The 115,343-nt window shown below is 66.3% G+C and carries 104 protein-coding genes, 1 tRNA gene, 1 pseudogene and 1 other annotated feature (2 of these 107 cut by a window edge); of the genes and pseudogenes, 51 read left to right on the top strand and 55 right to left on the bottom strand.

Features of this window, described 5'->3' with window-relative positions; all coding sequences use genetic code 11:
- On the bottom strand, positions 1 to 1,050 hold the 5' portion of the coding sequence (locus V4U86_RS11700; protein ID WP_395311361.1) for a carboxylesterase/lipase family protein. The gene continues 504 nt to the left of window position 1, outside the view; 1,050 of the gene's 1,554 nt are visible here — the first part of the coding sequence; its start codon is at positions 1,048 to 1,050; its stop codon lies off the left edge, out of view.
- A 135-nt stretch (positions 1,051 to 1,185) separates the two neighbouring features.
- Between V4U86_RS11700 and V4U86_RS11695 the strand changes: the two genes are divergently transcribed.
- Genes V4U86_RS11695 through V4U86_RS11680 form a run of 4 tightly spaced genes read left to right on the top strand, consistent with a single transcriptional unit; the run spans position 1,186 to position 4,224 of the window.
- Positions 1,186 to 2,439, top strand: a complete 1,254-nt coding sequence (locus V4U86_RS11695; RefSeq protein WP_395311360.1) for an acyl-CoA dehydrogenase family protein — start codon at positions 1,186 to 1,188, stop codon at positions 2,437 to 2,439.
- Between the two features lie 10 nt (positions 2,440 to 2,449).
- Complete coding sequence (locus V4U86_RS11690) at positions 2,450 to 3,544, top strand: hypothetical protein (RefSeq protein ID WP_395311359.1); 1,095 nt, start codon at positions 2,450 to 2,452, stop codon at positions 3,542 to 3,544.
- 18 nt (positions 3,545 to 3,562) lie between these two features.
- Positions 3,563 to 3,904 carry a DMT family transporter gene (locus V4U86_RS11685; RefSeq protein WP_395311358.1) on the top strand — a complete coding sequence of 114 codons (342 nt, stop codon included), beginning with the start codon at positions 3,563 to 3,565 and terminating at the stop codon, positions 3,902 to 3,904.
- The gene (locus tag V4U86_RS11680) at positions 3,904 to 4,224 is read left to right on the top strand and encodes a DMT family transporter (protein ID WP_395312014.1); all 321 of its coding nucleotides are present in this window, start codon (positions 3,904 to 3,906) and stop codon (positions 4,222 to 4,224) included. Before V4U86_RS11685 ends, V4U86_RS11680 begins: the two co-directional genes overlap by 1 nt.
- Here the strand turns inward: V4U86_RS11680 and V4U86_RS11675 are convergent.
- On the bottom strand, positions 4,196 to 5,386 hold the full coding sequence (locus tag V4U86_RS11675) for an MFS transporter (protein WP_395311357.1): 1,191 nt from the start codon (positions 5,384 to 5,386) through the stop codon (positions 4,196 to 4,198). The two genes, V4U86_RS11680 and V4U86_RS11675, sit on opposite strands and share 29 nt — an antisense overlap.
- A gap of 94 nt (positions 5,387 to 5,480) precedes the next feature.
- Between V4U86_RS11675 and malQ the strand changes: the two genes are divergently transcribed.
- From malQ to V4U86_RS11660, 3 genes are all read left to right on the top strand, one after another.
- Positions 5,481 to 7,601 carry a 4-alpha-glucanotransferase gene (gene malQ / locus V4U86_RS11670; RefSeq protein ID WP_395311356.1) on the top strand — a complete coding sequence of 707 codons (2,121 nt, stop codon included), beginning with the start codon at positions 5,481 to 5,483 and terminating at the stop codon, positions 7,599 to 7,601.
- A 64-nt stretch (positions 7,602 to 7,665) separates the two neighbouring features.
- On the top strand, positions 7,666 to 8,109 hold the full coding sequence (locus V4U86_RS11665; protein ID WP_395311355.1) for a hypothetical protein: 444 nt from the start codon (positions 7,666 to 7,668) through the stop codon (positions 8,107 to 8,109).
- 22 nt (positions 8,110 to 8,131) lie between these two features.
- Complete coding sequence (locus V4U86_RS11660; RefSeq protein ID WP_395311354.1) at positions 8,132 to 9,544, top strand: serine/threonine-protein kinase; 1,413 nt, start codon at positions 8,132 to 8,134, stop codon at positions 9,542 to 9,544.
- Positions 9,545 to 9,548: 4 nt separating this feature from the next.
- On the opposite strand, the gene V4U86_RS11655 is transcribed toward V4U86_RS11660, so the two are convergent.
- Positions 9,549 to 10,028 (bottom strand): NUDIX domain-containing protein, encoded by a 480-nt coding sequence (locus tag V4U86_RS11655; RefSeq protein WP_395311353.1) that lies wholly within the window; start codon positions 10,026 to 10,028, stop codon positions 9,549 to 9,551.
- A gap of 111 nt (positions 10,029 to 10,139) precedes the next feature.
- Here V4U86_RS11655 and V4U86_RS11650 point away from each other — a divergent pair, with 111 nt between their 5' ends.
- The gene (locus tag V4U86_RS11650) at positions 10,140 to 10,400 is read left to right on the top strand and encodes a hypothetical protein (protein ID WP_395311352.1); all 261 of its coding nucleotides are present in this window, start codon (positions 10,140 to 10,142) and stop codon (positions 10,398 to 10,400) included.
- Positions 10,401 to 10,410: 10 nt separating this feature from the next.
- Here the strand turns inward: V4U86_RS11650 and V4U86_RS11645 are convergent, their stop codons facing one another.
- Genes V4U86_RS11645 through V4U86_RS11635 form a run of 3 tightly spaced genes read right to left on the bottom strand, consistent with a single transcriptional unit; the run spans position 10,411 to position 12,291 of the window.
- Positions 10,411 to 10,800, bottom strand: coding sequence for a DUF732 domain-containing protein (locus tag V4U86_RS11645; RefSeq protein WP_395311351.1), 390 nt, complete (start codon positions 10,798 to 10,800; stop codon positions 10,411 to 10,413).
- A gap of 18 nt (positions 10,801 to 10,818) precedes the next feature.
- The gene (locus V4U86_RS11640) at positions 10,819 to 11,418 is read right to left on the bottom strand and encodes a hypothetical protein (RefSeq protein ID WP_395311350.1); all 600 of its coding nucleotides are present in this window, start codon (positions 11,416 to 11,418) and stop codon (positions 10,819 to 10,821) included.
- Between the two features lie 30 nt (positions 11,419 to 11,448).
- The gene (locus V4U86_RS11635; RefSeq protein ID WP_395311349.1) at positions 11,449 to 12,291 is read right to left on the bottom strand and encodes a ketosteroid isomerase family protein; all 843 of its coding nucleotides are present in this window, start codon (positions 12,289 to 12,291) and stop codon (positions 11,449 to 11,451) included.
- A 37-nt stretch (positions 12,292 to 12,328) separates the two neighbouring features.
- On the opposite strand from V4U86_RS11635, the gene V4U86_RS11630 reads away from it, so the two are divergent.
- Complete coding sequence (locus tag V4U86_RS11630) at positions 12,329 to 12,685, top strand: hypothetical protein (RefSeq protein WP_395311348.1); 357 nt, start codon at positions 12,329 to 12,331, stop codon at positions 12,683 to 12,685.
- A 67-nt stretch (positions 12,686 to 12,752) separates the two neighbouring features.
- Positions 12,753 to 13,163 (top strand): hypothetical protein, encoded by a 411-nt coding sequence (locus tag V4U86_RS11625; protein ID WP_395311347.1) that lies wholly within the window; start codon positions 12,753 to 12,755, stop codon positions 13,161 to 13,163.
- A 15-nt stretch (positions 13,164 to 13,178) separates the two neighbouring features.
- On the opposite strand, the gene V4U86_RS11620 is transcribed toward V4U86_RS11625, so the two are convergent.
- Both V4U86_RS11620 and V4U86_RS11615 read right to left on the bottom strand, forming a co-directional pair.
- Entirely contained in the window at positions 13,179 to 14,369 is a 1,191-nt protein-coding gene (locus V4U86_RS11620) for an alpha-hydroxy acid oxidase (protein WP_395311346.1), read from the bottom strand.
- Positions 14,366 to 15,286, bottom strand: coding sequence for a cyclase family protein (locus V4U86_RS11615; RefSeq protein WP_395311345.1), 921 nt, complete (start codon positions 15,284 to 15,286; stop codon positions 14,366 to 14,368). The genes V4U86_RS11620 and V4U86_RS11615 overlap by 4 nt, the downstream gene beginning before the upstream one ends.
- A gap of 68 nt (positions 15,287 to 15,354) precedes the next feature.
- Here V4U86_RS11615 and V4U86_RS11610 point away from each other — a divergent pair, with 68 nt between their 5' ends.
- On the top strand, positions 15,355 to 16,569 hold the full coding sequence (locus V4U86_RS11610) for a cytochrome P450 (RefSeq protein ID WP_395311344.1): 1,215 nt from the start codon (positions 15,355 to 15,357) through the stop codon (positions 16,567 to 16,569).
- On the opposite strand, the gene V4U86_RS11605 is transcribed toward V4U86_RS11610, so the two are convergent.
- Both V4U86_RS11605 and V4U86_RS11600 read right to left on the bottom strand, forming a co-directional pair.
- Positions 16,570 to 17,487: an SAM-dependent methyltransferase gene (locus V4U86_RS11605; RefSeq protein ID WP_395311343.1), complete on the bottom strand. Its 918-nt coding sequence runs from the start codon at positions 17,485 to 17,487 to the stop codon at positions 16,570 to 16,572.
- A 25-nt stretch (positions 17,488 to 17,512) separates the two neighbouring features.
- Complete coding sequence (locus V4U86_RS11600; protein ID WP_395311342.1) at positions 17,513 to 18,118, bottom strand: TetR/AcrR family transcriptional regulator; 606 nt, start codon at positions 18,116 to 18,118, stop codon at positions 17,513 to 17,515.
- Between the two features lie 167 nt (positions 18,119 to 18,285).
- Between V4U86_RS11600 and V4U86_RS11595 the strand changes: the two genes are divergently transcribed.
- From V4U86_RS11595 to V4U86_RS11560, 8 genes are all read left to right on the top strand, one after another.
- Positions 18,286 to 18,708, top strand: coding sequence for a hypothetical protein (locus V4U86_RS11595; RefSeq protein WP_395311341.1), 423 nt, complete (start codon positions 18,286 to 18,288; stop codon positions 18,706 to 18,708).
- A complete protein-coding gene (locus V4U86_RS11590) occupies positions 18,705 to 19,325 on the top strand; it encodes a carboxymuconolactone decarboxylase family protein (protein WP_395311340.1) in 621 nt (206 codons plus the stop codon). Before V4U86_RS11595 ends, V4U86_RS11590 begins: the two co-directional genes overlap by 4 nt.
- A complete protein-coding gene (locus V4U86_RS11585; protein WP_395311339.1) occupies positions 19,322 to 19,846 on the top strand; it encodes a hypothetical protein in 525 nt (174 codons plus the stop codon). Before V4U86_RS11590 ends, V4U86_RS11585 begins: the two co-directional genes overlap by 4 nt.
- An 11-nt stretch (positions 19,847 to 19,857) precedes the next feature.
- Entirely contained in the window at positions 19,858 to 21,060 is a 1,203-nt protein-coding gene (locus V4U86_RS11580) for a cytochrome P450 (protein WP_395311338.1), read from the top strand.
- 111 nt (positions 21,061 to 21,171) lie between these two features.
- On the top strand, positions 21,172 to 21,732 hold the full coding sequence (locus V4U86_RS11575) for a hypothetical protein (protein ID WP_395311337.1): 561 nt from the start codon (positions 21,172 to 21,174) through the stop codon (positions 21,730 to 21,732).
- Positions 21,729 to 22,133 carry a YybH family protein gene (locus V4U86_RS11570; protein ID WP_395311336.1) on the top strand — a complete coding sequence of 135 codons (405 nt, stop codon included), beginning with the start codon at positions 21,729 to 21,731 and terminating at the stop codon, positions 22,131 to 22,133. The genes V4U86_RS11575 and V4U86_RS11570 overlap by 4 nt, the downstream gene beginning before the upstream one ends.
- 11 nt (positions 22,134 to 22,144) lie before the next feature.
- The gene (locus tag V4U86_RS11565; RefSeq protein WP_395312013.1) at positions 22,145 to 23,470 is read left to right on the top strand and encodes a Dyp-type peroxidase; all 1,326 of its coding nucleotides are present in this window, start codon (positions 22,145 to 22,147) and stop codon (positions 23,468 to 23,470) included.
- Positions 23,467 to 24,471 carry a hypothetical protein gene (locus tag V4U86_RS11560; RefSeq protein ID WP_395311335.1) on the top strand — a complete coding sequence of 335 codons (1,005 nt, stop codon included), beginning with the start codon at positions 23,467 to 23,469 and terminating at the stop codon, positions 24,469 to 24,471. The genes V4U86_RS11565 and V4U86_RS11560 overlap by 4 nt, the downstream gene beginning before the upstream one ends.
- A gap of 21 nt (positions 24,472 to 24,492) precedes the next feature.
- Here V4U86_RS11560 and V4U86_RS11555 read toward each other — a convergent pair whose 3' ends face one another.
- The 5 genes from V4U86_RS11555 to V4U86_RS11535 all read right to left on the bottom strand — a co-directional run bounded on the left by V4U86_RS11555 (position 24,493) and on the right by V4U86_RS11535 (position 29,190).
- Positions 24,493 to 25,725 carry a hypothetical protein gene (locus tag V4U86_RS11555; RefSeq protein WP_395311334.1) on the bottom strand — a complete coding sequence of 411 codons (1,233 nt, stop codon included), beginning with the start codon at positions 25,723 to 25,725 and terminating at the stop codon, positions 24,493 to 24,495.
- A 178-nt stretch (positions 25,726 to 25,903) separates the two neighbouring features.
- The gene (locus tag V4U86_RS11550) at positions 25,904 to 26,602 is read right to left on the bottom strand and encodes an ABC transporter permease (RefSeq protein WP_395312012.1); all 699 of its coding nucleotides are present in this window, start codon (positions 26,600 to 26,602) and stop codon (positions 25,904 to 25,906) included.
- Positions 26,603 to 26,703: 101 nt separating this feature from the next.
- Entirely contained in the window at positions 26,704 to 27,672 is a 969-nt protein-coding gene (locus tag V4U86_RS11545; protein ID WP_395311333.1) for an aliphatic sulfonate ABC transporter substrate-binding protein, read from the bottom strand.
- Positions 27,669 to 28,481, bottom strand: coding sequence for an ABC transporter ATP-binding protein (locus V4U86_RS11540; RefSeq protein ID WP_395311332.1), 813 nt, complete (start codon positions 28,479 to 28,481; stop codon positions 27,669 to 27,671). The genes V4U86_RS11545 and V4U86_RS11540 overlap by 4 nt, the downstream gene beginning before the upstream one ends.
- A 55-nt stretch (positions 28,482 to 28,536) precedes the next feature.
- The gene (locus tag V4U86_RS11535; protein ID WP_395311331.1) at positions 28,537 to 29,190 is read right to left on the bottom strand and encodes a TetR/AcrR family transcriptional regulator; all 654 of its coding nucleotides are present in this window, start codon (positions 29,188 to 29,190) and stop codon (positions 28,537 to 28,539) included.
- A gap of 91 nt (positions 29,191 to 29,281) precedes the next feature.
- Here V4U86_RS11535 and V4U86_RS11530 point away from each other — a divergent pair, with 91 nt between their 5' ends.
- Positions 29,282 to 30,439 (top strand): acyl-CoA dehydrogenase family protein, encoded by a 1,158-nt coding sequence (locus V4U86_RS11530; RefSeq protein ID WP_395311330.1) that lies wholly within the window; start codon positions 29,282 to 29,284, stop codon positions 30,437 to 30,439.
- 29 nt (positions 30,440 to 30,468) lie between these two features.
- Here V4U86_RS11530 and V4U86_RS11525 read toward each other — a convergent pair whose 3' ends face one another.
- The 5 genes from V4U86_RS11525 to V4U86_RS11505 form a co-directional block, all read right to left on the bottom strand.
- On the bottom strand, positions 30,469 to 30,738 hold the full coding sequence (locus V4U86_RS11525) for a YdeI/OmpD-associated family protein (protein WP_395311329.1): 270 nt from the start codon (positions 30,736 to 30,738) through the stop codon (positions 30,469 to 30,471).
- Positions 30,739 to 30,747: 9 nt separating this feature from the next.
- A complete protein-coding gene (locus V4U86_RS11520; RefSeq protein WP_395312011.1) occupies positions 30,748 to 33,105 on the bottom strand; it encodes a Tex family protein in 2,358 nt (785 codons plus the stop codon).
- Positions 33,106 to 33,196: 91 nt separating this feature from the next.
- On the bottom strand, positions 33,197 to 34,507 hold the full coding sequence (locus tag V4U86_RS11515; RefSeq protein WP_395311328.1) for an acyltransferase family protein: 1,311 nt from the start codon (positions 34,505 to 34,507) through the stop codon (positions 33,197 to 33,199).
- A gap of 73 nt (positions 34,508 to 34,580) precedes the next feature.
- A complete protein-coding gene (locus tag V4U86_RS11510) occupies positions 34,581 to 35,222 on the bottom strand; it encodes a sensor domain-containing protein (protein ID WP_395311327.1) in 642 nt (213 codons plus the stop codon).
- A gap of 33 nt (positions 35,223 to 35,255) precedes the next feature.
- A complete protein-coding gene (locus V4U86_RS11505; RefSeq protein ID WP_395311326.1) occupies positions 35,256 to 36,809 on the bottom strand; it encodes an alanine/glycine:cation symporter family protein in 1,554 nt (517 codons plus the stop codon).
- A 170-nt stretch (positions 36,810 to 36,979) separates the two neighbouring features.
- On the opposite strand from V4U86_RS11505, the gene V4U86_RS11500 reads away from it, so the two are divergent.
- Positions 36,980 to 38,263, top strand: coding sequence for a spinster family MFS transporter (locus V4U86_RS11500; protein ID WP_395311325.1), 1,284 nt, complete (start codon positions 36,980 to 36,982; stop codon positions 38,261 to 38,263).
- Here the strand turns inward: V4U86_RS11500 and V4U86_RS11495 are convergent.
- Positions 38,233 to 38,631: a DUF4267 domain-containing protein gene (locus tag V4U86_RS11495; RefSeq protein WP_395311324.1), complete on the bottom strand. Its 399-nt coding sequence runs from the start codon at positions 38,629 to 38,631 to the stop codon at positions 38,233 to 38,235. The two genes, V4U86_RS11500 and V4U86_RS11495, sit on opposite strands and share 31 nt — an antisense overlap.
- Positions 38,632 to 38,746: 115 nt before the next feature.
- Between V4U86_RS11495 and aceA the strand changes: the two genes are divergently transcribed.
- Complete coding sequence (gene aceA, locus V4U86_RS11490) at positions 38,747 to 41,038, top strand: isocitrate lyase ICL2 (RefSeq protein WP_395311323.1); 2,292 nt, start codon at positions 38,747 to 38,749, stop codon at positions 41,036 to 41,038.
- A gap of 145 nt (positions 41,039 to 41,183) precedes the next feature.
- Here aceA and V4U86_RS11485 read toward each other — a convergent pair whose 3' ends face one another.
- Positions 41,184 to 43,514, bottom strand: coding sequence for an esterase-like activity of phytase family protein (locus V4U86_RS11485; protein WP_395311322.1), 2,331 nt, complete (start codon positions 43,512 to 43,514; stop codon positions 41,184 to 41,186).
- A gap of 177 nt (positions 43,515 to 43,691) precedes the next feature.
- On the opposite strand from V4U86_RS11485, the gene V4U86_RS11480 reads away from it, so the two are divergent.
- The gene (locus V4U86_RS11480; protein WP_395311321.1) at positions 43,692 to 44,372 is read left to right on the top strand and encodes a glycoside hydrolase; all 681 of its coding nucleotides are present in this window, start codon (positions 43,692 to 43,694) and stop codon (positions 44,370 to 44,372) included.
- On the opposite strand, the gene V4U86_RS11475 is transcribed toward V4U86_RS11480, so the two are convergent.
- A complete protein-coding gene (locus tag V4U86_RS11475; protein WP_395311320.1) occupies positions 44,369 to 46,300 on the bottom strand; it encodes an alkaline phosphatase family protein in 1,932 nt (643 codons plus the stop codon). The genes V4U86_RS11480 and V4U86_RS11475 overlap by 4 nt on opposite strands.
- Before the next feature lie 150 nt (positions 46,301 to 46,450).
- Between V4U86_RS11475 and V4U86_RS11470 the strand changes: the two genes are divergently transcribed.
- From V4U86_RS11470 to V4U86_RS11460, 3 genes are read left to right on the top strand one after another with little or no spacing between them, the layout of a single operon-like run.
- Positions 46,451 to 47,419, top strand: coding sequence for a lytic transglycosylase domain-containing protein (locus V4U86_RS11470; protein WP_395311319.1), 969 nt, complete (start codon positions 46,451 to 46,453; stop codon positions 47,417 to 47,419).
- A 53-nt stretch (positions 47,420 to 47,472) separates the two neighbouring features.
- Positions 47,473 to 47,862 (top strand): TA system antitoxin ParD family protein, encoded by a 390-nt coding sequence (locus tag V4U86_RS11465; protein WP_395311318.1) that lies wholly within the window; start codon positions 47,473 to 47,475, stop codon positions 47,860 to 47,862.
- Positions 47,859 to 48,446, top strand: a complete 588-nt coding sequence (locus V4U86_RS11460) for a zeta toxin family protein (protein ID WP_395311317.1) — start codon at positions 47,859 to 47,861, stop codon at positions 48,444 to 48,446. Before V4U86_RS11465 ends, V4U86_RS11460 begins: the two co-directional genes overlap by 4 nt.
- On the opposite strand, the gene V4U86_RS11455 is transcribed toward V4U86_RS11460, so the two are convergent.
- Positions 48,443 to 48,931, bottom strand: a complete 489-nt coding sequence (locus tag V4U86_RS11455) for a pyridoxamine 5'-phosphate oxidase family protein (protein ID WP_395311316.1) — start codon at positions 48,929 to 48,931, stop codon at positions 48,443 to 48,445. The two genes, V4U86_RS11460 and V4U86_RS11455, sit on opposite strands and share 4 nt — an antisense overlap.
- Before the next feature lie 346 nt (positions 48,932 to 49,277).
- Between V4U86_RS11455 and V4U86_RS11450 the strand changes: the two genes are divergently transcribed.
- Both V4U86_RS11450 and V4U86_RS11445 read left to right on the top strand, forming a co-directional pair.
- A complete protein-coding gene (locus V4U86_RS11450; protein WP_395311315.1) occupies positions 49,278 to 50,504 on the top strand; it encodes a metallophosphoesterase in 1,227 nt (408 codons plus the stop codon).
- A 234-nt stretch (positions 50,505 to 50,738) separates the two neighbouring features.
- Complete coding sequence (locus tag V4U86_RS11445; protein WP_395311314.1) at positions 50,739 to 51,329, top strand: hypothetical protein; 591 nt, start codon at positions 50,739 to 50,741, stop codon at positions 51,327 to 51,329.
- A 21-nt stretch (positions 51,330 to 51,350) separates the two neighbouring features.
- Here the strand turns inward: V4U86_RS11445 and V4U86_RS11440 are convergent, their stop codons facing one another.
- The 5 genes from V4U86_RS11440 to V4U86_RS11420 all read right to left on the bottom strand — a co-directional run bounded on the left by V4U86_RS11440 (position 51,351) and on the right by V4U86_RS11420 (position 55,332).
- The gene (locus V4U86_RS11440) at positions 51,351 to 52,238 is read right to left on the bottom strand and encodes an SPFH domain-containing protein (RefSeq protein ID WP_395311313.1); all 888 of its coding nucleotides are present in this window, start codon (positions 52,236 to 52,238) and stop codon (positions 51,351 to 51,353) included.
- Between the two features lie 154 nt (positions 52,239 to 52,392).
- On the bottom strand, positions 52,393 to 52,995 hold the full coding sequence (locus V4U86_RS11435) for an energy-coupling factor transporter transmembrane component T family protein (protein WP_395311312.1): 603 nt from the start codon (positions 52,993 to 52,995) through the stop codon (positions 52,393 to 52,395).
- A complete protein-coding gene (locus V4U86_RS11430) occupies positions 52,992 to 53,687 on the bottom strand; it encodes an energy-coupling factor ABC transporter ATP-binding protein (protein ID WP_395311311.1) in 696 nt (231 codons plus the stop codon). Before V4U86_RS11430 ends, V4U86_RS11435 begins: the two co-directional genes overlap by 4 nt.
- Complete coding sequence (locus V4U86_RS11425; protein ID WP_395311310.1) at positions 53,680 to 54,288, bottom strand: biotin transporter BioY; 609 nt, start codon at positions 54,286 to 54,288, stop codon at positions 53,680 to 53,682. The genes V4U86_RS11430 and V4U86_RS11425 overlap by 8 nt, the downstream gene beginning before the upstream one ends.
- 60 nt (positions 54,289 to 54,348) lie before the next feature.
- Positions 54,349 to 55,332, bottom strand: a complete 984-nt coding sequence (locus V4U86_RS11420; protein ID WP_395311309.1) for a hypothetical protein — start codon at positions 55,330 to 55,332, stop codon at positions 54,349 to 54,351.
- A 158-nt stretch (positions 55,333 to 55,490) separates the two neighbouring features.
- Between V4U86_RS11420 and V4U86_RS11415 the strand changes: the two genes are divergently transcribed.
- Entirely contained in the window at positions 55,491 to 56,459 is a 969-nt protein-coding gene (locus V4U86_RS11415; protein WP_395311308.1) for a Leg1-related protein, read from the top strand.
- On the top strand, positions 56,456 to 57,091 hold the full coding sequence (locus V4U86_RS11410; RefSeq protein WP_395311307.1) for a TetR/AcrR family transcriptional regulator: 636 nt from the start codon (positions 56,456 to 56,458) through the stop codon (positions 57,089 to 57,091). Before V4U86_RS11415 ends, V4U86_RS11410 begins: the two co-directional genes overlap by 4 nt.
- An 8-nt stretch (positions 57,092 to 57,099) precedes the next feature.
- Here the strand turns inward: V4U86_RS11410 and V4U86_RS11405 are convergent, their stop codons facing one another.
- The 8 genes from V4U86_RS11405 to V4U86_RS11370 form a co-directional block, all read right to left on the bottom strand.
- On the bottom strand, positions 57,100 to 57,357 hold the full coding sequence (locus V4U86_RS11405; protein ID WP_395311306.1) for a DUF3297 family protein: 258 nt from the start codon (positions 57,355 to 57,357) through the stop codon (positions 57,100 to 57,102).
- Between the two features lie 239 nt (positions 57,358 to 57,596).
- Entirely contained in the window at positions 57,597 to 60,644 is a 3,048-nt protein-coding gene (locus V4U86_RS11400; protein ID WP_395311305.1) for a C25 family cysteine peptidase, read from the bottom strand.
- A gap of 647 nt (positions 60,645 to 61,291) precedes the next feature.
- Entirely contained in the window at positions 61,292 to 62,698 is a 1,407-nt protein-coding gene (locus V4U86_RS11395) for an IS3 family transposase (RefSeq protein ID WP_395312010.1), read from the bottom strand.
- Positions 62,621 to 62,752: a sequence feature (AL1L pseudoknot), on the bottom strand. It overlaps the preceding gene by 78 nt.
- Positions 62,707 to 63,054 carry a transposase gene (locus V4U86_RS11390; RefSeq protein ID WP_395311304.1) on the bottom strand — a complete coding sequence of 116 codons (348 nt, stop codon included), beginning with the start codon at positions 63,052 to 63,054 and terminating at the stop codon, positions 62,707 to 62,709. Its footprint overlaps the feature before it by 46 nt.
- A gap of 273 nt (positions 63,055 to 63,327) precedes the next feature.
- Complete coding sequence (locus tag V4U86_RS11385) at positions 63,328 to 63,975, bottom strand: GTP pyrophosphokinase (protein ID WP_395311303.1); 648 nt, start codon at positions 63,973 to 63,975, stop codon at positions 63,328 to 63,330.
- Complete coding sequence (locus tag V4U86_RS11380) at positions 63,968 to 65,104, bottom strand: hypothetical protein (RefSeq protein WP_395311302.1); 1,137 nt, start codon at positions 65,102 to 65,104, stop codon at positions 63,968 to 63,970. Before V4U86_RS11380 ends, V4U86_RS11385 begins: the two co-directional genes overlap by 8 nt.
- Positions 65,105 to 65,476: 372 nt before the next feature.
- Positions 65,477 to 68,842 carry an NACHT domain-containing protein gene (locus V4U86_RS11375; RefSeq protein WP_395311301.1) on the bottom strand — a complete coding sequence of 1,122 codons (3,366 nt, stop codon included), beginning with the start codon at positions 68,840 to 68,842 and terminating at the stop codon, positions 65,477 to 65,479.
- Positions 68,843 to 69,641: 799 nt separating this feature from the next.
- Positions 69,642 to 70,469: a hypothetical protein gene (locus V4U86_RS11370; RefSeq protein ID WP_395311300.1), complete on the bottom strand. Its 828-nt coding sequence runs from the start codon at positions 70,467 to 70,469 to the stop codon at positions 69,642 to 69,644.
- A gap of 113 nt (positions 70,470 to 70,582) precedes the next feature.
- On the opposite strand from V4U86_RS11370, the gene V4U86_RS11365 reads away from it, so the two are divergent.
- Entirely contained in the window at positions 70,583 to 70,849 is a 267-nt protein-coding gene (locus tag V4U86_RS11365) for a hypothetical protein (protein WP_395311299.1), read from the top strand.
- A 129-nt stretch (positions 70,850 to 70,978) separates the two neighbouring features.
- On the opposite strand, the gene V4U86_RS11360 is transcribed toward V4U86_RS11365, so the two are convergent.
- Both V4U86_RS11360 and V4U86_RS11355 read right to left on the bottom strand, forming a co-directional pair.
- Positions 70,979 to 71,236, bottom strand: a complete 258-nt coding sequence (locus tag V4U86_RS11360; RefSeq protein ID WP_395311298.1) for a hypothetical protein — start codon at positions 71,234 to 71,236, stop codon at positions 70,979 to 70,981.
- A gap of 555 nt (positions 71,237 to 71,791) precedes the next feature.
- Positions 71,792 to 72,181 carry a hypothetical protein gene (locus V4U86_RS11355; RefSeq protein WP_395311297.1) on the bottom strand — a complete coding sequence of 130 codons (390 nt, stop codon included), beginning with the start codon at positions 72,179 to 72,181 and terminating at the stop codon, positions 71,792 to 71,794.
- A gap of 391 nt (positions 72,182 to 72,572) precedes the next feature.
- Here V4U86_RS11355 and V4U86_RS11350 point away from each other — a divergent pair, with 391 nt between their 5' ends.
- The 3 genes from V4U86_RS11350 to V4U86_RS11340 all read left to right on the top strand — a co-directional run bounded on the left by V4U86_RS11350 (position 72,573) and on the right by V4U86_RS11340 (position 75,455).
- Positions 72,573 to 73,694 (top strand): tyrosine-type recombinase/integrase, encoded by a 1,122-nt coding sequence (locus V4U86_RS11350; protein WP_030133894.1) that lies wholly within the window; start codon positions 72,573 to 72,575, stop codon positions 73,692 to 73,694.
- On the top strand, positions 73,684 to 74,016 hold the full coding sequence (locus tag V4U86_RS11345; RefSeq protein WP_030133893.1) for a helix-turn-helix domain-containing protein: 333 nt from the start codon (positions 73,684 to 73,686) through the stop codon (positions 74,014 to 74,016). The genes V4U86_RS11350 and V4U86_RS11345 overlap by 11 nt, the downstream gene beginning before the upstream one ends.
- A gap of 284 nt (positions 74,017 to 74,300) precedes the next feature.
- On the top strand, positions 74,301 to 75,455 hold the full coding sequence (locus V4U86_RS11340; RefSeq protein ID WP_231983998.1) for a hypothetical protein: 1,155 nt from the start codon (positions 74,301 to 74,303) through the stop codon (positions 75,453 to 75,455).
- A gap of 69 nt (positions 75,456 to 75,524) precedes the next feature.
- On the opposite strand, the gene V4U86_RS11335 is transcribed toward V4U86_RS11340, so the two are convergent.
- The 3 genes from V4U86_RS11335 to V4U86_RS11325 form a co-directional block, all read right to left on the bottom strand.
- Entirely contained in the window at positions 75,525 to 76,403 is an 879-nt protein-coding gene (locus V4U86_RS11335; protein WP_050597092.1) for a TIGR02391 family protein, read from the bottom strand.
- 9 nt (positions 76,404 to 76,412) lie between these two features.
- A complete protein-coding gene (locus tag V4U86_RS11330) occupies positions 76,413 to 76,736 on the bottom strand; it encodes a YegP family protein (RefSeq protein ID WP_030133890.1) in 324 nt (107 codons plus the stop codon).
- 502 nt (positions 76,737 to 77,238) lie between these two features.
- Positions 77,239 to 77,931, bottom strand: a complete 693-nt coding sequence (locus tag V4U86_RS11325) for a TetR/AcrR family transcriptional regulator (RefSeq protein ID WP_395311296.1) — start codon at positions 77,929 to 77,931, stop codon at positions 77,239 to 77,241.
- A 100-nt stretch (positions 77,932 to 78,031) separates the two neighbouring features.
- Here V4U86_RS11325 and V4U86_RS11320 point away from each other — a divergent pair, with 100 nt between their 5' ends.
- The 3 genes from V4U86_RS11320 (at position 78,032) to V4U86_RS11310 (ending at position 79,758) form a co-directional block, all read left to right on the top strand.
- Positions 78,032 to 78,547: a PaaI family thioesterase gene (locus V4U86_RS11320; protein ID WP_013471000.1), complete on the top strand. Its 516-nt coding sequence runs from the start codon at positions 78,032 to 78,034 to the stop codon at positions 78,545 to 78,547.
- A complete protein-coding gene (locus tag V4U86_RS11315; RefSeq protein ID WP_030133888.1) occupies positions 78,544 to 79,215 on the top strand; it encodes a TetR family transcriptional regulator in 672 nt (223 codons plus the stop codon). The genes V4U86_RS11320 and V4U86_RS11315 overlap by 4 nt, the downstream gene beginning before the upstream one ends.
- Before the next feature lie 78 nt (positions 79,216 to 79,293).
- On the top strand, positions 79,294 to 79,758 hold the full coding sequence (locus V4U86_RS11310) for a DUF6188 family protein (protein ID WP_013470998.1): 465 nt from the start codon (positions 79,294 to 79,296) through the stop codon (positions 79,756 to 79,758).
- 48 nt (positions 79,759 to 79,806) lie between these two features.
- Here the strand turns inward: V4U86_RS11310 and V4U86_RS11305 are convergent, their stop codons facing one another.
- Together V4U86_RS11305 and V4U86_RS11300 are read right to left on the bottom strand one after the other, a co-directional pair.
- Positions 79,807 to 80,856 (bottom strand): LLM class flavin-dependent oxidoreductase, encoded by a 1,050-nt coding sequence (locus V4U86_RS11305; protein WP_013470997.1) that lies wholly within the window; start codon positions 80,854 to 80,856, stop codon positions 79,807 to 79,809.
- Entirely contained in the window at positions 80,853 to 81,449 is a 597-nt protein-coding gene (locus V4U86_RS11300; protein WP_013470996.1) for a TetR/AcrR family transcriptional regulator, read from the bottom strand. Before V4U86_RS11300 ends, V4U86_RS11305 begins: the two co-directional genes overlap by 4 nt.
- A 74-nt stretch (positions 81,450 to 81,523) precedes the next feature.
- Here V4U86_RS11300 and V4U86_RS11295 point away from each other — a divergent pair, with 74 nt between their 5' ends.
- From V4U86_RS11295 to V4U86_RS11285, 3 genes are all read left to right on the top strand, one after another.
- A complete protein-coding gene (locus V4U86_RS11295) occupies positions 81,524 to 82,720 on the top strand; it encodes a cytochrome P450 (protein ID WP_032698085.1) in 1,197 nt (398 codons plus the stop codon).
- A 184-nt stretch (positions 82,721 to 82,904) separates the two neighbouring features.
- Positions 82,905 to 83,345 (top strand): PaaI family thioesterase, encoded by a 441-nt coding sequence (locus tag V4U86_RS11290; RefSeq protein ID WP_030133884.1) that lies wholly within the window; start codon positions 82,905 to 82,907, stop codon positions 83,343 to 83,345.
- A gap of 58 nt (positions 83,346 to 83,403) precedes the next feature.
- The gene (locus V4U86_RS11285) at positions 83,404 to 84,306 is read left to right on the top strand and encodes an alpha/beta fold hydrolase (RefSeq protein ID WP_013470993.1); all 903 of its coding nucleotides are present in this window, start codon (positions 83,404 to 83,406) and stop codon (positions 84,304 to 84,306) included.
- A 128-nt stretch (positions 84,307 to 84,434) separates the two neighbouring features.
- Here the strand turns inward: V4U86_RS11285 and V4U86_RS11280 are convergent, their stop codons facing one another.
- The gene (locus V4U86_RS11280) at positions 84,435 to 85,304 is read right to left on the bottom strand and encodes a metal-dependent hydrolase (RefSeq protein WP_013470992.1); all 870 of its coding nucleotides are present in this window, start codon (positions 85,302 to 85,304) and stop codon (positions 84,435 to 84,437) included.
- Positions 85,305 to 85,408: 104 nt separating this feature from the next.
- Between V4U86_RS11280 and V4U86_RS11275 the strand changes: the two genes are divergently transcribed.
- The 3 genes from V4U86_RS11275 (at position 85,409) to mobF (ending at position 95,486) form a co-directional block, all read left to right on the top strand.
- The gene (locus tag V4U86_RS11275) at positions 85,409 to 86,050 is read left to right on the top strand and encodes a TetR/AcrR family transcriptional regulator (protein ID WP_011777634.1); all 642 of its coding nucleotides are present in this window, start codon (positions 85,409 to 85,411) and stop codon (positions 86,048 to 86,050) included.
- Between the two features lie 273 nt (positions 86,051 to 86,323).
- Entirely contained in the window at positions 86,324 to 89,446 is a 3,123-nt protein-coding gene (locus V4U86_RS11270; protein WP_030133881.1) for an RND family transporter, read from the top strand.
- Between the two features lie 187 nt (positions 89,447 to 89,633).
- A complete protein-coding gene (mobF, locus tag V4U86_RS11265; protein WP_395312009.1) occupies positions 89,634 to 95,486 on the top strand; it encodes a MobF family relaxase in 5,853 nt (1,950 codons plus the stop codon).
- A gap of 130 nt (positions 95,487 to 95,616) precedes the next feature.
- On the opposite strand, the gene V4U86_RS11260 is transcribed toward mobF, so the two are convergent.
- Positions 95,617 to 97,638 carry an ATP-binding protein gene (locus V4U86_RS11260; RefSeq protein WP_395311295.1) on the bottom strand — a complete coding sequence of 674 codons (2,022 nt, stop codon included), beginning with the start codon at positions 97,636 to 97,638 and terminating at the stop codon, positions 95,617 to 95,619.
- A 25-nt stretch (positions 97,639 to 97,663) separates the two neighbouring features.
- Entirely contained in the window at positions 97,664 to 98,941 is a 1,278-nt protein-coding gene (locus tag V4U86_RS11255; protein ID WP_395311294.1) for an SIR2 family protein, read from the bottom strand.
- A 180-nt stretch (positions 98,942 to 99,121) separates the two neighbouring features.
- On the opposite strand from V4U86_RS11255, the gene V4U86_RS11250 reads away from it, so the two are divergent.
- The 3 genes from V4U86_RS11250 to V4U86_RS11240 all read left to right on the top strand — a co-directional run bounded on the left by V4U86_RS11250 (position 99,122) and on the right by V4U86_RS11240 (position 102,300).
- Positions 99,122 to 99,649, top strand: coding sequence for a hypothetical protein (locus V4U86_RS11250; RefSeq protein WP_395311293.1), 528 nt, complete (start codon positions 99,122 to 99,124; stop codon positions 99,647 to 99,649).
- Between the two features lie 449 nt (positions 99,650 to 100,098).
- A complete protein-coding gene (locus V4U86_RS11245) occupies positions 100,099 to 100,266 on the top strand; it encodes a hypothetical protein (RefSeq protein WP_395311292.1) in 168 nt (55 codons plus the stop codon).
- A 327-nt stretch (positions 100,267 to 100,593) separates the two neighbouring features.
- Positions 100,594 to 102,300, top strand: coding sequence for a serine/threonine-protein kinase (locus tag V4U86_RS11240; protein ID WP_395311291.1), 1,707 nt, complete (start codon positions 100,594 to 100,596; stop codon positions 102,298 to 102,300).
- A 678-nt stretch (positions 102,301 to 102,978) separates the two neighbouring features.
- Here the strand turns inward: V4U86_RS11240 and V4U86_RS11235 are convergent.
- The 5 genes from V4U86_RS11235 to V4U86_RS11215 form a co-directional block, all read right to left on the bottom strand.
- Entirely contained in the window at positions 102,979 to 103,917 is a 939-nt protein-coding gene (locus V4U86_RS11235; RefSeq protein WP_395311290.1) for a Shedu anti-phage system protein SduA domain-containing protein, read from the bottom strand.
- 371 nt (positions 103,918 to 104,288) lie between these two features.
- Entirely contained in the window at positions 104,289 to 104,702 is a 414-nt protein-coding gene (locus tag V4U86_RS11230; RefSeq protein ID WP_395311289.1) for a hypothetical protein, read from the bottom strand.
- 1,167 nt (positions 104,703 to 105,869) lie between these two features.
- Positions 105,870 to 106,937 (bottom strand): DUF4365 domain-containing protein, encoded by a 1,068-nt coding sequence (locus V4U86_RS11225; protein ID WP_395311288.1) that lies wholly within the window; start codon positions 106,935 to 106,937, stop codon positions 105,870 to 105,872.
- A 459-nt stretch (positions 106,938 to 107,396) separates the two neighbouring features.
- Positions 107,397 to 108,248 (bottom strand): IS21-like element helper ATPase IstB, encoded by an 852-nt coding sequence (istB, locus tag V4U86_RS11220; protein WP_395311287.1) that lies wholly within the window; start codon positions 108,246 to 108,248, stop codon positions 107,397 to 107,399.
- Positions 108,245 to 109,606 (bottom strand): transposase, encoded by a 1,362-nt coding sequence (locus V4U86_RS11215; protein ID WP_395311286.1) that lies wholly within the window; start codon positions 109,604 to 109,606, stop codon positions 108,245 to 108,247. Before V4U86_RS11215 ends, istB begins: the two co-directional genes overlap by 4 nt.
- Before the next feature lie 449 nt (positions 109,607 to 110,055).
- On the opposite strand from V4U86_RS11215, the gene V4U86_RS11210 reads away from it, so the two are divergent.
- Positions 110,056 to 110,244 (top strand): hypothetical protein, encoded by a 189-nt coding sequence (locus tag V4U86_RS11210; protein ID WP_395311285.1) that lies wholly within the window; start codon positions 110,056 to 110,058, stop codon positions 110,242 to 110,244.
- Between the two features lie 51 nt (positions 110,245 to 110,295).
- Here V4U86_RS11210 and V4U86_RS11205 read toward each other — a convergent pair whose 3' ends face one another.
- Positions 110,296 to 111,000 carry a hypothetical protein gene (locus tag V4U86_RS11205; protein ID WP_395311284.1) on the bottom strand — a complete coding sequence of 235 codons (705 nt, stop codon included), beginning with the start codon at positions 110,998 to 111,000 and terminating at the stop codon, positions 110,296 to 110,298.
- Between the two features lie 62 nt (positions 111,001 to 111,062).
- On the opposite strand from V4U86_RS11205, the gene V4U86_RS11200 reads away from it, so the two are divergent.
- The 3 genes from V4U86_RS11200 (at position 111,063) to V4U86_RS11190 (ending at position 113,410) form a co-directional block, all read left to right on the top strand.
- Positions 111,063 to 111,317 (top strand): helix-turn-helix domain-containing protein, encoded by a 255-nt coding sequence (locus V4U86_RS11200; protein WP_207356963.1) that lies wholly within the window; start codon positions 111,063 to 111,065, stop codon positions 111,315 to 111,317.
- Positions 111,318 to 111,705: 388 nt separating this feature from the next.
- Positions 111,706 to 111,888, top strand: a complete 183-nt coding sequence (locus V4U86_RS11195) for a helix-turn-helix domain-containing protein (RefSeq protein ID WP_395311283.1) — start codon at positions 111,706 to 111,708, stop codon at positions 111,886 to 111,888.
- Positions 111,889 to 112,012: 124 nt separating this feature from the next.
- Positions 112,013 to 113,410, top strand: a complete 1,398-nt coding sequence (locus tag V4U86_RS11190) for a tyrosine-type recombinase/integrase (protein ID WP_395311282.1) — start codon at positions 112,013 to 112,015, stop codon at positions 113,408 to 113,410.
- A 114-nt stretch (positions 113,411 to 113,524) separates the two neighbouring features.
- Here V4U86_RS11190 and V4U86_RS11185 read toward each other — a convergent pair.
- Positions 113,525 to 113,598 (bottom strand) — tRNA-Pro (locus V4U86_RS11185).
- Between the two features lie 102 nt (positions 113,599 to 113,700).
- On the opposite strand from V4U86_RS11185, the pseudogene V4U86_RS11180 reads away from it, so the two are divergent.
- Positions 113,701 to 115,037: pseudogene (locus V4U86_RS11180) on the top strand (cryptochrome/photolyase family protein).
- Here V4U86_RS11180 and V4U86_RS11175 read toward each other — a convergent pair.
- On the bottom strand, positions 115,017 to 115,343 hold the end of the coding sequence (locus V4U86_RS11175; RefSeq protein WP_395311281.1) for a sulfite exporter TauE/SafE family protein. It continues 609 nt past the right edge of the window; 327 of the gene's 936 nt are visible here — the last part of the coding sequence; its start codon lies beyond the right edge, outside the window — the gene reads right to left on this strand; it ends in the stop codon at positions 115,017 to 115,019. The pseudogene V4U86_RS11180 and the gene V4U86_RS11175 overlap by 21 nt on opposite strands.

Raw genomic sequence — 115,343 nt, 5'->3', positions numbered from 1 at the left:
CTCCGCGGCGATGGCCGCGAACATATCGGTGATCGCCTGCGGCGTGATCGGCAACAGCGGTGAGCGCATCCAGCGGAACAGCGCCGCCTCGTGCTCATTGGTGCCGATGATCAACGGGACCGCCGCGGTACGGCCGGCCCGCGCCAGTGCGGCCGGATAGTCGGGCACCAGATCGCCATCCACGACCGGGACGAACGCCAGGGTGCCGGGCGACTGCTGCGGCACATCGTTGAACAGCGCCTTGGTGGCCGTCACGAGTGCGGGCTCGGGCACCGCCGGCAGTTGCGCGGCCTCCCCGGCCGACATGCCCAGTTCGGCGAGGAACAACTCGGCCGTGCGCCGCGCACGGTTCTGGTCGTATACCGAGGTGACCGGCGAACTCTGCGCGATGGCGCGATGGAACAGTCCCGCAGCGGCGGGGCTGGCCAGCAATGTGGTGACGATGCCACCGCCGGCCGACTCGCCGAAGAGGGTGACCCGGTCGGGGTCACCGCCGAACGCGGCGATGTTGTCGCGCACCCACTGCAGCGCGAACAGCACGTCCCGCAGACCGATGTTGGTATCGAAGTCCGCATCGAAGGAGGACAGGTCCAGGAACCCGAAGGCGCCCAGCCGGTAGTTCAGCGTCACCACCACGACGTCGTCACCGAGCGCGAGCTCGCGGCCGTGATACAGCGGCTGCGCACCCGAACCCAGGACGTACGCCCCGCCGTGCACCCACACCAGGACCGGTTTGTTGCCCGCACCCCCGGCAGGTCCGTCGCTGTGCTCGCCCCGGCACGGCACCCAGACGTTCAGGTTCAGGCAGTCCTCGCCCTGCCGGGCACCCAGGTCGATGGGGATGCGCGGATCGGTGGGCTGCGCGCAGACCGGCCCGACCCGCGAGGCGTCCGCCGGTTCGGTCCAGGGCTGCGGTGGCTGCGGGGCCCGCCAGCGCAGCGCGCCGACGGGTGGCGCGGCGTAGCGGACACCCAGCCACGCCGATACGGTCCCGTCGCTGATGCCGCGGACGGGCCCGTTGGTGGTGTCGACGACGAGCGCGTCGGTCATGATGCTCTCCCTTCACCCGACCATTTCCACGGTACGCACCCGTTCCACGGCTCGGTGCGGATCTTCCGCACGAGATACATTCGCGCTGCTCAGAACCCTCTGCAGGCGGGGCCCCGGACCATAACCTTCACGGCCATGGCCATCGACATCGCTGAGACAGTCACCACCCTCCCGGTTCTGGGCACCCCCGAAGCAGCCCTGGCAGCGGCCGACGCGGTCGCCGCGGAACTGGCGATCGGCGCCGCCGAACGCGAGCGCACCGACACCTCCCTGCTGCCCCAGCTGCAGCTGGTATCCCGGTCCGGCTTGCTGGCCGTCCCGGTGCCGGCCGCCCATGGCGGGCCGGGCCTGCCCGCCTCGGTCCAGATCGAGGTGCTGCGCCGGCTGTCCCGCGGCGACGGTGCGGTGGGGCAGCTGCTGCTGGCCCACTTCGTGGTGTCCCAGGCGATCGGTGGTCTGCCCGCCGACCAGCAGCCGGCAGCACGGATTTACGGCGACATCCTGGCCGGCGGCCAGCTCGGCAACGCCACCGCCGAACGCGGCACCGCCAGTGCGCTGGACCGCCGCACCAGCATCACCCGGCGCGCGGACGGCAACTGGGAACTCAACGGTGTGAAGTACTACGCCACCGGCACATTGGGGGCACAGTGGATCGCGGTGGCGGCCCTCATAGCGGATAAGCCCGGTGAGACGGCCACCGTGTTCATCCGTCCCGACCAGCCCGGCGTGACCCTCGACCTGGAGAAGTGGTCGGCGTTCGGGCAGCGCGGCACCAAGAGCGGCGAGGTGCGCCTCGACGGTGTGGTGGTCGAGGACGACCTGGTCATCGAGGAGGGCCCCGCGCCCGATCCGGTCGACGCGCCGCCGAGCGTGCTCGGCGCCTACGACCAGGCCCTGCACGCCGCCATCGACATCGGCATCGCGCGGGCCGCTCTCGAGGACGGTGCCGCATTCGTGCGTACCAGGTCGCGGCCGTGGAAGGAGGCGCTCGATGCCGGTTTCGAGCGCGCAGACCAGGAGCCGCACATCGTCCGGCGCTTCGGTGAACTGACCGCGCGGCTCTACGCGCTGGAGGCGCTGCTGGCGCGCGGGGCCGCACTGGTCGAGGACGGGCAGGCCGCCGAGGACCTGTCGCGCGACGCCGCCGCGGACGCCAGCCTCACCGTCGCGGCCGCCAAGGCGCTGGCCCAGGAGTTCGGTGTCGAGATCGCCGGCGGCATCTTCGAACTCACCGGAACCTCGGGCACCGACGGCGAGGTGAACCTGGATCGGCATTGGCGCAATGTGCGGACCCACTCCCTGCACGACCCGGCCCGCTGGAAGTACGTCCACCTCGGCAACCACATCCTGCACGGCACCCGCCCGCCGCGGCTCGGCCTGGTTCTCTGAGGAGCGAATCATGGGATACCAGAACAGTTTCTACCTCACCGGCAGCATCAACCAGCCGACCGTCGAGGACGCCTTCCGGTTCGTCGGAGAGCGCCTGCAGGGGCACCGGGAGGGACGGGCAGCGAGAGTGACCCGCGTACCCGACGGCGAGCCGGGCGATCGGGCCAACTGGGTGCTCACCCAGACCCCGCACTTCCTGGAGAACCCGACGCTGGAGGTCATCGACCACGGCGGCCGAAAACTGGCCCGGCTCAAGCCCGGAACCACCGGCGCCGACGTCCGTTTCCCGGCCTTCGATTACGCCGACCACGCCATCGCGTCCTATGCGTTGTTCCGGGCCGCGCGCGAACGCGGCGAGCTGGCCCCGGAGTCGAAATTCCTGGTGTCCATCCCGACCCCGTTCAACGCGGTGAACTTCTTCGTCGAGTTCGACTCCCAGGTCGAGGTGGCCCGCGCGTACGAGGCTCCGCTGCGCGACAGTGTGCAGGCGATCCAGGACGCGATCCCGCACCGCGATCTGGTGATCCAGTGGGATCTGCCGGTCGAGGATGCGACCATCGAAGGCTGGTTCCCCAATCCGTACCGGGACTTCGAAGAAATCTACGCGGTCACCGCGCGGCCGGCGTCCTGGGTGCAGGAGGACGTGGAGCTGACCTTCCATCTCTGCTACGGGGATTCGAAGTTCGGCGCCTCCCCGTTCATGGGCGACCCGCCGGACGCCGAGGCGGCCGCCCGCGGTGGCAGGCACGTCTATCCGCGCGACGCCTCGGTGATCGTCGCGGTGTCCAACGGGCTGTCGCGCCATGTGCCGCGGCGCATCGACGCCATCCAGGCGGCGACGGTCACGGCGTGGGACAAGCTGGCGCACTGGCAGCCGTTGGCCAACCTGGCCATCGAACCGGAGACCGAGTTCTACCTGGGGCTGCTGCACGCCGAAGACGGTGCCGCGGGCGCGCGATACCGGGCGGCGCTGGCCGCAAAGTTCCTGCCGCAGTTCGGCATTTCGACGGAGTGCGGCCTTGGCCGGCATTCCGCCGAACAACTCGATCAGGTGGCCACCGCGGTGTCCGAGCTGTTCCAGACCAGAACAAATGCGCTGATCTGAGACCGGATACCATCCAGCGTGCACAAATGGACGCTGCTGGGCGCAGCCATCGTCGCGGAGGTCAGCGGCACCCTGTCCCTGCGGGCCTCCCACGATCACTCCGCCTGGCTGGTCCTCGTCGTCATCGGATACGTGTCGTCCTTCACCCTGTTGGCCGCGGTGCTGCGGGCCGGGATGCCGGTCGGGGTCGCGTATGGGATCTGGGGCGCCACCGGGACGGCGCTGACCGCGGTGGCGGCCTCGACGATCTTCGGTGAGGCGTTCACCTGGCCGATCGCGGCGGGCATCGCGCTGATCATCGCCGGGGTGCTGTTCATCGAGTTCGGGTCGACTGACCGGCGGGCCGAGGTGACCCCATGATGTGGTTGGTCCTGGCGGCCGCGATCGGGGTGGAGGTGTTGGCGACGCTGTCGCTGCGGGCCTCCGACGGCTTCCGCCGCAAGAAGTGGCTGGTACCGGTGATCGCCGGGTACCTGGTGTCGTTCTACCTGTTGTGGCTGTCGCTGTCGCTGGGCATGCCGGTGGGCGTGGCCTACGGCGTCTGGACGGCCTGCGGTGTGGCACTGGTGGCCATCGCCGCCCGGTTCCTGTTCCGCGACCCGTTGACCGTACGGATGGCCGTCGGCATCGGGCTCATCATCGCCGGCGTCCTCACGATCGAGATGGCCGGCGGGCACTGAGCACCCCGGCGAGGGCAGCGACCACCAGCCCGGCGACCGGAACCAGCAGCAAGCCCGCACGCAGGCCGGCCGCATCCGCGATCAGGCCCACCACCGGCGGGGAGGCCACGAACCCCACCCGCATCAGCCAGGCCACCGCCGTCAGGCCGGTACCGGGGCGCAGGCCGGGCAGCCTGTCGGCGCCGTGCATGGCTGCCGGCACCAGGGTGGCCACCCCCAGACCGACCGCGGCGAACCCGGCGACCGTGCCCGGCAGGCTCGGAAATGCCAGCGCCGCACCCATACCCGCCGCGATGAGCAGACCTCCCGCGCGTGCGACGGTGCGCTCTCCGAACCGGTCCACCAGCCGGTCCCCGGTGAGCCGGCCGATGAACATGCAGACCATCAACGCCACGTACCCGGTCACCGCGACCGCGCCCGGCGCACCGACGACGTCCCGCAGGTACAACGTGGCCCAGGTGCTGCCGGCGTCCTCGATCACCGCGCCCGCGGTGGCTATCGCGACCAGCGCCGCCAGCGCGGCGTAGGCCGCGAACCCCGCACTCCGGGCCGCTTCGGTGCGTTGCGGGCCGTCGTCGGGGTGATCGGGTCCGGGCAGCAGGTGCGGGTAGGCGGTGATCGCCACCGTCGCGAACACCGCCGCCGAGATCCCGAGGTGGGCGGCTCGACCGATGTCCAGCGCGATGGCCGCCGCGCCCATCAGCCCGCCGAGGATGGCGCCCGCGGCCCAGACCGCGTGCAACGAGTTGATGATGGACCGCCCGTAGCGCTGCTGCACCCGCAATCCGTGCGCGTTCTGCGCGACATCGGTGATCGCGTCGCAGGTTCCCGCCACGAACAGCGTGGCGGCCAGCACCACCGGGGCGGTCGCGAAACCGGCGACCCCGATCAGCACCGCCATCGCCACCGTCGAGACGACCGCGGCCCGCCCCGACCCCACCCGCCGGATGACCGCACCGGCCGCGAGTCCGGCGACCAGCGCACCGGCGGCGAAAGCCGCCACGACCACCCCGTACGCGGCGTTGGTCAACCCCAGGTCGGTCTTGATCTCGGGGTACCGGGGCAGCAGGTTGGCGAACACCGCTCCGTTGGTGAGGAACAGGGCCGCGACCGCGATCCTGGCCCGCCGGTCCGACACGGGGATGGGCCGGGCACAGGACATGCCTGCCGAGGTTACCGACCGTCCGCTGAGCGCACCGACGGGCCGGGTGACGCCGAGTCCAGCGACGCCCAGCGGAATCCGGCAAGATTGCGGGATGAGCGAATTGGCCGACCTCGCACAGATGTACGGCGTGGCGCCCGAGTTCGTGGACTGGCGCGGGCGCACCGTCCCGGTTTCCGAGGGCACCCTGGTCGGAGTGCTGGCCGCACTCGGAGTGGCCGCGGGCACCGAGGCCGAACGCATCGAGGCGCGGCGTGCCCAGGAACGGGACCACTGGGCACACCCGCTGCCGCCGACCGTCGTCGCGCGCTCCGGTGCCACCAGCGCGTTCTGGGTCCATGTCACCCACGGTGATCCGGTCGAGGTGTGGATCCGGCTGGAGGACGGGACCACCCGCTCGGAGCTGCGCCAACTCGAAAACAACCATGCACCATATGATCTGGATGGCCGACTTGTCGGTGAGGCAACCTTCGAACTGCCCGCCGACCTGCCTCCCGGCTATCACCGGCTACACGCGCGCAGCGCCGCGGTGGACAGCAGCACGGTGCTCATCGTCGCGCCTGGCGTGCTGCCGGCGCCGGCCGGCCGCAACTGGGGCCTGGCCGCCCAGCTGTACAGCGTCACCTCCGAGAATTCTTGGGGAACAGGCGATCTCACCGACCTGACCGACCTTGCCGTCTGGTCGGCGACACAGCACGCCGCGGGATTCATCCTGGTCAACCCGCTGCACGCGGCCGCCCCGGTGGCCCCGATGGAGCCCTCGCCCTACCTACCCACCTCGCGCCGCTTCGTCAACCCGCTCTATCTGCGCGTCGAAGCCGTTCCCGAGTATGCGTTCCTGCGCAAGCGCGGCCCGCTGCGCAAGGCGCGCGCCGACCTGGCGGCCCGGGCGCAGCGCGGCGAGGGCATCGACCGGGACGCCGCGTGGAAGGTCAAGCGGGCGGCGCTGGCACAGCTGTACCGGGTGCCGCGCTCGGCCGGCCGCGAACTCGCCTACGCCGGCTACCGGGACCGTGAAGGCCGCAGCCTCGACGATTTCGCCACCTGGTGCGCGCTGGCCGAGGTGCACGGCGCCGACTGGCATCGGTGGCCCGCGGAACTCCGCCACCCCGACAGCCCCGCCGTCGCGGCGTTCGCCGCCGCGCACCCGGAGGCCGTCGACTTCCACCGCTGGCTGCAGTGGCTGCTCGATGACCAGCTGACCGCGGCGCAGGCCACCGCCGTGCAGGCCGGGATGACGCTGGGCATCATGCACGACCTGGCGGTCGGGGTGGACCCCGACGGTGCGGACGCGTGGGCGCTGCAGGACGTGCTGGCGCTCGGAGTCAGCGCCGGCGCGCCACCGGACGAGTACAACCAGCTCGGACAGAACTGGTCCCAACCGCCGTGGCGGCCCGATCAGCTCGAGAAAGCCGGGTATGCCCCGTTCCGGGCACTGGTCAACGCGGTGCTGCGGCACGCCGGCGGGGTACGCATCGACCACATCATCGGGCTGTTCCGGCTGTGGTGGATCCCCGCGGGCGCGCCACCCACCGAGGGCACCTATGTGCGGTACGACCATGACGCCCTGATCGGCATCGTGGCACTGGAGGCGATGCGGTCCGGCGCGGTCGTGGTCGGTGAGGACCTCGGCACCGTCGAGCCATGGGTGCGCGACTACCTGGCCGCGCGCGGCCTGTTCGGCACCTCGATCCTGTGGTTCGAACGGGACCGCGAATGGGGCCGTGCGGACAAGCCGCTGCCCGCCGACCGCTGGCGTAGCGCCTGCCTGTCCTCGGTGACCACCCACGACCTGCCGCCCACGGCCGGCTACCTCGCCGGCGAGCACATCCGGATACGCGAAGAACTCGGCCTGCTGACCCGACCGGCCGCCGAGGAACTCGCGCACGACCGCGCCGAGCAGGCCGCCTGGCTCGACGAACTGCGCCGCCTCGGGCTGGTCGGTGACACCCCGGACACCGACGAGATCATCCGCGGCCTGTACGCCTACCTGGGCCTGACCCCGTCCAAGCTGCTGGCGCTGGCACTGCCGGATGCGGTCGGCGACGTCCGGGCGCAGAACCAGCCGGGCACCACCGACGAGTACCCGAACTGGCGGGTGCCGCTGGCCGGCCCCGACGGCCGCCGGCTGCGGTTGGAGGACATCTTCACCGACCCGCGCGCCAACGCGCTGGCCGAAGTAATGAAAACCCAGGTACGGACGATGGAATCGTGACTGGAGTTTCTACAGGTGTGGTTCTGCGATATCTTCGCAACGCACCGCGACACCCGGAGGGCACGTGAACAAGGTACTTGCGTTGGGGCTCGGCACCAGCGCCGCAGCAGTGGCGATGGCGATCGCCGCAGGCGGCACCGCCCATTCCGCTCCGGCCTCGGAGAGTGACAGCCCCTACAACGTCGTCGGCCAGACCTACGGCCGCGCCGTGCAGATCCTGGCCGGCTCCGGCATCAAGGCGACCTTCGGCGGGGCCGTCGGCAGCGACCTGCAGCAGAGCATGTGCGTGGTGGACAAGCAGAAGTTCAACACCTCCGGGCGGATGATCCTGATGCTCAACTGCACCCAGGAGGCCTTCGACGAGGCCGGGCTGAGCAATTCGACCGGATCCGGCCCCGGCGGGCGCACCGTCGGCGCCAACGGTGTCACCACCGTGACGCCCACCCCGATGCCGCCTCCCGGCGCGGGCGTCCCGACGTCGCCGGCACCAGTCCCGCCGCCGGCCTGAGCCCGGCGTCTGGGATTCGCCGATGCCGCTGGCAGCCGGGGCCGACTTCGCCGGGTACACCGTGGTGCAGTGCCTCGGCACCGGCGGGATGGGCGAGGTCTATCTCGCGCAGCATCCGCGACTGCCGCGCCAGGACGCGCTGAAGGTCCTCAAGGCGGGCGTCTCCGCGGACGACGAGTACCGGCAACGGTTCGAACGCGAAGCCGATATCGCGGCGACGCTGTGGCATCCGCACATCGTCGGGGTGCACGACCGCGGTGAGCATGACGGTCAGTTGTGGATCGCCATGGACTACGTGCCGGGCACCGACACCGCCCGGTACATGCGCGAGCAGCACCCCGGCGGGCTGCCGCCCGGACAGGTCGACGAGATCGTCACCGCCGTGGCCGGCGCGCTGGACTATGCGCATGAGCGCAATCTGCTGCACCGCGACGTCAAGCCGGCCAACATCCTGCTTTCCGACACACGGTCTGCCGATCGACGAATCCTGTTGGCCGACTTCGGTATTGCCCGGTGGTCCGATGACGTCAGCGGACTGACCGCCACCAACATGACGGTCGGCACGGTGTCCTATGCCGCACCGGAACAGCTGATGGGCACCGCGGTGACCGGGCAGGCCGACCAGTACGCGCTGGCCGCCACCGCCTATGAACTGCTGACCGGCAAGCCACCATTCCAGAACTCCAATCCCGCGGTGGTCATCAGCCAGCACCTCTCGGCCTCGCCCCCGGCCATCGGCGACCGCCGCCCGGAACTCGCGCACCTGGACCCGGTGTTCGCCAGGGCGCTGGCCAAGGACCCTGCCGACCGGTTCGAGCGGTGTGCCGATTTCGCGCAGGCGCTCAGCCACCAACTGGCCGGTGACACGCTCGGATTGACCCAGGCGGCGCCGGTGAGCCCGGCGGTCGCACCGGCGCGCAAGCTGCGCGGGCCCGTCATCGTCACCGCGGTGCTCGCCGTCGCGTTGTGCGCCGCGACCGCGGCCGCCCTCTACGAGCTGAACCGCGCCGACAACGACGAGCGCGCCCAACCCCTGGCCACCACCACGGCGGCTCCCGCCACGACGACGGCAGCCACCACCACCACGACCACCACCACCACGACGACGGCAGCCACGACCACGACGGCGACCACCACCGCGGCCGCCCCGGCAGCAGCAACGGTGACCATCGGGGCCGACTGCCTGCCGGCGGGTGCCACCGCGGTCACTGCCAACGGTGCGACGGCCTACTGCGCGACGCTGCAGGACACCAACGCGACCATCTGGTCGCTCACCCCCGGCGCCGTCCCCATCCCGACAGTCACCAGCACGGACCCGACCGAGGAGCCGCTGCCGGTCGCCGAGGAGTCGCCGGTGCGGGTGTGCATGGACCAGACCGGGCAGACCCGCCGGGAATGCCGCGAACAGATCCGCCGCAGCAACGGCCTGCCCTGATCGGTCAGTCGCCGGGAACTCGGCGGCCCAGCTCCTGCATCAGTGAATCCAGCAGCGGCCGTTGACCTTTGAGTAGCTTCTCGCGTGCGTCGACGACACTGAACCAGCCCACCCGGTCCAACTCGGGGTACTCGCGGAATTTGCCGGACCCCTTCGGCCACTCCAGCGTGAACGTGTTGCTCACCGCATCGCGGATATCCAGGTCGGCCTCGACCGCGTAGACCGTGACCACCTTGCCGCTGGGTTGGCGCAGCGGTGCGAACTCGATGCGTGGGCCGTCCGGCGCCGGGAGCCCGATCTCCTCGGTGAATTCCCGCCGGGCCGCGACCCAAGGGTCCTCGGTGTCGTCGTACTCGCCCTTGGGGATGGTCCAGGCGCCGTCGTCCTTGCGCGCCCAGAACGGGCCACCCGGATGTCCGATCAGCACCTCGGCGATGCCCTCGATGACGCGGTACACCAGCAGACCTGCGCTCAATCGCGGCATACCGCAGGCTAATGCGGACCGTAGGCCGATTGTCAAGAATTTGTCGGCCGCCGGAATTTAGCGCCCACACCGCCGGTTGCATCGTGCAGAAGCGAAAGAAGGCATTGGGCCATGTGGGCAAGAGGATTCATCACAGCGCTCGGGGTGGCGCTGGCGGGCACGTCGATCGGATGGGCCGCACCCGTGAACGCGGCGCCGGAGGGACCGGACAGCGTCGAGCAGACCGCCGGCGACCTTCCCGCCCCGGGCAGCGTCATTGCGGTGGAGCGACCCGGCGGTATCGCACTGGACCGGAACAGGATGTCCGGGGTGCTGCCCGGTCTGGAACCGCTGCGCCTGATCGGCGATAAGGTCCTGCTCGAAGTCGGCTGACGACCCGGGTTCAGACGCCCGCCAGGCCACGCGAGATGTCCAGCAGCCCCGCGGGTTCGAGGCCGAACACCTTGCCGTCACCGATGCCGGCCACGGCGGCCGGGCAGAACATCGAGATGGCCACCCCGGTGAACATGGTGGCCGGCCCGAGCGGCATCCCCGCGGTGTCGGCCACCCTGGCGGCGACGTTCGCGGCGTTCTGCCCCGGCTCGGACAGCATCGGGCACACCGACTGCCCCAGTGCGACCTTGTCGACGGCCGTGGGTGCGGTGACCCCGGCCTGATCGAGGGCGGTCAGGAAGCTGTCGGCCACCGAGTCCGCGGATGCCGGCGCCGCGACCACCAGCGCGGCGGAGGCCACGGCGAAGGTGGACAGCAGGCAGGTCGTGATGCGGCGCATGGCTGTGATCCTACGGGGTCACATGCCGGCCCAGCCGGCGTCGATCTGGGTGGCGATGTCGATGATGCGCGCCTGCCGCGCACCGGGGCTGTCGATCTCCCCCACCACGTGCGCGGCGATGAACCGTTTGATCTCGGCGTCGATACCGGCCAGCACGCGCAGCGCCTCGGCCCGCAGCGTGCCCGAGGTGACGTGGATGGAGATGTCGCGCGGGCCCGGCTTGTTGACGTCGATGATGAGCAGCAGCGGGGCGGCCGCGCGGGCGGTGGCCGTCAGCGCGATCTCACCGAACACCTGGAACCGGGGTTTGTCGATCTTCAGGTCGATGACCATCTTGATCTCCAGCGGGATCCGGATGTCGAAGGTGATGGCCCGTCCCACCTGCCGGGTGACCCGCGGTGCCTGCACCTTCACGCGCGCCGTGACCTTGGCGATTCCGCCCGGCCCCTGACCCATCGGGCCCATCTCGAACTCGTCGCCCGCGATCGCCCCGATCGCGTCCGCGACACGCTTCTCGGTGACCGCCACTTCGAAGAACCGGCGGCCGAACTCCTCGTAGCTCAGATACTGCTGCGCAGCGTCGGCTACCGGGGGCTCGGCGGGCGAAGAACTGTCCATGGTGGCTATAACCGTCTCATGCCGGGCGCCTCAGCCCCGGGCACGGCCCCCGGCGTGGTCGCCTTCCGGGCCGTCATCGAAGAACACCCGCAACCGGCGGATCCGGGTCGGCCGTAACCCCACGTCCGCGATCAGCACGGCGTCGCCACCGGGCCCGGTCACGCTGACGGCGACATGGCGACCGGCCACCACCGTGGTGCGCCGCCGCGCTCCGGTCAGCGCCTCGACGAGTTCGGCGGGCCGCAACCGGCGCGCACCGGCGCGCATCTCGGCGTCCGGCCCGAGCAGGCGCCGCACCGACATCTCGTTGCCTGCGCACGCGTCGTCGACCACCTGCGCCACGCACCGCTTGCCACGGCCTCCGGCCCCGGCCAGCCCCGACATGAACCCGGCCGCGCCTGCGGGCCCCTGATTGGCCAGCAGCGCGCGGGTCAACTGCAGGGACGCCGGTACCGCCGCGGGCCCGTTGCGGGCGAACTGCCACGCCATGGCCGGCAGTTCCCAGTACGCCTGCAACCGGGAGATACGCAGGTCGTCCTCGGTCAGCCCGGCCGGCATCACGTCATACCGCAGGATCGCCGGGATGCGCATCGTCACCGCGGGGCCCATGGCCACCTCCAGCACCAGGTCGCGCAGCATCGTCTGGCCCACCACGATGTCGATGTCCCGGTGGAAGGTGATGTCGCGGGGACCGATGAAGGTGTCGTAGAACCGCTCGATCTCGGCCCGCCCGACATGCGGGCGCGAACCCACCGGGTCCTCGATGGTGGCCGTGTCGGTGAACAACCCGACCCAGCCGATCCGGTCGTGCGCACCTGCCGCCGCGGGCGAGCGCTCCACCGTCGCCAGAACCGCACTTCGACTTGTGGACATATCCTTGGGTACCACCCCTGTGTGAAGGAGGACGGCAATGAGCCAGAACGGGCCGTTCGGTATCGACCCTGAAGATTTTGACAGGCTCGCCCGCGAGGCCGGTGAGGGGCTGCGCGACGCGCTCGACCGGTTCGGCAAGCGCGCGGGTTGGGCCACCTTGATCGACCAGTTCACCGGGCAGGCCCAGCCGTCCAGGCCGGAAACCACCGGTGACGCGGGCGACGGGGTGTGGGCGATCTACACCGTGGACGCCGACGGCGGGGCCCACATCGAAGAGGTCTATCCCACCGAGCTGGACGCGCTGCGGGCCAACAAGAACAACACCGACCCGGCGCGACGGGTCCGCTTCCTGCCGTACGGAATCGCGGTCAGTGTGCTCGACGCGCCCGAATAGCCCCGCGCGGGCCGTCCTGCTCACTAGACTTTGCCGCGGTACGGGGACGACCGGCAGAGGGTGGGACATGCGCAGAGGATGGACGGTCACCGCAGCGGTTGCGGGGGCGGCGGTGGCGTTGGGTTTTGCCCCGGCCGCGGTTGCCGACGACGAGTCGGGCCGCTACCCCACCGATGTGCCGGGCATGAACTACCAGGCCGCGCTCGGCGCACCCTGTGAGAACACCCAGCTGTTCACCTTCGGCCGCGGCCGCGGCGGGCAGCCGATGAAGTGCAGCTGGATCCCCAACCAGTGGCCGCCGGTCTACACCGGGTTCTGGACGATCTCCTATGAGCTGCACGGTGTCCAGGAGGTCGGCGCCCCCTGCTCGGTGGCCAAGGGTGCCGCGCAGACCACCGACGGCCGGCCCATGCTGTGCCTGGGCGCGCGGGGCTGGCAGCCCGGTGTGTTGACCGGCGACGGCTTCTTCCCGGCCTGACGACCTCGGGTCGTTTCACCGCCCGGGTGCAGAAGGCGGCGCCGCGATCAGGTGCTCGCGGGACAATTCGGCGACGCTGCCGACGCCCATCAGGGTGAGCGTCTGCCGGATCTCGGCGGCCAGAACGCCCAGCACCGCCGCCACACCATCGGCCCCGGCGACCGCCAACCCGTACAGGCAGGGCCGGCCGATCATCACCGCATCGGCACCGAGTGCCAGCGCGGTCACCACGTCGCTGCCCGTCCGCACACCGCCGTCGAGCAGCACCGCGGCCCGTCCCCCGACCGCGTCGACCACCTCCGGCAGCGCGGCCAGTGACGGCACCGCCGGATTCAGTTGACGGCCACCGTGATTGGAGACCACCACCCCGCTGGCACCGATCTGCAGCGCGCGTTCGGCATCTGAGGGGTCGAGGATTCCCTTGACCACGAACGGGCCGTCCCAGCGGTCCCGCAGTGCGGCCACATCCGCCCACGTCAGATCGGGCCGGATCTGACGCTGCTGCACGGCCACCGATTCCACCGCGCCGGCCGCCCCGCGGGTGCCGGTGACATTGGCCATCGTCATCCTGCGGTGCCGCAGCAAGCCGTACCACCAGGCCGGCCGGATCGCGGCGTCGACGATTCGGCGGGGAGTCAGGATCGGTGGGTGGCCCATCCCGGTGCGACGCTCCCCCACCCGGTTTCCCTGCACCGGGACGTCGACGGTCACCACCAGGGTGCGATAGCCGCTGTCGCGGGCGCGGTCGAGCAAAGACGCCATGAAACCCGCGCGCTCACCCCACGGGTAGAGCTGGAACCAGTGGTCGTGTCGGGTGCCGGCGGCCACCTCCTCGATCGAATAGGACGACGCGGTGCTCAGCGTCAGCCGGGTGCCGGACTGCTCGGCCGCACGGGCCGCACCGAGTTCACCGCTCCAGTGCGCCAACCCGGTCAGACCGGTGGGCGACAGCAGCACCGGCAGGTCCAGCCGTTCCCCGAACAACTCGACGGTGGCGCGGGCGACGCTGTGGCCGGCCAGCACACGTTGGCGCAGTGACCAGTTCGCGAACACCGCCCGGTTCGCGCGCAGCGTCCGCTCGTCTTCGGCGCCGCCGTCCAGATACGCCCACACCATCGTGGGCAGCGCGCGACGGGCGGCAGCACGGTAGTCCTCGATGCACACCAGCGGCGCCCGGGTGCGCAACCGGTACTGGAAGGCCGTCATCTGATCGCGATCGGGGTGGTCGGCGACCCGACCGCATTACTGATGTGCAACGGCGGCGCGGCCAGCAGGAAGCACCATCGGCCATCCTCGGCACAGGCCGCGGACAGGTCCTCCAGGTCCAATATCTCGGCCAGCGGCATGCCCATATCGCGGATCAGCACACAGTGCAGCGGTACCACGGTGCCGGACTGCTCGCTCGGAAGGACCTCGATGGCCCAGTTGTCCGACCCGAGCGCCGCCACCGAGCGCTCGTGCAGCCAACGCGCGCAGGCCAGGTTCAGGCCGGGCTCGGTCTTCATCCATCCGTCCGGTCCGTCCGCGACAAGCTTTGCCCGCCAACCGGTCCGGATGAACAGGAAGTCGCCTTCGCCCACTGTGACACCCTGGGCCCGCTCGGCGGCGTCCAGATCGTCGGGGGTGATGGCGGTGCCGCCCTCCAGCCACGACACCTTCTTGAGGCGGGCGATGTCGAGCAGCACACCGCGCCCGACCAGCCGATCGGTCATCGCGTCGACGGCGAGCTTGCGGGCGCCGAATCGGGCGCCGACCTCGTCGGTGGAATACCCGTTGTACATCTGGTCGTCGTAGGCGACGTGGGCCAGGCCGTCCCACTGGGTGCCCGACTGCAGCGGCATGATGATCCAGTCATCGGAGATCTGCACACCGTGCGGATCCGACCAGTCGTGCGGTGCCATCGACATCAGGTGCACCGGGTTGAGCCGCCCGCCGATTCCGCTCTGCGGCCCGTTGCTGCCGACCGGGATGCTCAGCTGGAACACCCGGCCCGAGCGCACCTCCGTGGCCGCGGCCCGGATGTGCTCCCCGGTGACGAAGTTCAGGGTGCCCAGTTGATCGTCGGGACCCCAACGGCCCCAGTTCGACAGCTCCCGGCCGAGGTCCCTGAAGTTCGCGCCCATGCGTTACAGACTCGCATACTTTTGTTAACCTCGGTACCAGCTTGCCGAACCCACCTCCGGAGGTATCCGTGTCGGACGTCCCAGAGCTCACGTTCGATACCGCCGACCCCGATTTCGTCCGCGACCCGTGGCCACGTTACCGGCAGATCCGGGATCTGGGCGGGGTGGTGTTCAACGAGCAGGTCAACCGGTTCATGGTCGCCGGTTTCGACGACACCCGCATGATTCTCACCACCCCAACGGTTTTCGGATCCGAGCGTGGCCAGGCCGAGCAGGCCGGGGTGTTCGGCGGTCCGACGATGGAGTTCTACGACGGTTCCCATCACGACCGGATGCGCGCCATCTGGTCCGACGACTTCCGGCCGCGTGCCCTGGCTGCGCTGCGCCCGGCGATCACCGAGGTGATCCGCGCCCGCCTGGCGCCGTGCCTGCGTCGGCTGCGGGCCGGCGAAACCGTCGAGGTGGTCGCCGAACTGACCCGCGGTATCCCCACCGAGGTGATCGCACACCTGCTCGGTATCGAGTCGGACATGGCCGACCGGTTCGCGGAGTGGAGCGACGCGATGGGCGCCTCGGCCGAGGGGTACACCAACCCGGGCGAGCGCGGCGCCCGATTGATCGCGGTCGGCAAGGCAGCGACCGCCGAACTCAACGAGTACATCCGCGCACAGATCACCCGGCGGCGCTGCCCGTCCTTCACCGGCGGCGATCTGATCACCACCATGGTGCGCCACGACTACGCGCGCACCCAGATGACCGAGCAGGAGATCGTGGCGTCCAACACTCAGTTGGTGTTCGCCGGGAACGAGACCACCGCCAAGTTGCTCGCCCAGATCGTGGTGACGCTGGCCGCCCACCCCGACCAGCGCGACGCCCTGGTCGAGGATCCGCAACTGATCCCGGCGGCGGTCGAGGAGGTGCACCGCCACGAGACCATCACCCACTCGGTGTTCCGTGACGCGATCGGCGATCGGGCGTTCGTCGGCGATGCCCGGGTGCCGGACGGCCGGCGCATCACCCTGCTGCTCGGCGCGGCGAACCGGGATCCGGCCCGCTGGGAGCACCCGGAGCGTTTCGATCTGTTCCGGAAGAAGTTGCCGCACCTGGGTTTTGCGTTCGGCTTGCACAGCTGCCTGGGGATGAACCTGGCCCGCCTGGAGGCCCAGATCTTCCTGGAGGAGCTCCTGGCCGCGCTGTCGCGCTGGCGGGTGGACGGGCAGGTCGGCTACGGCCGGAACTTCGCGGTTCGGGGGCCCGCCGCGGTGTACATCAGCGCGGCCTGATCACCGCAACTGCGCGGACAGGTATGTGATGTCCCCGAACGAGGACAGCACGTCGGTCGAGCGCGGCATGCCGTAGTCGCCGAACAGCTCCGAACTCTTGCGCAAGGTGGCGGTCCAGCCGCGGTCGCTCAGGTGAGTTGCGGCCGGGGTGCGCTCTCCGGGGTAGAACAGTTCGGTGACGTCGACGTCTTCGCCGAGGTCGATCCCCTTGTCCCGCCATACCTGCCGCATGGCGCGGGTGCGTTCACCGATCACCTTCAGGTCCTCGACACTGACGGTGGCCGTGTTCTCGGTGGCGATCCGGCTGCCCGGCGCGCTCAGCTCGGTGATGTTGTCCAGCAACCGATCCTGCGCCTCCGGCGGCAGGTAGATCAGCAGGCCTTCGGCCAGCCACGCGGTCGGGCGGGCCGGATCGAATCCGGCTGCTCGCAACGCCGCGGGCCAGTCGTCGCGCAGGTCGACACCGATCGGGCGATGGGTGGGCACCGGCATCGCCCCGAGATCTGCAAGGGTGCGCGTCTTGAAGTCGATGACCGGGGACCGATCGAGCTCGTAGACCACCGCGTCGGCGGGCAGGGGCAGCCGGTAGGCGCGGGTGTCCAGGCCTGCGGCGAGGATCACGATCTGGCGAATCCCGGCCGTCACTGCGGCAGTGAGGAATTCGTCGAAGTACCGGGTGCGCACGGCGATGCCGTCGGCCATCCCGCGCACCTCACCCTGCCCCGGGGCGCCGAACTGTCCGCGAGCGTGGCGGGTGTACACGTCCACACCCACCGCAGAGACCAGCGGCTCGGCGTAGGGATCGTGTACGCCGGCGGTCCCGAAGCGGGTCGCGATGGCCCGCTGCATGGCCACCACGGTGGCCGTCACCCCCACGCTCGTTGCCAGGTCCCAGGTGTCATTGTCGGCGCGCCCCATAGTTAGATAGTCTACGCTCTTCTCGTCAGCCGTCCGGCGGGCCGACGCTGGACATCACCAGTTGCAGGAACGTGCGGTAGAGGTCCTCCCCGTCGAGGTGGCTGGCCAGCGTGACACCGTCATTGGTCGCCAGCAGTACCCGGGCCAGCGATTCGGCCGGAATCCTCAACGAACCACCCAGTCGCGCCACGCCTTTGGTGATGTACTCGGCCAGCGAGCGAACCGTCTCCCGGCGCTGGGCCGCCACCCGGTCCCGGGCCGCCGGATGACGCATCAGGAACAGGGTGAACTCGTAGTTCAACGCCGCCGCCTGCTGGGCGTCGGTGCCGCTGAGCACCCGCCACCGCTCGGCGAACCCCTCCACGTCGATGTCGGCGAACCGGTCGAAGGACTCCATCACGTCGGCAAACCCGTCCAGGAAGCGCTGCCGGTGCCGTTCGATCACCGCGAGGAAGAGTTCCTCCTTACCGCCGAACTGCGCGTAGATGGCGCCGCGGGTGTACCCGGCGGCCTCGGCGATGTCCTCCAGCGAACCGGCGTACCCACGCCCGGCGAAGGTCTTCTCCGCCGCGTCGAGCAGGACGGTGCGGGTCTGCTCCATGCGGCGTTCCCTGGTCCAACGCTCGGTCATCGGCTCATCCTCGCAGAGATCAATCTCAAATACAGTCTTGTATCTGAAATTCAAATCTGTACTGTCGTGACTGGCGTCACAGCCCCGATGTCGCCATCTCTTCGCGAACACCGACCCGAAGAAGGGACTCCCTCGATGTCCGTCGATACCCCTCGATCCGCCACCTGATGCCCGAACTCGCCGAGATCGTCAGCGCGCACACCGGCCACAGCCGCACCGTCCTGGAGTACGCCGCGACCACCGGCCGCCTGGTCGGCGAGGCCAAGAAGCCCGGGTTCGACGCCGAGGGCTGGGCGCCACTGGCCGAACTCGTCGACACCGCGAACTTCCACCGGGTCGGCGCGTTCAAGGAGGAGATGGACTGGGCCGGCTACGTCGAGTTCCTGACCGGCTGGGCGAGGACCTCCGAATGGGAGTGCACCTTCCAGCGGATCACCGAACATGGCGACCTGGTCTTCCTCGAGCTCGAAGAGCGCAGTGCGGTAGGCGATTTCCGCAGCGTGGTGAACTCGCTGTCGGTCTACGCGTTCAGTGCCGACGGACGCATCAGCCGCCTCGATCTCTACCTGCAGATGGAGTATCCGTCGTGAACGAATCCCAGCAGATGGCACCGCTGACCGCCGATCAGTGGGGTGAGGCCGAATACGCGGCTTTCGGTGCGCTGCTCGGGCTGCCGGCCGACGAGGTGCCCCGGGCCGGATCCGGTGAGGCATACGACCCGCTGAACTTCGACATCATCGGCATGCTCGCGCACCACCCCGAGATGGCGCGACTCTTTCTGCGGTTCAACGGATTTCTGCTGCAGCGCGGCGAGCTCGCCGGGCGGCTGCGCGAACTGGTCATCCTGCGGGTGGCGCTGCGGCACCGATCTGCCTTCGAATGGGGCCAACACGTCCGGATGGGTGCTGCGGTCGGCGTCACCGACGACGATGTCGCCGCTCTCATCGAGGGCAACGACGCGTTCGCCGGCGCCGACCGGATCGTGCTGGACACGGTCGACGAACTGATCGACGACGGAAAGGCCCAGTGGTCCACCTGGCAACGCCTCGTCGACACGATCGGTGAGCGGGCCGCGATGGAGGTCATCTTCATCGTCGGCACGTACACCATGACCGGGATGGCATTCGGCACCTGGGGATTGCAAGCCAAGCCGGGCAGCGCTGCGCTGCCACCGGAGCGCCCAACCACAGAAGAGGGACATCGATGAATCTGGAAGAGCGGATCGCCAAGCATCGCCGGATGGCGGAGAGCTACCGCGACAAGTACGTGCTGCAGAAGGTCGCCGAGGGCGAGAACTACGACGAGTGGGAGTTCACCGACGACGCGGTGTACACCTCGCCCTACTTCGCTGCCGGTCAGGAGTTGGTACTCAAAGACGTCGCGACGCACTGGGATATGGCCGCCACCATCGAGGCCAAGGCCTACGGCATCACCTTTCCGGACTGGAAGCCGGTGGACTTCAAGCTATGGCCGGCCGAGAACGGGTTCGTGCAGCGCTACCGCTGGCAGGGCACCAACGTGAACACCGGCGAGGTGATGGGCTTCTACTCCATCAGCTTCGTCGACACCAACGAGGACGGCCAGATCACGCACTGGTCGACCTACGTCAACGACGAGGAATACGGCCCGTTCCTGGAGGCCGCCATCGGTGCCCGCGGCCCGTTCCGCGGCGAGGATTACATGCAGGCGCTGGCAAAGCATTTCGAGAAGCACGGACTGAGTTTCTAGAGGGAGCCACGATGACGACCAGTGCCACCGACAAGCTGTACTACGACCCGTGGGACACCGACCTCAACGCGGACCCGTACCCGATGTTCGGGCGGCTGCGGGCCGAGGCGCCGCTGTACTACAACGAGGCCCACGACTTCTATGCGGTCAGCCGGTTCGAGGACGTCAACCGGGCCCTGGTCGATCACGCCACCTTCAGCTCGGCGCGCGGCGCGGTGCTGGAGATCATCAAGGCCGGGGTCGAGATCCCGCCCGGTTCATTGATTTTCGAGGATCCGCCGATCCACGACATCCACCGTAACCTGCTCTCGCGTGCCTTTACCCCGCGCAAGATCAACGCACTGGAGCCCAAGGTCCGCGAGTTCACCGCCCGCTGCCTGGACCCGCTGGTCGGCGGGGACCGGTTCGACTTCGTCAAGGATCTCGGCGCGGTGATGCCCCTTCGGGTGGTCAGTGAGCTCTTCGGCATTCCGGAGGATTACCAGAACCGCGTGACCGAGGACGGCGACAAGTACGTCCGCACCGAGCGGGGTGCACAGATGACCGACAACCCGGACGGACCCATCACCGACGGGCAGCTGTTCGCGGAGTTCATCGACTGGCGCATGGACCATCCCGCCGACGATCTGACCACCGAGTTGCTCAACGCCGAGTTCACCGACGAGTCCGGCACCACGCGCAAGTTGCGCCGGGAAGAACTGCTGATGTTCATGAATGTGGTGGCGGTCGCGGGTTCGGAGACCACCACCCGGCTGATCGGCTGGGCCGGCAAGCTGCTGTCCGAGCATCCCGCCCAGCGCCGCAAACTGGTCGAGGACCGGTCGCTGATCCCGGGCGCGGTCGAGGAGATCCTGCGGTTCGAGCCGCCGGCGCTGCAGGCCGCCCGCTACGTCACCGGCGACACCGAGTTCCACGGCACCACGGTGCCGGCCGGCAGCGCGATCATCCTGCTGATCGGTGCGGCCAATCGGGACGAGCTCCGGTTCGGCGACGACGCCGAACAGTTCGAGGTCACCCGTTCCCCGCGCCAGCACCTGACTTTCGGGGTCGGCGCCCACTACTGCCTGGGCAATGCGCTGGCACGGATCGAAGGCCGTATCGCGTTGGAGGAGATCATGAATCGCTTCCCCGACTGGGAGGTCGACCTGGACGGCGCGGTGTTCTCGTCCTCGTCGGTGGTGCGCGGCTGGGACAGCATGCCCGCGACGGTCTGACCGCCCGCCAGGGCCCGATGATATTCGTAGCGGGCACCTTGTCGATCGCCGCGCGTCCTGCGCCCCCGGGTGCTACGTTTCGCGCGAGTAGTATCGACAAGGGAGCACAACATGGCCTCGCAGGAACCCGTCTGGTCCAAGCCCGCGGCGCTGGCCATCCCCCCGGAGGGTTACTTCGAGGAGGAACGCGGCCGGTACGGGCCGGTGTTCCCGCGCACCCCGGCCTGCTACGGCTTCTCCATCATCGCCAAGGTGAAGGAGGGCCGCGAGGACGCGATCCGGGCGTACGGCAAGACCATCGAAGACACCATCGCGGCGAATCCGGAGGCCCTGGCCCCGCTGCGGTTGCACTATCTGCGGTGGAATCTCTTCGATGTCGGATCCGGCCTGCACTTCCAGTATCAGGGGATTTTCGACACCGATTTCGACAAGTACACCGAGGATGCCGTGCAGCTGTTCAGCGCCACCGGCGTCACCACGGTGTTCACCAATCTCGAAGGGTTTCCCGAGGATTGGAAGGAGAACCCGGAGTCGTTCATCAAGTTCGTCCGCGAGCATCAGGTGCCGAGTTTTCTCGAATACGGCGAATACCCGTACGTGACCGCCGACGAGATAAAGAAGGCGCTACGCCTCAAGGCCGCGTTCTCCGACATGCTGGATCAGATGCAGTGAGCGGCGATCCGCTCCACGCGATTCGGACCTACCTCGACGCCTTCAACGCCGGCGACGTCGACGCGATGACCGGCGCTTTCTGTCCCGACGGCGCCATCCTGGACGGGATGGCCCCCCATCTGTGGGTCGGACCGACCGCGGCCGCGGACTGGTACCGGGATGTGATGGCCGAGAGCGCGCATCTCGGCGCGTCGGACTACCACGTCACCCTGGGCGAACCGCGGCACCACGATGTCAGCGGGGACCACGCCTACGTGGTGGCGCCCGCCACCATGACATTCGATCTGGACGGGAAACGACGCACCCAGACCGGCGCGGTGTTCACCGTCGCGTTGCGCAGACTCGCCGGGAACTGGCGGGTGGCCGCCTGGGCCTGGGCCAAGGGCAACGCACAGACGTGACGGAGAAAACCGTGCTCGAACTCGACGACATCCAGCACATCATGTTGACCCGTACTCCGGCCATCACCGGGCGCTACGAGTTCCTGACGTTCGACACCCCGGCCGGTGGGCGGGCCTGGTTGGCCGCGCTGACCGACCTGGTGCAGTCGGCGGCCGAAGTGCACGCCACCATGGACTCCTCGGATCGCTGGGTGACGGTGGCGTTCACCTGGAACGGTCTGCGCGCCCTCGGCGTCACGGAGGATTCCCTGGCGACCTTCCCGGGCGCGTTCCGGGAAGGCATGGTCTCGCGGGCGGCGATCCTCGGTGACATCGGCAACCACGCACCGGAGCGCTGGGTCGGCGGGCTGGCTGGAGAGGACCTGCATGCCATCGCGATCTTGTTCTCCCGCACCGACGAACAGTGCCGACGGTCCATCGAGAATCACGACGCCTTGCTCGCGCGCACCGACGGGGTGCGCAGCCTGTCGCACCTGGACCTGAACGCCACCCCTCCGTTCAACTACGCCCACGATCACTTCGGCTTCCGGGACCGGTTGTCCCAGCCGGTGATGAAGGGATCCGGTGAGGAGCCGACACCGGGATCCGGCGACCCGCTGGAACCCGGCGAGTTCATCCTGGGCTACCCCGACGAGAACGGACCGGTGGCCAACCTCCCCCAGCCGGCGGTGCTGTCCCGCAACGGCAGCTACATGGCCTACCGTCGACTCGAGGAGCACGTGGCGGTGTTCCGGGACTATCTGCGCGGGAACTCCGATACCCCCGAGGGCGAGGAACTGCTGGCCGCCAAGTTCATGGGCCGCTGGCGCAGCGGGGCACCGCTGGTGCTGGCACCGGAGCGCGACGATCCCGAACTCGGCGCGGACCCGATGCGCAACAACGATTTCGATTACGCGCAGATGGATCCGCACGGGTACGCCTGCCCGCTGGGCTCGCACGCGCGGCGACTGAATCCGCGCGACACGGCGCACTACATGAACCGGCGCCGGATGATCCGCCGGGGCGCCACCTACGGCCCGGCGCTGCCCGAGGGTGCACCCGACGACGGTCAGGCCCGTGGCATCGCGGCGTTCATCATCTGTGCGGATCTGGTGCGCCAGTTCGAGTTCGCCCAGAACGTCTGGATCAACGACAAGACGTTCCACGAACTCGGCAACGAACACGACCCCATCTGCGGGCAGCAGGACGGCAGCCTGGACTTCACCGTGCCGCGGCGACCGATCCGCAAGGTCCACAAGGGCATACCGGCATTCACCACACTCACCGGAGGGGCGTACTTCTTCCTGCCCGGCATCAAGGCGCTCCGCTACCTGGCCGCGTTGGAGGACAAGTCATGACCGGAGCACGCACCTACAATCAGACCCACCTCGCTCGGCCGCACGACGGCCGGCGAAGGGTCAGCATCTACTGGACGTGGAGCTATCCGTGGGAGGCCCAACGTGATCCGGGCGCCATGGAGAACCGCTTCTCCACCATCACCGAAGTGCGGAATGCGTTGTGGCCGGCCTACGAGACCCCGGAGTACCAGGTCGAGCACTTTCTGCAGGGCATCGCTGGCACCCTGGAACTCTTCCACCGGTCGACGCTGGCATTCCAGGAAGTCGCCGCAGCGGCCACCGGGCATCCGGTGGCGGTGTTCCAGCGCATCGACCAGGCCGGCTACCGGTTACCGATCGACGAACGGGTGCTCGACGACTGCGACACCCTGATGGTGTTCGGCCTGGATCATCTGCTGTCCCAACAGGAAGCCGCGGCCGACGAGATCGATGCGATCCGCCGGTGGCTGCACCGCGAGGGCACCTGCCTGTTGCTGGCCCCGCATCACGACGTCGGCAACACCGACGACTATCCGCGCCGACAGGTCGAATACCTGCACCACGGCGATCCGCTGGTCCCCCGTCAGCAGCGCTTCGGCCGGTACACCCGATCGCTGATGTCGGCGCTGGACGTGCCCGTGCACAACAATTGGGGGCTGCGCCCCGCCGTGGTCCCCGGCACCCGCGACATCGCGCCGCTGATCGCCAGCCCGGACCTGGACGACCTGGGACTACTGACCGGTGTCAGTACCTTCAACTTCCACCCGCACCTGCCGCACTATGAGCTGACCGCACCGGAGAGCGGCGCGCTTCGGGTGCTGGGCCGGCAACCCGTCGATGTCGGCCGGCCCCACCCCTACGTCGACGCGGGCAACACCGACTTCAATGCGCTGCTGTGGATGCCGCCGGCCGGCGAGCGCGCCGGCGATGTCGTGGTGGTCGACTCGACCCACTTCACCACCTTGTTCGGCGGCACCGACAGCCTGAAGACGTTCTGGCACAACCTGGTGACCATGCGATGACGAGTCGGGGCATCTGACCCGTCAGGGCAGTGCGCCGGGTACCGGCGGTGCCGGCGGCGGAGGCACCTCGGCGGGCACCGGGACCGGAGGGGCCTGGACCGGAGCGGGCGGCACAAACGGCGGCAACATCCAGAACGGCGGAGGCGGCGGCGGGGCGACCGGCGCCGGAGGCAGAACCTCGGCGGGCGGAGCGGGGGCGGCCGGGTCGATCGGCAGGGGTGCCGCGGCAGGGGCGGCCGGATCCACGACGGCCGCCGGCGGCTCGGGCGCGGCCGGCACCGCCTCGGCCACCGGAACGGTTTCGGCCATCGGAGCGGTTTCCGGTAGATGCGGTGTTGCCAACGGTTCCGCGCTCACCGGTGCCTCGGCGGTGGCCTGCGGTTGCGCCACCACCGGCCGGGGCTGCGGGAGGGCCAGCTGCACCGGCGGTGTGCTCACCTTCTCCGGGACCGGAGCCGGTTTCGGGGCGGCCATCGGCTGCGGAGCCGGCGGCGTGGAGCGCACCACCGTGGTGGTTTCGGCGGTCGATGCCGAGGATCGTCCGGCCAACGCTGCCTCGCCGGGCTGCGGACCCGCCGACCCGGCGAACTGCGAGCCGACGGCAAACAGCGCGACGAGTGCGGTCACCGCGACGGCGGCCGCAGCCGTGGTGGCGCGTCCGGCCGGCACGGGCAGCCGAACGGTCACCTTGGGCGGCGTCCAGGTCCGGCGGGGCCGGGTGATCGCAATGGGTTCCGGGGGTGCCGCATCGGTCACCACGGCCTGGCCGGCCGCGTAGGCGGGCGTCTTCCCGGCGTCCGGGCCACCGGTCATGTCGTGCCGGCCGAGCGCCTCGGTGTCGTCGGCATCGACCACGGACTCGGTGGCGAGCATCTCGGCGAGCAGCCCGCAGGGGTCCACCCGGTCGGTTCGTCCGGTGAGCGGCCCTTCGCTGTCGGGCCGGGAAACCGGCGTCACCTGCCGGACCGAGCGCACATCGGGGTATCCGGCAGACCGCAGTTCAGCGAGCAGCGCAGCCATCCGGTCCTCGACCTCGGCGCTCCAGCAGACCCCGATCGAGGAGATCCGGCGACCGGTACTGGCGGCGATGGCTGCCGCACCCCGAACCGCCGCGACACAGCGCGGGACAAGTTGATCGAGGTCACGGATGGTGAACTGGTCGTCGTCCAGTGGGCCTGCGCCCGCGGCCGACCCGTCCACCAGAACCCAGCCGACACCGGCCGCTGTCACCGACAGCCCAAGTACGGTTTTCACGCTCGGCCCCGACTCCCGTCCTGTGTCACGTTGCCCCCGGCAAACCGGTCGCGACGAGCCTAGTTTGCTCGCCCGCGCTCGGCATCTCGGCGGAATGACAATTTCTTCGGCGTTGTGTTCCTGTTTATCGACACGGTCGACGGGATCGTTACCCGCCACAACATCGTGTCTGTCGAGGTCAGCTACGGTGCGCCAGCAGCCGCCGCTCGACCGTCCCGAACAGGCTGTCGCTGAGCTTGCCGAGCACCGCGAGCAGCACGATGGACAGCACCATCACATCGGTGCGTCCGGTGTTCTGACTGTCGATCAGCAGGAAGCCCAAGCCCTTGGAGGAGGCGATCAGCTCCGCCGCCACCAGAAACAGCCACGCGTTGGCAAGGCCCAGCCGCAGCCCGTTGACCAGGGCGGGTGCGGCTGCCGGCAGCAACACGGTGGCCAGTAGCGCGGGCCCGCTCCGGCCATAGGCGCGGCCCACCTCGACCAGCTGCGGGTCCACATGCGACAGCGCCGAGGCCGTCGTGGTGTAGACGGGGAAGAACGCGCCGATGGCGATCAGCAGCACCTTCGGTTCCTCGCCGATCCCGAACCACAGCAGCAGCAACGGCACCCACGCCAGCGACGGCACGGTCCGCAGTGCGGCGACGGTCGGCCCGAACAGCCGCTGCACGGTCACCGACAGGCCGACCAGCGATCCGAGGGCGAGTCCTACCAGCGCTCCGGACGCGTAACCGGCGGCCACCCGGGACAGGCTGGTGCCCAGGTGGGTCCACAACTCACCGCGGCCGATCAGCTCGCCGAGCGCTCCGACGACCTCGCCGGGTGGCGGCAACTGGCTGGGTGAGAACACTCCCCGCGCCACCGCGACCTGCCACACGATCAGCAGGGCGATCGGCACGATCAACCCTGCCGCCGCCGCGGGCGCGCGGCGGAACAATCCCGCCGCACGTACCCGGCGCACCGCCGGCGTCAGGGCGAGAGTCAGCTTGTCGACTGCTGGACGAACGTCGGATCGATCAGCGTCTCCAGGGCCTGCCGGCCGGCCTGTTCGGACTTGATGTCCCCGTCGGCCACCGCGATCGGCGCGATGATCGTCAGCACGTCGAGCTGGGACTGTCCCGGCGTCGGATCGACCTGCAGATCCGTGCGTTGCAGCACCTCCTCCGCCACGCTCGGAGTGATCTTCGCCTCCGCTGCCAGCAGTTCGGTCAACTCGTTCGGGTGCGCGATAGCCCATGCGCGGGCCTCCTCATAGGCGTCGACAACGGACTGCACTGCTTCGGGATTGTCGGAGATGAAACCCTCGCGGGCGTTCAGCGTGCCGTAGCTGTTGAAGTCGGGATTGCGGAACAACAGGCGTGAACCGGACTCCTGCACGGTCTGCGCGATGAACGGGTCCAGCCCCGACCAGGCGTCGACGTCTCCGCGTTCGAGTGCGGTCTTGCCGTCGGCGTGCTGCAGGTTGACGATCTCGACGTCGGTCCGGGCCAGTCCGTTGGCCTTCAACGCCTGCAACAGGAAGTAGTAGGGATCGGTGCCCTTGGTGACCGCGATCTTCTTGCCGCGCAGTTCGGCGACGCTGGTCACCGGGGAATCCTTGCCCACCACCAGTGCGGCCCATTCCGGCTTGCTGTAGATGTCGACGACCTTGATGGGGGTGCCGTTTGCGCGGGCCACCAGGGCCGCCGCACCTGCGGTCGATCCGAGATCCAGCGCGCCTGCCCGCAACGCCTCATTGGCCTTGTTGCTGCCCGCCGACAGCACCCAGGTGACGTTGTAGCCCTGGTTCTCCAGCAGTTTCTGGTCGCGGACGACCAGGCTCAGCGGGTTGTAGTACGCGTAGTCGAGCTTGATGTCCTTCGCGGTATCCGCGCTGTCGTCGGAACCGCACGCCACGGCCGTCCAGGCCAGGGCGGCGATCACCAGGGCTACCAGCCCGCGTGCCTTCATGCCGAGATTTCCTTCCGAGGTGGATGTCCGGGGTCGCCGGCCTGTCGGCGCGGCATCCCGAGTTCGTCGAGCAGGGCGATACGCAGTGCGGCCAGTTCGGGGTCGGAGCGGTCGCGCGGCTTGGCGAGTGAGACATGGTGTGTCGCAGCGATTCCGGCCACCCCGGCTGCGTCGGCGCGCAGGATGAACACCCGGTCGGCCAGGATCAGGGCCTCGTCCACGTCGTGGGTGACCAGCAGCGTGGTGATCCCGGCCTGCTGCTGCACCTCGTCGAGCAGGTCCTGCATGCGGAGCCGGGTCAAAGCGTCCAGGGCCGCCAACGGCTCGTCGAGCAGCAGCACACCGGGGCTGCGCGCCAGCGCGCGGGCCAGTCCGGCGCGTTGAGCCATCCCGCCGGAAACCTGGCGCGGGCGGTGTCCGGCGAAACCCGAGAGCCCGACGACTTCCAGCCAGTGCGCCACCAGTTCGCCGCCTCGACTTCGTGACGTGCCTGCCGGCAGCCCGTAGGCGACGTTGGCCGCCAGCGTCCGCCAGCGCAGCAGACGTGGTTCCTGGAAGACGACGGCGCAGCGAGGATCGATGCCGCGCACCGGTTTTCCGTTGATGTCGATCTGCCCGGTGCTCGGGTCGTCCAGACCGGCGATCAGCCGGAGCAGAGTGGATTTGCCGCTGCCGGAGGCACCGAGGAAGGCGACGACCTCACCGGGGGCGATCTCGATGTCGATGCCGTGCAGGACGGTGCGCGCGCCGAAAACCTTGCCGACGCCGCGCAGGGATACGCCCGCGGGCGTCGGGATACTCGACGTCACCGCTGCACTGTAGAACCGGCGAACGCACCCCGTAAGGGTTTGCAAGCAGCGTGATTCAAACCCCGGTGGCGCGCCGCTTGCGCCGATCGGACACCTCGGCGAACTGCACCCGCAGGCCGTCGACGAACGCCGTCAGCGCCAACTCGAAACTCGCGATGGCGATCTGAGATGCCTTGCTGCGCAACAGGTGTGCCTGACCCATGTGAGGATATTTGCCCCGGTACACCTCGGCATCGTCGGCCAGCCTCCGCGAGAACGAGCCGAACGTCGAGCCCAGCACCAGTGAGCGGACGGCCTCGCCGATCAGCGTCGACTCCCGGGGCGGCCAGCCGGCACGCGTCAGACCGCCGTGCACGGCGTCGGCGATGCGCAGGCTTTCGTCGCGCTGGCCGGGGCCGCTGGCCAGGAACGGCACCAGGTTCGGGTGTGACGCGAGCGCTGCGCGGTAGGAACGCGCCCACGCGGTCAGCGCATCGGGCCAGTCCACGTCGGTATCGAAGGCCGAGATGTCCACGGCGGTGATGATCTGGCTGGCGACGTCGTCGAGGACGTCGTCCTTGGTCGGATAGTGCTTGTACAGCGAGGCCGCCTGCACACCGAGTTCGGCGGCGAGTCTGCGCATGGACAGTTCACCGAGGCCGCCGCGGTCGATGATCATCAGCGCCGCATCGCGGATGCGTTCACGGCTGAGCACGCGTGGTCTGCCCACCTGGACCCCCTTCCCCGACCTTGCCTAAGTGAACGACGTTAGCTTATAGTGGATGTCAATAGCTAACACCGTTCACTTAGGAGAGACCCCGATGCAGAGGACCGTCTACACCCAGGAGCACGAGGACTTCCGCGCAATGATCCGCGCGTTCATCGAGTCCGAGGTGATCCCGGTGCACGACGAGTGGTTCGAGGCCGGCATCACGCCCCGCGACTTCTACTACAAGCTCGGCGAACTGGGCCTGTTCGGCATCGAGGTGCCCACCGAGTACGGCGGCTCGGGCATCGACTCCTACAAGTTCCAGGCCGTCATCACCGAGGAGACCTCGCGGGCAGCCGTTTCGTTCGGCGGCTCCAGCGTGCACATCGGCCTGTGCCTGCCCTACCTCAAGTCGCTGGCCACCGACGAGCAGAAGCAGCGCTGGTTCCCCGGGATGATCACCGGCGAGATCATGTTCGCCATCGCCATGACCGAGCCCGGCACCGGCTCCGACCTGGCCGGCATGCGCACCACCGCCAAGCTCTCCGAGGACGGCACCCACTACGTTCTCAACGGCTCGAAGACCTTCATCACCGGCGGTGTGCACGCCGACCGCGTCATCGTGTGCGCCCGCACCGCCGCCCCGCGTGAGGACGACCGCCGGTTCGGCATCTCGCTGCTGGTGGTGGACACCAAGTCCGAGGGCTACACGGTGGGACGCAAGCTGGACAAGATGGGCCTGCGCACCTCCGACACCGCCGAGCTGAGCTTCTCCGACGTCAAGGTGCCGGTCGAGGATCTGCTCGGCGAGGTGCACATGGGCTTCTCCTACCTGGGCCAGAACCTGCCCCGGGAGCGGCTGGCCATCGCCGTCGGCGCCTACGCCCAGGCCAAGGCCGCAGTGGCGTTCGCCGCGCAGTACACCAAGGATCGCACCGTGTTCGGCAAGCCGGTCGCCGCCTTCCAGAACACCAAGTTCGAACTGGCCGCGTGTAAGGCCGATGTCGATGCCATGGAGGCCGTCGTCGACCGGGCCATGGAGGCCCACGACATCGACGCGCTGACGCCCGCCGACGCGGCCTCGGCCAAGCTGTTCTGCACCGACCTGGCGTCCCGCGTCATCGACCGGTGCCTGCAGCTGCACGGCGGCTACGGCTACATCAACGAATACCCCATCGCCCGGCTGTACTCCGACAGCCGCGTCCAGCGGATCTACGGTGGTACCAGCGAGGTCATGAAGATGATCATCGCCAAGGACATGGGTCTCTGACCCTCAGGCCCTCATCCCCGACCAAGCGTTCAGGCCCTGCCGTTGCGCTCCCGGTGCTTGCACCCGGGCCAACAGCAGGGCCTGCGCTTTCCCTCTTCGAGTTCTTCCTGGGTCCGCCGGATCCGACGCTCCCGGGTCTTGTCCTGCTTGGCATCCTCCACCCAGCAGATGAATTCGTTGCGCGCCAACGGCGTGATGTCCTGCCACGCCGCCAGCGCGGTGTCGTTGGCGAGCAGCGCTGCCCGCAGATCGGTGGGCATCTCGTGCACCACCCCGCCGGGTATGCGCTGACTCGTCACGACCAGAGGCTACCTACCGAAGCCTGCATTGCGCAGTGCATCGGCCATCGAGCCACTCGGAGCCGACTCCCGCCGCCCGGAGTCCTTGCCGCGGTTGGCATTCCGCTGCTGACCGGCGCCGCGCTGCTGATTGCCCCCGCCCTGGTTGCGGTTCTGGTTGCCGCCCGGCCGACCGGAACGCTTATCCGCACCGCGCGCGGGTTCGTCGTTCAGCCGTAGCGACAGCCCGATCCGCTGCCGGTCCACGTCGACGTCGACGACCTTGACCTTGACCACCTGCCCGGACTTCACCACCTCATGCGGATCGGAGACGAACCGGTCCGACATGGCCGACACGTGCACCAGACCGTCCTGATGCACGCCCACATCGACGAAAGCCCCGAACGCCGCCACGTTGGTGACCACGCCCTCCAGCACCATGCCCACCTTGAGGTCGGCGACCTTCTCGACGCCGGCCGCGAACGTGGCGGTCGAGAACGCCGGGCGCGGATCGCGGCCCGGCTTCTCAAGTTCGGCGAGGATGTCGGTGACGGTGGGGATACCGAACCGCTCATCGGCGACGTCCGCGGGTTTGATCGCGCGCAGGGTGCGCTCGTTGCCGATCAACTCGGCCAGCGTGATGTTCGAGCGGTCCAGGATGCGCCGCACCACCGGGTAGGCCTCGGGGTGCACGCCCGAGTTGTCCAGCGGATCGTCGCCGTCGGCGATCCGCAGGAAGCCCGCGCACTGTTCGAATGCCTTGGGCCCCAACCTCGGAACCTTCAGCAGCGCGCTGCGGTTGCGGAACGGCCCGGTGTTCTCCCGGTGCGCCACGATGGCCTCGGCCAGCGAGTCGGTCACCCCGGACACCCGGGCCAGCAACGGCACCGAGGCGGTGTTGAGGTCCACGCCGACGGCGTTCACCGCGTCCTCGACGACGGCGTTCAGGCTGCGGTCCAGCTTGCCCGGCGTGACGTCGTGCTGGTACTGACCCACCCCGATCGACTTGGGTTCGATCTTCACCAGTTCGGCCAGCGGGTCCTGCAGGCGGCGCGCGATCGAGACCGCGCCGCGCAGCGTCACGTCCAGCTGCGGCAGCTCGTGAGCCGCGTAGGCCGAGGCCGAGTAGACCGAGGCGCCGGCCTCGCTGACCATGGCCTTCACCGGGGCCTTCGCCCCGGTCTTGGCGATGTCGGCGATGAGTTCGGCGGCCAGCGCATCGGTCTCCCGCGACGCGGTGCCATTGCCGACGGCGATCAGTTCCACGCCGTGCCGGGCGACCAGCGCGGCCAGGGTGGCCTTGGCGGTGTCCCACTGCTTCTGCGGCTGATGCGGGAAGATCGCGCAGGTGTCGACCACCTTGCCGGTGCCGTCGACCACGGCCACCTTGACCCCGGTGCGGAAACCCGGGTCCAGGCCGAGGGTGGCTCGGGTGCCCGCCGGGGCGGCCAGCAGCAGATCCTTGAGGTTGCGGGCGAACACCGCGACGGCGTCCTCCTCGGCACGCTGCCGCAGCCGGATCCGGGCGTCGACCGCGGCCGAGATCATCAGCTTGGTTCGCCAGGCCAGCCGGACGGTGGTGGCCAGCCAGCTGGTGGCGGCCCCGGCGGCGGTCAGATCGATGCCCAGGCTCTGCGCGATCCGGGCCTGGTAGAACGTGTCGTCGCCACCGTCGAAATTCAGCGCGAGGATCTGCTCCTTCTCGCCGCGCATGACCGCCAGCACCCGGTGTGAGGGCATCTTCTCCAGCGGCTCGGAGAATTCGAAGTAGTCCCGGAACTTCTGTCCCGCCGGGCTTTTGGCCGCTTCCTCGGACCACGGCGCGGTCTTGAGCGTGCCGTCGTTCCAGAAGGTGGTACGCACCTCACCGACCAGTTCGGCGTCCTCGGCGGCCCGCTCGATGAGGATGTGCCGGGCACCGTCGAGCGCGGCGGCGGCGTCGGCGACCTCCTCGGTGACGAACTCGGCGGCGGCCTCGTCGGGCACCAGGGCCGGATCGGCGAGCAGGCGGTCGGCCAGCGGCTCCAGACCGGCCTCGCGGGCGATCTGCGCCTTGGTCCGCCGCTTCGGCTTGTACGGCAGGTAGATGTCTTCGATGCGGGCCTTGGTGTCGGCGGTCAGCAACGCGGTGCGTAGCTCATCGGTCAGCTTGCCCTGCTCGTCGATCGAGGCCAGCACCGCTTCCCGGCGCTGATCCATCTCGCGCAGGTAGGCCAGCCGCTCCTCGAGTTGGCGCAGTTGCCCGTCGTCCAGGCTGCCGGTCACCTCTTTGCGGTACCGGGCGATGAACGGCACCGTCGCGCCCTCGTCGAGCAGTTGCACAGCAGCGGCCACCTGGCCTACCGCAACGCTCAGTTCCTCAGCGAGACGGGCATTTACAGATTTGATGATCCCCACGGGTGCGCTCGAAGTCACCCGGAGACCCTACCGAACGTCGCCGACAGGGCGCCGCAGGGCAAGGGCGCAGCCGCACGGGAAATCAGTGCCGCACCCCGGCGCCGGCGCGCGCGGCCAGCACCGCCACCAGGAAACACCCCAGCGGAATCCAGCCGTCCGCCCCGGCCAGACCGTTCTTCGCGACCAGCAGCATGGCCGCCCCGGCACCGCAGACCAACACCCCGGCCAGCACCGAACGGGCTCCGGTGGCGCCGACGGGGTCGTCCCACCACGGCAATCGGCGGTGTTCCAGCGGCGACAGCAGCAGGAACGTCGCCGACATCACCACCGCGAACACCGCGGCCCGCAGCGCGAGCAGGGCCCAGAAGTTCGGGGCGTGCACGTCCCAGGCGTCCAGGCCCACGGCGTTCAGGCTGAACGCCGCGACCGCGATGGCCGGGATGTGCCACAGGTAGAGCGTCATCGCTCCCCCGTTGCCCACCGCCACCAGGTACCAGACCCGGGGGCGCTCGGCCACCCGCCGGACGATGCCGGCGAGGGCGACGAACACGCACGGCATCCAGATGCAATGCAGGGCGAGCAACAGCGTCGGCGGCGCCACGTTCGAAACCCCGTCGGTGCTGCCTGTGGTGACCAACGAGACCTCGTAGAACCCGAACGCGGCAAGCAGTATCTGGGCCGCCAGTGCCGCCGCCGCGACCAGCAGCGCCACCGGCGCCCGCAGCAGTCCGCGGGCGTAGGCCACCCCGATCACCACTGGGATGAGCCAGACGATGACGAAGTTCGCCACCCCGGCCTCGGCCGTACCGAGCGCGAACCGGATCTGGTCGACACCCGCCGCGACGGCCACCAACAATGCCAGCACCCCGGCGGTGGCGCCCGCGCCGCGCAGCCGGGTCAGCGCCGGGACGAACGCGATCACCATCAGGTACACCCCGAGGAACCAGAGCAGCGCCACACACTCGCGGCCGAGTCGGTCGGCGGAGTCCGCGCCCAGGGTCAGCCGGGCGACCAGCAGCGCCACCGTCCAGAAGCCCAGATACCAGAACACCGGCCGGCACAGCCGCTGGGTGCGGCCGACCAACCAGCTGCCCCAGGACTTACCGGCCGCCGAACCGTCCGGATGCCAGCCGTACGCGCCGGCGGCGCCACCGGCGAAGAAGAACAGCGGCATCACCTGGACGACCCAGGTGATCGGGGTGAGTTGCGGGAGTTCGCCGAGGATGTTGCCGATCCGCAGTCCGCGGTCGTCGATGGTGGCCAGCAGCAGCGCGCAGTGCCCGAACATGACGACCACCAGCGCGGACAGCCGGGCCACGTCGATGGCGCGGTCCCGGCCGGGGCCTGCGTTCGCGACCGTGGCGGCGGCGGGAAGGAGGTTGGCGAGCGGCATGGGTACAGCGTGCCCGAACAGGCCCCGTGACGGGATGAGTAGGACTACGGGTTTTGGGACTACCGGTGTCGTTTCAGGCCTTGTTGTCGGCCAGCGCCTCGATGCGTCTCAACGCGTCCTCGGCCGCCGCGGCCACATCGACGCCGCCCGCAGCGCCGCAGCTGGTCATCTCGATGGCCGCATTGTGCGCCGCGACGAACAGGTTGTCGCAGTTCCAGTCCGCGGCCCGCAGCGACCACAGCACCGCCCCCGCGGGGGCAGGCTGGGCGGCGGATTCCACATCGAAGGTGTAGGTGCGGTCGGACATGGTGGTCACGGTGACCGTGGTGTCGCCGCAGGCCTCCAGGGTGCTGCGCGCCGAGGCGAGCGCCTCCTCGGCGGAGTAGTCCGACGGGTATACCGCGACCATCTCCTCGACCACCACGTCGACCCCGCCGGCGGTGGTCGGCCAGTGTCCACCGTCCTCGGCGGCCGGGTCGTAGTCGGTGATGAACGGTGGGTCCACCTCACGGGCCGCCCCGGCACACCGCTCGGGTTCGACGGCGGCGAACAGGTTGCCGTCCTTGTCGAAGATGTCGGGGCTGAGCAGATCGCCCACCTGCAGCACGGAGACCGGTCCGATCGCCGGCGCCGGTTGAGCTCGCGGACTTTCCACGGAGCGGGTGCATCCCACGACGGTCAGCGCGAGTGCCGCCACCGCCCACCATTTCGCCACGTCGGCAAGTTTAGGGACAGCCGGCGGTCCGGGTCAGTCGGTGAGCGTCGGCTCGGGGACACGTTCCTTGCCGGTCAGCGGGTCCCGGGTCTCCCAGAACTTCGCACCGACGATACCGAGCGGAATGGGGTCGAAGACGGGATCGAGGCCTTCCTTCTTCTGCCGCTCGTAGTCACGCAACGCCTTGTAGGCGGGCTGCTGCAGGATCAGGATGCCGATGATGTTGAGCCAGGCCATTGTTCCCACGCCGATATCGCCCAGCGTCCAGGCTTCGGTGGCCGTCGATACCGCTCCTGAGACGACCGACCCCAAGATCAGTGCCTGCAGCACCAGGGTGGCGTCGCCGCCGACGGTCCCGCGGATCACCGGAACCTTGATCGTCGCGGCCTTGCCCAGCAGGAACCGCAGGTTGGTCTCGGCCATGTAGTAGTAGGCGATGATGGTGGTCAGACAGAAGAACGCCAGCGAAACCGCGATGAACGTGGATCCGCCGCCCTGCCACAGGGTGTCGAACCCGATCTGCGCGAACGAGGGCCCCACCTCCGTATCGGCGGGCAGTGCACCGCCCTCGGCGAGCACCGCGCCGGATTCGCTTTCTCCCTCGAACACCCGGTAGGCGCCGGTGGACAGGATCAGGAAGCCGGTCGCCGAACAGATGAACAGGGTGTCGACGTAGACGGCGAACGCCTGCACCAGGCCCTGTTTGGCCGGATGGGACACCTCCGCGGCGGCCGCCGCGTGCGGGCCGGTCCCCTGGCCGGCCTCATTGGAGTAGATACCGCGCTTGACGCCCCACATCACGGCGGCGCCGACGATGGCACCGAAACCTGCGTCCAGGCCGAACGCGCTCTCGAAGATCAGCTTGACCACGCCGGGCAGGGCGTCGGCGTTGGCCAGCACGATGATCATCGAGAGCACGATGTAGACCACGGCCATGAACGGCACCACTATCGAGGCGAACGCCGCAATACGCTTGACGCCGCCGATGATCACGAACGCCAGCAGGATCACCGTGCACACGCCGACGACCCATTTGGACACGCCCCACGACTGGTTCATCGCCGACGCCATCGAATTCGATTGGACGCTGGGCAGCAGCACACCGCAGGCGATGACCGTGACCGCGGCAAAGACCAGGCCGTAGACCTTGAACACCGGAGCGGCCTTGGTATGCGCCATGGCCCGGCTCAGGTAGTAGGCCGGCCCGCCGCGGTACTCGCCGGTCAGGGGGTCCCGGGTCTTGTAGATCTGCCCGAGCGTGCACTCGACGAAGGACGTCGATGCACCGAGAAACGCGACCGCCCACATCCAGAACAGCGCGCCGGGCCCACCGAAAGCGATCGCGGTGGCCACACCGGCGATGTTGCCGGTGCCGACCCGGCCGGCCAGCGACATGGTCAGCGCCTGGAACGAGGACACTCCGGAGGGCGACTTCTCGCCCTTGAGCATCAGCCGGATCATCTCCTTGAACTGACGCACCTGCACGAACCGCGACCGGATCGAGAAGTACACCCCGGCCGCGAGGCAGAGGTAGACCAGGGCGTTGCTCCAGATATAGCTGTTGAGGGTGTTGAGGGCATCAGACACGGCACCCATCGTTGCAAAGGCACAAACGGCGTGTGTTAACAATTCGTCAATGCGCGTTAATCAATGTCCCGCGCAACGTCGGCTGCGATGCGCGCCGATGCGACGAACGCATGACAATCTCACCCCTCCGGTGTAAAGCTGCTCGGAAACTGATCACCCCGGAGGAACAGATGGCAACACCGGTCGCGGCCGGGCTCGAGCCCCTCGATATGCACGGGCCACGCCGGGCCTGGGCCGCGGTGGCGGTGCTCGCGCTGGTGGGCACCCTCAACTATGTCGACCGTTTCCTGCCCGGCGTGCTCGCCGAACCGATCAAACAGGATTTGGCGTTGTCCGACACCGCAATCGGTGTGATCAACGGTTTCGGCTTCCTGATCGTGTACGCGGTGCTCGGTATCGTGATCGCCCGCATCGCCGACCGTGGGATGTTCGGCACCGTCATCGCGGGTTGCCTGACCCTGTGGGGCACCATGACCATGCTCGGCGGCGCGGTCCAGTCGGGGTTCCAGCTTGCCCTCACCCGGGTCGGCGTGGCGGTCGGCGAGGCCGGCAGCAGCCCGGCCGCGCACGCCTACGTGGCCCGCAACTTCGTCCCGGAGCGCCGGTCCGCACCACTGGCCGTCATCACCATGTCCATACCGCTGGCCAGCGCCGCCAGCCTGCTCGGCGGTGGCCTGCTCGCCGAGAGCCTGGGCTGGCGAACGGCTTTCGTCGTGATGGGCGGCATCAGCGTGCTGCTCGCCCCGCTGGTGCTGTGGGTGCTCGGCAGCCGCCAGTCCCTGCCCGCCCCGCCGCCACAGGACCGCGCCGCCTCGGTCAACTGGTGGGATCTGCTGCGCAAACCCAGTTTCCTGGCCATGGTCGGCGGCACCGCGCTGATCTCGGCGGCTGGGTACTCGTTGACCACGTTCGCCCCGGCCTTCCTGATGCGCACCCGCGGTATGTCGCTCGGCGAGGTCGGCATCGAGTACGGACTGGCCACCGGGCTGACCGGGATCCTGGGTCTGCTGATCGTCGGCCGGATCGCCGACCGGCTCGCGGCCCGCGACCCGCGCTGGCTGCTGTGGATCGTGGTGGTGCTGACCGCGGTCCTGCTGCCCGCCTCGGCGCTGGCGTTCGTGGTCGAAAGCCAGGTGCTGTGCGTGTGGCTGCTGGCGTTGGGCTATGTCATCGGTACCGCCTACCTGGCACCGTCCATCGCGGCCATCCAGCGTCTGGTGCTGCCTGAACAGCGCGCCACGGCGTCGGCGATCTTCCTGTTCTTCAACGCCACACTCGGGTCGATCGGCCCGTTCCTGACCGGCGTGATCAGCGACTCACTGACCGCCGAGCTGGGACCGCAGGCGCTGGGCCGCGCCCTGCTGATCCTGGTGCCGACGATGCAGCTGGTGGCGCTGGGCTGTTACGCGCTGGCCGCACGCACCTACCGCCGCGACATCGTCGAGGAGCGCTGACCCGGCCGCCGGGTCGCGCCCCACAGCCCCACCCCGATCCCGACGACCGCGCCCCCGAGCCCGACGAGCCGTTGTGAGCGCGGCATCCGGTGATGCACGCCGGCACCGCCGAGCAGGTCGGCCGCGTCGGCCCCGCCGGAGGCAAGAAACCAGCCGCGGGTGTCCTTCCCGCGCATCCCGGCGGCCAGCAGCAGACCGCCGATCAGGGCATCGCGGTACCCCATCGACCGCAGCAGCAGTTGCGCCGTAGGGTCGGGGGTGTCCGGTGCGCCCCACAGCCGGTTGGCCCGGACCGGATCGACGAGAAACGAGACACCGGAAGCCAATCGGATACTGCCCGCCACCAGGGCCGCACGGTCCATCGACATGAACGGCAGCCTAGGACGCCCCGCACGACGGCCGCGCGCAATTGCACCAACTGGGTCCGGCGCTCGCCCGGCACCGCGATAATCAAGGAACCCGAGCTCGAAGAGGAGCAGACAGATGGCCAAGAGGGCAGCCGACGCCGCCACACCCGAGCAGGACTTCGAACGGGATGTGGCCGCCACCCAGGAATATTTCGACAGCCCCCGCTTCGAGGGGATCACCCGGCTCTACTCGGCCCGCCAGGTCGCCGAGCAGCGCGGCACCATTGCCTCCGACTATCCCGTGGCCCGCGAGGCCGCCGCCGGCTTCTACCCGCGGCTGCGCGAGTTGTTCAGCCAGAAGAAGAGCATCACCACCTTCGGCCCGTACTCCCCCGGCCAGGCCGTGACGATGAAACGGATGGGTATCGAGGGCATCTATCTCGGTGGCTGGGCCACCTCGGCCAAGGGTTCGATCAGCGAGGATCCCGGCCCCGATCTGGCCAGCTACCCGCTGAGCCAGGTGCCCGACGAGGCGGCCGGTCTGGTGCGCGCGCTGCTGACCGCCGACCGCAATCAGCAGTACCTGCGCCTCAAGATGACCCCCGCGCAGCGGGCGGCCACGCCGGCGGTGGACTACCGCCCGTTCATCATCGCCGACGCCGACACCGGCCACGGCGGTGATCCGCACGTACGCAACCTGATTCGCCGTTTCGTCGAGGCGGGTGTGCCCGGGTACCACATCGAGGACCAGCGGCCGGGCACCAAGAAGTGCGGCCACCAGGGCGGCAAGGTGCTCGTCCCCTCCGACGAGCAGATCAAGCGGCTCAACACCGCACGCTTCCAGCTCGACATCATGCGGGTGCCCGGCATCATCGTGGCCCGCACCGACGCCGAGGCCGCCAACCTGATCGACAGCCGGGCCGACGAGCGGGACCAGCCGTTCCTGCTCGGCGCCACGAATCTGAGGATCCCGCCGTACAAGTCGTGCTTCCTGGCGATGACGCGGCACTTCTACAACCAGGGCGTCACCGAGCTCAACGGGCACCTGCTCTACGCGCTGCCCGAGGGTGAGTACGCCACCGCCGAGGCCTGGCTGGACAGTCAGGGCATCCTGGCCGACATCGCCACCGCGGCCGCGGACTACAAGAGCGATCCCAGCCAGTCCATCGACGCCCTGTTCGACGGGGTGGAGTCGAGGTTCGTGGAGGCCTGGCAGAACGATGCCGGGTTGGAGACCTACGCCGATGCCGTCGCCGAGCTGCTGGAGTTCCGCGAGCGTGAGGGCGAGAAGGCCGATATGAGTGCGGCCGAGTGGCGGAAGTTCGCCGCGCAGGCCTCGCTGTACGCGGCGCGCGGCAAGGCCAAGGAGCTCGGCGCCGATGTGGCCTGGGATCCCGAGCGGGTCAAGACGCCGGAGGGCTACTACCAGATCCGCGGCGGGATCCCGTATGCGATCGCCAAGTCGCTGGCCGCGGCGCCGTTCGCCGACATCCTCTGGATGGAGACCAAGACCGCCGATCTGGCCGATGCCCGCGAGTTCGCGCACGCCATCCATGCCGTGTACCCGGACAAGATGTTGGCCTACAACCTGTCCCCGTCGTTCAACTGGGACACCACCGGCATGAGCGACGACGAGATGCGGGCCTTCCCCGAGGAGATCGGCAAGCTCGGCTTCGTCTTCAACTTCATGACCTACGGCGGGCACCAGATCGACGGTGTGGCGGCCGAGGAGTTCGCCACCGCGCTGCTGCAGGACGGCATGCTGTCGCTGGCCCGGCTGCAACGCAAGATGCGCCTGGTCGAATCCCCCTACCGCACACCGCAAACGCTGGTGGGTGGGCCGCGCAGCGACGCGGCGCTGGCTGCCTCGTCGGGGCGCACCGCGACCACCAAGAGCATGGGCAAGGGGTCCACCCAGCATCAGCACCTGGTACAGACCGAGGTGCCGCGCAAGCTGCTGGAGGAATGGCTGGCGCTGTGGGGCGAGCACTACCAGCTCGGCGAGACGCTGCGGGTTCAGCTGCGGCCCCGGCGCGCCGGTTCGGACGTGCTGGAGCTCGGCATCTACGGCGACGGCGAGGAAAAGCTCGCCGATGTCATCGTCGACCCGATCAAGGACCGGCACGGCCGCAACATCCTGACGGTGCGTGATCAGAACACCTACGCCGAGAAGCTGCGCAAGAAGCGCCTGATGGACGTCATCCACCTGTGGCTCATCCACCGGTTCAAGCCGGAGATCGTCTACTACGTGACGCCCACCGAGGACAACATCTACCAGACCGAGAAGATGAAGAAGCACGGCATCTTCAGCAACGTCTACCAGGAGGTCGGCGAGATCATCGTCGCCGATGTGAACCAGGAGCGTATCGACGAGCTGCTGGCCCCCGATCAGAAGGCGCTCGGCAAGCTGATCCGCAAGGAGGACTAGCCCCCGGCCGTTCCCAGCTCCGTGGCTTCAGTTTCGCGAGCAGGTATGTCGCGAAACGGAAGCCACGGAGGTTTCTTGACGCAGATCGATACAGGGTCTCAGTTTCGGCGCGATTCGGGGCGCAAGACTGAAATCTGGGCGGCGCTCAGCCGGCCAGCGCCTCGTCGGCCGGACCCAGGTCGAGGAAGACCGTCTCACCGTTGGCGTCCTCGACACCGTCGTTGTCGGTGACGAGATACGCGCGGCCGTTGCCGGCGACGGTGAAGCCCTCGACCTTCTCCTGCACGAACCCGTTGGTGGCGGCCAGGTCCGGCAGCAGGTCCCGAACCAGCTTCTTGGGCAACACCTTCGGCGCGGCCGTGCCGCTCACTCCGTCTTCGGCGGGTAGCTCCACCCGGTAGATCGCCTTGACCCGGGCGTCGGGTCCGTTGAGCTTGTCGCGTTCGAGGACCAGCAGTGCACCGTCGTGGATGGCGATCTCGGACAGCCCGATCCAGTCGCCCTCGACATCGGTGGTCTCCAGCTGGTAACCGAACCACTGCCAGGACTTGTCGGCCGTGTTGTAGCGGCCGATCCGGACGACACCCTTGGGGTCAGATTTCAGTTCGCGTTGCAACGCGACCCAGACGGTGTCCCCGTCGACCGCGACGCCTTCGAGTCCCTGCCCGCCCAGTTCCGCGGTGATCTCGGCGGGCAGCGTGATGCGTTCCTTGATGGCACCGTCTGCCCCCGCCTCGATGAGTTCGTTGCCGTCGCCTTCCTCGCCCTCCACCGCGAGCACGAATCCGTCGGGGCGAGCGGCGATTCCCTCGACGTCCAGGGTGACGGGTTCGCCGTCTTCGGTGACCACGAGTTCGCTGTCGATCAGCGCGGGCGTGGCGGACAGATCGACGCCGAGGATGCGCGCCGGGCCGTAGGCGATGTCGGTGGCCGTGTACAGCCGGTCCGGCGCGCCCGGGTCGGCGGACAGGGCACCGAGTGCACCCCAGCCGATCGGCGTGCCGTCGAGGTCCCCGGACACGATCGACGGGAACACCGGCTTGCCGCCGGCCTGCGCGTACGCGTCACCGTAGCCGTAGACGCTGACCGAGGCCCGTACCCGGTTCTCGGCGTCGTCGGCCTCCGACGAGATGATCAGCAGATCGCGCGCCGGGATGGCCAGCACCCCCTCGGGTCCCGGTGTGGTCGGCAGGATCTGCCGGAACACCGGGGACGCCGGGTCGCTGACGTCGTAGGCCGCCACGAAGTTGCTTCGTTCGGAGGCCACCAAAGCGGTTGGGCGTCCGCCGATTTCGGTGATCGCCAGCCCCTCGGGTTCGGGCCCCTTGGAATCCGCGCGGCTCTCGATGTGCAGACCGGTCCGCACGGCGAGTTGTTCGAAGGAGTTCCCGGCGTCCCAGACCACCTCGCCGGTCGCCGCGTCGAAGACGGTCCAACCGCGGGTGCCGCCCTTCCAGTCCCCCTCGTTGGCGGTCGCCAGGTGATCGTCCCCGATCCAGCCGATCGCATCCGGTTCGCGCGGGGTCGCCTCGATCGATCCACTCTGGTCCAGCGTGCCGTCCTCGGCGACGTCGATGCCGTCGACGGCCTGGGTGCCCGCACTGAAGATGCTCGACACCGCACCGGTCCTGCCGTCGATGACGGCGATGCCGTTGTTCTCCTGCAGGGTCATCGCGACCTGCCCGCGCGAGTTGATGCTGACGTACTCGGGCTCCAGGTCCTGCGGGGTGTCCAGCCCGGCGGCCCGGGCCTGCTCCACATCGAGGTCGACCTTGCGTGCGGTCCACGCCGTCGGCGCGCCGGCCAGCGTGAGCAACTGCAGGAACCCGGTGGGCGGCTGCGGCAGGTCGCCCTCCTCACCGCCGGACGGGGTGAACTCCTCGTCGCGCTGGTTCTCCATGGCGATGGCGGCGAACGAACCATCCGGGCTGACGGCGATGGAGTCGGGTTGGCCGCCGAGGTCGATGCTGTGCACCCGGGTGCGGTCGGCGACGCGGATGACGTCGACGCGTCCGGACGGGTGGGCGAAGTCTCCACCGGTCGTGTCGACGACGACGAGCACGAACTCCCCGACCGCGGCCACCGAGGTGGGCTGGTCGTCGGCGTGGCCGAGTTCGGCCAGCGAGAGCACGCCGAGCCCGGCAGGTTCGGACGGATCGCGGATGTCGAGGAAGCCGATGCGTTTGGCCGCCGCGTCGGTGTAGATGACGGTGTTGCCGTCCGGGGTGACCGTCGAGATCTCGGCGACCGTCTCGGCGCCGGGGTCATCGCCGGCCGGACGGTTGAGGTACACCGGGTAGGTGGCCAGCCGGTGGTAGCGCTGCGCATCCGGGAGGTTCCAGTCGATCGGCGAGGTCGCCCGCTGCACCTGGGGCGTGGAGGTGGCGTCGTCCTCGGGTGTGCCGGCCGAGCAGGCGGAGGCGAGCAGGGCGGTGGCTGCGGCTACTGCGGTGACTCGGCTTCGATGCGACGTCATACGGGCCCCTGTTCAGTTGGCGGTGAAAGTCGAGTGATCTTGACCAAGCCGGATGAACGGTTGGCAACGCAAACGTGGCCGAGGAGAAGTCGAGAGGAGTCCGGACGGTGTCGCCACGCAAGATGACCTCGCCGAGATTGATGCGGTCGGCCCGATCCGGCATTTAGAGTGCTGTGCGTGAGCAAAACAAGGTCAGCCCCGAACCGTGGTCGGTGGCTGGCCGTCATTGTCTCCGTCGCCGTCTCCGGTGCGGCGCTCTACGCCCAGAACGCGGCACCCCGCCACGCCGATCAGCCGGGCGCCGAGGCGTCGGCACACAGTTCGGAACTCGCTGCCGGGGCGGAGGGCGCGCCGCTGCTGCCCACCAACGCCGCGCAGGCCCCGACCGAGGCCGAACTGCTGGCGGTGAGCGCGCCGGTGGACACCCGGGTGCTGGAGTTCCCGCTGGCCGCCGGTGTCGCACCCGAGGGCGGGCTGCAGATCAAGACGATCTGGGTGGCCCGCGCCATCAGCATGATGTACCCGGAGATCACCACCATCGGCGGGTTCCGTCAGGACGCGCTCAAATGGCACCCCAACGGTCTGGCCATCGACGTGATGATCCCGACCCACAACAGCGACGAGGGCATCGCGCTCGGCAACCAGATCGCGGGCCTGGCGCTGGCCAACGCGCAGCGGTGGGGCGTCATCCACGTCATCTGGCGGCAGGGCTTCTACCCCGGTATCGGGGCGCCGAGCTGGACGGCCGATTACGGGTCCGAGACGCTGAACCACTTCGACCACGTGCACATCGCGACCGATGGGGGCGGTTACCCCACCGGCCGCGAGTCCTACTACCTGGGTTCGATGAAGCCCTAGACGGCGATCGACGGGACCGCGCACTGGCCTCCGACCGCGGGGTCGGCGCAGTCCGAGCCGTCGTCGAGCCGGGACAGCTCCTCCAGGATGGACGGGAAGTCCGGCGCCGCCGGCGGCCACAGCGGGAAGATGCTCGCTCCGGTGACACCGGTGATCCGGGCGACGATCTGGGCGATGAAATTCGTCGCCACATACCCGAGGTCGCCGATGAGCTGCACCGGCGCGACGGCCAGCGCGGCCACGAAGCTCACGACCGGGATATTCTGCGCGGCAACCGACTTCAACCCGTCGACGGCGTCGACGGTGAAATTGAACAGGAAGTACGGGATCGAGGTGAAGATGGTGCGCACCCCGAGCGCGACGTTGGTGACGGCGTCGGGATAGCCGTTTTTGGAGATGAGGTCCTGCAGCGCTTCGCGCAGCGCGTCGTCGTTGTTGATCGGGAACACGTTGTTGGTCAGCTCGGTCATCGACGTACCGTCCCCGGCCCGCGGGGTACCGCCGAACAACGTCACCACGGTGGGCGTCACATCGACGATCTCGTACTCCAGGTTGATCGCTCCGGAGCTGAAGCCGGGCCCGTTGACGATGACGAATGTCTCCGTCTCATTGGGTGATTGGAAGCCGTGCCCGAGGCCGACGCCCGACTGGTGGCCGTGGTCGGTGACCAGGATGATGGTCCACTCCTCGTTGTTGTCGGACTCCCACTGGTTCACCGCGGCGAGGAGCTCCCCGAGGTTGCGGTCGAAGTTGTTCAACGCCAGCTTGTACTCCTCGGACGCGCCGCCGTACATGTGGCCGTTCTCGTCGACACCGACGAAATAGCTGAAGACGAAGTTGGACACACTCGGGTCGGAGTTGGCGATGACAATCTCGGTCTGGTCGCCGACGGCGTCATCGGTCTCCAGCCATCGCGGGTCGTTGGCCAGCTGCGCGATGTAGCGGACATCGTCGGCCCCCAACTCCCCGCCGGCCGCCGCGATGGCCGCGATGACGTCCCAGTTGGCGATGGCGGTGGTCTGGATTCCGTCGTCGTGATCCTGTTCCAGCTGGTTGAACACCGTCGGCCACTTGTCGTAGGTCCACGGCGTGAACACGTTGTTGATCACGCCGGTCTTCTCACCCCACGCACCGGTCAGGATCGTCGACCAGGACGGGTTGGAGATGGTGGTGTGCCCGACGATGCTCGACGGTGCGGTCGAGCTGTTCTGGATCAGGTTGAAGAAGTTGACGTTGGCCGGATCGGCGAGCACCCGGCTGAGGTTGGTTCCGTCGACGCCGATCACCAGCACGTTCGGGGTGTCCACCGAACTGATGCCGATCTGTGGACCGCTGGTTGCGTTGCGGCGCTGGGTGTTGCGTTCCAGTTCGTCGCGCACCGCGGCCAGCGCAGCCAGCGCTGCGGGCGCCTCCACCGGCGGGGCGCCGGGCTCCGGGTTGACCTCCGGCGCCGCCTCCACCGTGAGGGTGACCAGCTTGAGGGTGGGTTCGGCGGCCCGCGGGTCGCCGGCTTCCAGCGCGCCGGTCTTGGCGGCGCGGGCGGTGGTTGCGCGCAGCGGGGAGCGACGATGAGTCCCGGGGCGGGCGGCGGCGTCGCTGACGCTGACCCGAACGCCGGTCAGGCCACCGGTCCCGTCGGTCTCCGAGGTGCCGGCGCCGGTGCGGCCGCCGTTCGCGGACCCGCCGGAGCTGGACGTTGCGTCCGGATCGGCGGAGTTCGAGGAGGAGCCGGACGTGCCGGTGTCGCTCCCGGAGCCCGTGCCACCGGACGGGCCGGACGATCCGGTGCTGCTCGAGCTCGACGAACTGCTCGACGAGGAGCCCTCCGACGAATCGGCGAACGCGGACGGCGCCGACGCCAGTGCGACACCCACCCCCAATGTCACCGCCAGGGCACCGACACGACCGATGTGCTTGGCGTAACCCATGGAGTTCCCTTTCGACGTCCGCGCACCGGATCGGCGCGGTTGCGATCTGACCGGATTCGGGGCGGCTGGAGGCATTGCTATCGTCACCTCATCGCCGCCTCACACTGCTCGCCGGATCTATACGGCAAATTACCGCTCGGACTCCGTCCGGTGGACACGAATGCACGACTTGGCCCGGGCCCGATCCGGGCAGTCGCGGCGGCCTTCGTATTGCTCGCTGTGCTGTCGGGCTGTTCGCAGGCCCCGAAGCCGGCGGCCACGTCCTCTACTCCGCCGGTCACAACGGCACCCGAAACCCCCACGGCCGCAAGCACTCCGCCACCCCCTACGGAACCGGTTCGGGCCCAGCCCGTGTTGGCTGACGATCCGGTGCGATTGGCCGAGGATCTGGTGACCGACGAGCAGACGCTGCGGAATCCGTCCTCACCTCCGCAGGTTGTCGAGACGGCGGCCCGCCGCCAGCAGGCGGCCTACCGGGCGATCGGGCGTCACCCGGAATGGGATGCACTCATCCGTCCCCGCATCCCGCCGGCGCTGTCGGAGGTCTACGACCTGAACATCGACGCCCGCCGGCACCTGGATGCGCTTCTCGTCGGCGAGGCCAAGGACACCCTGCCGGCCTGGCGGATCGAGGTACCTCGGCCGGCCGAGGAACTGCTCGGGTACTACCGCGAGGCCGAAGCCGCCTCCGGGGTCGGCTGGAACTATCTGGCCGCGGTCAACCTGATCGAGACCCGCCTGGGCAGCATCACGGGCACCAGCACCGCCGGCGCACAGGGGCCGATGCAATTCCTGCCGTCCACCTTCGCCGCCTACGGCGACGGCGGCGACATCCACGCGCCGCGTGACAGCATCATGGCTGCCGGACGGTATCTGGCCGCCAACGGATTTCGCAGCGATCCCGATCACGCGCTGTTCCGGTACAACAATTCCGACCACTATGTGCAGGCGGTCAACGACTACGCGGACATCCTGGCCCTCGATCCGGCCGCGTTCGCCGGCTACCACGAGTGGGAGGTGTACTACCGGACCACGGCCGGCGACGTGCTGCTGCCGATCGGGTACGCCGAGACCACTCCGATCCCGGTCACCGAATACCTGGCCACCCATCCGCAGTAGCCACTCGTAGCATATTGCTACACTCGGTAGCAGTCTGCTACAGGAGGATCGTCATGGCCAACACAGCCGACCGGGTGACCCGGGTTGCCGCCGACCTGATGGACAGCGCCGCAGCGGAGGGCGCCCGGCAGAGCCGGTCGGCCAAGCAGCAACTCGATCACTGGGCGCGGATCGGACGGGCGGTGTCCGGCCAGCACAGCGCGGCGCGGCGCAAGGTCGAGGCGGCACTGGCCGGCGGTGTGGAACTGCACGAACTGACCGCCGAGGAAGGTGTCGTCTTCAACGCCGAGATCGCGGCGGCCATCGAGGAGAGCCTGACCGACACCGATTACGGTGCGCTGCTGACGGCGCGCGGCATCACCACCGTGGCCCTCGACGAGTCCGGACAGATGGTGCAGCACCGGCCCGACGGCAGCTCCTCGGTGCTGCATCCCAGCAGGTGAACAGACTCGATCTGGTCGTCGGATGCAATGGCGCGGGTAAATCCACTTTCATCGAATTGACCTTGGCCCCACTGCTTCCCGGCAGTCCGGTGGTCAATGCCGACGAGATCGCCAGGCACCGCTGGCCCGGCGCCGCCGTCGAGCACGCCTATGAGGCGGCACGCATCGCCGCCGACACCCGAGCCAAGCTGATCGAACTCGGCGAGTCGTTCATCGCCGAGACGGTGTTCTCGCACCCTTCCAAACTCGATCTGATCGACGCGGCACAGACGACCGGTCACACGGTGGTGCTGCACGTGGTGCTGATCCCCGAGGAACTGGCCGTGGAACGGGTGCGACACCGCGTCCAGGCCGGTGGTCACCACGTGCCCGAGGACAAGATCCGGCAACGCTACCAACGACTTTGGCGCCTGGTCGCGATGGCGGCCGGCCGCGCCGACTCCACCACCTGCTACGACAACAGCGCCCGGCGCGGGCCGCGCATCGTGGCCCGGCTCAACGCCGGGTTCGCGTTGGGGTCACCGGACTGGCCGGACTGGACGCCGGATCCGCTGACCGACAGATGGCCCGCGCAGCAGCACTAGCCGGCGCCGTCGACCAGGTCGGCGAGGAACCCCGGCAGCCGGCCCGCACCGAAGTCGAAGAAGCGCGCCCAGACCGGTTCGATGACGATGCGCACCATCTGCTGATACGTCGCTTCGATGTTGCGCTCGAATTCCTCCAGTTCGTCGCCCGTCATGGAGCGGCGTGCCGAGGCCAGATATTCCTCGCTGACGCCGTCCACCGTGTCGAGGGTGGCCAGCCCCCGGATGAGCAGGGCCCTGGCTTCTTCCGGCGACTCGCCGGAGTCGATGGCGAGGGCGACCTGCGGACGCGACGCGAGCGCCCGGGCCTTTGGGGCGGTCGGCGCGGTGGAGACCACGATGTGCTCGCCCGTCCAGTGGAAGCCGACGGGGATGACGCGCGGGAATCCGTCATGGCCGTTGTAGGCCAACCGGGCCATGGCTCCGGAAAGCAGTTCCCGGGCACCGGGTTCGCCGAGTTCGCGGGCGAGATCCTGCTTGTCCATCGGCGATGTCTAGGCGGCGACCACCGGTCCGGCAGGGCCGGGACCCTGGGGCGTGGCAACCAGCAGCGGCGCACAGACGGCGCACGGCTGGGGCCCGAGGACGGGGTACCCGCATCCCGGGCAGGTTCCTACGGTGCGTTCGCTCAATGCCCCCGCGCTGAACATCTGTATTCCTTTCGCCGACGCACCGGTTTACCCGTTCCGACGGCGAATCATGCCAAGGTTTGCCAGCAAAAATCCAAGCATCCTTGTTTCCGGTGAGCAGACTCACACGGCCCGGGCACTGACCAGGATTTGGCTAGGCTCAGAGAGTGAGCCTGAACCCGGTGCGGACCTGATTGCCCGTATGTTCATCCTCATCCTCGGTACCGTCCTGGCGCTGGCGCACGTCTACGTATGGAAGCGGCTGGTCAAGGACACCACACGGCCTGGGCGCGGGCGCATCGTCCTGACCGCGGCCATGTCGGGCGCGGCCGCCCTGTTGGCGGTGACGCTGTTCGGGTCCCGGTTCACCGACGTCGCCGAGTCGGGCTGGTTCGCGTGGCCGGGCTACCTTTGGTTCGCGCTGCTCGGGTACCTGTTGCTCGCGTTGCTGATGCTGGAGCCGGTGCGCCTGGCGCTGCGCGGCTGGGTGAAGCGCGGTGCACCGGAGGCCGGGGCTGCTCCGGACCCGCCGGCCGCGGCCGTCAATCGGCGGGTGTTCCTGGCCCGCACCACCGCGGCGGCGGCGGGTGCCGCGTCGGTGGGGCTGGTCGGTTATGGCGCGGCCACCGCACTCGGGCCACCACAGGTGCTGCAGGTGCCGGTCCGCCTGCCCCGGCTGGATCCGGCGTTCAACGGGTTTCGGATCGCAGTGGTCTCCGACATCCACCTCGGCCCGCTGCTCGGGCGGCGGCACACCGAGCGGATCGTACGGATGATCAACGAGGCCGACGCGGATCTGGTGGCCATTGTCGGCGACCTGGTGGACGGCTCGGTCGAGAAGCTGGGTCACGCGGCAGAACCGCTGCAGGACTTGGTGTCCCGCGAAGGGTCGTTCTTCGTCACCGGCAACCACGAATACTTCGTCGAGGACACCGTGCCCTGGCTGCACGAGTTGGAGCGGCTCGGGGTGTCCCCGCTGCGCAACGAGAACACCCCGATCCGGCGAGGCGGGGCGACCTTCGATCTGGTCGGAGTCAACGACGTGGTCGGCGAACGACACGGTGACCCACCGGATTTCGACCGCGCACTGGCCGGGGTCGACCCGTCGCGCGCGACGGTCCTGCTGGCCCACCAACCGGTCCTGATCGACGAAGCGGCCGCCCGCGGCGTGGATCTGCAGCTGTCCGGACACACCCATGGCGGTCAGACCTGGCCCTTCCAGTACATCGTGGGTGCGGTGCAGCCCTCGCTGGCCGGGCTGTCCACGCATCAGGACACCCAGTTGTACGTGTCCCGCGGAGCCGGGTTCTGGGGCCCGCCGGTGCGGGTCGGCGCGCCGCCCGACATCTCGGTGCTGACGCTCAGCGCCGGCCGTCAGCACACCGGTCAAGCGCATCAAACCGCGGCGTTGCCCACATCTGAGGGTTAACCGTGATCGGCATCACTTCGCTTTTGGGCGCTTCTACATTGGCTACCGATCGGTAGCCAGGGTCGCGAAATCCGTTGGTTTGACTGAAGCCACGGTTTCGCCCCGGTAGAGCCCGATGCCCGACGACCGCTGAATATCAGTGGCATACGTCTCATCGAGGGACGTAACGGCGATTTGCCTTCGCCCGCGGACCCGGCGTTATGGTGCGATTCCGTGAGTAGGCAGAAGTTAACCATGGCCAGGCGCCGCGGGTCGGCAGTCCTGGCTGCGGTTGTCGTCCCCGCCGCCACGTTCCTCGTGACCGACGCGCACGCCGGTGCCAGCATCCCGGCCGCTGCCCCCGCGCCGCCGCCGTGCTGCATGGAGGTCGTGGCTCCGCCGGCGCCGATGGCTGCGCCACCGGCCCTGCACATCGTCAATCCCGAATTACCCGCCGGGGTGGCCCCGGAACGGGGGCTCCAAAAGAAGACCATCCTGACGGCGCGCGCCGTCAGCACCGAGTTCCCCGAGATTCTCACCATCGGCGGGGTCCGGAAGGACTCCATGCGCTGGCATCCCGACGGACTCGCCATCGACGTGATGATCGCGAATTATCGCTCCCCGAACGCCATCGCCCTCGGCGACCGCGTCGTCGCGTTCGTCCTGGAGAATGCCGCGCGGTTCGACCTCAACCACGTGCTCTGGCGGCAGACCTCCTACGGCCCGGGGCGCGCACCGCGTCCGATGAGCAGCCGCGGCGGGGACACCGCAAACCATTTCGACCACGTGCACATCGCGACCAATGGCGGCGGCTACCCCAGGGGCGGCGAGACCTACCTGCGCTGAGCGCCTCGGCCGGCCCGACGGTTACGAGTTCAACCGGGCGTGGCGGTGCACCAGGGGGTCGTCCAGCCGGAGCGAGCCCAGGTGGTCAGGTACCGTCGGCGCGGTCAGTTGCGGCGTATCTGTTGTCTGACCGGGCTCCTCCGACTGCTCGGCTCCGGGGGTTGACCGTTCCAGGAACCGGAGCAGTTCCACCGGGAACGGCAGCACCAGGGTGGAGTTTTTCTCCGCCGCGACCTCCACCACGGTCTCCAGCAGCCGCAGCTGCAGGGCCGCCGGATGCTCGGCCATGACCTCGGCCGCCTGGGCCAGTTTCTCGGACGCCTGCAGTTCGCCGTCGGCGGTGATGACCCGGGCCCGTCGCTCCCGCTCGGCCTCGGCCTGACGCGCGATGGAGCGCTTCATCGAATCCGGCAGCACCACGTCCTTGATCTCGACCCGGTCGATCTGTATCCCCCAGCCCAGCGCGGGGCTGTCGATCATCAGCTCCAGTCCCTGGTTGAGGTGTTCGCGGTTGGAAAGCAGGTCATCGAGATTGCTCTTACCGATGATCGAGCGCAGCGACGTCTGTGCCACCTGGCCGATCGCGGACCGGTAGTCCTGCACATCCACCGCCGCCCTTACCGGGTCGGATACGTTGAAATAGATGACGGCGTCCACCCGGACGGTGACGTTGTCGCGGGTGATGCCGTCCTGGGCCGGCACCGGCAGCGTGATGATCTGCATGTTCACCTTCTGCAGCCGATCGGCGACCGGGATGAGCATCGTCAGCCCCGGGCCCCGCACCTGTGGCTGCACCCGTCCGAACCGGAAGACGACGCCGCGTTCGAACTGCTTCACCACACGCACGTTCTGTCCGATCACGAGCGCAAGCAGACCGGCCGCCACGGCCAGCACCGACATGGTGATCATGGTGCCTCCCATCCGCTCGTCGCCGCGGATCGACGCGAGCTGTCTTCGCTCGCCGGTCGGACGGCCGTATCAGCGGCTGCGCGGAGCCGGTTGCACAGTCCAATTCTTCCACCGGCGCGCAGGGGGCTCAACAAGATTCGGGCCGGATACCGAATCAGTCCAGTCCGCGGGCGATGAGCGCCTCGTTGAAATCGTCGGCGGCCTTGAGTGCTCCGACGATGACGGGGACGAACACTATCCGCGGGGTGACACGCAGCCCGCGTGCCCGACGCGCCTCGTCCACCTGCCGGAAAATCTCCAGCAGCAGCGGGATCGACCTGATCGCCAGGGCCAGCGCGATGGCCACCTGGCGGACCGGGAAACCGAACCGCGCCAACGGCATCATCGCCCGGGTCGCTGCGTCGAGCATCTCGGTGGTCCGCGTCGTCAACGTCACCATCGCCGCCAGGGACACCGCGAGCAGCAGCACCCCGCACACCACCAGCGCGCGACGCCAGTCGGTCAGCACGATCTGCAGGACGAATATGAACCCGACCACCCACAGCACCTGACGCAGTTGCCGGACCAGCGCCCACACGTTCAGCCGCGCCGACAACGCACCCACCAGCACGATGCCGGCGGCAACGCCGAGCCGAACCGGTGAATCCACCCACACCGTCATCGCGATGATCAGCAGACCGAGCCCGAGCAGCTTGGCACCGGCCGGCGTGCGGTGCAGCCACGACGCGCCCGGGCGGTAGTCCCCGAGCACGGTCACGTCATCAACCGGCGGTATGCGGCCAGGGCGACGGACGGCACATCATCGGCGACCACCCGGCCGTCCTCGAGCACGATCACGCGGTCGACATCGTCGATCAACTCCAGATCATGGGTGACCACCACCAGCTGGGTGTCCAACGCAGCGAAAGCCCTCCGCAACATCCGGGCATTGCGCATGTCGAGCAGTGTCGTCGGTTCGTCGGCCACCACCACGGCCGGCTCGGTGACCAGTACCGTCGCCAACGCGAGCAACTGCTTCTGCCCGCCGGAGAGCAGATGCGCGGGCTGGTCTGCGTGCCCTGCCAGGCCGAACCGCTCCAGCACCTGAGCCACTTTCGTAGCGCGGGCCGCCCGGTCCAGGTTATGCCGGGACAGCGAGAGCTCGACGTCCTCGCCGACGGTCGGCATCAGGATCTGGCGGTCGGGATCGGTGAAGACGAACCCGACCCGCCGACGCACCTGCTTGGCCGAGCGCTTTGTATCGAGGCCGTGCACACGTACCGACCCGGTGTCGGGCAGCACCAATCCGTTGAACAGCCTTGCCAGCGTGGACTTTCCGCTGCCGTTGGCGCCGACGATGCCGACGCGGCGTTCGGTGATCGTCAATGAGATGTCGCGCAGTACGGGGCGGTCTCCGAAGGCGTGTGAGACCCCGTCGACGACGATGGCCGCAGGCGGGTCCTCAGTCATGGGCTCGGGCAGTCCGCCACGGGGTGATGAGGCCCGGTCGGGCCCGGTGGACCTGGGCGGCGACGAAACCGCACAGCACCGCCTTGGCAATATCGCCGGGGATGTAGATGCCGTTGGTGGACAGCGCGGCCCACCAGGACAGGTCAGTGCGCAGCATCAGGCCGGCGGTGCCGAACAGGTAGATGAGGACCATTCCGCCGACGATGTTGATGCCGATGCCCCACAGCACCCGGTAGCGCGGCATCATCAGCGCGGTCAGCAGCCCGATCACGATGACGGCAGGAAACCAGCCGACGAAGAAACCGGCGGTCGGTGAGGCCAACGCCACCAGCCCGGTGCGGCCACCGGCCAGAATCGGTAATCCCGCGATGGCCAGGATCGCGAACAGCGCGATCGCCAGCGCGCCCTTGCGGGGGCCGAGGATCGAACCGGCCAGCATCACACCGAGGGTTTGCAGCGTGATCGGTACCCCGCTGGGCCCGATGGTCAGGGTGCCGGGCAGCCCGAGCGCGGCCAGCAGGCCGGCGAACACCGCCGCCTGGGTCAGGTCGCGGGACTCGATGCGACCGAACCGGCCGGACTTGGAGGTCTGAGCACTCACCCGGGAATTATGGTCGACGCCCCGACGTGACGCGGACCTCCCCCGGCTGAGCCGCCCGGATCAAGCCGCTCTCCCCGCGCTGCGGACCTGCGCGCAGGCACGCTCGAAGCGCGCCCACTCCTCGCGGGTCGGTCGATCGCCGGCGCCACGTATCGCCTCCGAACTGACCTCCGGAGTCGGCAGTCCTTCGTCGACGAACAGTGCCGCCAGATTTGCGATGCGCCCGGCCGGGCTGTCCTCGTAGCTCTGGAAGACCCGCTTCTTCAGCCATGCATGGGCTTCGGTGACACCGGCATCCAGGTCGAGTGCAGGCGCGGTGATCTGCCGACCGCAGCGGCGAAGCTGCTCTTCGTAGCGGTCCTCCCAGAACTCGATCCGCCAACCGGGCCACAATTCGGGTAGCCAGCGCAACAGACCGGGGACCGGGTTGGTCATCCAAAGACCGAGGGTCTTATTGGGTACGTTGACGTAGACCCCGCTTTCGGGCACCCTCCCCAGTTGCAGCGAAGACGCCCCGGGGCCCGGCAGCATGTCCAGCAGCTGCGGCCCGTGCCATGCGGCGCTGCTGCCCCACCACAGCGGCCATGCCCGCACCCGGCCCGTCCTGTCGATGACGGTGACCAGGTGATGCAGGTGAGTGGTGTCCTCGGACAGGGTCAGTTCCGGTTCAGAAGCCATGTCGCGCAACAGAAGCGGCGCGCACACATAGGCGGCGATCTCGGCCGTCGCGCCGTAGGCCCAGGAGATCGAGTAGCCCGGCCACACGGTCTTGAGCACCTCGAACATGGCCCGTCGTTCGTTCATCGTCGTCATGAGCTCCTCGCCGAAGAACAGCAGTCGATGCTCGACGAGGTCGAGCAGCAGACCGCCGTCCGACCAGAGTTCGCAGGTCCAGAAGTCGCTGGTGTTCTGCGCCAGGATGTAACGCGTGGCCATCTCCGGCCCCGCCAGCAAGGCGTCGAGCATCCGGCAGCCCGCCCAATGCGAGTACCTCAGCTGCCAGCCGTCGTGATCCACCAACACGATGTTGGCCCGATTTCCCATGGTGCCCCCTACGGATAGGCGCCGCCGAGGTGGCGGTGCTCTGTTATCCCGGAGTATTCGCCTGCCCTCCGACAACCTCGATCGGGAGCCGCCGCGCGATAGTTTGACAACCTAACCACAAATATTCATGCTGTTCATTTATGGACCTGGACCGGCCCGTGGCCACGCATCCTGAGGAACTCTCCGACCTCGATCTCTTCGACACCTGGCGCCTCGCAGAACCCTTGGCCGACCACTTCGACCCATTCCTGTTCCACCATCGGATGGCGGCCTACCGGCTGCTGATCGACGTCACCAACCGCCACGAACTGTTCGGCGCCGACAATCGCGGAAACCCGCTGTGGGGGCTGATGTTCCAGCACCAGTGGCAGTTCCGGACCGGACGGCTCGGCGCCGACTCGCATCACACCGGCCGGATCGACCCCGACGCCCCCTGGGGTTACGGCAACTACACCCTGTGTGTCATCCCCTGGTTGGGCGCCGTCGAGGCGGGCATCGTCGAGCCCCTGGCGCTGGCGGGGCCGCCACGACCCTCCCGGTTCGCCTATCCGACAGGCGATTTCGCCGAACTCGTGCTACCAGCCGGATTCCACCGCGGGGTTGCCGACTGGAAGGACTTTTTCTCCCTGGTGCAGTCGGCCCGCCCGGGCGACGACGCCGAACCGCTACGCATGGCGTTGTGGAAGGCCCACAAGACCTGCTTGGACCTCGTTGCCGCGCATCTGTACCACATCGACCCGGAACCATACTCGGACACCGAACTTCGGTTCCTGCGGGGCTGGTGCCGGATGGTCGACTATCTGTGGGTAGCGGCCTGGCCCACCGATTTCGACTTCATGTGTGCACAAGGCCTCGATGTTCTCCCGGAACGGCTGCTGCTCGGGCCGGCCGACTTCTCGACGGGATCGGACCTGCCCCCGGAGATGCGTCGAACGCTGCGGGGCATCATCGAACTCGGCGAAAGCCCCTCCTGGCGTTACCAATTGAACCTCACCCTCTGGAAGCGGGTCATGCGGACCAGGGCCGCCCGCGAGGACGTGGTGGACCTGCTCGCCGCGGTGTTCGACCCGCAACGCACCAGCCGCCTCAAGGTCGTCGAACTCCTGGCCTACCTGTTGCGACCGTGACGGAGGCGCCCCGAAGACCACCCGGCCGGCCGCAGGGTTCCCACATCGACGCCCAGCAGCGCCGCGAGGAACTGCTCGACGCGGCCGAACGGAGCCTGCGCTCGCGCGGGCCCGAACTGTCGCTGGTCGACGTCGCCCGGGAATCGGGTCTGACCCGATCGGCGCTGTACGGCGCGTTTCCGGACAAGGAGGCCCTCGTCGCGGCGCTCGCACACCGCCAGGCCCAGCGCATCATCACCGAGGTGTCGGGCATCGTGGTGTCCACGGCCGATCCGCGCGAGCAGACGCGCGCCGCGGTGGACTGCTTCTGCGCCTGGGTGGAGGCCGAGCCGGCCATCTCGGCCGCCCTGGGCGCCAGTTTGAGCTCAGCAGCGGTGTTCGACGAACTGGCCGGCTGGCTCGAAGGGATCCTCACCGTCGCCTTCGATCAGCTCGACGGCAACCGCAGAGCCGCCGGCCCCTGGGCGCGCGCCCTGCTCGGGGCGATGTCCGCGTCGGTGTTCTGGTGGCAGCGCGACCGGACCGTCGAACGTGACGAACTCGTCGAGCACCTCACTGCGCTGATCTGGTCAGGATTCGTGGGGGCCGGGGGTCAGCGTCTCAGGACGCTCGGGACGCCGGGCCCCAGCTGAGCCCTGCGCTATTCCGCGTCGCGGAAGTACGGTTCGACCGTTCCATTGAGCTTGACGACCATCGGATTTCCGTAGCGATCCTTGGAGGTCGGGACCTCCACCCGCACCCAACCCTCGGCAACGTCGTACTCGTGCACATTGGTCTTCTCGGCGCCGTTGAAGCGGATACCCACGCCGCGAATAAGCGCCTCTTCGCTATAGAAGTCGCTGCGCGGATCGATGGAGAGGTGATTCGGGGGAACGTCGGTGTTCTGATCCTGGGACATGATGGCTTCCGTCGAGTGCTGCGTGGTTCTTGGATGTGATCGCTGAAAATCTACGCGACCCTGTACTCGGTGACCAAAGCGCCGACTTAGGTGGTCGTTGGTGTCGAGCCGACCGGCATAAACGAGCTGAGCACAATTTCGGGAAACAACTCGTCGACCAGCTCGTACCAGGTCCAGGCAGCCGCCCATCATCTACCACGACGACCGTCAGGTCAGCATGCACTATGTGCAGCGCCGCATCATGTCTCACACGTGCATCTACAGGCGGGCGGTGACGGCAGATCCGTGTCGAGGCGTTCGGCAGCGAACTCGGGATGCGAGACCGTGATTTCTACCGGAGTAGCGGTGAACAACTGGTGCGCGAACGATGCCGCGCCCGTGTCGTCGGTGAGCCCTTCGACGACCACGTCGCCCTGGCGCACCTGAACCAACGCACCCTCCACCGGGCCAGGTCGCGGCGGGCCGACGGGAGGGGGTGCCGCGACCACATCAACCTTGAATCGACCGAAGTCCCACGGCTCGATCCGCACCGACAGCGTGCGCACCGGGCCGCGATACACTCGCAGTTCCGGATCGCCGAGCAGGTTGAGGGTGAACATCTGCCAACGCTCGTATCCGGCGAGAAATCCCGTGCCCGACACCGAAACGCGAGAGTCGTTGCACGTTCCCAGATGTCGGGTCGACACCAGGCGATGGAAGAAGGCTCGCTGGAAGTCGTCGCCGACGCTGATCCACGAGAACCGGGTGTTGCCGACGTAGGCGACGGCGCCTCCGTTCGGGTTCTTCAACAATTCTTCCGAGAACGCGTCCCCGAAGCGCATGTCCAGCTCGTTGGTCAGACAGGAGTCCGCGTAGCCGATGAAGTGCGCGGTGTTGGTCAGCGACTTGGCCATCGCGACCGTGGCCGCACAGCAACCGTTTCCGCTTCCGTGACCGGACAGCGAGACGAAGTGCGGCCCGGAGTCCAGCGCGGCCCGCATGGAGGCGGTGGTCAGGTAGTCGGCAGGTGCCGCGAGGCGCTGGAAGAAGGTGAGGTCGAGCAGGTCTTCGTAGAGCCGCTGGAACCGGTTGATGCCCGGCAACTCATTACCCAGCTGGATGCGCAGCCGCTCCTGATCGGCGAGCGAACCGTCCTGAGCCCTCGGGTCCATCTCGAATGACGCCGGCGTTCGTTCCGGTGTCGGGCCGTGCACCACAACCCATTCGCTCGGAAGCGGAAAGAAGAACGTGCTGCCGAACAGCGGGACAGTCATCCCCGATCGACGGTGATCGGTCGCCGAGCGCGCGTAGTACCACCCCCGGACCGCAGGATCGGTGTCGAACTTGAACGGCATCTCGCGCCGATTCGTGTCGCTGATATGCGCTACGAGGTCCAAGTCGAACGACCCGATCGTCGCACGGCGCAGCACAGCGGCCGAGCGTCCGACATCGTGTATGTACTGCCCCGCGCTTGGCGTCGCGCCGCCAGTCTGCCGGAACCATTCCCCACCCCAGTCCGACGCCGCCAGCAGAGCTCGGCGTGGCCAGTTTGCGAGTGTCGACGACCAGACGCCGCCGGACAGCCCCTCGTACCGGAGCACCTTGTCCACGAAGGTCTGGGCGTCGGTGTCGGTGTCCACCGGGGCACGGCCGACGCTGAGGTCAACTCGGGCGATGACGCCGTCGAGATCGGTGCCATCTTCCCGGAACTGGCCGTATATGCCGTTGCCGATGGCATCCCAGTCATGCTCCGGCCGGAGTACGTACGGCAGGTCGAACGAGAACGGGGACACCCGGCGGGTGCGAATCACCCAGGAATCGAGACTGGCGTAATAAAGGTCGGTCGGCAACTGGTTCCACGCGTACAGGAACTGCAGCCGCGTATTCACCAGTGCGCCAGGGCCGTTCACGCAGACGAACTCGGTAGCGACGGCGGATCGCGTCGCATAGGTCGACGACGTCGTGAAGAACCAGCCGGGCGACGTCGCCGAGGACGTACCCGCCGCGTCGTACGGGATCAGCGCACCGGTGTCGGGTCGCACAAGCAGGTTGTCGACACTGGCGGCCCACCACGTCCCCGGGTTCACGACGTGCATGTGCAACTGCGTCCCCGTCCAGAAGGACCGGTTGGCATCTGGCGGATTCTCCGTTCCGGGGCCGACGTGGCCCTCCATCGCGCCTGCCACGCGACGGATTGGCACGATCGTCGTGTCACCGCCGAGCAACAGCCATTGGACACCCCAGCGACTCCGGGCGATCTTGAGGAACTTGCGTATCACCTCCTGCAGATCCCGCGCGCCCGTTCGGACATCGCCGTACCGACCCGCAACAATGTCGGTGATGGTCACGAGCCTCGCGGAGATGCCGCGACTCCGCTTCGCCTGGGCCAATCTTTCGAACTGCGCGATGAGGCCCGGCCGGGCGGTGGTCGGCGTGATAGTGACGGGATCCCAGCAGTGATCGTCGGTGACGATCAGGTACTCGCAATGCAGGCGCACGACGAGGCCGTCGGGTTGCCGTCGGTCGATCAGACGCGGGTTGAGCACATCGCCAAGGGCGACGTCACGCAACCGTTCTGCCTCCGCCTTGCCGGTCAACAGCAGTGCCGGACGCACGATAACCCGCTCGGGGTTGATGTCTCGGCCCAGTACCTCACGGAAATGGGCAACGGCCTCATCATGGTTCCCGAGCGGTGGTTCAGCGGCGTATCGCACCTCTAACTTCGCCTCCGTACACAGCGACAGTTCGCCGACGGACCCCATGCGGACCGGTGCGATTTCGACGACCGCAACGTTGAGGTCGCCGATGCTCTCGATGGACACGGCCCGGGCCAACGGCGGCGGATCAGTCACGTGCGCTTCGTAGGCTTCCGGATCAGGTGCCACCACCTCGGGCGCGGGAAAGGGGTCCGGCCCATCGATGTCCGATGGTCGGTGCTGCTCACGGCGACAAGGGCAGTCCGCGGCACAGTGTGCGCGGTCGTGCCCGTCGTGTTCCGGTGTGTCCGCCTCGACGCCACCGAATGGGGCGCCACCGGTATCGGGGTGGGCCTCGACCGTTCTGGTCCCGTAGGCCAGTCGTGGCCGCTGGGCCGGTGCAACCATCGCGCCCCCGTCGACGACCGTCGCCCACTTCTCACCGGAAACCTCTAGACTGTGCGGCCAATAGCCCACCGGGACAGCGACTTTGACGTGGCGCAGCGGCAATGCCGGCACACCTGGCGTACCCGAGCCCTCCGTTCCGTCCAAGCGCACGATTCGACCGAACGGTGTCAGTGTGGTCGACAGATCATCGCGGTCGAAATGCAAGCTGACGGTGACGTGCCTGCCAGCCGCTCCCTGTCCGTGGTCTTCACAACGCATCATGACGAGCCCCCCGGTAGCCGTTGTTGTGCACCGAGCCTAGGAAGCTCACGGTCCCGCAGACATGAGTAGCGCGCTACTCGATTACCGCGACGCGTCCCGACTTCGTCGCGCCTCGCCGGTCTCGGCGTCGATGAGGAACGTCCACTCCGGCGGCGTCCCGAGGGTCCGGTCGGCTGGCCGCCGGTGACCGTGGGCGTTCACACGTCGCGTCACCGCGCGGGAGTCGCTTGGCTCGAGTACAGCGTGCGCACCGGAGCCGTCGCCGATCTGTTGGGACACTCCTCGGTCGCGCAACCGGCGAGGTCCACGGCACACTTCCGGTGCCACCGCACGGTCGCCGGTCGATGGGCCGACCGATCAGATCGGCAACGCCGTGTGATCGCGCCGTGGCTGTGCGGGTTGCTTTGCATACACCCGGGTATGAAAAAGCGGCTCCAGATCTCTGGAACCGCTTTCCACCTGCAAGAACTTGGTCGGGCTGACAGGATTTGAACCTGCGACCACTTGACCCCCAGGGAAGCAGCGGATGTGAAGGGGCGTCTTCATTGTGCTGGTTTATGCTGGTCAACTGCTTTCCGCGTCTCACCTATTCACGTCTGTCCGGTCTGTCTACGCATGTCTTGGGACACTGGCGGGACAACGGGCAGCGAATCGTCTTGATAGAACCGGCCGAGCCTGTCGCCTTCAACTTCTCTCTGTAACGATTCCACCAACCGGGCTGCGGTAATCAACTGATGTGTTTGCCAGGACCCGCACGAGGCGCGCGCGGACGGTTGCCGCTGCCATCGCTGGGTTATGAGCCGGCCGGTTGCGGTCTTGCCATTGCAGCCACGTCGCTGACGTGCTGTTGGGCTGCGATTCAGCGTCTCCGGTGTCGCGCCGTGTCGAAGCAGTCGCCCCTGTTGCGCAGGCTTCCGTTCACATCGATCGCGTCGCCCCTCCTTTGACCGCTGAACCCCCAGGGAGTCAGGTGATGCGAACGGTTGTCTCCGTGGTCTTGATCCAAGCTGGTCAGGGTCGTGTGTCAACGGAAACTGAATACTGATCAGTTGTCGGCATGACACGCTCTGGGTCTGCCGGAGGCTCGGGCTATTGGATTTCGACCAGGGGTTGGTCGCTCCGTTGTGCATCGTAGAACGTGGCTTCGAAGTCGGCCGGCGGAACGTCGCCGAGATAGCTGTGAATCGGCTGGTGTTGTGCCAGTACACCCACCCGAGGGTGGCCAGCTTAACGTCTTCGACGGTTTTCCACGGCCCGCTACGGGCGGGTCCGTAGATCAGTTCGGCTTTGTAGTAGCCCTTGACCGTCTGGGCCAGTGCGTTGTCGAAGCTGTCGCCGATCGACCCGATTGACGGCACCGCGCCGATCTCGGCAAGACGCTCACCATAGCGAACCGACGTGAATTGCGATCCCGCATCGGAGTGACACGTCAAGCCTGGCAACGTATTTCCACGCGACCAACGGGCCATCTCCAACGCGTCCAGCACCATGGACGTGTGCATGTGAGCGTCCACCCGCCAGCCCACGATCATCCGGGAGTGCGCGTCGACGATGAAGCAGACGTAGGCCACGCCCGCCCATGTCGGCACGAACGTCAGATCGTAACCCAGAGCTGGTTTGGCGCGGTCGCGGCGAACTTGCGCTTCACCAGATCGGGGTGCCGCGCAGCGCTGGCGTCCGGCTTCGTGGTCTTGAACCTTTTTGCCGCGCCGTGCCCCTTCGATGCCAGCGTGCCGCATCAGCCGGGCAACGTGGTCGCGGCCGACGTCGTGGCCTGCCCGACGCGCAGCTCTCCACAGCTTGCGCACCCCGTAGACGCGGTAGTTGTCCTCCCAGAGCTGACGCAACGCTGGTCCCAGCACGGCGTCTCGGCAGGCCCGAGCCGAGGGCGGGCGGGTCTTGGTGTGGTAGTAGGTGCTCGGGGCCACCGACACCCCTGCGCTGCGCAGGACGGTGATGATGGGCTCGACCCCGAACTCGGCCCGGTGGGCGTCGATTAACGCGACTATTTCTTGTGTTGGCGGTCGAGCTCCGCCCCGAAAAAACTGGCCGCTCTTCTCAGAATTTCACGGGCCCGCTTGAGTTCTCGGTTCTCCTGCTCAAGCGCCTTGATCCTGGCCGACTCCGCGGTCGTCACCCCAGGCGAATACCCGTCATCGATATCAGCCTGACGCACCCACGAGCGCACCGACTCCACCCGGTAACCCAACTGGCGAGCCACCCGCGACACCGTGCCCTGCTCGGTGCCAAACTCGGCGCGCAACGCCCTCACCATCCGCACCGCAGCGGCCTTCTCGTCCGGGCTGTACCGGTGGCTGGTCGGCTTCTTCCCCGACGACGATTCCGTGGGCATACCTGCATCCTCGTTTCCAAGGTCAGGAGCCTCCGGAATTTCCAGAGCGTGTCAAATTGCCGCGTCGGCGGTCTCCTGCAGTTATAGCAGCAGCCAACGCGCACTGGGTCCGTCAACTTAATTTTTTCGCAACACAATTAGGTTGCGAAACTGCCTACCCGCGCAGTCAGTCTTCGGTCCGTCGAGGCTAGGAAGGGCAAGCAAAGCGTAACCCCACATGCACGTCGAAGACGCCCGGCGGTGAACATGGCTAAGCTCTCGACGTAACCCGGCTCACACGGAGGCATTCAGGCGCCGCGCAACCTCGTTCAACGTCCGGTCGGCACCCCATGCCGAGGCGGCGATCCAGGCAAGCTCGCGCTTGGTCTCACGGTCGACGTCGCTGCCCTTATAGCCAAGATCGTGCTGTGGCTCCGCCCAGGCATGCATGAATAGCGTCCGTACCTGAAACTCGAAGGTGTTCGGCATATCTTCCTCGGCATTCCATCCTGACGGCTTCAGGTGCTCGGGGATGACGAAGACGAAATGCTCTGATTCGTAGCCAAACTCTTCGGGACCAGTGGGTTCCTTGACAACATGCTCAACCGCCCCGAAGCGACCGACGAGTTGCTCGCGGACTATCGGCAGGTCGTCGCGGAAGAAGGTGATGACACGCCCCGCGATCTGGTCCTCCAGCTCCACCAAGGGCGCTGAGTACTTCAGTCGAGGTTCAGGCGCCGTTTCGCACGGTTTGGCTTCGGGCGTCTCAAGCTTGAGAGCCTTTTCGATGAACGACTTAAGAGCCTTGACTCGGAAGGTGATCCGATCGACATGCTTGACTTCTACCAACGCGTCCTGGGTGCTGGCTTCGAGCGTGCTCGACAGCTCACGCAACAAGGGTCTGCGCCGCATATATGCGGTCGACAATTCGTCTCTATCCACGTCTTCTGACCTGCTCCCGCGTTATGTCGCCCTCTGCTTTGAGTCGTCGCCTTCCGTCCACTTCGGACACCTCGACGCCGCTCCCTGCACCAATTTCAACAAAGGGGGCCGACACGACGACACCGTTGGCCAAAGTGAAGCGACGAAACTGGATCAACGAATCAAAAGTGTTCCGCTCGAGCTGGAAGATTGCTGTCCGAGCTTCCGGAGCAAAACCTGTGGTGAAGGCCTCACGCGCGACGGGTCCAAGACCCCGTGCTACTTCTTCGAGTGAGAGCCGCTGTTGGCCTCCGAGTCGAATTGCTGCGATCGCCGCCCCAAGTTCCTCCTGTGCGCGCTCGTCACCACTAGTCCGTTCGTAAGCCATACGAACCGCGCGGGCCAACATCTGGGTGCCTTCCCGACTGTTCACCTGGAGCTTGGCCTTGAGGAACTTGACGATCCAGAGGTCTGCAGCGGAGCGTTCGACCTCCGTCGCCTGGAAGTCAAGGACTCGGGCGGTGAGCATCTCCGCCGCAGTGTTCTTGCCTTCGAGCAAAGCCACTTTGCGTAAGCTCGACTCACGAATGAAAGCTTCCACGACATCGAGTCGGGTCTCACTTCCGGTGCCCGACAAGTTGAATACCTCTTGCTGCGGGAATGTCCAGATGACGAATCGCCGTTTGGTCGCAGACGACGATGCATGCACCGTCACCATCAACAGTGATGGCTTCGAGCGGTTGTCCATCGAGTCCGAGAGCCGTCGGGCCAACGACTGGACGACCTCGGCGTTGTCCTCGTCGGAGAATGCAACTGCCACCGCGACGTCCCGGATGGGGTGCGACCGAGCCGCGTCGTTGGTGTCTACTTCGAATGTGACGGCGGGCGCGGACTCCACGCGTGACCGGTCGAAGGTCGAGTCGAGCGCTGCCGCGAGCTCGTCGGAACGCGCAATCGCACCACCAGCGAAGGGTGTCGCCTGCCTGGGGTGCACGTGGAATGCATAGGCAGAAAGTAGCGCGCCGGCGGGCAATGTTCCCCCTCGTTCCGCTCCTGAAGTGCCCGTCGATACTTTCAGTTGCGCCGCAGTTTCGTAGAGGATCGCCGAGAAGCGTTTGTCGATTGTGACCGCGGCGCGCTCAGTCAGCAATCTTTGATGCGGCGTAAGCGGCTCACTGTCACGGCTCGATCTGCCTCACGAGACCACGGGGAGCTGTCATGGGTACATTGAGTTCAGGCGTGGCCGCCATGCCTCAACCGGGTGAATCATGACCCATTCCTCTGATGCATTGACGACTTTGCGGCCGTCGACGTCCATAAGGCCAAAGTTCGGGTTAGGCTCTGGCGAACAGACGCGGCCCCAGCACTGCGAGACCGACACCAGCTTCCGCCGCAACGCATCGGAAGATGGCATCCGTTTCAGAGTTCTTGCGCCACAGCCGAATTAGTAGCTTTGCCGACCGCGCGCGACCCAGATGATCCGATGCGAACCGTTCTCGCGCGAACGACAGTCGAGCTCCCGCTATCGATAGACTGGCTGGGCGTCGACCTTGAGCCACTGTCCAGACCTGGCAACGCTGAGAAGCGAGGGATGTGCTGCTGTCGGTTCCAGTGGTGCGGGCGGCCCCACTTCCCGCTGCGCTACGGACGGTCGTGAGTTGCGGATTTCGATCAGAGCGGTGAGCTCGGTTCCGATTGAGGGCATGCCGACGGTAGAGACATCCTGCAACCAGCCGGAGCGGGCGAGTTGCTCCGCAGCGCGAAGGACTGTTCGTCGGCGTGATGCCGGAAGCTTGGCAATCTCAACGTCGAGCGTATCGAGTAGCTTCAGTAGTACTTCGCCAGATGCAATGCTCCACAGCGCGATCGCCCATTCAGCGCGGCCGAGGTCGGCATCGCTGCAGTCGAGTTGCTGGTGCCACCAACTCTCGTCGTTCGCGTGGGCGCGGGCCTGCGCAAGGAGCGCGGATGGGTGGCCCGTGGCCCCGAACGCCGTTGCACCGAGGGTCTTCACGTATCCGGTTCGCAGGGGCGATGCCGCGCCGATGATCGCGATCTCAGAGGCCAGCCAGCATCGTCCGGCGTGCTTGTGCAAAGCCGTCGCGGTGTTCGCCCACGGGAAGGTGCTGCCCTTTTGTCCAGTCTTGAATGTTCGCTCTTTGGCGATTGGCGCGTATGCGGAGCGCGCCTTTGTGAGCTGATTGACCGCTTCGCGGCGCCGTCGATTCGCCCTCTCGTCGCTATCCACGAAGCCGGTTCTGGAGCTGGTGAAGAAGTCCGAGGGTGACAGCGCGGCAGCGACCTGCGCTGGCATAGAGCGGATGGAGGTGACCCGCGGGCATTCTCCGGCGAGTACCGATTTGAGTAGGGCTGCTTCGAGCCGGCTCCCGGGAGATGGCGCCAACCCCGTGTTTAGGAAGAGTTCGGCCGCGCCATCGGATACGTCGAGGTCGTCCAGATCTGCGACCATTCCCGCGGCAGCTTCGCATTCCGCGCCACAACTGAGCCAGGCGTTCTGCTGCGGCGTGCCGATCGCCTGGGCAAGTTTCTGGTACCACCAAGTCGCGAATGAGCTGCGCTGGTTGAGCAGTACCCTTAGCGCACGTACACGCTGAGTGTTCGCCGGATCAGATGGGTTGTTACTGATCAGCGATGTGAGCCGCCTCCACGTGGGATCGAGGCCATCCTCGTCGGGCAGCGCTGGCAGTTCGGGCAGGGCGACGATGTCGCGACGATCAAGCGCCGATAGCAGTAGGGGCAGCCCGAAATCGGAGCAGAGCGCGGCGAGGACCTTACGGGCCTCGCGAGGGCGGCGCTGGAATACACCGTCGGTGAGCAGTGTCCAAGCGGCGAGGTGGGACGCCACGGACGAAGCGCGTGAAAGCTCCTCTTCTATGCCGGCGGCGAGGATGTAGATCCCCTGCCCCTTCGCGTTGCCGCCATAGAACCTGGCTGTGTTGAGCCAGTACGGTCGGCGCAGTAACTCGCGAAGCACAACAGTGCTATCGAAAGCGGGGTTATCCTCACCCGCGTTGCGGTACAGGAACCTCGCGGCAAAATACTCCCGCAGCGACAGGACCTCAAACTCGTAGGTTCCGTCGATCTTGCTGGTGAGTGTCCATAGGCGGTCGCTGGCACCTTCGAATAGTTCATCAACGATCGTTTCGCGGTTGCCGTAGGTGCGCTGGAAGTGGCGCATCGCCTCCTTGAGTTCAGCCACGCTCATGCGACCGTTGATCTGCGACTCCTCGGTATGGGCGTGCAGGTACCAGCCGAGGAACGGGATGATCTCGATCAGTTCTTCTTTGTGGGTTCGAACAGCCTTGGGGTCCTTATTGGCCTCACGCGCAAGGAGAAGGTCGACATACTTGTCGTAGAGGTCGGTGCGCTGGGTGGGGGTGGCGGCGCCTTGCTCGTGGAGCAGGTCAAGCAGGATCGTCAGCTGCATGGGGTTGCCGGCGAGCTCGTTGATATATGGTTCGCGGCTCTTATCTTTGAAGCTCTTTCGCAACGTCCGGCCGTCTCTCCCTCTAATTCCGCGTACACCGCACCACTTTCGGAGATAGTCGTCGCGCTGCTCGCTGGTCAATTGGTTGAGGACTACGACGTCGAAGAGGTCCGCCGATGGCTCGGACAGCTCGCCGCCGCTGGGACGAGTGGTGACGACAACTTTCGGCGGATCAGCGTAAGCCTTGCCGCGGCCGACGAACTTGTCGATGGCTTTGACGACCTTGCTGCGGGTGGTGGGGCTGCCGACCTCGTCGAGTCCGTCGAGCACGACCAGGCTGGGCACACGGTCAAAGAGGGACTGTACATCCTTCGCAGTGACCTCGATTCCACCACTTTCGTGGGTCAGCAGGTCAGCGAGAAAGCACTCAACTGTCGCCCGATCTCCTCGTCGAGGCACGTCCGAACAGCGGCGTTTCGTGTCGTCGGCGTGGTCCCAGACGTCAACTCCGCGCAGCCATAACGCGTAGTCACTCAGGTCGAGCCGGACCGGGAATCGTGGCTTGTCGAGCTTCGGCAACGAATTGGGTCGCTCGGCTGCGGGCATGAATGAACTTCGCAGCGCCTGGCACACGTACTGGCTGAGCGTCGACTTGCCCTGTCCGGGGGCGCCACGCACCAGCGTGAATGGGGCCGCCGTCCGCAGCAGGTAATCGGCCGCGCCGCCGAGAGCGTACGAAGCTCGCCCGTGTTCGCCACCCGCAGAGTGGACACGATCAGCTGTGACATCGACAAAGAGATCCACCATCTTCTCCCGGTCGACATCGGATTGGCTGAACTTGACTCGCTCGTCGTCGGTCCACTGGGCCGCTGCGACCTTCCGGATTAGATCTCGAATACCCTTGTCCTTGGCGGCGCCAACGTGCTCAGCGATGAGGTATCGCACAAGGTCCCAGCCGGCCAACATGTCGGCGAACGCCCATTTCGTCTCGCTGGGGGCGTTGGTGACCCACCCGTCCAGCGCCTCTCGCCAGATGCAGGTGATCTGTTCGTATCCGAACTCTTCCTCGTACGCTCTGAACTTCCGGTCTAACTGGTCGAAGATTCCCGATTCCGGCTTGCCCGTGCTGGCGACGTTGGTGACCAACGCGTAGTGTCGAACTCCTTGCCGCTGGAGGCGGCGTAGGCTTTCCGTCTCATCTCGTACAACTCCGTCGAGCCAAGCAACCGGGTTCTTTTCCCTTCCACTGACCGACCACTTGACCTGATAGATGAGCAGCTTCCCAGCCTCGACGCGCAGACCGTCACGTCCCCCATCGGTCTGGCGCAGAGCCATCGGGGTGTAGTCAGGGAATTGGCGCGCAAGCAGTGCGTTGACTAATTGTTGGAAGTCGTGGTCGCCGAGACGCTCGTAGAGATACCGATGTCGACTCTCCGGCACTGGCAGTCTCCTTTGTTTCACCCGACCGCCTCGCGGTCCCGGTCGGGAACAACCCATGCTGACACGTCCATTCAATCGGGACTCGCCGACACGATCACGCAAGCTCGCCGTCTTAACGCCAAGCGACTGTAACGAGCCTGTTCGGGTCGCTATGGATACCCGGGGCCGCGGACTAGTCCGCAATGGTCTCAGCGGTCACTCGCTTGATTTGACGGTTTAGACGTTGTGCGGGCTGCTGGCATTTAGTCAGCCTTATGTACGAGCCCAGAAATGCGGGCCCGGTAGTGACCGATTCCGACGTGGCGGTGGTGGGAGAATCGCCACGGTCCTTGGAGCTGTCCGTATTGCAGCCTCAGCCTGGGACAGGAAATGGGCTCTCAGAATGAGTGTTCGGTGGAAGACCTAGTTGACGACCAACCAGAGTTGTTTGAGACAGACACGGGCCTAACCCACTGAGGGCGTCGGACGCTGCCTTTCAGGCGGAGGCTTTGAAACCACGGTTTTCATTTGGGAACTCCTCGCAGGCTCAATAAGACGGGCTGGCTGGCAAAGTTAACAACGGTGGCGTCGGTGTCCGGAGCCTCCATCACCGCCGACGTGCTCGGCATGCGCTGGGAACAGCTCGTCTGGGTGGACGTGGCGGCAGCGAATGTCAACAATTTGTCGAGAAGCCGATTATGGACTTCGCGCGTCACTAGGTTGACGTCGGAGCCCCAGTGTCCGCTGCCCTCATTCCGGGCGCCACCGCCAAGCGTGTGCAGGGACTGTACGACAAGTACCACTTCTACTCCGAGACCCTTCAGAGTCTGTCCGCTCCCCCGCGCCGGAGAAGAACAACTCGAAAAAAAGAGGCATCTTGCGCCGATCCGCGGATCTCATCCTCGAAGCGGCTCACCATCGATGTCCACTCCGTGCAGAACGGTGAGGGCGCAGTGATGAACCGTGCCGGCTGCGCGGGATCTCTCGTTGGGGGCAGATTTGCGGGGGGTGAGCCGGGCACCACGATGGGACTGCGACCTGCTGCCGCTCCAAAATCTATTGTGTCGCATATGGATACGATGGCACTGGCGGCGCTGCTGGCGGTTAGGGCGAGGTTGTTGTCGCTAGGCTGGTAGCGGGGGACGGCGTCGGCGTAGGCACGCCAATAGGCGATGGTTTGCTCGTAGAGTTCCCGCATCACGCGGTGCGGCGTGAGTTTGGCCAGGCTGATGGTTTCGTTCGCTGCGATGCGCATTGCCTTGGCGACGGACTCGTGCTGCCCGCGCTGCTCGGTAGTCCATTCGCGGGCCGGCATGGCGGCGTCGCGTCGGTCCCAGCCGTTGCGCAGGGTGGCCGCAAGTGTGCCGTTGGTCGATGCCCAGTCGGTACAGGTTGGGTCTTCGGTGATGAAGCGGACCGGACCTTTGTCCTGTGCGCTGGCGACATCGGTGGGCTCGAGTGCGGGTGTTGCCGCTGGCGAGGACGCGGGAGCGGAGGGATGGGAGTCCGGGTCCGCAGCGGGCACCAGCATCGCGGTGATTCCGACAACGACGACCACGGACAGGATTAGCGCAGCGAGGATCCACCGGGCCTGCCGGCGCCGCGACAGCGTTGCTTGTTGCGGACGTTCTGCAAATGGTGTGGTCATAGAGCAGCCTGATTCTTCCCCCCTCGCAGGACGGCCACGGTCGTCTCGTCGCGACCTCCACGCCGTATTCGCCGCCAGCCCCGTTCACGCGCTCGCCACGTAGAGGACCTGAGATGACCACCGTCTTCGTCGCCACCGTCAAGACCCCTGTTGGGTACACCGCCGCCGCAGAGACCGCTGAGCAAGCCGCCAGGCGCGCATGCGAGAAGGGCATGGAGTACGTGCAGCGCGTCTACACCAACGGTCACGGCGAGCACGAAACGATTGGGCAGCACCGCATCTGCTGGGCCCGCACAGCCAGCGTGCGCGCGCTGCCCGTGTGGTTCGACGCCACCACGGTGCAACCGCCGCGCGGCGCGACGATCCTGCAGCGCGGCTAAACCCTCGCTCGGTCGCTGTCACGGCCGGCCCAACTCGGCGGTGCGACACCGCCCGCCCTGGCTCTGTAAAACCCGCCCAGCTCCTCGCTGTTGAATGCTGCGCCACTCGCCTTCAGCGCACCGCGAAACTCACCACAAAGTGGGCTGGTCGCCAAGCAGCGCCGCCTGCACCGCGGCGGCATTCCAACCACGGCACACCGCCTCGCGTAGCGCCACCGATCGCTCTCGCAGTACACCGCGACTGTCGCAGCGGCGCATCGCCTGGCGGCCACCGCCGCGACGCATCCGCGCCATGCGCTCCATGTTGTCGCCCTGGGAGCCCGACACGACGTGCTGCTGCGGGTCGGTGTCGGTCGCGACCTTCACACACCGGGTTGTCACATTCATGCAAACTGAGCACCCCCGCGGCGACGCTTCCACCGGCAATAGCCAACGCGGAGCGGTGCGGACGTACGCAGAACCCCACGCCGTCGCGGGTGAGGTAGAAGCGGCCGTAGCCATCGGCGCCGATCGCTCCGGTCTAAATTGTGCAGTCCGAAGGCGTTGGCCCGCAGACAACGTGGCTGTGAAACCGGGCGATCTCAGCGGTGTGCACCTGCCGACCAGCTGGCCTGCGCTTCTCATGACCGCTGACCCTAGGGCAGGACACTGACACACGGCCGCGCTGCAGGAGCGCACGAAACCGCCTCCGCGCCGTCGCCGCGGGCCAGGAGCTGACCGCCGCAGAACGTGAGTCCTCGCCGCGCGGCGAACCGTGCGACGCTGCGCCGTCGCGCCGCACCGCGCCCCGCCCTGCGCGGCCGGGTGCTCACGACGCCTGTGGTCTACGCCTGCCGCGCAGCGCGGCAGGACAATTCGGTCATCACGCAGAGGCGGCCTGCGGGCGGTCAGGCTCACCGTCGCTGCGGCCCGGTGGCGGATATGTCATGGCACCCCCGTCGCCTAGTACTGCGAACCGTTGCTGGGAGCGGTCGTCTCGCCTTTCGGAGCGTGACGCAGCATTGTGCGCACGATGCCGATTCCAATGTCGGTGTTCTCGGCGATGTTCGTCAGCGTCTCACCGCGGTCCTGCATGCGCGCGACCGCAGCGCCGGCCTTGGCTCGATGGCGGGCCACTTTCTTGGCTGCGTCGGCGTCGACCTGTGCGCGCAGCTGGGCTAGGCGCTCCTTCTTCCACTGTTCGACTTCGGCGATCTTGCCGACCTCGTACATGAATTCGGTCGCGTCTTTGATGTTCGCCTTGTCTCGCGCAGCGCGCGCTTCGTTGGCGCGCCGGTTCGCTTCCACGGCCCGTCGCCGGGCCTCCAACTTGGATGTTCCTGCTGCTGTCATGACCGGGACACTAAGACCGGTCGGGCCGAGCTGACCACCACCACAGCCACATTCGCCCTCCACCAGTTTCTCGTCGTCGTGCCTTCCGCAGCACCGCACCGCGCTCACTCACCGTTCCGCCCGTTCCCTTACCACCGCCGCTGCGCCCCCTCAGCTCACCCCCTCACAGGCACCTTTCACGGCCCACCGACAGACCACACACCTCTTGCACTCAGGAAACGAAGATCGCCAATCAACTTAAAGTTGACGCACGCGGGTGGCGCTTGGGGCGAGAGCCGCCAAGCCGCCATTGAACCATTTCCCGTTTGTGCTGATGAGCGATTTCGGCCCAGATCGTGGTAACTTGCCGTTGACATTGACAACTGTGAGTTGACCGTCTGGAGGCCTTCAGTTGAGCGTTCCAGGTTCGGCGCACCTCGTTCTCGCCGCGGGCGTGGTCCATCTTGATGAACCGTCCGCGGTCTTTGAAGCGATGCTGTCGGGGTGGCGACGCCAGCAGAAGTCCCGGCTGCTTGCCGAGGCCACGATCGAATCGCGATTGGCGTTCGTGCGACGGTTCGCTGCGTTCGCCGAGACGCATCCGTGGGATTGGACGGCCGGCGATGTCGAGGACTTCACGGCGGCTCTGATGTCGGGAAACAACCGCAAGGCGCCCTCGACAATTCGCGGCTACCACATGACGCTGCGGTTGTTTTGTGACTACCTACTCGATGGCCGTTATGGCTGGATCTCGCAGTGCGAGCAGCGGTTCGAAAGGATCCCGTCGCAGGTCTGCCATGACTTCAACACCGCGGCGCATCTGGTCGAATACGAGGGCAAGCCCGCCCGCCGGCCGTTCACCTACGACGAGGTGGAAACGTTGTTCGCGTTCCTTGCCGATCGAGTGGACATCATTGCGCGTTCGGGTCGCAAAGGCGCGTTGGCGGCGTTGCGCGACGCGCAGATGATCAAGACGGCCTACGCCTTCGGGTTACGCCGTCGAGAGCTGTGCTACCTCGACGTGGCCGACCTGCGTCCCAACCCGCGGATGCCGGCGTGGGGAACGTTCGGCGCCGTCCACGTCCGGTATGCCAAGTCCAGCCGCGGCAGCGCCCCTCGGCGTCGCACGGTGCTGGCCGTTCCCGAGTTCGACTGGGTGATCGACGGACTGCGCCAATGGGTCGATCAAGCCCGGCCGCTTCTGAGTCCCGGCAGCCGTCAAGAGTTGTGGCTGACTGAGCGTCGGCAGCGGGTGGCGACCAAGCAAATGGACAAGCGATTCGCCTACTTGCGGGCGCAGGCCGGTCTGCCTCAAGACCTCACCCTGCACTGCCTGCGGCACTCCTATGTGACCCACCTGATCGAGTTCGGTTACCCGGAACGGTTCGTTACCGAGCAGGTCGGACATTCTTACGCCTCGACCACCGCGATTTACACCTCGGTGTCCAACGACTTCAAGACCAAAACGTTGCAGGCGGCGCTGCGCCGCGTCTACGGATCCGCGACGACTGAAGGGAGCCAGGATGAGCACTAGAACCGTCCTCCGGTGGAACCTGCGCCGCCTGATGGCCGAGAACGGCATGTTCGCCACCACCGACCTCGTCGCACCGCTGCACGAACGTGGCGTGGAGATCTCCCGACAGATGGTTCACCGGATCGCTACCAAGCCTCCACAGCGCATCAATCTCGACCTGCTGGCGGCGCTGTGCGACATCCTGGCGTGCACCCCCAACGATCTGTTCGAGCTCGCCCAAGAACAGATCCGCGAGGCACCCGCAGTCAACGACAGCGGGTCCGGGATCGGCGACCTGCGGCCGATCCGCGCCAGGATCCGCCGCCCCGGCGACAACGAGTGAATCGACGAGCCTGCTGGGAGTGCGCAAGCACCAACTACCTGACCCGGCTGACGCATGGGTGTCGCATTTGTGTCGGCTGCCGTCGCAGGCGGCACTACCACCCCGAAACCTGTCCGGGCTGCCATGTCGTGCGGCCGCTGGCATGGCGACGCGGCGAGACGGTGGTGTGCGCGTCATGTGCCGGTGTCGAGTCGATCTTCGGGTGCCGCGAATGCGGGCGCGAAGACCATCCCTACGGGCACAATCGGTGCGCGCGATGCTTCCTGCGTGAACGCCTCAGCGACTTGCTCGCCGACCCGACGACCGGCCAGATTCACCGCCAATTGCGGCCGGTCTTCGACGAGCTGGTGAACTCCGAACGCCCACAAACAGGGCTGTGGTGGCTGCGCAAGAAACCTGGCATCGGCCCCCAACTTCTCGGGCAGATGGCTTGCGGCGCGGTCGACATCAGCCACGACACCTTCCGCACCCTGCCCTCGGATCGTGCCCACGACTACCTTCGCAGTCTTCTCGTCGCGGTCGGTGTCCTGGAACCGTTCGACATCCGCATCGAACGGATGCTGCCCTGGATCGAAGACATCGTCGCCGAACTGCCCGCCGAGGACGCCGCCTTGATTCGCCGATTCGCGCACTGGCAGGTGCTGCGAGGAATGCGCAAGGCCGCCCGTGAAGACCGGTTGACCAAGTCGATGGCCGATGCGTGTCGACGGCGCATCCGCGTCGCGATCGAGTTCGTGGGCTTCCTCGCCCGCCATGACGCCAGTGCGGCGACCGCGACCCAGGATCTGTTGGAGCGCTACCAAGAACACGTCGGCAGGATGCTGAACCATGAGTACGCCTTCATCGTCTGGCTACGCCAATCCCGCACCAACACCAAACTCCGAGTCCCCGACGTCCCGCAGTCACCGCCCTCAGTAACCGTCTCCGATACGCAGCGGTGGGCGGCCGTAGAGCGTCTGCTGCACGACACGACCGTGCGCCGTTATACACGAATTGCGGGCCTGCTCACATTGCTGTTCGCACAGCCGCTTTCACGCATCGTCGCCATGCGCACCAGTCAGGTCGCGATCACCGACGACCGGGCCGTGCACGTCACCTTCAGCAAGATTCCAGTCCAGATGCCGCCGCTCCTCGACGACCTCATCCGTGAGCACCTCGAGCACCGCGGCAAAAGCCTCTACGCCTCACGCGGAACCGGCTGGCTGTTCCGCGGCGGCAACCCTGCAGCGCACCTCGCCACCGAGAACATCCGCTCCCAGCTCGTCGCCATCGGGATCAAGCCCTACGAGAACCGCAAAGCGACCCTCTTCCACCTCTCCGGCGACATGCCCGCACCAGTCCTGGCCGAACTGCTCGGGCTCACCGACAAAAACGCCGCCGACTGGGCCAGACTTGCTGCCCGCGACTGGACCGCCTACATCGCCGAAAGAGCCCGCTGACCGTATCGCTGTGCCTCAGATGGATTTCGCGGCGGCGGTTCCAGCGCTTGAGTTCTCGCGAGTGATTGTTCACTGCGTGGCGTCGACGCTGTCGAGCCTGCACTTCTCCACCCAAGTCGCCAGAAGGCTTAAAGCGGCGAGCCTCTCGGCGGCCTCCTGCGCCGATAGCTGCGTCCGGTCGTGGGTGGTTGGGTTTCGGATCGCAGCATGGACGCCCGTCGAGAAACTCAACAAGCCGCGGTTCATCGATATGACGGTCTGGTCTTGATTACCTCCGAGCCAGCGCAATCGCGGAGCACCAGCCTTGGGTGGACTCTGCGAGAAGGCCTGCGTGAAAACGTCCTTGTCGTCGAGGTCAGTCCTTCCGGTGAGCTGGCGGACGTGGTCGATGACAGCGCCCACGGCGGATGACACCGCTTCGCGGTACAACTCGATGCGCCATTGGCCTCGAGCCGCGCCCCAGACCAAAGGGTGCATATCCTCGATGCTGATGTCGCCGGTGACATCGACACGGTCGACCATCGATTCAAGGATGCCGATGGTGTGTTCGGACGCGGCGAGGATGTCGTCCGGCTGTACGAGCGAGTGCGGCTGGGTGACAGTTATCCACATCTCGAACGGGTTAACCGGACCGCCGAATCCCGGGCGGGATATCCGCACACCGGTGATGTCGGGAAGATGCGCAATACGGCCAGCTGTCCGTGAGCAGCGGCCCTTCGCCGCCACCCATTCGTCGTCTGACACATCAGATCTCGGTGTCACGGCGGGCAGACTGGCGTAGCCGGCAAGTACCTCGTCAGGCAGGTCGGGACCAGCCATCGCCCGAAGCCCAGCGGTGAACTGACACAGCTCGAGCAGGGCGCTGAACGCCCGCTCAAAGTCGCGCACCTGTTCCGCTGCTCGCCGCAGGAACCGTGGATTCAACTTCAGATCGTCATTGTCACCCATGTACGCAGCTCAGGGCCCAGTCGCATACGGCGCGTTCGCCCGCACGTTCTCGGCGGCGCGCTCCGCGTTGTAAGAGCTGGCGAACGACTCACCTGAGGCGGCAACTTTGTCACTCGACCGCCATGCGCGCCACCGCCAGCTTCCGCCGACGTCCTGGAATGTCTCATACCGTGCTGCGGACCCGCCGGACTTGAAGGCATTTGCCGCTCTGGTGGCGTTGGCTTGCGATTCGAAGCCTTCGCCTGCCCAGGCGACCATCTCATGGTTGTCGCCGTACAAGGCCCACGTGGGATAGCGGTTGGCGTCACCAGTGACCGTGACCTTGAAGTACATCGGATCCTCCTGCCTGTTGACCACAGGTACGCAGTCAGCTCGCAACAGTCTTATCAAGAGACACCGACAGCCAGCGCTTGCGACGCAGCGAACAAACTCGCCCTCGAACAGACCTCTGATTTGGGCATTCACCCCACTCGGAATTCGACCCCTCTGCCAATAAGCACGATCACTTAACGACGGACGATATCCGGATAAAGATCCGCGGCGCAGACACCCCGCGTCCCAAGGATTGCGAGACCGCGGATGCGAGGGGTTGCCCGCGAGACACCTCACGGACGTAGGGGGAAGAGTTCTCAACGCGGGAAACGGCGGTCCGAACACTGAGGTGGTGCACTCACTTTGCCGGCACGAATCGTCACGCGGATGCCCATGGAATCTGCGCGCACGGCCTCGCCGATGATGGCGACGAACGGTCCTTCGATGCCATCGCCGACGCGATTTGCGAGAAGGCGAAAAGGGCCCGAAGACCAGCCGGCTGGACGCTGTGATTTCGTTGTGCCTAGCGAGCTAAGCGCGCGGGGCGGCCCGTCTTCTTGGTGGCGATCTTCGACTCTTTGGCGTCGCTATCGGTCTTGCGGTGGGCGGCGAGGAAGTCATCGACGATGTTCGCGCAGTCATTGTGAGTGATGGTGCGAAGCCCGGTCATTCGGGCGAAGGCGAGTGGTCCGACGAGTTGGCAGAGCGCCAGTTCCCGGTCGAAGTCGTCGAGTTCGGCTTGTGCTCTCGGGCTGGTGAGTATGGCGTCAAATGGTTGACGGTACTGGTCAACGACTCGGGCCCGTAGCGCCCCGGATGTGTGGCGCTCATCCGCTTCGTTAGTGGAGCCGGTGGGCCCCAATGAGAGCCACGCGAGTGTCGTGACATGCAGCGGTGCGTCGTTGAAGAGTGCGGCTTGGCGGCTGAGCAATTCGATCAGCTGCTCACGGAGGGGTCCGCTGGTCGGTGGCGGAGTGGTCACTTGCGGAAGTAGGCGTTCGAACGTGGCTGCGAGCAGATGCGACGAACTGTGGAAGTGGCGGTACAGCGTGGTTCGGGCCACTTTGGATGCTTTGGTGACGGCATCGATAGTGACCGCTTCCACCCCACCGGTGCTCAGTAGCGTTGCCGCAGCATCCAGCAGCCGGGTGCGTGACCGGATGCGCCGCGGGTCCACGTCATCGTCAGGGACTGGCGCTGACTGACTGTTGCTCACTCATTCACCTCGGGCGGTCGATTTTCACGCGATGTTGTCCTGGCAGTCTAGCAGTGTGGTACTAACGGTAGCGCAGCGAAACCGATCGTATTGGGGGGTGATGGTGCCCAAAAGCGTGTTGCCGCCGGAGCGGCTGCCCTCGCACACCACGACCTGCATGGGTTGCGGCCCGGACAACCCTCACGGACTGCGGCTAGTGGTGCATCGCAGCGGCGACGCGGTGTACACCGATGTGAGGTTCGACGAGCGGCATATCGGGGCCCCGGGCCTGGCTCACGGCGGGGCAGTGGCCGCCGCATGTGATGACGTCCTGGGCTTCACGTTGTGGATCGCCGGCACCCCGGCGGTGACCCGCACCCTGACGGTCGAATATTTGCGGCCGGTGCCGCTGCATCAGACCCACCGGATTACTGCCCACATCGTCTCTCGTGAAGGGCGGGCGCTGCATGTCACGGCGACAGGCACGGGTGAGGGTGGGATCGCCCGCTTCACCGCCAGTGCAGTGTTCATTGTCGTCAGCCCTGAGCACTTCGCCGCACACGGCGATGTCAGCGCTTTCGGCGATCTTCTGGAGCAGTTCTCGCGCCGCGGCGGTCTGGACCCGGGGCCGTCATGACTTTCCCTCAGGCGCGCAGCCGCGGGAAAACCCTGCCTTCGGAAGCGAACTCGGTCGCTGCAGAGAAGCGGGCCGCTAACGCGTCGCGTTCACGCGCCTCCGCACGGCGCCGGGAAACGATTCTGGATGCAGCTTTGGCCGTGGCCGCGGCCGGTGGTTACGAGGCGGTTCAGATGCGGACGGTTGCCGAGCGGGTCGGCATCGCCGTCGGCACGCTTTACCGCTATTTCCCGGCGAAAACCCACTTGCTGGTAGCAGCGCTGACGCGCGAGTTCCGTCGACTCGACTCGGCCGGCGACTGGGCGGGTGGTGAGGGCACACCGCTGGAACGGCTCGAACGGCTCACCGCACATCTGCATGACCGCTGGCAGCGCGACCCATGGCTGACGACGGCCATGACACGGGCCTTCGCCGTCGCAGACACCCGCGCCGCCGCGGAACTCGACCGCGCGGCCGATGAGATCCAGATCCTGCTAGCCCGCACGCTCAGGGGCGGCGAACCCACCCCCGCCGATCTGCACGTCGCTGGGGTCATCTCCGACATCTGGTTGGCCAACCTCGTGGCCTTCAGCGGCGACCGCGCGACAGCCGCCGACACCCGCGACCGCATTGACCGAGCCACCAGGCGCGTCGTGACCAACGCTGCTCGGCCCACCGCCAACCGATAACGATACTACTGGTATCGCAGCGCTACTTAGCGTACTCTTTGGGGATACGGCTCAACGATGCGTCGAAAAGAGACTGCCATGTACACCCAATGGATCGAAAACCTTGTCGTACAACGCCTCTCGCTGCATGGCGGCCTGGTTCTGGATTTCGATGACTACAACGAAATCGTCATCTCCTGCCCCCTGCTATTGACCCTTCCGGCCGTCGGCACCTACCCCATCGAGGCGGTGCGCATTGACCCCCTCAGGATCGCGACCCACGAACGCCCACTGCTGAACCTCGCCGGCGCAGTGTGCACCCAGGCCTGTTCTAGCGACGATGGAGGACTACACCTGAGCTTCTCGCGCGGACATCGCATCGATGTCGATCCCGACACTGAACAGACAGCGTGGGAACTCTACGGCATGCGCCACGGCTACATGGCCTGCCTACCTCAAGGACGGGTTCGCGTGGTCCGCCATGACCTCCCCGACACCGACGACGCCAACATCGTCAACAGCGCCACGCAATCATCGGCGGGGTCGGCGCGGCAGAGCCACTGATGCGGCCGCGGACGCGGCGACGGGTCGACGTGGGCGGCAATGCGTGGATCAGGTTGAACGTGGACCGGACTGCCCTGGCGACATCGAGGCGGGCGAGCATTCCCCGATGATGCTGTCGAGGTTTTGCTGCACGCGTTCCGCAGCGATGCCGACCGATGGTGAATACAGCATGATGTGGTCGAGGACGCCGTCGTAGCGTCTCAGTTGTTCACGGACTTCGTGTGCCGTCCCGGCGACGCCCATGGTGTCGATCATCTCGTCGGACACCGCGGCGAACATCGCCGGGAAATCGCGCTGGGCGAATGCTTCCCGGATGGTTCGGCCTTCGCTGGCGAATCCGTTCACATCGAGTACCGTCTCGTAGGATTTGACCGAGGAGTAGAACGCAATCTGCTGCGCCAGTTCGCGCCTGGCGACCTCGGCGTCGTCGTGGATGGCGCACATCACCATGGAAATGATTTCCACGTCATTGGGGTCGCGGCCGGTGTGCGCGGCACCCCGGGCGATAGCGGGCCGGACGATCTCCTCGACGTAGGTGGTGGTGAACAGGGGATGTCCGGCCAGGCCGTCGGCCACCCGCCCGGCCGCCTCGCACATCCGGGGCCGGACACCGGCAGTGACGATCGGGATCGGCCGGCTGGGGGGTCCCACGTCGCCGGTCGGGGTGAGATTCATTCTGTAGAAACGGCCCTCGTGATGGATCGGCCCTTCATGCAGGTTCCAGATCCGGCGCAGCAGCATCACGAGTTCTTCCATCCGCAGCGCGGGCGCGGAGGTGTCGGGCACGCCGTGCCAGTCGCTCATCATCCGTTTGGTGCCGTTGCCGATTCCGAGTACCAGCCGTCCGTTGGAGAGTTCGTCGAGATCACGCGCCTCGGTGGCCAGCACCAGGGGGCTTCGGCCGACGCCGTAGAGAATGGAGGAACCGATCCGGCAGTTCTGTGTGCTGTTGGCCATCGCGGCCATGGAGATCGATCCGGACCGGGAGTAGAACTCCGAGGCCCATACGGCGTCGAACCCGGCCGCGTCGGCGGCCTGGGCGGTCTGGGCCAGTGACTTCAAATCCGCGCCGAGAACCGACAGGCCGTAGGTGCTCATGACTGGTCTCCTGTGCGCGGGCGCAGGCCGTCGAACATGACGGCGCTGAGGGTGCTGGCGACCACCGTCTCGTCGAGGTGGTTCTCGGTGACCAGGTACATGAGTGCATTGATGGTGACCGCGCCGAACAGCGCAATGGACGTCGATCGTGCATCGGGCTGGGCGACGAGGGATCCGTCGCGGGCTCCTTCGATGAGCAGAGTTTCAACGGGTTGTTGGTAGGCGGTATTGATCATCTCGGCGATGGCAGGCATGCGGGCCGCTCGTCCCAGTTCGCCGATGAGTGCCCGGCATACCGCTGGCCGCTGCGCCATTGCCCGCAGTTGTGCGCGGATGACAAGTGCGAGGCGTTCGGCACCGGAGCCGTCGGTGTGCACGATCGCGGTCACGGCATCGGAGATGTCCTTGAGGAGGTCTTCGAGCAGGAAGGCAAGGATGTCCTCTTTGCCGGCGAAGTAGTAGTACAGCGTCGCTTTCGGCACACCGGTCACCGCGGCGACGTCTTCGATCTTGGAGTCGTTGAGCCCCTTCTCGGCGAACAAGTCCGCCGCGGCGGGAAGCCGGTCAGAGATCTGACGTGGAATCTTGCGCATTTGCCCCACCTGTCCCGTTCGGCCGGTTTAGACTGCCAGTCTAAACCGTCGTTACTTTGGTGGTAGGAGGTCTTGTGGTCTCGGTGCAGATTCGTTACGACCCGTTCGACGCCTCGATCCTCAACGACCCCTATCCGACGTATCGGTTATTGCGTGACGCGGCTCCGGTGTACCGCGCCGAGGAATCCCATACCTGGGTGTTGAGCCGCCACGCCGATGTCCAGGCCGCAGCACTGGATCACGGCACGTACTCCTCGGTGGACGGCATCTTCCCCACCCCGCCGGGATCGGACTTCATCGGTTCGTTCCTGCCGATGATGATCGTGATGGACCCTCCGCGCCACGACCAGTTGCGTGCCCTGGTCAGCCGGGCGTTCACTCCCCGGCGGGTGGCCGGGCTGCAGGGCGCCATCACACAGATGGCCGCGGAGTTGTTCGAGCGCCTCGACGAGGGTTCCGGATCGGCGGACTTCGTGACCGACTTCGCCGCGATCCTGCCCGCCGCGGTGATCGCCGATCTGCTGGGCGTTCCCGCCACCGATCGTGATCAGTTCCGATTGTGGTCGAGCCAACTGGTCCAGGTCGACGTCAACCACGGACAAACCACCGACGCACTGACCGCCGCCGCCGCGATCTACGCCTACTTCACCGACTTCCTCGCCGACCGCCGCAAGAACCCCCGCGAGGACCTGATGTCGGCGTTGGCCAACGCCACAGTCGACGGGATCGGACTGACCGACGAGGAAGTCCTCGGCTTCTGCGCGCTGCTGCTCGTCGCGGGCTACGAGACCACCACCAATCTGCTGGGGAACTCCGCGGTCGTGCTGGCCCAGCATCGGCAAACCCGCCGACGCCTAGCCGCCGATCGAACACTGTTGGGGCCTGCGGTGGAAGAGTTGCTGCGTTACGACTCACCTGCACAGGGACTTTCACGAACCCTGACCCGCGACGTCACCCTGCACGACACGACGATGCGTCAAGGTGAGAAGGTGCTGCTGTTGTTCGGGTCGGCCAACCGCGACGAGCGTGCCTTCCCCGATCCGGACGTGTTCGACATCGAGCGCACCAGTGAGCACCAGGTCGCCTTCGGTCGCGGCATTCACTTCTGTCTGGGTGCGGCGCTGGCGCGGATGGAGGCCCGCATCGCTCTGGATGCATTGTTGGACCGGGTGCCTGACTGGGAGGTCGATCTTGAATCGGCGCGGCGGCTGCGGTCCGGGCCGATCCGGGGCTACACATCGCTGCCCATCACTTGGACCACACCGGTCTAGCCCGTGCCCCTCTTCGACGACGCGTCGTGTGCTTCACCGCGACGGCCAGGTTCATCGCCGTCGATGTCGAGCACTCCGCCGCGCCGTCGACCTCGGCGCATTCGGCGACATGCTCAAACGATTCGCAGGCTCGAACGGTGATTGAACCCATGGCCGGACAGGAGAAAGGGGCATGGTGGTGGCAATGACATTCGCGCACTTCGATGAGCAGATCGCCGACCAGCTGCTCAGATCGGCGACCACAGCCGGTGGACTGTCGACGTTCCTGAACTTTCGGCACACCGAACTCGCCGCCGGTCGGCTGGTGGCAGAGATGGAAACCCGCGCCGAACTGCTCACACCCTTTGGCACCCTGCACGGCGGATGTCTATCGGCGATGGTCGACCACTGTCTCGGAGTCGTGTTCTACCCCGTCATTCCGGCCGGATCATGGGTCGCCACCACCGAATTCAAGCTGAACCTGCTGCGACCCGTGTCCACCGGTGTGTGTGTCGCCGTCACCGACATCGTGTCACTGGGCAAGCGCAGCGGAGTAGCGCGCATCGACATCAGCAACGGCGACAAAGCCGTCTGCGTAGCCCAGGGCACGGTCACGATCGTGAACGCCGCGGGCAACGCACAATGAAGGCGCTTGTAGCCGGTCGCACGCTTCGGGCGGACTCCGATCTCGCCAGGAATTTGTCATGACCTCCGCCGTGCAGCATCGGGTCCGAACCCAGGACGGGATCACCCTGGCCGCCGACTGCTACGACCACGATGACGCCCGTCCCGTCGTGCTGCTCCTGCACGGCGGCGGCCAGAACCGGCACGCGTGGAGCACTTCAGCGCGTCGCCTCCACGCATGCGGATACACAGTCGTCGCCTACGACACCCGCGGTCACGGCGACAGCGACTGGGACCCCGCCGGCAGGTACGACCTCGAGCGACTCGCGACCGATCTGCTCGCCGTGCGTGAGCACTTCAGCGCGGATATCGCCCCTGCCGTCGTAGGTGCATCCCTTGGGGGCATGACCGTGCTCGGCACGCATCTGTTGACATCCGGGGCGTTGTGGGCGGCGGTTGTCCTGGTCGACGTCACCCCGCGGCTTGAATTCCAGGGCGCTCGTCGCGTAGTGACGTTCATGGCCGCACATCCCGACGGCTTTGGCACCCTCACCGACGCCGCCGAGGTGATCGCCGCGTACAACCCCCATCGCTCGCGCCCGGCCAACGTCGACGGCCTGCGCAAGGTGCTACGGCAGCGTCACGACGGCCGCTGGATCTGGCGGTGGGACCCGGCATTCATTCACTCCAACTTCGACTTCCTCCGCGACGAATCGACCACGGGAACGGAGCAATTCGACGCGATCAGCCACCTGCTGATCGACGGAGCCCGACGGGTCAGCGCCCCAACACTTCTCGTAAGGGGCCTGTTGTCCGACGTGGTCTCCCAAGCCACCGTCGACGAGTTCCAGCAACTGGTTCCCCACGCCGAGACCGTCGACGTATCCGGTACCGGACACATGATCGCCGGCGACGACAACGACGCCTTCAGCTCCGCCGTCACCGAGTTCCTCGGCCGAAGCATCCTCCAGCCCCCGCCGTGATCGGGCAGCGTCCAGCGGCCAGTAAAAGTGGGCCCCACCAAGGTTATTGAAACGCTGCCTATGACTAAGAGGAGGCCCTCACAACGCCTTTCGGCACGCCGAATAGACCGCGACAGGCTCTGGTCGAGCTAGACGCTGCTACGCACTTGTTGGCCACCATCGGCGTCGAAGAGTTCCTTGGTCCAGCGTTCGAGGATTTCTGCGCTGTCCCAGTCGTCGGGATGAAATCCGCCGCGGGTGTAGGAACGAAAGCGCTCAATTGCTGCTGAGCTGAATAGCGGGTTATGCCGGAAGGCTCGAAGGCTGCGCAGCAACCGCACCGGGTTGTAGGCGGCACGGTCACCGGCCAGAGAGCGGGTGGTCTGGATGACCAACTCGCTGAACAAGAGGAGGCTGGCGATCCGCATCCCCCAGACCCTGGTGCGTTCGCTTCCACCGACCGTCTCATAGACATCGAAAGCGACGGCCTTGTGCTCGCATTCTTCCAGTGCGTGCCAGAGCAGAATAGGCCGCACTTCGGTGTAGCCGATGAGTTCTTGAGCTTCGTCGCTGGTGAGAATGATTTCGGCGAATGTCGCCGTATAGTGCTCCAGGGCGGCCGTCACAGCCAGGCGCATCGTGGGAGAAAAACGCTTCTCAAGTCGGCCAACCAACTTCTTGATATGCCGATCGATCCCCTCGGTGGGATAGCCCATCGCTTGGAGCCGATCGTTGAGCAGCTGATGCTGGTGTCGGTGGGTGGCCTCTTGTGCAATGAATCCCTTGACCGCCTCCTTGAGGTCAGCGTCGCTGATGTGGTCCCGGTACTCGCGGACTGACCGGATGAAGAAGTCTTCCCCTTCGGGGAACGTGGCCGACAAGGTGGACACAAAGTGGCTCATCACCAAGTCGCCATCGACGAAGTGCTGCCGACTGGTCCCGGCAGGCATGTCGAATCGAACACGGCGGGGCTTCGGGACGACCCGCGTGGTGGGCCGTGTGGACGAATCGTCGCTCATGTTGTTCTCCCGTTCGTCAAAGGCACGCTGGCAATCTGACTCTAAGCCTTGTCAGAATTAGATGGCAAGCTATCCACGTGGTTTCGGCGCGGGTGTATAGCGGGATGTCCGCCGAGGAGCGTCACCGGAACCGGCGCACCCGTCTCATCGAGGCCGCAACCGAGTTGATCGGCACGCGCGGTGTTGCCGCCGCCACTGTGACTGCCGTCTGCGCTGAATCAGGCGTCACGTCACGCTACTTCTACCAGCACTTCTCCGGCCGAGACGCCCTCCTGCGGGCTGTCTACCAGCAGCTCTATGCCACCTTCCAGGAGGTGATAGTCGACGCGATCCCCGATGCCGGCGAGCCACCGGAGGTGCTGGCGTACGCGCCGATCCGCAGGCTGGTCAGCATGATCGACAACGACCCTCGGCTGGGTCGGATCCTGTTCGTGGAATCTGCAACCGAGCCGCTGCTCCGAGAGCTACGCAGCGAACTGATGGCGGGTTTCACCGACCTCGTCTTGCGCGAAGCCAGACTCCACCTCGACATCGCCGACTCCGCCGTTGGGGTTGCCCATTTGGCTTCGACCTTGGGCGTGGGAGGGCTATTCGAAGTCTTGCGCCGCCGACTCGACGGAGAACTCGAGTTCACCACCGATGAACTCGTTCAGCACTGCGCAGGTTTCCTGGGCAGCCTCGGCAATTACGTGCTGCTGCAGAACACGGACCAGTCGGCCACAACCGAAGCCCGACCCCACAGGTAGCGGCCCGCGGCCCCGCTACGCGATGTGGCCGTCCGTGCATTCGATGTCAACGTCGAGGACCAGCAACAGCAAGACCCTGAACGACATCCAAGGCCAGTGTCGTCGACTGAACAGCGTCGGCCTTGGCTTCCAGAAGCCAACTGAGTGTTCGACCATTCCTCTGCCTACTGTGACCGCGGCCGCGGGCCTACTCGATAGCGGCCGCCACCACGTGCACTACATGCGGTAGCGTAGCGATACCGACAGTATCGCTACGCTACCAGTGGAGGTCTAGTGACCGACGGCACTGCAGATTCCCCAAGCCAGGCCACGCGTTCTGGTCGGCGCGCCAACGGATCCCCCGACCCGGCCGACACCCGCGAGTACAGCGAACGGTTGGCAGCGCTAGCCCGATTCACCCTCCGGCACAAAGCGCTGGTCATCGGGGTATGGCTGGGCGCCGCGGTGGTTCTCGCGCTGCTGTTTCCCCAGCTGGAAACCGTGGTGCGCCAACAGTCGGTGGACCTCATTCCTCGCGATGCGCCGTCCTTGCAGACGGTTGACCGCATGAGCGCCGCGTTCGGCGAAGAAGGCTCGAAAACCATGGTGTTTGTCGCCATGGAAGACCCCAATGGGTTGACTCCGACTGCACGGCAGCGCTACGGCGAACTCGTGAGCCGGTTGCAGACCGAAGGCGACCACGTCCTGCTGGTGCAAGACCTACTGGCCGATCCGATTACCGAAGCCCAGGCGGTCAGCGTCGACCGCAAAGCCTGGTACCTGCCCGTCGGCGTCGCCGGCACCCTCGGAGACCCCACGGCCGCAGAATCCGTCAACGCGGTGCGCGACATCGCCGCGGAGGTGTTCACCGACTCAACCACGACCGTGCAAGTGACGGGACCACCGGCGACCTTCAGCGACATGATCGCCTCCGCTGAGCACGACCTGCTGCTGATCTCAATCGCCACCGCTGGCGTGATCGCCCTGATCCTGCTGATCGTCTACCGGTCGGTGTTCACCGCGCTGTTACCGCTGCTGGTAATCGGGTTGAGCCTGGCAGTCGGGCGCGGCGTGCTGTCCGCCCTCGGCGAGATGGGCATGCCGGTCTCCCAGTTCACCGTCGCCTTCATGACGGCGATCCTGCTCGGCGCCGGAACCGACTACACCGTGTTCCTGATCAGCCGATACCACGAGCAGCGCCGCGCCCAAGTACCCGCCGATCAGGCCATCATCCACGCCACCGCCAGCATCGGGCGCGTCATCCTCGCCTCCGCCGCCACCGTCGCACTCGCGTTCCTGGCCATGGTCTTCGCGCGGCTCAGCGTCTTCGCCGCCCTAGGCCCCGCGTGCGCCATCGCCGTGCTGTTCGGATTTCTGGCCACCGTCACCCTGCTGCCACCCGTGCTGTCGCTAGCCGCCAAACGCGGCATCGGTGAACCCAAACCCGACCGCACCCGCCGCTACTGGAACAGCGTCGCCGTCGCCGTGGTCCGCCGTCCCGTGCCACTACTCATCGTCAGCCTGGTCATCCTGCTCGCCCTATCAGCAGCCGCTGCAACCATCAAAATCAGCTACGACGACCGCAAGGGACAACCAGACACCACAGCCAGCAACCAGGGCTACCACCTGCTGGACCGCCACTTCCGCAAAGACGTCGTCATCAGCGAATTCCTCGTCGTGGAAAACCCGACCGACATGCGGACCGGGAAAGGACTGGCCGACCTCGACGAGATGGCCTCCCGCGTCTCCCAGATCCCCGGCGTCACCAAAGTTTCCGGAGTCACCCGCCCCACCGGAGAGCGCCTCGACCAAGCAGAACTGGCCTGGCAGAACGGCCAGATCGGCGACAAAATGGCCGGCGCGGTCGCCGAGGGCAACTCACGCAAAGACGACCTCGCCAAACTCACCGGCGGCGCCGACCAGCTCGCCGACGGCCTCGCCCAACTCGACAGCACCGTGCGCACCGCCCTCACACCACTGGCCGGAATCCTCACCCAAGCCCAATCCGCAGGAACTCAGGTCAACCAATTCCGGCCACTGCTGCAACAGCTTTCCGCCACTGCCCCCGCCGTCGACCAAGCCATCCAATCCGGCCCAGGACTACGACCGCTGGCCAACCAAGCCCAAAACGCAATCACCCAGCTCGACCCACTCGTCGGCGCCCTCAACACCTCACCGTGGTGTGCCACCACCCCGCAATGCGCCCAAATCCGCGACCAGGTGAAGATCCTGGTCACTCTGCGCGACAGCGGATTCTTCACCCAGATCGCCGACCTCGGGGACCGCTACGATCCCGCCACCAATGCCACAGTCGGTGGCACCCTCGCCAACGTCCAAAACGCAGTCGCCTCGCTGGACAAGGCATTCGGAGCCCTCGGTGACCCCGCCGACCTCGCCACCAACCTCCGCCGATTGCAGGACGGAATCGGACAGCTGGCCTCCGGCGCCCAAGCACTCGCCACCGGCGTCCGCACCCTCGCCGACAGCAACATCGAAATGCTGTCCGGCATGAGCCAGATCGCCACCCAACTGCAAAACTCTTCACGCGCAGCGGCCGACTCCGACTCCTCGAGCGGTTTCTACCTGCCCGCCAACGCATTCGAGAACCGGCAATTCACCGACGTCGCCGAACAATTCCTCTCACCGGACGGCAAAACAGCGCGGTTCATGATCGAAAGCAGCCACGACCCATACAGCGTTGAAGCGATGGACCTCGCCAGCCGCATCACCGACACCGCCAACACCGCACGACCCAACACGTCACTCGCCGACGCCACCGTGTCCGTCGCCGGCTTCCCCGCCGTCAACTCCGATATCCAACGACTCCTATGGGCCGACTTCGCACAACTGGCCATCGCCACCATAATCATCGTCGGCGTCATCCTGGTCCTACTGCTGCGCGCACTCCTGGCACCCCTCTACCTACTAGGCACCGTCGTGCTGAACTACCTCGCCTCGCTCGGCATCGGCGTTGTGGTCTTCCAATGGGGACTGGGCCACGAAATCGCCTGGCCCGTACCGCTGCTGGCGTTCATCATCCTCGTCGCCGTCGGCGCCGACTACAACATGCTGCTCGTCTCACGGCTCCGCGAAGAATCCGGAACCAACATCCGCGTCGGCGTCCTGCGCACCGTGGCAAACACCGGAGCCGTCATCACCTCCGCTGGCCTGATATTCGCCGCCAGCATGTTCGGCCTCATGGTCGGCTCAGTCGCCATCATGATCCAAGCCGGCCTCATCATCGGCTTCGGGCTGCTGCTCGACACCTTCCTCGTGCGCACCCTCACCGTGCCCGCCATCGCCACACTCCTACGCGAAGCCAGCTGGTGGCCCACCAAAGCAACAAACCCGCGACGTGGTCAGACCAACGCAGGAGGCATGAAGGACGCACCTCACGTGCTGGTCCAGGAGAGGTGAGAAGCGAACAGAGCAATACCCGGCGCTACATGCCGACCAGCGTGAGGGCGTATTCACCCCGAATGAATACGACCCCTGCGCCAGTACCGGCTTTCTGAGACTTTTCTAAGAACCCCCGGTTTGGTGGTGGCTCCGCTAACCCCGGAGTTCGTAGCGTGCGGCGCATGCGGACACCGGCGTGCGCGTCATGGTGATGACGCTGCACAAGCTGACCGCCGGGGACGGCTACCTGTACCTGGTGCGGCAGGTCGCTGCCGCCGACAGCACCGAACGGGGCCGCTCCACCCTGGCTGACTATTACTCCGCCAAGGGCGAGTCGCCGGGCCGCTGGATGGGCCGCGGCCTGGCAGCACTGTCGGACACCGGCCGCTGCGAGGTCAGTCTGCAAGCCCGCGAGGAACTTTGGACTGTCGAGGAAGGTTCGGGGGTCAGCGAGGCGCAAATGCGCGCCCTCTACGGGGTGGGTCTGCACCCCAACGCCGAGCGCATTCAGACCTACGTCACCGGCCGCAACATGGGCAGCCAGCGCGCGGCCAGCCGCCTGGGGCGCGAGTTCGCGGTCCGCGACGGCGAGCCGGAGTTCGCGCGCCGCTTGGCCGTCGCCTTCCGTGATCACAACGCCGAGATAGGTGCGCACTGGAACGCCTCCATCACCCCGGAAGATCGCGCGCAGATCCGCACCCGCGTGGCCGTGGAGCTGTTCGGCGAGGAGTACGGTCGCCCGCCCGCCGACGACCGCGAACTGTCCGGGTTCATCGCCCGCAACACCCGCGCGAAGACCACCGCGGTCGCCGGGTACGACCTGACGTTCTCGCCGGTGAAATCGGTGTCCGCACTGTGGGCCATCGCCCCGCTGTCGGTGGCCGAACAGATCGAAGCAGCCCACGATGCGGCGGTCGCCGACGTCCTGGAATGGCTGCAGGATCAGGCCGCGTTCACCCGCACCGGCGCCGGCGGTGTCGCCCAGGTCGACACCGAAGGGCTCATCGCCGCGGCGTTCACCCACCGCGACTCCCGGGCCGGGGATCCGGATTTGCACACCCACGTCGCCATCTCCAACAAGGTGTCCTATGTCGACGCCAACGGCGTACGCCGCTGGCTCGCATTGGACGGCCAACCACTGCACCGCGTCACCGTCGCGGCCTCGGAGTTGTACAACACCCGACTGGAAGCCCACTTGATCGCCAGCCTGGGTGTGCGCTTCGTTGAACAATCGCGTGGGCGCGGCAAGCGAGCGGTGCGCGAAATCGCCGGAATGTCGTCGGAATTGATGTCGCGGTGGTCGAGCCGGCGCGCGGCGATCAAGGCCCGTACCGCCGAGCTGGCCAAGCATTTTCAGGCCGATCACGGCCGCGAACCGACCAACGTGGAGATCATCTCGTTGGCTCAGCAGGCGACGCTGGAATCGCGCGAAGCCAAGCACGAGCCGCGCTCGCTGGCAGAGCAGCGCCACGTGTGGCGCACCCAAGCTGTCGAGGTCCTCGGACACCACGGCGTGAGCCAGATGTTGGCCGACACGTTGGCCGCACCGCTGACCACGCGCGAGACCGTGACGATCGACGAGGAATGGATCGCGTCGCGCGCTGGCGAACTCATCGCCACGGTGGCCGAAACACGGTCCACCTGGCAGCGCCACCACGTGCGCGCAGAAGCGCTGCGCATGGCCCGCTCCCACGACGTGGCGCACGATGTCGCATTGGTCGACACGCTCACCGAAACCGCCCTCGGGGACACGTTTTCCATACCGCATGCCCGCGTCGCTGACGCCGAGCTGGGCGAGCCCGTGGCGTTGCGTCGCCGCGACGGTGCCAGCGTCTACCGCCGCCACGGCGTCGAGGCCTACACCAGCCGCGAAACACTGGCCGCCGAGCGCCGACTTCTGGACGCGGTGCACCGCAGCGACGGCCGTGTCGCATCTGCGACAGATGTCGAACTGGCACTAGCCGATTCGGCCGCGCGGGGGCGCATACTCAACCCCGGCCAGGCCGCGTTGGTCTCGGAAATGGCGACCGCGGGGCGCCGTGTCGCACTCGCACTCGCCCCGGCCGGAACCGGCAAAACCACGGCCATGGCGGCGCTGGCACATGCGTGGCGCAGCTCGGGCGGACACGTCATCGGATTGGCCCCCACCGCCGATGCAGCGATCGTGCTCGGCGAGGACCTCGGCGCGGTCACCGACACCCTCGACAAGTACGTCTGGTCGGCTGACCCCGCCAAGTCCGCGACATCCCGTGTGCCCGACTGGTTCACCCAGGTTGGACCCGACACCCTGATCGTGGTCGACGAGGCCGGCAAGGCCGCCACTGCCGGGCTGGACGCGATGATCACCGACGCGCTGCGCAAGGGTGCCAGCGTGCGCCTGGTCGGTGATGACGGGCAGCTCTCGTCAATCTCGGCCGGCGGCATTCTGCGCGACATCGCCGAGGCCACTGACGCGCTCACCTTGAGCGAAGTGGTGCGGTTCAAGTCGCCCGCCGAGGCCGCGGCCGGGCTTGCCTTGCATGACGCCGACCCGGCCGGAATCGGCTTCTACATCGACCATCACCGCATCCATGTCGGCACCGACGAGACCGCCGCCGACATGGCCTATCAAGCGTGGCGCGCCGACCTCGCCGCCGGCGGGGATTCCATCCTGCTCGCCCCCACCAACGACATCATCAACGAGCTCAACGCCCGCGCCCGCGCCGATCGCCTCGCCGCGGATCCGGACGCGGCAACGGCCCCCTCTGTGGTGCTGGCCGACCAGCTCCACGCCAGCGTCGGCGACACCATCCGCACCCGCAAGAACAACCGCCGAATCACGATCGGACGCAACGACTTCGTGCGCAACGGCTACCGCTACACCATCACCGAAGTCCTGCCCGAAGGCGGCGTGAAAGCCCGACACTTGCGCAGCGGACGCATCGTCACGCTGCCGGCGAAATACATCGCCGAGCACGTCACACTCGGCTACGCAGCCACCATCGACTCCGCACAGGGATTGACCGCAGGCGGGCGCGCTACTCGAGGCACCTGCCACATCGTCGGCTCAGACATGCTGACCCGCCAGCACCTCTACGTCGCCATGACCCGAGGCACCGACGAAAACCACCTCTACCTGTCCACCGCCGAGGGCGACCCCCACCGGCTGCTCTCGCCCAAGGCCACCCACCCCGACACCGCAGTCGACGTCCTAACCAGCACGCTGGCCCGCGACGGCGCCCAAGTCTCGGCCACCACCGCCGCCCGCCAAGCCGCCGACCCCGCCGCGCGCCTGCAAGCTGCGGCCGACATGTACTACGACGCACTCGGCGCGGCCGCCGAGAACTGCCTCGGCGACGGCGCCCGCGACCGCCTCGATGCCATAGCCGACGAGATCATTCCGGCACTCAGCCAGCGCGAAGCCTGGCCGGTGCTGCGCCGCAACCTGTCCATCCTGGCCCTTCGCGGGGCCGACCCGCGCGAGCTGCTCACCGAGGCGCTGGCCAAGGGCAGCGTCGCCGACGCCGCCGACCCCGCCGCGGTCCTGGGTCACCGCATCGACCCCGCCGGCACCCATTCGGCCGGCATCGGAGTGCTGCGCTGGCTGCCCGCCGTTCCGCTGGCGCTCGCCGACGACCCGCAATGGGGCACCTACCTGGCCCGCCGCGAGCAGCTAGTCGAGGACCTGGCCACCGAGATCCGCACCCGCGCACGCGCCTGGACCAACGCCACCGCACCCGCCTGGGCGCGCCCCCTGGTCACCGTCAACCCGGTCCTGACCGCCGAAATCGCGGTGTTCCGCGCCTGCGCCGGAGTCGACGAGGCCGACACCCGCCTCACCGGTGCCCGCCAATTCCCGGTGCGCACCCGCGACGTCCAGGACGCACTGCACCGCCACGCCGCCACCGACATCGGCCGCCGCAGCGCCGACACCACCCGCTGGAACGACCTCATCGACACCATCGACCCACGGCTGCGCTCGGATGCCTACTGGCCGCAACTGGCCACCCAACTGGTCCAGGCCGCCCGCACCACACCCGACCTGCGCCAGATAATTACCACCGCCGCCCGCCAAGGCCCGCTGCCCGACGAGCTGCCCGCCGCCGCACTCTGGTGGCGCATCGCCGGCGCGCTGTCCCCGACCGCCACACTGGCCACCACCCTTTCGCGGCTACGCCCGCCCTGGGTCAGCGACCTCGACGTGGTGTTCGGGACCGCGCTTGCCGAGACCATCACCTCCGACCCCGCCTGGCCTGGCTTGGTCGCCGCGATCAGCGCCGCGGACCCGCGCAAGTGGACGCCGCGCGACCTGCTCCACGTCGCCGCCGAGCAGGTCGCCGACGCCGCACACGACGACCAGCCGATCCCGCCGGGTGACTACGCCCAACTGATCACCTACACCGTCGATGCGTTCACCCATCGCCTGCACGCCCGCCTCGGCGTCGACTTCGACGACCTGCCCACCCCGCAGGACGCGCCGCCCGATCCCGCCGAGGAAGCGCTGTTCCCACCGGACCCCGAAGACCCCTCCACCCACAGCCTCGTTGAGTATTCGCCCTTCGATGACCATTTCGACATCGCCCCGCCCGAAGACATCGACGCCACTGAATACGGGTCAGAAGAATATGCCGGTCTTCAATTCGAAGACTTCTCAGCAAACCGCCCCACCCCGGAATTGGGCATCACCATGGAAACCCTTACCGCCCTACGCGACGAATACCGCACCGTGCATGACCACATCAAAACTTTGGCCGCCGAAATTCGCGCCGGAAATGGTCCGGCGACGCGCGCGTCCGCCGACGATCTGCTGCGCATGCGCCGCCAGGTCGACGCCGACCGCCCCTACAGCCACGCCGTCACCCACGTGATGGAGCAGTGGGCCGATGCCGACGCCGCCTACAAGGACACTCTGCGTCTGGTCGAACACGCGCGCACCCAGCTCGACCTCCTACTGGCCACTCCCGACGCCGACGAACTCGACATCCTCTCGGCCCGCCAGCACATCGCGTTCTACACCGGAGTGCTACCCGCTCAACCACCGTCGCTGCAATTCCAGCAGGCCCTCGCCGACGCTCAAGCCGCCCGCGCTGCAGCGGCTGGCGGCACGATTGTCACCGAGAACGACATCGCCATCGCCCGCGGCGACGCCGAGCGCGCCGACCTGGCCGAACTGGCCGCACTGCGCCAGCGTCGCCGCGAGCTGCACCGCGACATCGAACGCGCCGACCGTGACGTCGCCACCGCGTTCGCCGCTGCCCAAAGCGCCACCTCCGACACCCTCGACCAGCTCCTCGAATCCGCCCGCGCGGAAGTCGAACTCCTGCAGGTCGCCGGTCACCTCGACGCCAAGAGCGTTCCGCTGCTCATCCCTGGCTCCGCTCTGTCCGGACTTGAACCTCAGACCGGCGATCGGCTCAAGTCCCTGGCCGCATTGCCCTACCGGCTCGCCGTCATCAATGCCGACATCGACGACAGTGAAACTGCCGCCGCGCTCTACACCCTGCGCAGCACCGCGAACGCCGACGACCGTAAAGTGCTGTGGCTGGCAGCATCTGAGTCCAGTTCAGCCCCGGCCCGCGATGCTGAACTGGCCGACACCATCGCCACCATCGGCCACGCGCACCAGCAGGTCAGCGAGGACCAGTGGATACTGCCGCCCGGGGCCATCGTCGTCATCGACGATCCCGCGACCGCTGCTCCAGGCCAGCTCATCGGCCTCGCCCGCCACGCCGTGGCCGCAGACGCCCGGGTCATCCTCATCGACCACGGCACCAAGACAGGGGCAAGCTCCTCGGCGGTGCAGCTGCTCGCTCACTCGCTGCCGTGGAACAACACACTCACCACCGCGCCGTCCGAGCCCATCGATCCCGTCCTGGCATCGGTGCCCGCGGTCACCCTCGCCGACCGCCTCGGCCGCAAGCGCCTCAGCGAACCGTGGCTACACCTGCTCACCCAATACGACGCCGCCGCCAGCGCCGTCCGCTCCGCCCAACGACGCCACTTAGCGCTGGGCTGGCGCAAACCCGAAGACGTCGGCCACGACCGCAGGCGTCACACCGGTGCTGGTATCGACGAATAGCTAAGCGGTTCTCATTCGCGCGCCGCCATAAGCAAACCATCGTCCACACGATCTGACCTATTCGTGCAGCAGACCCGCTCGCTGTTCGCTTCCGGTGACTAGCACCGGACAGCAGTGCTGCGGGTCGCAATTAGGAAATCCAATGCTCCACTACTGAGTCCCAAGAGAAGTCAACCTGGCGCGAGCCCGTCCAAGTTGCCCAGTAAAGCGGGTCGTCGGAGTTTGGACGCTGGTTTGCGGCGAGGTGCTTGATTTCAACGAGTGTGGGAACTTCGGTAGCCCAACCCAGCAGGATGGCTTGCCGTGGAGGAAGCGATGGTAGCTCTTGAAGCAAGTCCTCAAGAGAGTCTGGCACCAATCTGGCGACGAGATCTTGATCCCGGTTATTAACCAGTCGGTGTAGGAGGAAGCTATTGCACTGCGCGAGAACAGTCTGCGACAAGGCCGAGGGGCGTTGCGACGACAAGACCAGTCCCAGGCCGAATTTTCGTCCCTCCCTTGCGATTCTTTCGAATGTGTCTCTGCAGAGATCGGCAGCTGTCGGTATTTCTGAACCGATGGACCTGTCGCCGATGTAGTTGTGAGCCTCCTCGAGAACCAACACGGTTGGTAAGACGTCACCTGAAACCGCTCGAACGTGCTGCAGCGCCTCCATGGTTAGTCGGCCAATCACCGCAACAACTGTATGTACTACCTCGGAAGCAAGCATTGAAAGGTCTAAGACTGCAATCTCACCATTGCTACATTCGGGATCGCCAAGGAACTTCGTGAGCCAATCAGCCAACGACTCGTCTCCGTTGAGCTCGATCATGGGGCGTAACCGGAGATCGCCGATGAGCCCTTTTACCCGGGTCATGAATGACCCCGCGTAGCCAGCGTCCCTCCGAAAATCCGGGGTCCGAAGGAGGGCTTCTATGTGCGGAGGCATGTCGTCTGGATCGAATTTGACAGGCATATCTTCGGTGAAGTGTCCTAGCCCTACGTCCACCCCTGTGGCTGCGTACGCCACCTGAAGGGAATCGATCAACTGCTGGACTTCGGTTGTTACATAAGGATTGTCACCGTATTGCACCGTTGAGTTGTGCCGTGTTCTCATGTCCTGGACTTGGCTGAGGACGTCCGCGACTCCTGTCTGACCGGCAAACTCGGCAAAGAGGTCAGGCATGTCCTCCAATACCAAGGTGAAGCCTTTGTATTTTCCATACGACATGTGGCCCGCCATGTCACTCCGCATGACGTTCCAGATGTCCGCGTGCATTCGGAGCTCAATGGCCAACCGCTGATCATCGCTTGCCTCAGGGGCAATCTCATTCCGTAGGTTTCGCAAAGCCCGCTGGAGCAACGGTCGCTGAGTCTGTGGCGATGCGCGAGTGATTGCCGCCCATTCAGAACTTGACCACGCCCAGGCAGGCACTGTCAGTGCCAGCTCCTCATCACCCTCAGGGTCTACGCGAAGGACTCTTACCGAAGTGAGATCGTTGAACGTCTCCCGATACTCGCCATTGGGATCCAACACAATAAAGCGAGCGCGAGACTTCTGATCAGCGGTTGCTTCTCGTGCGGCGCTGACCGACCAGCGGACAAGTCCCGCTACGGTGCAGGACTTACCCGACCCCGTTGACCCTAAAACTGCTAGGTGTCTGCCGAATAAGCGATCCGGGTTCACGGATACTTCCGTGTCTCCAGCGAGCGGCGATGTGCCAATTACAACGTGGCCCTGGCCGCTTCCGACCGATCCGATGGTTCGCAGCTGCTCGCCGTCGGGAACCAATACCGGCTCACCCACGGACGGATACGAAATGATTCCTCGAATCAGTTCCGGAGTTGCCTCGCCACCCCGTGTACGCCAACGCAAAGTGCCGAGCGGCGTAACCGCCATTCTCCTTCTCGGCTGTGGAACTTCGAGAAGCGTTCGATCGGTTAGAGCGGTCGACGACGTTTGGATGGTGTCGATCCCTATCCAGGTGATGACTCCGACCAGAAAGCCCGCCTCGCTCGGAATAAGCACCCATGAGTTGATCCGGGGGAACCGTTGCACGAAGCCGCCATTGAGCGAGGTTGCGCCTGGGGCGTCATCCAATAACGCGATCTTGAGCTCTCGTGGCGACACACTCTCCACAGCGCCAATCACCTGGCTGCTTCGGAACTCCATCGTTGTGTGCATATGTCTACCTCGGCTACGAATCCTCGGCGCGGTCGCTCGGCCCCAGGGCACCGTCAATACGCGCTCGCCGATCGAGGTAGTCGAACTGTGCATCAAGGACCGTGGCCGAAGTCAACGAGGGTAACAAAGAGGCAAATTCGTCGAGCCCACCAACGACGGGACCTATCATCTCCGTCGTCTGACTAACGGGGAAGATGTTTCGCTCCTTGAAACTTGAAAGGGTTTTGAGGGGGTCTCGCGTGACGACGACCAAATGTGTGGACGGGACTCGGAGCATGTCGGCTATCACGCGGTTAATGTGGCTGTCTCCGAAGCCGTATCCGTAGGTCACGAGAGTCGTGTTCGGTCGGCAGACCGCCGCAGCGAAGTCACGAAACAACTCCGCATAGGGGTACGCCAGGGTTTCAACATCCTTCGCTGGGTTCGGATAAATGACGGCCGTTTTTGCGTCGCCAGCCGGTCTTGAGCCCCCGAACGGTAGCGCGGCTCGAACTATGTCACTTCCGTCGAAGCGCCAATCGATCGATCCGTGCAGCTTGGAATAGCGCACGACGCCGTCAATCAGACGTGGCTCGCCTCGGACCCCCGGCGGGGTGTAGTGAATGTCGATATTGAGCCGTGAGGCGGTGAACCTCGGGCTGAGTTGACCCTCGAACCGATCGATCATCCTCAGTCCGACTACATCGGCTGCATACTCGAGCAGTCGGTCGTAATTCGTCGTGAAAAGGTGCAGACGGTCGCGGCGCACTGGCCGAGAAACAAAGGGCGTCAGGAGCTTCAGGAGAAGGTCAGCCACCGCCCTCCCTTTGGGCGATGCAGACCTATGCACTTCCCAGATCCCGCGTTCGAACATTTCAACGCCGTCGAGTAGCTCGGACATCGCGCGTTCGATTGCGCCCTCGACAATTCCGACTTCTGTGTCGTTACCAAGTACCTCGAGTCCCGCAGCGAGCGTCATAGCCGCCCGAATCTCATCTTCTAAGTTGCAGTCGCGTCCCACGGCTGAGGCCGCCTTCTCGGCATGGTGACGGATTTTCTCAAGCACACCAAATGGCTCGTCTACAAGCGGTCGCCACATTGAAGGTGGCTTCACGCCCGTCACGTGTCCGATTGCCGAACTCAAGCCGTTACCGACGAGCAGTGCGACGTGCTCAGCTTGAATAAGCGCTGCGAGCCAGGCTTCAATGCGCCGTCTCTCGACGTCGCCGATTTCGTCCGCTGACCCGAAATCCAATCTGCCTTCTGCGCCTAGCCGAACTGTTGTGCGCTCTGGCGAAGTAGTGTCGCTCATCCCACCCCCTAGCTCCCCGTCAGCGTAACGACGTGCTTGCCGAGATTTATTGACGCCGCGCCGTGTGTCGGCTCCGGTCGACCGCGCCAAGACGAGGATGTCAGCCGTCAAGGGGCGCGGTATACGAACCTCGCTTTTGGAAGCGCAAAACCTGTCGGTGGTGTTTCGTACGCTGAATCTATGACTACGTACTACTTCGACTCTCGCGGTAAATGGATCGCTTTCCGCACTTCGCCCACTGATGCCTACCTATACGACAAAAAGGGAAAGTGGGTTGGATGGTTCCCATGGAACGATGAAGACGCGGTCGACACGCATGGTCGATATCTAGGCACGTTGGTAGGCGACCGGCTGCTCCGCAAAGCGCACGCTCCTCACCGTGGCTACCCGGGCTACCCCGGCTACCCGGGGTATCCCGGTTACCCTGGCTACCCGGGGTTTGCGGGCGGAGTCGGACTGCCCGCGGGCTATTCCGACCTCGGAGAGATTTTCGAAGGTGGGACGGGTCCTCGGTCGACTCTTACAGTCGACGGTTCCTGGAGCGGCTGGAGTGGCGACACCGTCGTGCAAATGACGGACGGCTCCGTTTGGAAGCAAGCCGAGTACCACTACGAATACCACTACGCCTACCGGCCGACAGCGACTATCTTCAACGGAAAACTGCAGGTCGACGGGATGAGCAAAGCCGTCAACGTGCGTCGACTCTAGTCGACACAGCCCAGAACGCGGATCTATGCGGGTGGTCGCTGTCTTCGCTGAGCCGCCAGCTATTCCGCGCGGAACTGTCGTCAGACAACCTGTTGAGCAACGAAAAGGAGTGCTGTCGTTCCTAATGGACAACTATCGAACCCGCATGCGGCTGATCAAATATATCGCCTGCCGCCGCCGTGGTCTCCTGTAGGCCGCACCCGCTCACTCGGCGGCTTCGGCATTCTGCAAGGTCTAGCGTGGGCGCAATGGGTTTGTTCAGCCATGAGGAATTCCGCGACCCGGACGAGTGCGTTGCTGGCGGCGCTAGTAGTGGGGCCGTTGAGCGGGCTTGCGTTGCTGATGTTGAAGAATTCGGGTCAGATCATCCGGTGGTCGTTGATCCGGGGTTCCCGCCCGAGGATGGTTCTTGCGGTCAGTTCGCCGTGCAGTTTCATGTGTCGACGTAAATGCTGGTCGGGTTGAAACGTATTGCTGATATGCGCGGTGTCAGCGTGCCGGAGGCGTGCCGGCAGGTTATCGGTGTGTTCGTCGCCCAGCAGGAGGGCGAATTGGGTGCGTTGCTCGCTGCTGAGGCCGAAGTGGCGGTCTACCGGCCGAGTTTGGGTGACGCATAGGCGCACCCTGCTGGGGTGGACACTCGGACAGTGTCGTCGGGGGCATGCCGTGATCGTAGGTCTGACAACCGACAATCAGATCCGGACAAACGTCGCGTCGTCGTTTGCCCAACCCCGCTGGCAACCATGTCCCCGTCTAAGAAGACGACTCCCGGTAGGCCCCACCGCTACAGTCGCACCGCCCTCATGCGCCCGGCCGCATCGTCTGCGCGGATGTCTGGTATCAAACGGTGCGCCGCCGCGAGTTTTGATGAAAGGACAGGCCGGGAGTCACTCGACCGATTCCAAGCTGCAGATCCGCCCCGCAACGGCCTTTAGGATCCTGATATGTCGTTGAACGATGGTCAGACGTTCGCTGGCTACCGCGTTCTACGCCAGATTGGCTCAGGTGGCATGGGAGAGGTTTACCTTGCTAAGCACCCGCGGCTGCCGCGGTTGGACGCCCTGAAGGTGCTGCGTGTAGATCTGTCACAGAACCCCGAATACCGCGCGAGATTCGAACGGGAGGCTGACCTCGCCTCCACGCTCTGGCATCCAAACATCGTCGGTGTCCACGATCGTGGCGAGTTCGAGAACCATTTGTGGATCTCGATGGACTACATCGATGGATCAGACGTTGGAAAGCTCTTGCGCGAGAAGTACCCGGCCGGCCTGCCCGTGAACTACGTCTGTGCCATCGCGACCGCCGTCGCTAGCGCCCTCGACTACGCCCATAAGCAAGGTCTGCTGCACCGCGACGTCAAACCCGCCAACATCATGGTCGCCGGTGACGGAGACGACAGACGCATCATGCTCACTGACTTCGGCGTCGCGCGCGCCATCGGCGACGTCAGCGGCCTCACTGAAACCAACATGACTGTCGGTACCGTGGCCTACTGCGCCCCAGAGCAACTGATGGGTGAAGAGCTCGACGGCCGAGCCGATCTGTACGCATTGGCTGCGTCGTGCTACGAGATGCTAACGGGCACCACGGTATTCCCCCACTCCAACGCTGCCGTGGTCATCAGTCGACATCTAAATGCGTCGCCACCCCGCATCGGCGGCACACGGCCAGACCTCGCCTCTGTCGATCACGTGCTCCACACGGCGCTGGCCAAGAGCCCGACCGACCGACACTCCAACGCAACAGAGTTCGCGGCGAGCCTCTGCGGAACTTCCCCAAAATCGACCCGCGCGCCATCGGCTGAGGCCACTCAGGTGCGTCCCGCCAACGTGCCGACGACCTTGAGTGAGCCCTCCACCGGATCGGTGCCCACGGAGCCGCCGAGATCTCAGTTGTCGCCACGGTCGAAGGCCCTGCTCGCGCTAGGCCTTGTCGCGGCGGCCGCCACCGCAGCTCTTCTCTGGCGCCCGTGGCAGACGGTCCCTGGCGACAGCCCACGTGAGACGACGCCGAGTGCCACTGCCGCGCCACCGAGTACGGCACCGTCAAGTCCGCCCAGCACTACTTCGACAACCTCCGCGATCCCGCCCGCCCCACCGCAACCCACACCCACCGAAATCGTCACTGCGGCCGCCGTAGATTCAGCGGGCTTGCCAGCCGCCGGATACAGCGAGGAGCCTGCGGACCCCTCCCGCGCGACGTTGTCGGAGTGTTCGCAACCGTCGGTATCCGCGGTGCAACCGGGCATCTATAGCTGCTATCCGTTCGCCGCGAGCGCTACCACCTGCTGGCCCGCTCAGTCCCAGGCGATGTTGTGTCTCGATGACCCCTGGAATAAGCGGCTTACTCGATTCGTCTTCCCTACGGCGTCGTTGCCGCCGGTGCTGCCACCGCCAACCCCTCAACCAGTGGCGGTCCTCCTCGCAGACGGCGCACGGTGCAGCATCCTTATCGGCGGCGCCAGAGGCCGAGCGGATGGCTATCTGCCTGCGTACGGATGCAACGGCGGCGATCGACCTCCGATAGTGGTGACGGCGTCGGGCTCGGATGAAGGAATCGATCAGACCACACCTACCTGGACTGCATGGGTCGCGGACGTAAATGAGTCTCCAAGAGCCGAGCGCATCGTCACTGCGATCTTCGCAGGTTGACCTCCAGCCAGAACTAGCGCCTGTCGATGCAACGAAGCGTGACAGGACACGCCTGGCTACTTTGACAGAACTTCGGCGTGTCGCGAGAGCTTGTTAATCTATCTGCAAAGTCCCTGGTCGGACCCTATCGTTGGGCGTGCTCGGCCGCCGCGGCCGTACCGCGCCCCGTCGCTGAGCGACATTCAACAGGCCGTTTCGGACGGCAACCATCCCGCGAAGACGGAATGCGGGACCAGACCCGTACAACATGAACACCGATGACACCGGTGGGCTGACCGCCGAGCACGCCGAGGCGCTGTTCAGCTCGCCAACAATGGCGTCCTCACCCGTATGGATGAACACGGCAAACGCTGCGAAGACCTAGTACCAGCGGGGGCTGCACCCGCACACCGCCGAGACCAAAGCGCTCTAGCCGCCGACGACGAGGCCATGGCCGCGACGTACCCACTGGACGCTCGGGGGACCGCAGGCCGCGACCGAGCATGCACTGTTCCCGGCGATGAGCGCCGCGGGGAGTTTGCACACCGCCGCCTGCGAGCCATCTCCCGCTGACCTCCCTGGAATTGACAACCACGGTAGCTACCCTGCAGGAATGGGAGACGGGGATTTCCGAACCCGAGCCGAGCACAAACGACATTCACCAGCGACATGGGTGTCCGCAGCTGTACCGAGTGGCAACTACTTCGGCTTGACTCCGTACTTCCTTTCGGCCAAGTTCACGACGAAGTCCCACGAGCGCACATTCACCGCCGCGTCACGCTGCGCCGCGCGATCGACCTTTGGGTCCGAGGAGCTTCGGCCAATGATGACGTAGGCGCGCGGGTGCGCCACCGCAAGACCGTAAAGATCTTGCAGCCGTGTGCTTTCGGCAGCGTTAGTAAGTATGTCTTGATATTCGCGCACTTGTGCAATCGCTTCTTGCACGTGAGATGTCATCATGGGTCGCTTGTGCGAAAGCCGCGTGATGGGCACATCGGGCCGTTTCAATTCGAGGATGTCCCAGAGATCAGACGTACAATCCCTAATCAAGAAATCCGGCAATCGAAGTTTGCCAGACATCGGAACACTTAGCGCGACATGAGGAATCGCCTCGTCATAGGGATCAAACAGCAAGAGTTCCGGGTGGTCTTCGAGCAGCTCCTGGTACTCGCCTTCCTTCAATCCTGGGGTGTTGATCATTTCCCGAAGGCGACGTACCAGCTCCGCCATCGAACCGAGACCTACGGGATGGCGTTCCGATAGCGCGAATTCGGAGTCGACGCCGTCGACTCTGAAGCGTTCAACGTCATCGAGCAGAACTGGGTCCACCGAATCGGACGTGATCTCCAAAGCCAGGATCATTGAGGTCGCGTCGGCTGATCGCTGGGCCCGTGGGTCGATTCGCTCAGCGTGGCGGTGGGTTCGGGACCCGCCATTCTTCTGCGAGATCGACAAGAAGCCGTTTCGAGGGTTCTCCTTGACGACCCTGTCTTCGGGCAAGTCCGTTGGCTCGCCCTTTTCGTTGCGCTCCACCTTCGCGAAGAAGTAGATGGTCTGTGGCTTACCGCCTCGCAGCGTGACCGAAGTCCTGTGCAGGTAGTATGTAACACCCTTGGAATTGGTGTGGCGGTAGGCCAAGGTTCCCCCTCGGTGGACGAGCCGTCGACCGACGATGGCGCCGCCGGGTAACGGGACTGCTCGCAGCCCGAGTCGAGAGAGTACATCCACCGGGCCCGCCGAATGAAGCGAATGTCGAGCCATGTGGGCTCCGCTCGGGTGTTTCTGCTCCGGTCATCGTCGCCCGAGCCTGGCCGGGATCCAATATGAAGATCATCGGCGCCGCGTGATCACTGGTTTCGAGTCTTCAGCGACGGCTGAGGCGTGAATTGGACCGGGAAGACAGACTTGAGGCACCCATGGGCGGTCGCCGACCGCGAAGCACCTCAATACTGTGAGAGTCACAAACGCAGTTCGGGGTACCGTCAACGGTCGCCATCAAGTCCTACGCGTCATCCGAAACGTTGCGGGCCGCAGCCGCAATCGTCAGCGAATGTCCACCCTCCAAACCTGCCAGCACCAAGCCTTCGAGGTGCCTTGTCGTGGCGCCCCGAGAGCCAATCCACCAGGTTTATGAACAGGTCGTTGTTCAAGTACCGGCGAACCGTGTCGTAGCTCAACGCGATGCCGTCTTTCGGTCCGCGAACATCTACCGACGTCGCTAGCGCGTCGTAGTAGGCGAGAGGCAGATACATGCCGCTGACCAGGTCTTGCCCTCGATCGAGCGTCGTCACCGGTCGACACAGCTTGAGAAAACAGCTGGCAGTGCTGAGTCTGAAAGACAGTGGCTTGCCGTCATACTCGACCGACTTGAATTGCCGCATACGCTCCGGCTCTCGATGCAACTGCTGGTCGGGTCGATACACCAACCGTGAAGTGTCCTTTCGCTCGCGCCGCATCGTCTTGCACTGCACAAGCACGAAGCTTTCAAGCGACTCGTTAATATAAATGAGGTCGGCTCCGGTGGTTAGTTCGAGCGGCTGACGATTGACGTTGATAATGGTTAGACGCTCGCGCCCCTTCGTAAAAACCGTTATTTCTTAAGGGCTTTCGAACTTGTCGAAGTCAAGGAACCGCATCCCGTCGAGGGCGATGGTCGTGTCTTCCGACGCCCGAACGGCGCTAAGTCCCTCAAGGAACGAACCGGAGCCATCGGGTCGAACGCCCCGTAGCTCCGTCCGTGGAATCCCCGCGATATCCAGCGCCAGCCGCACCGCATCCGCCTCCTGTGCGGCCGCCTGTAGACCACGACCTGTAAGTCGAACCGGCGCCTCCTACCCCATGAGTTGCCTTAGGTCGCGGCCAGCGACTGGGGATGTTGTCTCGATGACCTCAGCAACGCCACGAGCGGTGCCAGCCGGTAAAACACCCCCATGCCGCAAACGTGACTTGACTGCCTCGCGTTGTCGCGGTTGCAGCGAATCCAGCAACTCATCGACGGTTATCGGCCGGTCCAAGGCGGAGCGCCGGATATTGCGGAGCTTGTGCCAACCCGTCGCGATTCGCTGGCCACTCCGAGTCAATGAACCAATTTCCGTAATCCATGGTGACTCGTCACGAGTCAGATCGATCAAGAGGGCAGCCGCGTTGGCGGGCCAAACCTTCGAACCTGCCCACGTCATCGTTGTGAACGACGTGCGTCCCAAATTCGTGTCATTTTCTAGAACGGGCCCGTTAGGGACGTGCAGTCGAGCCTGCCGCACATGCGCGGCCGTGCAGCGCGCGGGACTTCGGCGGAACTTCAGTCAAGGTGACCTCGGTGACGCCTCCCAACGAGCACCCTCCCCCCGTTCGATCGGCGGGCCACCCACGACGCGCTACAACCACTTGGCGGAGCCCGTGAGCCAAATGAGTCGCTCAAATCGTCTATCAGGCAATGTCTCACGCTACGCGTGCCTAGTTCGAGTCACGTCCACTAACCGATCCATCGTCAGGCTCATACGGCCCGCCCGCGTCGGGAACATGGCATGAACGTGGAGCTTAACGAGGCCAGATCCAGTCGAGATCTGGATAGCAATGGCCGTACAACTGCGCTACCCGTCGGTCGGCCAGGCGGGTCCGTACTTGCTGTTGGGGTAATAGTCCAACGAGGCCGCCAAACTCGTTGGCAATCGCCACTCACGGACTACTTCTTCATAAATTCGCCCTAGGTTAACTGCACGCCACATCGTGCGCTCCATCCTCTCCACGAACTCATCGACAAGCCTTAGTTCCGTTGGGCGCTCTACGGTCGGTAATTGATCGCGCAACCAAAGGTACTCTTTTTGCAAACTTGTCATGGGTCCCCAATAACCTGGTCCGTGAATCGACCAAACATCGAGAGATAGGTTGGCACGAAGAAAGACCTTCAACATGGCGGTGACCTCTGGTGAGATCGCCGCTCGCCCAGTGTCTTTGAAACAGTACGAAGCGGAGTGCTCAGCGACTGTCCTCGCCATTTCATGTTGCTGATACGTAAACTGATTGAATGCTGCATAGAACTTGCCTCGCCGCGCGAGCAGCCAGAAGTACGCGAAGCTTTCGTCCGTATGATCAAGGACATTCCACGTTGGTACATGAACGCTCACCGTTCGCTGTTCCGCGTAAGTGGGATTGGCTGGCAGAAGAACCTTCGAAATATAATCATTCAAGCAGAGGAAATATACGGTGCCTTGGTCGAGGTCGGCAACAAAAAGCACCGCCGGCACTGCCGCTCCCATCGCTTCAACGGTAAGTAATTCGTCGACACCGATCTTGAATGAGAACACATCGATGGTGGACTTGCGCTCTTCATCGGGGGTGTACTCGTACTTAGCTACGTTTTTGCGCGCGGCGACCTCTTTTTTGATTGGCTTTAACCCATGCACGCCCTTAACCTGTGCATAGAAATGCTCCCCAAGGGTGTCTGCGCTTCCAGAATTGTCGGGGAGCCTATCGAATACCTCTATGTGAAGATCGAGACCGTAGTCAGGATTCAACGCGCGCACGACCCAATATTCGGGTAGTTTTTGCTCAGAAAGGTCAACGGCTTTTTTGCCCGCTATGTGATTGGCGTGCTGCCGTTTACGGTGACGGGGACTCACAGGCAGAGACTCCTCCCCGCCCGACTCTTGTTCGCACATGCGACAAGTATGACTTTCGAACTTCGCCGAGATGGGTACTAGCAGACTTGAGCAAGTGCGGGATCAATTCGACACGCCTCCGATGCGGAGCTTGCCGCTTAGCCGAACGCCAGTTCGCCAATGGCGTTGACTGTCGAACCATTGCGACCTAAGCCGACGCCGAACCCCTATGACGAGGGTTGCATCTGATTGTCACGCGAGATGCCAGTCTGAAACCCTCGGATGAGCGGTGAGTGGCCACCGTGTCACGGCCAAGCGTCGTCGAAATCGTGCAAATCGCTGGGCTGTTGGGTCGAGTACAAGCTGACGCCCCGCGCTGGAGATTAGTTTGTGGGCATGCCGATGGGGAGTCCTCGTTTCCCTCGTCGTCTGCTGTATCAAGTGGATCCTCGGACGTTGACTGCGCTCATCGAAAGTCCCCAGGTGCGCTCGTTGAGATTCCCCACCTGTGAGCAGCCGTCAGTGTAGTGGTTGTCGGGTGCCGGTGGTGGTGCGACGCAGAGTCTCGGCGGCGTCGTGGTGATCGCGCAGACGGTAGGACTGGCCGTCGAGGTTGATGACCACGGATCGGTGCAGCAGGCGGTCGAGCATCGCGGCGGCCACTGTGGTGTCACCGAGGATGTCACCCCACGCACCGACGCCGCGATTCGTTGTGATGACGATGCTGGTCTTCAAATATCGTTGGGAGACAACCTGAAACAGCGCTGACGCGGCCTCGGCGGGCAGCGGCAGGTAGCCGAGTTCGTCGATCACCAGCAGGGTGGGGCCGGCGAAGAACCGCATGGTGGTAGCCCACCGACCTTCGATCGCGGCGCGGTGGCACCGAGCGGCCAGATCGGCGGCGGTGGTGAAGTAGGTCCGGTATCCGGCATGTGCTGCAGCTCTTGCCAATCCCACCGAGAGGTGAGTCTTTCCCGTGCCGGGCGGGCCGATCAGCAGGATGTTGGTCGCCGACTCCAGATAGCGACAGGTGCCCAGTTCGTCGATGAGCTTGCGGTCGATTCCGGCGGCGGCGTCGACGTCGAAATCGTCCAGCGTGGCCGGGGTGGGTATGCAGGCGAATCGCAACCGGCCGGCGAGGCGGCGGGCGGTGCTGGCCTCGACTTCCACGGCCAGCAGCCGCTCGAGCGCTGCGGTCAGCGAGAGCCCCTCGGCGCTGGCTTCGTCGAGCACCGCGGGCAGGGCTTCGGCGCAGGCGTGCAGTTTGAGCTCGGCCAGATGCGAGCGTAGTTGTTGGTATCTGCTAGCCGATGCCGACGGCGTCTCGTCGACGTTCGTGGTGGTCTTCGTCGTGCGTGGGGTGGGGGTCACTGAAGGGTCCTTCGTTGGGCGGCCCGCTCGTAGGCGGACAGGTCGATGACAGTGGAATCGGTTGATGAAATGGAGCTTTCAGCTAGTGGAGTAGCGTCACCGTTCCGTTGAAGCAGTTGGGCGGCAGCAGCTTTGGCGGCGACGCCGGGTGGGATGCGTTCCTTGCGGCGGTGCGGGCGCCCGGTGGTGGCCGTCGCCATCGCCGCCGCCTCCAGGGCGATGACGTGACCGCTGTCGCGGACCATCACCCCGAGCCCGTCGGCGGCCATCCGATGCCGCGCGATCACGATCCCGCTCGTGGTGGCGACGTCGCAGAACTCACCCCCGACCGGATGCGAGACGACGACCTGGCTGGCGGCGAGCTCCGGTGGCACCGAGTAGCGGTTGCCGCGGTAGGACACCAGCGCCTGGCGCGACGCGGTGCGGGTCTCGGCCACGATGACCGGGTAGGCCTGCGCGGGCACCGGTTGCAGCGGCTCGGACTGGGCCAGCACCGCGACCGTGGAGCGGCCGTCGGCGGTGGCCCGTAGCCGGGTGTCACCGCGCACGCTCGCGAAGCGATCCAGACTCAGTTGAGCCTGCTCGACGGTGACGTCGTCGGCCAGGGTGCGCCACCAGCGTTGCGCGGCGGTGTGATTGATCTTCTCCACCACGCCCTTGCGGTTGCCGCGCCGCGGCGGGCAGATCGCCACCGATACCCCGTAGTGCTTGGCCACCCCGGCGAACGACGCGGTCACCCGGCCGCTGCCGGGATCGCACACCGTGGCCATCCGGTCGAACCGCCAGACTCGGGTCAGCCCGCCCAGGGCGCGGGTGATCCGGTCCAGGCACAGCACCAGATGCGGTTGATCCTCCGACCGTGCCAGAGCACCGCGCCACAAGCCCGAGTGCGCCAGCGACCCGACCAGAAGATGAGCGGTCCTGCCCCATCCCCAGGATTCGGGCGGATCGGGCAATTCCAGCCAGTCCCATTGGGTTTCATCACCCGGCGCATGCTCGATGACCGCGTTCGGACGCTGCGTCGCGGTGCGGCACGCTTCGCACACCGGGCGCAGCTTGCGGTCGCGCAGGTTGCGGGTCAGGCTCTGATACGACAGCCCGAAACCCAACTGCTCGAGTTCGTCGTGCAGGGTTCGGGCCCACAGGTGCGGGTCCTCGGTCAGCCGGGCGACCACGTAGTCGACGAACGGCTCGAACGGGTCCGGTCCCGGCCGGGCACGCACACCCGGCGTGCCGTCACCGGCCAGGTACTTGCGGACCGTCTTGCGGTCCCGGCCGGTGTGGCGGGCGATCGCCGCGATCGTCCACCCGCGTTTGCGTAGGGCGTGTACTTCCAAGTCGTCCTCCCATGTGAGCATGAGAAAGCGGGCCTCCTTCGATGGAGCTACTGGCGTCAGACACCAGCAGCTTCGAGGGAGGCCCGCCCTTCTCGGCGGAGCCACACGGGCGGGGAATTTCGATGAGCGTCAGTGAGGAATTTCAGCGAGCGCCGTCAACGTATCAGTAAGTCCATCCAACACCGCCCTCGTCTCAACGACGGCCGCGTGTGTTCGGAAGCCCGCGTCGTGGTGCCATGCGAGCCGGCACTCACGTGTGCCGGGCAACCACTTCGGGAAACGCGCTCGTGGATAACCGTTGATATCCACTAGTCGCAACAAGAGCGTGCTAGCGCCATCATCACTCCTGCCCCGTTTAGCCGTCACAACCGCCGTAGACGACGGCGAAGGGCGGCTGCGGAAGGCCAGACCGTGTGAATCCCACCCGAACGTGTGAACGGAGAGCCCTCGACGTTGGCTATCGTAAAAAGATGGCGAGCGAGGGCGGCGACAATGATGGGCTGGGACGTCCGCTACCCACGCCAGCACGCCGCTTCGGTCGACTTCCCAACCTCGATGTTGCCGTTGATTTCGACGAGCCGCTGCCTCCGGCCGAAGTAGATGCTTGGGAATGCGTGGATTCGGGCGACCAGGACCAAATCGGTGAAGTCGGAACTTGAAGGCCTGCCCGATTTCGGGGACCTCGCAAGTGCTGCCGATATTCCCGCTCGCTAGGGATTGCGTCGGTCGCTTAAGGCGATGTCGGCCAGCTCAGCCAACCATGGGGGCTGCAGTCTTCGACCTTGAAACCAGTCGTCGATGATGCTTCGTCCGATTGCCCGCAATAGTTCGTGCCGTTCAAGCCACGACTCTTCAAGAGCCTGGTTCTGACGGTCCTGATGGTCGCGGAAACGTTCGCGTTCAGAAGGCGCACTGTGCGAATAGCAATGCTGCGCAAAGGATCCTGCGCCCAGGTAGAGAGCCGTATTGGTGCACCGTTTGCCCGTCTTGGCCACGAATCCTGTGCATTCCGGTCGGTATCCGGAGAAGTTTTGCGACAGGTCTACATGCGGGAGCCGCTCAAGCTCAGCCTCTAACCGCCCTATCAGACTCTGAGCCGGAGCTCGACGCGGAGCACCTGCTTTCACGGCAGCAGCATGTCGGGCGTAAATAGCTCTGGGTCTCGACGGACCCGCGGACCACGAGGACTGGAGCGCCGCGTTCTGCAACAGCAGGCTCGCCGCCCCCCACGTGTGGCCTACGAGTCCTCGGACTGCGGTCAGGCCGGCTAGACACTCTTCAAAATTCATATCGATCTCATCTGCCACCGAAATCAGCACCAGCTCGCACTCGAGAAGAACCACTCGAAGCTTCTCCAGGGTTTCGACGCCCAACGGCGACGCCGAGTCGACTTCCGGTGCGATGCTGTCGGTCACAGTTGAGAAATGTACTACTAGTAGGGCAGCTTCGAACCCTCGGGCGCCGATTACTAGTTGGTGTGCCAACGCGACCCAGCCAAAACGATCCACAGCGGGTCTCGGCGTGGGCAGCTCACCGCCGCGCCGTCGGGGAGACTATCCGCAGCCTGCGCGTCGCCCGCGGGATGACGCAGGAAGCCCTTGCCCTGCAGTCCGGTGTCACACGAAATGTGCTCATCGATGTAGAACATGGCCGACGCGGACTGCTCTATGAGCGGCTGTTCGATATTGCCGAGGCGCTCAGTGTGCCTGCGAGCCGACTCCTCGACCCCTAACCGACGAACCTCCCGGGCTGTCCTCATTGGCGCCGCGCAGTCCGGTCGCGGACAAAGTTAGCGTCGCTTGTCCACCTAGTCGGTTGGCATCGAACACCGCTGGGCCGTGTCGCTACATCCTCCTCGCCGCTCCATATTGGCCGACGACTAACGGGTCGGGGTCGAGAGGTGACCAAGCTGCACCGGTGTCGTCACTTGTCCTCGGACGACGCCGACAGTCGACGAATTCTACTTTTTAGCATGACTTTTCGAGCTAAAGGTCGCGATCCTGGTGGACGCATCGGTGGGAACTCTCATACGCTCCATCCATCGGCTGAGGTCCCGGCCACCCTCCGAATGGGTCGGGGGCGTGCACACAGTCGGACGGACAGTGAGGAGGTGAATCGAATTGAAGAAGAATAGTTTTGACGCACTGCCGCTGCTGCTCCCTGTGCCACAGGCGGCCAAGATGCTCGGCATCAGCCGCGCTTCTGCGTACCGGCTAGCGGCTGCAGGCGAACTACCGTCGCGTCGGCTCGGCGGCCGCATCTATATCGTCACTTCAGAGCTTCGCATATTCGTCGCAGCATGAGCCGGCTCCTAGCCATCTGCCGTCTCGCAGCGGGCCGCGCGTTGGTGTCTACCACCGCATGCGGCCTTCGGCATCATTTCGCGTCTGATTGGTTGGACGGCCTCAACGGGAGAAAGAATTTGTGGTGAGCATTCAACCCGCCGTCTCCGAAGATGCCGGTTCCCAAATAGTCAAGCGTGCACGCCGTGCGGAGCCCATCACAAAACGAACGGCGACGAACGGTTCGGTCACATACGAATTCCGGGCAGACGTGGGCACGAAGCCTGACGGCACTCGGGATCGCAGGCGCTTCACTTACCGAACTCTCGCTGAGGCGAAGCGCGAATACCGCCGCATCACTACAGAAGTCGCCGCAGGCCAATATGCAAAGAAGTCAACTATCACTGTGGCCGAAGCGTGCGACGAATGGTTGGCGGGCCGCCGAGGCATCCGTAGCGTGACGTTGCAGGGCTACACCCATGACCTCGCCGCAGTACGTCGATTCCTGGGCGGCAAGAAGCTGCAGCAGTTGACCAAGGCCGACGGCGACGCGCTGGTCGACTGGATGCTCACACAGGGGCGCAGCTCACGAACGCGATCCCGTCCGGGCAGTCTCGCGGGACGCGTCGCGGAACAGATCGCGAGACACCCTGAGGGAATCTCCGCAGCAAGCCTCGCGGCTGCCTATCCGGGTGAGGATGTCCATACCTGCTTGGCAGGCCTGCTCCGAGCCAGTCGCATCACCCGGCTGCGCCGAGGCGTCTACGCCATAAAAGCAGCCAGACCAGAGGGGTCGTCTGTGCGCGGGGTCAAACCCGTAACTGTCCGCTCGACACTAACCACCTTCGGAATGGTCGTTCAGTCCTTCGTCGACCAGGGCGCACTACCGCGAAATGTCATCGCACTCGTAGAGCGCCCGGCCGATGAACTCATTGAGGACAAGACCGGTACCTCGAAATCCTGGACTCCCGCCGAGGTCCAGAAGTTCCGCGCCTCGGTACGCAACGACAGATTATTCGCCTGCTGGCTGCTCAGCTGCTACGGACTTCGCCGCTCCGAAGTACTCGGCATCCGATGGTCAGCTCTGGACGGCGACACGTTGTCGATCCGCCGGAGCCGGGTGGCAGTGGGCCGAGAAGCCATCGAGGGAATGCCAAAGTCCCGCCGTAGCCTTCGGGAACTACCGCTACCCGCCGAGCTGGCGAGCGCGCTGGAAGACCTCAAGAAGTGCCAGCAAGACGAAGCCAAAGCCTTCGGGTTTCGGTGGTCGGACGACCGTCTGGTCGCGGTACGCGAGGATGGCTCCCCCATTCGACACGAGTGGTACTCCGACGAATTTCAACGACTACGCGAACGCGCCGGCCTGCGCCGCATCCACCTCAAGGGTCTTCGCAACACCAGCGTGAGCCTGATGCTGGCCGCTGGTTTGCCGGTGCATGTCGTGGCCGCCTGGCACGGCCATGATCCGGCGGTCTCTTTGTCGATTTACTCCGACGCCCAACGCGAGGACCTGCGGGCCGCTGGCGCGGCCCTCTTTGGATAGACCTAGGCCCACTCGCGAGGGCTTGGGACACTCTTGGCCCACCGGCTCAAAATCTCCCCTTTTCCGGGAACTAAAAAACCCGCTCCGATACTGGTCAGAGCGGGTTTCTTACTGTCGGGCTGACAGGATTTGAACCTGCGACCACTTGACCCCCAGTCAAGTGCGCTACCAAGCTGCGCCACAGCCCGAGTGCCTTCCGGGATCGCCGGTAGGCGAGCGAAACTCTACCTCAGCCCCCCACTCAAATCCCAACCGCGTCATCCATCCCCCTATCGGGGTACCTACGACCGGTGAGCCAGGACACTCCCCTGTGGCTGTTCGCCGACCAGCTCGGCCCCGCCACCCACGGCGGCGAGCACGCCCACCGCGAGATCCTGCTCGTCGAGGCGACCTCGGCGTTGACCAAACGCCGCTACCACCGCCAGAAGCTGCACCTGGTGCTCTCGGCCCTCCGACACGCCCACCACGACCTCGGCGACCGCGCCACCCTCATCCAGGCCGACACCTACCTCGACGCCCTGCACCGGTTCCACCGACCGGTGCTCGTGTACGAACCCACCTCGCACGCGGCCGAGAAGTTCGTCCACAGGCTGCGCCGGCAAGGCCTCGTCGAAGACGTCCTGCCCACCCCGACTTTCGCGCTGCCCCGCAGCGACTTCCGGGACTGGGCCGGCGAGCGCACCCACTTCCGGATGGAGGACTTCTACCGCGACCAGCGCCGGCGCTTCGACGTCCTGATGGACGGCAACGAGCCCGTCGGCCACCGGTGGAACTATGACCAGGACAACCGCGAGCCGCCGCCGAAACAAGCCACCCTCGACGTCCCAGCCCCCTACAAACCCCGCGAGGACGAGATCGACGAGCGGGTCCGCCACGACCTGGACCGGATGAACCTGGACACCGTCGGGAAGGACGGGCCGCGCCTGTTCGCCGTCACCCCTGCCGAGGCGCAACGCGCGCTCAAACGGTTCATCGAACACCGACTGCCACTGTTCGGCCGTTACGAGGACGCCATCCTGGCCCAGGACTGGGCGATGTCACATTCACTGCTGTCGGTGCCGCTCAACCTCGGCGTGCTGCACCCGCTCGACGCCGTCGAGGCCGCCGAACGGGCCTACCGGGACAATCGGGCCCCGCTGCCGGCCGTCGAGGGTTTCATCCGCCAGATCCTCGGCTGGCGGGAGTACATGTGGCACCTGTACTGGCATTTCGGCCCGGGTTACACCGAGCACAACGAACTCGACGCCCGCGAACCGCTGCCGGACTGGTGGGCCGACCTGGACCCCGAGGCCGTCACCGCGCAGTGCCTGCACCACGCGCTGGCGGGTGTCCGGGACCGCGGCTGGACCCATCACATCCAGCGGCTGATGGTGCTCGGCAGCCACGCCCTGCAGCGCGGCTACCGCCCTGATGAGTTGACCGACTGGTTCGCCACTGCGTTCGTGGACGGCTTTCGTTGGGTGATGCCGACGCCTGCCCGTTCACCGCGGGCTACTGGGCCTTCACCCACCGCCACCGCGACCGGCTCGCCAGGAACATGCGCACCCGCCGGGCGGTGTCCTCGATGGACCGACTCACCGACCTGGAGGCGGTGCTGGAACAGGAATCAGCGCGCGACCGATTCTGACTCGGGATCCTGCTGCTCGACCGCGGTGGGCACGCCCGCCTCGGGAGCGAACTTGGGTGCCCGCGACACCCGCCAGGCATGCACCACCAGCGACACCCACGCGACCACGATCAGCGTGTAGATCGCCGTCGACCACGGCCACTGGATGTCGAAGAAGTGCACCAACTTCTGGCTGTTGGTGAGCACGATGACGCCACCGACGGCGGTGCCGAGCAGGGCGGGGCTGATCCGGCTGACCAGCCAGGCGGCGAGCGGCGCCGCGATGACGCCGCCCACCATCAGGCCGACGACGACCGGCCAGTTCTC

Origin of the sequence: Mycobacterium sp. AMU20-3851, assembly GCF_043974665.1 — a bacterium.
Taxonomy (GTDB): Bacteria; Actinomycetota; Actinomycetes; order Mycobacteriales; family Mycobacteriaceae; genus Mycobacterium.
This window is presented reverse-complemented; position numbering and strand designations above follow the sequence as displayed.

Coding starts and splice junctions, on each gene's coding strand:
- V4U86_RS11430 (WP_395311311.1), bottom strand. CDS start 53,687: ATGACTGAGGACCCGCCTGCGGCCATCGTCGTCGACGGGGTCTCACAC.
- V4U86_RS11355 (WP_395311297.1), bottom strand. CDS start 72,181: ATGACAGCAGCAGGAACATCCAAGTTGGAGGCCCGGCGACGGGCCGTG.
- V4U86_RS11440 (WP_395311313.1), bottom strand. CDS start 52,238: ATGATCACCATGTCGGTGCTGGCCGTGGCGGCCGGTCTGCTTGCGCTC.
- V4U86_RS11305 (WP_013470997.1), bottom strand. CDS start 80,856: ATGAGCACCTACGGCCTGTCGGTTCTCGGCGCGGATTTGAAGTCACTG.
- V4U86_RS11680 (WP_395312014.1), top strand. CDS start 3,904: ATGTGGTTGGTCCTGGCGGCCGCGATCGGGGTGGAGGTGTTGGCGACG.
- V4U86_RS11225 (WP_395311288.1), bottom strand. CDS start 106,937: ATGTGCGAACAAGAGTCGGGCGGGGAGGAGTCTCTGCCTGTGAGTCCC.
- V4U86_RS11560 (WP_395311335.1), top strand. CDS start 23,467: ATGACCGGAGCACGCACCTACAATCAGACCCACCTCGCTCGGCCGCAC.
- V4U86_RS11330 (WP_030133890.1), bottom strand. CDS start 76,736: ATGTACTTCAAGGTCACGGTCACTGGTGACGCCAACCGCTATCCCACG.
- V4U86_RS11210 (WP_395311285.1), top strand. CDS start 110,056: ATGGCGAGCGAGGGCGGCGACAATGATGGGCTGGGACGTCCGCTACCC.
- V4U86_RS11345 (WP_030133893.1), top strand. CDS start 73,684: ATGAGCACTAGAACCGTCCTCCGGTGGAACCTGCGCCGCCTGATGGCC.
- V4U86_RS11420 (WP_395311309.1), bottom strand. CDS start 55,332: ATGGGAAATCGGGCCAACATCGTGTTGGTGGATCACGACGGCTGGCAG.
- V4U86_RS11260 (WP_395311295.1), bottom strand. CDS start 97,638: ATGGAGTTCCGAAGCAGCCAGGTGATTGGCGCTGTGGAGAGTGTGTCG.
- V4U86_RS11390 (WP_395311304.1), bottom strand. CDS start 63,054: ATGCCCACGGAATCGTCGTCGGGGAAGAAGCCGACCAGCCACCGGTAC.
- V4U86_RS11335 (WP_050597092.1), bottom strand. CDS start 76,403: ATGGGTGACAATGACGATCTGAAGTTGAATCCACGGTTCCTGCGGCGA.
- V4U86_RS11285 (WP_013470993.1), top strand. CDS start 83,404: ATGACCTCCGCCGTGCAGCATCGGGTCCGAACCCAGGACGGGATCACC.
- V4U86_RS11465 (WP_395311318.1), top strand. CDS start 47,473: ATGGCCAACACAGCCGACCGGGTGACCCGGGTTGCCGCCGACCTGATG.
- V4U86_RS11500 (WP_395311325.1), top strand. CDS start 36,980: ATGGCAACACCGGTCGCGGCCGGGCTCGAGCCCCTCGATATGCACGGG.
- V4U86_RS11645 (WP_395311351.1), bottom strand. CDS start 10,800: ATGCGCCGCATCACGACCTGCCTGCTGTCCACCTTCGCCGTGGCCTCC.
- V4U86_RS11660 (WP_395311354.1), top strand. CDS start 8,132: ATGCCGCTGGCAGCCGGGGCCGACTTCGCCGGGTACACCGTGGTGCAG.
- V4U86_RS11245 (WP_395311292.1), top strand. CDS start 100,099: ATGCTGGTCGGGTTGAAACGTATTGCTGATATGCGCGGTGTCAGCGTG.
- V4U86_RS11240 (WP_395311291.1), top strand. CDS start 100,594: ATGTCGTTGAACGATGGTCAGACGTTCGCTGGCTACCGCGTTCTACGC.
- V4U86_RS11275 (WP_011777634.1), top strand. CDS start 85,409: ATGTCCGCCGAGGAGCGTCACCGGAACCGGCGCACCCGTCTCATCGAG.
- V4U86_RS11595 (WP_395311341.1), top strand. CDS start 18,286: ATGCCCGAACTCGCCGAGATCGTCAGCGCGCACACCGGCCACAGCCGC.
- V4U86_RS11315 (WP_030133888.1), top strand. CDS start 78,544: ATGACTTTCCCTCAGGCGCGCAGCCGCGGGAAAACCCTGCCTTCGGAA.
- V4U86_RS11365 (WP_395311299.1), top strand. CDS start 70,583: ATGACCACCGTCTTCGTCGCCACCGTCAAGACCCCTGTTGGGTACACC.
- V4U86_RS11650 (WP_395311352.1), top strand. CDS start 10,140: ATGTGGGCAAGAGGATTCATCACAGCGCTCGGGGTGGCGCTGGCGGGC.
- V4U86_RS11545 (WP_395311333.1), bottom strand. CDS start 27,672: ATGAAGGCACGCGGGCTGGTAGCCCTGGTGATCGCCGCCCTGGCCTGG.
- V4U86_RS11300 (WP_013470996.1), bottom strand. CDS start 81,449: ATGCGCAAGATTCCACGTCAGATCTCTGACCGGCTTCCCGCCGCGGCG.
- V4U86_RS11485 (WP_395311322.1), bottom strand. CDS start 43,514: ATGACGTCGCATCGAAGCCGAGTCACCGCAGTAGCCGCAGCCACCGCC.
- V4U86_RS11290 (WP_030133884.1), top strand. CDS start 82,905: ATGACATTCGCGCACTTCGATGAGCAGATCGCCGACCAGCTGCTCAGA.
- V4U86_RS11445 (WP_395311314.1), top strand. CDS start 50,739: ATGGCCAGGCGCCGCGGGTCGGCAGTCCTGGCTGCGGTTGTCGTCCCC.
- V4U86_RS11695 (WP_395311360.1), top strand. CDS start 1,186: ATGGCCATCGACATCGCTGAGACAGTCACCACCCTCCCGGTTCTGGGC.
- V4U86_RS11615 (WP_395311345.1), bottom strand. CDS start 15,286: ATGGGCGCGAACTTCAGGGACCTCGGCCGGGAGCTGTCGAACTGGGGC.
- V4U86_RS11625 (WP_395311347.1), top strand. CDS start 12,753: ATGCGCAGAGGATGGACGGTCACCGCAGCGGTTGCGGGGGCGGCGGTG.
- V4U86_RS11310 (WP_013470998.1), top strand. CDS start 79,294: ATGTACACCCAATGGATCGAAAACCTTGTCGTACAACGCCTCTCGCTG.
- V4U86_RS11370 (WP_395311300.1), bottom strand. CDS start 70,469: ATGACCACACCATTTGCAGAACGTCCGCAACAAGCAACGCTGTCGCGG.
- V4U86_RS11690 (WP_395311359.1), top strand. CDS start 2,450: ATGGGATACCAGAACAGTTTCTACCTCACCGGCAGCATCAACCAGCCG.
- V4U86_RS11280 (WP_013470992.1), bottom strand. CDS start 85,304: ATGAGCGACGATTCGTCCACACGGCCCACCACGCGGGTCGTCCCGAAG.
- V4U86_RS11640 (WP_395311350.1), bottom strand. CDS start 11,418: ATGGACAGTTCTTCGCCCGCCGAGCCCCCGGTAGCCGACGCTGCGCAG.
- mobF (WP_395312009.1), top strand. CDS start 89,634: ATGGTGATGACGCTGCACAAGCTGACCGCCGGGGACGGCTACCTGTAC.
- V4U86_RS11580 (WP_395311338.1), top strand. CDS start 19,858: ATGACGACCAGTGCCACCGACAAGCTGTACTACGACCCGTGGGACACC.
- V4U86_RS11530 (WP_395311330.1), top strand. CDS start 29,282: ATGCAGAGGACCGTCTACACCCAGGAGCACGAGGACTTCCGCGCAATG.
- V4U86_RS11515 (WP_395311328.1), bottom strand. CDS start 34,507: ATGCCGCTCGCCAACCTCCTTCCCGCCGCCGCCACGGTCGCGAACGCA.
- V4U86_RS11620 (WP_395311346.1), bottom strand. CDS start 14,369: ATGACGGCCTTCCAGTACCGGTTGCGCACCCGGGCGCCGCTGGTGTGC.
- V4U86_RS11250 (WP_395311293.1), top strand. CDS start 99,122: ATGACTACGTACTACTTCGACTCTCGCGGTAAATGGATCGCTTTCCGC.
- V4U86_RS11405 (WP_395311306.1), bottom strand. CDS start 57,357: ATGTCCCAGGATCAGAACACCGACGTTCCCCCGAATCACCTCTCCATC.
- V4U86_RS11215 (WP_395311286.1), bottom strand. CDS start 109,606: ATGCTCACATGGGAGGACGACTTGGAAGTACACGCCCTACGCAAACGC.
- V4U86_RS11255 (WP_395311294.1), bottom strand. CDS start 98,941: ATGAGCGACACTACTTCGCCAGAGCGCACAACAGTTCGGCTAGGCGCA.
- V4U86_RS11635 (WP_395311349.1), bottom strand. CDS start 12,291: ATGTCCACAAGTCGAAGTGCGGTTCTGGCGACGGTGGAGCGCTCGCCC.
- V4U86_RS11600 (WP_395311342.1), bottom strand. CDS start 18,118: ATGACCGAGCGTTGGACCAGGGAACGCCGCATGGAGCAGACCCGCACC.
- V4U86_RS11630 (WP_395311348.1), top strand. CDS start 12,329: ATGAGCCAGAACGGGCCGTTCGGTATCGACCCTGAAGATTTTGACAGG.
- V4U86_RS11575 (WP_395311337.1), top strand. CDS start 21,172: ATGGCCTCGCAGGAACCCGTCTGGTCCAAGCCCGCGGCGCTGGCCATC.
- V4U86_RS11475 (WP_395311320.1), bottom strand. CDS start 46,300: ATGGGTTACGCCAAGCACATCGGTCGTGTCGGTGCCCTGGCGGTGACA.
- V4U86_RS11675 (WP_395311357.1), bottom strand. CDS start 5,386: ATGTCCTGTGCCCGGCCCATCCCCGTGTCGGACCGGCGGGCCAGGATC.
- V4U86_RS11320 (WP_013471000.1), top strand. CDS start 78,032: ATGGTGCCCAAAAGCGTGTTGCCGCCGGAGCGGCTGCCCTCGCACACC.
- malQ (WP_395311356.1), top strand. CDS start 5,481: ATGAGCGAATTGGCCGACCTCGCACAGATGTACGGCGTGGCGCCCGAG.
- V4U86_RS11585 (WP_395311339.1), top strand. CDS start 19,322: ATGAATCTGGAAGAGCGGATCGCCAAGCATCGCCGGATGGCGGAGAGC.
- V4U86_RS11655 (WP_395311353.1), bottom strand. CDS start 10,028: ATGCCGCGATTGAGCGCAGGTCTGCTGGTGTACCGCGTCATCGAGGGC.
- V4U86_RS11605 (WP_395311343.1), bottom strand. CDS start 17,487: ATGGGGCGCGCCGACAATGACACCTGGGACCTGGCAACGAGCGTGGGG.
- aceA (WP_395311323.1), top strand. CDS start 38,747: ATGGCCAAGAGGGCAGCCGACGCCGCCACACCCGAGCAGGACTTCGAA.
- V4U86_RS11495 (WP_395311324.1), bottom strand. CDS start 38,631: ATGTCGATGGACCGTGCGGCCCTGGTGGCGGGCAGTATCCGATTGGCT.
- V4U86_RS11455 (WP_395311316.1), bottom strand. CDS start 48,931: ATGGACAAGCAGGATCTCGCCCGCGAACTCGGCGAACCCGGTGCCCGG.
- V4U86_RS11360 (WP_395311298.1), bottom strand. CDS start 71,236: ATGAATGTGACAACCCGGTGTGTGAAGGTCGCGACCGACACCGACCCG.
- V4U86_RS11450 (WP_395311315.1), top strand. CDS start 49,278: ATGTTCATCCTCATCCTCGGTACCGTCCTGGCGCTGGCGCACGTCTAC.